Origin of the sequence: Motiliproteus sp. SC1-56, from assembly GCF_017309075.1 — a bacterium.
GTDB lineage: Bacteria > Pseudomonadota > Gammaproteobacteria > Pseudomonadales > Balneatricaceae > Motiliproteus.
In genome coordinates, this window is record NZ_JAEMGS010000003.1 from 55,372 (window position 1) to 167,630 (window position 112,259).

At 63.8% G+C, this 112,259-nt stretch carries 106 protein-coding genes (1 of these 106 running past the window's edge); 51 read left to right on the top strand and 55 right to left on the bottom strand.

Translation table 11 applies throughout. The annotated features are described in order from the left end of the window. From hisG to JGZ97_RS03935, 7 genes are all read right to left on the bottom strand, one after another. On the bottom strand, nt 1–418 hold the 5' portion of the coding sequence (hisG, locus tag JGZ97_RS03905) for an ATP phosphoribosyltransferase (RefSeq protein WP_207061304.1). It extends 239 nt beyond the left edge of the window; only the first 418 of its 657 coding nucleotides appear in the window; it begins with the start codon at nt 416–418; its stop codon lies off the left edge, out of view. A gap of 26 nt (nt 419–444) precedes the next feature. After that, on the bottom strand, nt 445–1,707 hold the full coding sequence (gene murA, locus JGZ97_RS03910; protein WP_207061305.1) for a UDP-N-acetylglucosamine 1-carboxyvinyltransferase: 1,263 nt from the start codon (nt 1,705–1,707) through the stop codon (nt 445–447). A 73-nt stretch (nt 1,708–1,780) separates the two neighbouring features. Continuing rightward, complete coding sequence (locus JGZ97_RS03915) at nt 1,781–2,023, bottom strand: BolA family protein (RefSeq protein WP_207061306.1); 243 nt, start codon at nt 2,021–2,023, stop codon at nt 1,781–1,783. Between the two features lie 71 nt (nt 2,024–2,094). Continuing rightward, complete coding sequence (locus JGZ97_RS03920; protein ID WP_207061307.1) at nt 2,095–2,421, bottom strand: lipid asymmetry maintenance protein MlaB; 327 nt, start codon at nt 2,419–2,421, stop codon at nt 2,095–2,097. 43 nt (nt 2,422–2,464) lie between these two features. Further along, nucleotides 2,465–2,926 carry an outer membrane lipid asymmetry maintenance protein MlaD gene (gene mlaD / locus JGZ97_RS03925; RefSeq protein WP_207061308.1) on the bottom strand — a complete coding sequence of 154 codons (462 nt, stop codon included), beginning with the start codon at nt 2,924–2,926 and terminating at the stop codon, nt 2,465–2,467. Nucleotides 2,927–2,928: 2 nt separating this feature from the next. After that, entirely contained in the window at nt 2,929–3,711 is a 783-nt protein-coding gene (mlaE, locus tag JGZ97_RS03930; RefSeq protein WP_207061309.1) for a lipid asymmetry maintenance ABC transporter permease subunit MlaE, read from the bottom strand. Continuing rightward, the gene (locus JGZ97_RS03935) at nt 3,708–4,523 is read right to left on the bottom strand and encodes an ATP-binding cassette domain-containing protein (protein ID WP_207061310.1); all 816 of its coding nucleotides are present in this window, start codon (nt 4,521–4,523) and stop codon (nt 3,708–3,710) included. Before JGZ97_RS03935 ends, mlaE begins: the two co-directional genes overlap by 4 nt. A gap of 317 nt (nt 4,524–4,840) precedes the next feature. On the opposite strand from JGZ97_RS03935, the gene JGZ97_RS03940 reads away from it, so the two are divergent. From JGZ97_RS03940 to yjgA, 12 genes are all read left to right on the top strand, one after another. Further along, the gene (locus JGZ97_RS03940; RefSeq protein WP_207061311.1) at nt 4,841–5,815 is read left to right on the top strand and encodes a KpsF/GutQ family sugar-phosphate isomerase; all 975 of its coding nucleotides are present in this window, start codon (nt 4,841–4,843) and stop codon (nt 5,813–5,815) included. 2 nt (nt 5,816–5,817) lie between these two features. Beyond that, entirely contained in the window at nt 5,818–6,363 is a 546-nt protein-coding gene (locus JGZ97_RS03945; protein WP_207061312.1) for an HAD family hydrolase, read from the top strand. Then, entirely contained in the window at nt 6,350–6,910 is a 561-nt protein-coding gene (lptC, locus tag JGZ97_RS03950; RefSeq protein ID WP_207061313.1) for an LPS export ABC transporter periplasmic protein LptC, read from the top strand. Before JGZ97_RS03945 ends, lptC begins: the two co-directional genes overlap by 14 nt. After that, nucleotides 6,897–7,415, top strand: a complete 519-nt coding sequence (gene lptA, locus JGZ97_RS03955; protein ID WP_207061314.1) for a lipopolysaccharide transport periplasmic protein LptA — start codon at nt 6,897–6,899, stop codon at nt 7,413–7,415. Before lptC ends, lptA begins: the two co-directional genes overlap by 14 nt. Beyond that, nucleotides 7,412–8,137 (top strand): LPS export ABC transporter ATP-binding protein, encoded by a 726-nt coding sequence (gene lptB / locus JGZ97_RS03960; RefSeq protein WP_207061315.1) that lies wholly within the window; start codon nt 7,412–7,414, stop codon nt 8,135–8,137. The genes lptA and lptB overlap by 4 nt, the downstream gene beginning before the upstream one ends. 85 nt (nt 8,138–8,222) lie before the next feature. Then, nucleotides 8,223–9,692: an RNA polymerase factor sigma-54 gene (locus tag JGZ97_RS03965; RefSeq protein ID WP_207061316.1), complete on the top strand. Its 1,470-nt coding sequence runs from the start codon at nt 8,223–8,225 to the stop codon at nt 9,690–9,692. 65 nt (nt 9,693–9,757) lie between these two features. Then, nucleotides 9,758–10,060, top strand: coding sequence for a ribosome hibernation-promoting factor, HPF/YfiA family (gene hpf, locus JGZ97_RS03970; RefSeq protein WP_207061317.1), 303 nt, complete (start codon nt 9,758–9,760; stop codon nt 10,058–10,060). 31 nt (nt 10,061–10,091) lie between these two features. Beyond that, the gene (gene ptsN / locus JGZ97_RS03975) at nt 10,092–10,556 is read left to right on the top strand and encodes a PTS IIA-like nitrogen regulatory protein PtsN (RefSeq protein ID WP_207061318.1); all 465 of its coding nucleotides are present in this window, start codon (nt 10,092–10,094) and stop codon (nt 10,554–10,556) included. 23 nt (nt 10,557–10,579) lie between these two features. Beyond that, nucleotides 10,580–11,446 carry an RNase adapter RapZ gene (gene rapZ, locus JGZ97_RS03980; protein ID WP_207061319.1) on the top strand — a complete coding sequence of 289 codons (867 nt, stop codon included), beginning with the start codon at nt 10,580–10,582 and terminating at the stop codon, nt 11,444–11,446. Nucleotides 11,447–11,449: 3 nt separating this feature from the next. After that, entirely contained in the window at nt 11,450–11,719 is a 270-nt protein-coding gene (locus JGZ97_RS03985; RefSeq protein ID WP_207061320.1) for an HPr family phosphocarrier protein, read from the top strand. Between the two features lie 141 nt (nt 11,720–11,860). Further along, nucleotides 11,861–13,210 (top strand): magnesium transporter, encoded by a 1,350-nt coding sequence (mgtE, locus tag JGZ97_RS03990; RefSeq protein WP_207061321.1) that lies wholly within the window; start codon nt 11,861–11,863, stop codon nt 13,208–13,210. Between the two features lie 42 nt (nt 13,211–13,252). After that, a complete protein-coding gene (gene yjgA / locus JGZ97_RS03995; protein ID WP_207061322.1) occupies nt 13,253–13,783 on the top strand; it encodes a ribosome biogenesis factor YjgA in 531 nt (176 codons plus the stop codon). Nucleotides 13,784–13,804: 21 nt separating this feature from the next. Here yjgA and JGZ97_RS04000 read toward each other — a convergent pair whose 3' ends face one another. From JGZ97_RS04000 to JGZ97_RS04045, 10 genes are all read right to left on the bottom strand, one after another. Next, nucleotides 13,805–14,629 carry a carbon-nitrogen hydrolase family protein gene (locus tag JGZ97_RS04000; RefSeq protein ID WP_370583994.1) on the bottom strand — a complete coding sequence of 275 codons (825 nt, stop codon included), beginning with the start codon at nt 14,627–14,629 and terminating at the stop codon, nt 13,805–13,807. A 36-nt stretch (nt 14,630–14,665) separates the two neighbouring features. Further along, entirely contained in the window at nt 14,666–15,316 is a 651-nt protein-coding gene (locus JGZ97_RS04005) for an MBL fold metallo-hydrolase (RefSeq protein WP_370583995.1), read from the bottom strand. Between the two features lie 80 nt (nt 15,317–15,396). Continuing rightward, nucleotides 15,397–15,648 carry a hypothetical protein gene (locus JGZ97_RS04010; protein ID WP_207061323.1) on the bottom strand — a complete coding sequence of 84 codons (252 nt, stop codon included), beginning with the start codon at nt 15,646–15,648 and terminating at the stop codon, nt 15,397–15,399. Nucleotides 15,649–15,711: 63 nt separating this feature from the next. Then, entirely contained in the window at nt 15,712–16,248 is a 537-nt protein-coding gene (locus JGZ97_RS04015) for a hypothetical protein (RefSeq protein WP_207061324.1), read from the bottom strand. Nucleotides 16,249–16,341: 93 nt separating this feature from the next. Further along, complete coding sequence (locus JGZ97_RS04020; protein WP_207061325.1) at nt 16,342–20,211, bottom strand: YhdP family protein; 3,870 nt, start codon at nt 20,209–20,211, stop codon at nt 16,342–16,344. Nucleotides 20,212–20,219: 8 nt separating this feature from the next. After that, on the bottom strand, nt 20,220–21,695 hold the full coding sequence (rng, locus tag JGZ97_RS04025) for a ribonuclease G (protein ID WP_207061326.1): 1,476 nt from the start codon (nt 21,693–21,695) through the stop codon (nt 20,220–20,222). 27 nt (nt 21,696–21,722) lie between these two features. After that, nucleotides 21,723–22,301 carry a nucleoside triphosphate pyrophosphatase gene (locus tag JGZ97_RS04030; protein WP_207061327.1) on the bottom strand — a complete coding sequence of 193 codons (579 nt, stop codon included), beginning with the start codon at nt 22,299–22,301 and terminating at the stop codon, nt 21,723–21,725. Further along, a complete protein-coding gene (mreD, locus tag JGZ97_RS04035; protein WP_207061328.1) occupies nt 22,301–22,789 on the bottom strand; it encodes a rod shape-determining protein MreD in 489 nt (162 codons plus the stop codon). Before mreD ends, JGZ97_RS04030 begins: the two co-directional genes overlap by 1 nt. Next, nucleotides 22,789–23,640, bottom strand: a complete 852-nt coding sequence (gene mreC / locus JGZ97_RS04040) for a rod shape-determining protein MreC (protein ID WP_207061525.1) — start codon at nt 23,638–23,640, stop codon at nt 22,789–22,791. Before mreC ends, mreD begins: the two co-directional genes overlap by 1 nt. A gap of 61 nt (nt 23,641–23,701) precedes the next feature. After that, entirely contained in the window at nt 23,702–24,739 is a 1,038-nt protein-coding gene (locus JGZ97_RS04045) for a rod shape-determining protein (protein WP_207061329.1), read from the bottom strand. Between the two features lie 174 nt (nt 24,740–24,913). Here JGZ97_RS04045 and gatC point away from each other — a divergent pair, with 174 nt between their 5' ends. The 10 genes from gatC (at nt 24,914) to JGZ97_RS04095 (ending at nt 36,382) form a co-directional block, all read left to right on the top strand. After that, entirely contained in the window at nt 24,914–25,201 is a 288-nt protein-coding gene (gatC, locus tag JGZ97_RS04050) for an Asp-tRNA(Asn)/Glu-tRNA(Gln) amidotransferase subunit GatC (RefSeq protein WP_207061330.1), read from the top strand. Nucleotides 25,202–25,281: 80 nt separating this feature from the next. Continuing rightward, nucleotides 25,282–26,742, top strand: a complete 1,461-nt coding sequence (gene gatA / locus JGZ97_RS04055; protein ID WP_207061331.1) for an Asp-tRNA(Asn)/Glu-tRNA(Gln) amidotransferase subunit GatA — start codon at nt 25,282–25,284, stop codon at nt 26,740–26,742. Between the two features lie 4 nt (nt 26,743–26,746). Beyond that, complete coding sequence (gene gatB / locus JGZ97_RS04060; protein WP_207061332.1) at nt 26,747–28,201, top strand: Asp-tRNA(Asn)/Glu-tRNA(Gln) amidotransferase subunit GatB; 1,455 nt, start codon at nt 26,747–26,749, stop codon at nt 28,199–28,201. Nucleotides 28,202–28,405: 204 nt separating this feature from the next. Then, nucleotides 28,406–29,515 (top strand): response regulator, encoded by a 1,110-nt coding sequence (locus JGZ97_RS04065; protein ID WP_207061333.1) that lies wholly within the window; start codon nt 28,406–28,408, stop codon nt 29,513–29,515. Next, entirely contained in the window at nt 29,512–30,162 is a 651-nt protein-coding gene (locus JGZ97_RS04070; protein ID WP_207061334.1) for a response regulator transcription factor, read from the top strand. The genes JGZ97_RS04065 and JGZ97_RS04070 overlap by 4 nt, the downstream gene beginning before the upstream one ends. 172 nt (nt 30,163–30,334) lie before the next feature. Then, nucleotides 30,335–30,667, top strand: a complete 333-nt coding sequence (locus JGZ97_RS04075) for a hypothetical protein (protein WP_207061335.1) — start codon at nt 30,335–30,337, stop codon at nt 30,665–30,667. A gap of 97 nt (nt 30,668–30,764) precedes the next feature. After that, nucleotides 30,765–32,624 carry a methyl-accepting chemotaxis protein gene (locus JGZ97_RS04080; protein WP_207061336.1) on the top strand — a complete coding sequence of 620 codons (1,860 nt, stop codon included), beginning with the start codon at nt 30,765–30,767 and terminating at the stop codon, nt 32,622–32,624. A 222-nt stretch (nt 32,625–32,846) separates the two neighbouring features. Beyond that, nucleotides 32,847–33,890 (top strand): GlxA family transcriptional regulator, encoded by a 1,044-nt coding sequence (locus JGZ97_RS04085; protein ID WP_242521532.1) that lies wholly within the window; start codon nt 32,847–32,849, stop codon nt 33,888–33,890. Nucleotides 33,891–34,173: 283 nt separating this feature from the next. Further along, a complete protein-coding gene (locus JGZ97_RS04090) occupies nt 34,174–35,481 on the top strand; it encodes a Na+/H+ antiporter NhaC family protein (protein ID WP_207061337.1) in 1,308 nt (435 codons plus the stop codon). Nucleotides 35,482–35,875: 394 nt separating this feature from the next. Beyond that, entirely contained in the window at nt 35,876–36,382 is a 507-nt protein-coding gene (locus JGZ97_RS04095) for a hypothetical protein (RefSeq protein WP_207061338.1), read from the top strand. Nucleotides 36,383–36,443: 61 nt separating this feature from the next. Here the strand turns inward: JGZ97_RS04095 and JGZ97_RS04100 are convergent, their stop codons facing one another. The 11 genes from JGZ97_RS04100 to JGZ97_RS04150 form a co-directional block, all read right to left on the bottom strand. Then, nucleotides 36,444–36,839 carry an MAPEG family protein gene (locus tag JGZ97_RS04100; protein ID WP_207061339.1) on the bottom strand — a complete coding sequence of 132 codons (396 nt, stop codon included), beginning with the start codon at nt 36,837–36,839 and terminating at the stop codon, nt 36,444–36,446. 20 nt (nt 36,840–36,859) lie between these two features. Continuing rightward, nucleotides 36,860–37,558: a glutathione S-transferase N-terminal domain-containing protein gene (locus JGZ97_RS04105; RefSeq protein ID WP_207061340.1), complete on the bottom strand. Its 699-nt coding sequence runs from the start codon at nt 37,556–37,558 to the stop codon at nt 36,860–36,862. A gap of 298 nt (nt 37,559–37,856) precedes the next feature. Next, complete coding sequence (astB, locus tag JGZ97_RS04110; protein WP_207061341.1) at nt 37,857–39,203, bottom strand: N-succinylarginine dihydrolase; 1,347 nt, start codon at nt 39,201–39,203, stop codon at nt 37,857–37,859. 66 nt (nt 39,204–39,269) lie between these two features. Continuing rightward, nucleotides 39,270–40,736 (bottom strand): succinylglutamate-semialdehyde dehydrogenase, encoded by a 1,467-nt coding sequence (astD, locus tag JGZ97_RS04115; protein ID WP_207061342.1) that lies wholly within the window; start codon nt 40,734–40,736, stop codon nt 39,270–39,272. 1 nt (nt 40,737) lies between these two features. After that, nucleotides 40,738–41,766 carry an arginine N-succinyltransferase gene (astA, locus tag JGZ97_RS04120; RefSeq protein ID WP_207061343.1) on the bottom strand — a complete coding sequence of 343 codons (1,029 nt, stop codon included), beginning with the start codon at nt 41,764–41,766 and terminating at the stop codon, nt 40,738–40,740. Nucleotides 41,767–41,853: 87 nt separating this feature from the next. Further along, nucleotides 41,854–42,867: an arginine N-succinyltransferase gene (locus tag JGZ97_RS04125; RefSeq protein ID WP_207061344.1), complete on the bottom strand. Its 1,014-nt coding sequence runs from the start codon at nt 42,865–42,867 to the stop codon at nt 41,854–41,856. Continuing rightward, nucleotides 42,867–44,102 carry a hydrolase gene (locus tag JGZ97_RS04130; RefSeq protein WP_207061345.1) on the bottom strand — a complete coding sequence of 412 codons (1,236 nt, stop codon included), beginning with the start codon at nt 44,100–44,102 and terminating at the stop codon, nt 42,867–42,869. Before JGZ97_RS04130 ends, JGZ97_RS04125 begins: the two co-directional genes overlap by 1 nt. Nucleotides 44,103–44,354: 252 nt before the next feature. Continuing rightward, complete coding sequence (locus JGZ97_RS04135) at nt 44,355–45,590, bottom strand: aspartate aminotransferase family protein (RefSeq protein ID WP_207061346.1); 1,236 nt, start codon at nt 45,588–45,590, stop codon at nt 44,355–44,357. Between the two features lie 33 nt (nt 45,591–45,623). Beyond that, nucleotides 45,624–50,438: an NAD-glutamate dehydrogenase gene (locus JGZ97_RS04140; RefSeq protein ID WP_207061347.1), complete on the bottom strand. Its 4,815-nt coding sequence runs from the start codon at nt 50,436–50,438 to the stop codon at nt 45,624–45,626. 287 nt (nt 50,439–50,725) lie between these two features. Continuing rightward, on the bottom strand, nt 50,726–51,133 hold the full coding sequence (locus tag JGZ97_RS04145) for a bacteriohemerythrin (protein ID WP_207061348.1): 408 nt from the start codon (nt 51,131–51,133) through the stop codon (nt 50,726–50,728). A 41-nt stretch (nt 51,134–51,174) separates the two neighbouring features. Then, entirely contained in the window at nt 51,175–52,371 is a 1,197-nt protein-coding gene (locus tag JGZ97_RS04150; RefSeq protein ID WP_207061349.1) for an HD-GYP domain-containing protein, read from the bottom strand. A 171-nt stretch (nt 52,372–52,542) separates the two neighbouring features. On the opposite strand from JGZ97_RS04150, the gene JGZ97_RS04155 reads away from it, so the two are divergent. Further along, on the top strand, nt 52,543–54,054 hold the full coding sequence (locus JGZ97_RS04155) for an ethylbenzene dehydrogenase-related protein (protein ID WP_207061350.1): 1,512 nt from the start codon (nt 52,543–52,545) through the stop codon (nt 54,052–54,054). Here the strand turns inward: JGZ97_RS04155 and JGZ97_RS04160 are convergent. Together JGZ97_RS04160 and JGZ97_RS04165 are read right to left on the bottom strand one after the other, a co-directional pair. Next, a complete protein-coding gene (locus tag JGZ97_RS04160) occupies nt 54,035–54,424 on the bottom strand; it encodes a DUF4345 domain-containing protein (RefSeq protein ID WP_207061351.1) in 390 nt (129 codons plus the stop codon). The two genes, JGZ97_RS04155 and JGZ97_RS04160, sit on opposite strands and share 20 nt — an antisense overlap. A gap of 16 nt (nt 54,425–54,440) precedes the next feature. Next, nucleotides 54,441–55,442, bottom strand: coding sequence for a nucleoid-associated protein (locus JGZ97_RS04165; RefSeq protein WP_207061352.1), 1,002 nt, complete (start codon nt 55,440–55,442; stop codon nt 54,441–54,443). Between the two features lie 274 nt (nt 55,443–55,716). On the opposite strand from JGZ97_RS04165, the gene JGZ97_RS04170 reads away from it, so the two are divergent. Both JGZ97_RS04170 and nhaA read left to right on the top strand, forming a co-directional pair. Continuing rightward, nucleotides 55,717–55,938 carry a hypothetical protein gene (locus tag JGZ97_RS04170; protein ID WP_207061353.1) on the top strand — a complete coding sequence of 74 codons (222 nt, stop codon included), beginning with the start codon at nt 55,717–55,719 and terminating at the stop codon, nt 55,936–55,938. A gap of 75 nt (nt 55,939–56,013) precedes the next feature. Beyond that, nucleotides 56,014–57,204, top strand: coding sequence for a Na+/H+ antiporter NhaA (gene nhaA, locus JGZ97_RS04175; protein ID WP_207061354.1), 1,191 nt, complete (start codon nt 56,014–56,016; stop codon nt 57,202–57,204). Nucleotides 57,205–57,219: 15 nt separating this feature from the next. On the opposite strand, the gene JGZ97_RS04180 is transcribed toward nhaA, so the two are convergent. From JGZ97_RS04180 to JGZ97_RS04190, 3 genes are all read right to left on the bottom strand, one after another. After that, on the bottom strand, nt 57,220–58,644 hold the full coding sequence (locus JGZ97_RS04180) for an NAD-dependent succinate-semialdehyde dehydrogenase (protein ID WP_207061355.1): 1,425 nt from the start codon (nt 58,642–58,644) through the stop codon (nt 57,220–57,222). 135 nt (nt 58,645–58,779) lie between these two features. Further along, nucleotides 58,780–60,561 (bottom strand): acyl-CoA dehydrogenase, encoded by a 1,782-nt coding sequence (locus tag JGZ97_RS04185; RefSeq protein ID WP_207061356.1) that lies wholly within the window; start codon nt 60,559–60,561, stop codon nt 58,780–58,782. Nucleotides 60,562–60,639: 78 nt separating this feature from the next. Then, nucleotides 60,640–62,277: an acyl-CoA synthetase gene (locus JGZ97_RS04190; RefSeq protein WP_207061357.1), complete on the bottom strand. Its 1,638-nt coding sequence runs from the start codon at nt 62,275–62,277 to the stop codon at nt 60,640–60,642. A 188-nt stretch (nt 62,278–62,465) separates the two neighbouring features. Here JGZ97_RS04190 and JGZ97_RS04195 point away from each other — a divergent pair, with 188 nt between their 5' ends. Further along, on the top strand, nt 62,466–63,953 hold the full coding sequence (locus JGZ97_RS04195) for a PAS domain S-box protein (protein WP_207061358.1): 1,488 nt from the start codon (nt 62,466–62,468) through the stop codon (nt 63,951–63,953). 5 nt (nt 63,954–63,958) lie between these two features. Next, complete coding sequence (locus tag JGZ97_RS04200; RefSeq protein ID WP_207061359.1) at nt 63,959–64,591, top strand: response regulator transcription factor; 633 nt, start codon at nt 63,959–63,961, stop codon at nt 64,589–64,591. Between the two features lie 57 nt (nt 64,592–64,648). Here the strand turns inward: JGZ97_RS04200 and JGZ97_RS04205 are convergent, their stop codons facing one another. The 7 genes from JGZ97_RS04205 to JGZ97_RS04235 all read right to left on the bottom strand — a co-directional run bounded on the left by JGZ97_RS04205 (nt 64,649) and on the right by JGZ97_RS04235 (nt 71,555). Then, nucleotides 64,649–65,074, bottom strand: a complete 426-nt coding sequence (locus JGZ97_RS04205) for a VOC family protein (RefSeq protein ID WP_207061360.1) — start codon at nt 65,072–65,074, stop codon at nt 64,649–64,651. Next, nucleotides 65,074–65,820 carry an ABC transporter ATP-binding protein gene (locus JGZ97_RS04210; protein WP_370583996.1) on the bottom strand — a complete coding sequence of 249 codons (747 nt, stop codon included), beginning with the start codon at nt 65,818–65,820 and terminating at the stop codon, nt 65,074–65,076. Before JGZ97_RS04210 ends, JGZ97_RS04205 begins: the two co-directional genes overlap by 1 nt. Further along, complete coding sequence (locus JGZ97_RS04215) at nt 65,817–66,590, bottom strand: ABC transporter ATP-binding protein (RefSeq protein ID WP_207061361.1); 774 nt, start codon at nt 66,588–66,590, stop codon at nt 65,817–65,819. Before JGZ97_RS04215 ends, JGZ97_RS04210 begins: the two co-directional genes overlap by 4 nt. Next, nucleotides 66,583–67,650, bottom strand: a complete 1,068-nt coding sequence (locus JGZ97_RS04220; protein ID WP_207061362.1) for a branched-chain amino acid ABC transporter permease — start codon at nt 67,648–67,650, stop codon at nt 66,583–66,585. The genes JGZ97_RS04215 and JGZ97_RS04220 overlap by 8 nt, the downstream gene beginning before the upstream one ends. Nucleotides 67,651–67,654: 4 nt before the next feature. After that, nucleotides 67,655–68,521 (bottom strand): branched-chain amino acid ABC transporter permease, encoded by an 867-nt coding sequence (locus JGZ97_RS04225; protein WP_207061363.1) that lies wholly within the window; start codon nt 68,519–68,521, stop codon nt 67,655–67,657. 92 nt (nt 68,522–68,613) lie between these two features. Continuing rightward, nucleotides 68,614–69,816, bottom strand: coding sequence for an ABC transporter substrate-binding protein (locus JGZ97_RS04230; RefSeq protein WP_207061364.1), 1,203 nt, complete (start codon nt 69,814–69,816; stop codon nt 68,614–68,616). Nucleotides 69,817–69,929: 113 nt separating this feature from the next. Next, nucleotides 69,930–71,555: a benzoate-CoA ligase family protein gene (locus JGZ97_RS04235; RefSeq protein WP_207061365.1), complete on the bottom strand. Its 1,626-nt coding sequence runs from the start codon at nt 71,553–71,555 to the stop codon at nt 69,930–69,932. Between the two features lie 436 nt (nt 71,556–71,991). On the opposite strand from JGZ97_RS04235, the gene JGZ97_RS04240 reads away from it, so the two are divergent. From JGZ97_RS04240 to JGZ97_RS04260, 5 genes are all read left to right on the top strand, one after another. Continuing rightward, the gene (locus JGZ97_RS04240) at nt 71,992–73,821 is read left to right on the top strand and encodes a cache domain-containing protein (RefSeq protein WP_207061366.1); all 1,830 of its coding nucleotides are present in this window, start codon (nt 71,992–71,994) and stop codon (nt 73,819–73,821) included. Beyond that, a complete protein-coding gene (locus JGZ97_RS04245) occupies nt 73,818–75,179 on the top strand; it encodes a sigma-54 dependent transcriptional regulator (RefSeq protein WP_207061367.1) in 1,362 nt (453 codons plus the stop codon). Before JGZ97_RS04240 ends, JGZ97_RS04245 begins: the two co-directional genes overlap by 4 nt. Before the next feature lie 405 nt (nt 75,180–75,584). Then, nucleotides 75,585–76,070, top strand: coding sequence for a hypothetical protein (locus tag JGZ97_RS04250; RefSeq protein ID WP_207061368.1), 486 nt, complete (start codon nt 75,585–75,587; stop codon nt 76,068–76,070). A 362-nt stretch (nt 76,071–76,432) separates the two neighbouring features. Continuing rightward, entirely contained in the window at nt 76,433–76,699 is a 267-nt protein-coding gene (locus JGZ97_RS04255) for a hypothetical protein (protein WP_207061369.1), read from the top strand. A 211-nt stretch (nt 76,700–76,910) separates the two neighbouring features. Then, nucleotides 76,911–77,408, top strand: a complete 498-nt coding sequence (locus JGZ97_RS04260; RefSeq protein ID WP_207061370.1) for a hypothetical protein — start codon at nt 76,911–76,913, stop codon at nt 77,406–77,408. Nucleotides 77,409–77,612: 204 nt separating this feature from the next. Here the strand turns inward: JGZ97_RS04260 and JGZ97_RS04265 are convergent, their stop codons facing one another. The 10 genes from JGZ97_RS04265 to moaB form a co-directional block, all read right to left on the bottom strand. Continuing rightward, on the bottom strand, nt 77,613–78,686 hold the full coding sequence (locus tag JGZ97_RS04265; RefSeq protein ID WP_207061371.1) for a zinc-binding dehydrogenase: 1,074 nt from the start codon (nt 78,684–78,686) through the stop codon (nt 77,613–77,615). A 286-nt stretch (nt 78,687–78,972) separates the two neighbouring features. Beyond that, entirely contained in the window at nt 78,973–79,863 is an 891-nt protein-coding gene (locus JGZ97_RS04270) for a U32 family peptidase (protein ID WP_242521533.1), read from the bottom strand. Between the two features lie 14 nt (nt 79,864–79,877). Next, on the bottom strand, nt 79,878–80,876 hold the full coding sequence (locus JGZ97_RS04275; RefSeq protein WP_207061373.1) for a peptidase U32 family protein: 999 nt from the start codon (nt 80,874–80,876) through the stop codon (nt 79,878–79,880). Nucleotides 80,877–81,048: 172 nt separating this feature from the next. Then, a complete protein-coding gene (locus JGZ97_RS04280) occupies nt 81,049–81,399 on the bottom strand; it encodes a hypothetical protein (RefSeq protein ID WP_207061374.1) in 351 nt (116 codons plus the stop codon). Nucleotides 81,400–81,416: 17 nt separating this feature from the next. Beyond that, on the bottom strand, nt 81,417–81,776 hold the full coding sequence (locus tag JGZ97_RS04285) for a sel1 repeat family protein (RefSeq protein ID WP_207061375.1): 360 nt from the start codon (nt 81,774–81,776) through the stop codon (nt 81,417–81,419). Nucleotides 81,777–81,820: 44 nt separating this feature from the next. After that, nucleotides 81,821–83,443 (bottom strand): methyl-accepting chemotaxis protein, encoded by a 1,623-nt coding sequence (locus JGZ97_RS04290; protein WP_207061376.1) that lies wholly within the window; start codon nt 83,441–83,443, stop codon nt 81,821–81,823. A gap of 122 nt (nt 83,444–83,565) precedes the next feature. Continuing rightward, the gene (locus JGZ97_RS04295; RefSeq protein ID WP_207061377.1) at nt 83,566–84,171 is read right to left on the bottom strand and encodes a YceI family protein; all 606 of its coding nucleotides are present in this window, start codon (nt 84,169–84,171) and stop codon (nt 83,566–83,568) included. A gap of 128 nt (nt 84,172–84,299) precedes the next feature. Then, a complete protein-coding gene (locus JGZ97_RS04300; RefSeq protein WP_207061378.1) occupies nt 84,300–85,154 on the bottom strand; it encodes a hypothetical protein in 855 nt (284 codons plus the stop codon). A gap of 162 nt (nt 85,155–85,316) precedes the next feature. Beyond that, nucleotides 85,317–86,543, bottom strand: a complete 1,227-nt coding sequence (glp, locus tag JGZ97_RS04305) for a gephyrin-like molybdotransferase Glp (protein WP_370583997.1) — start codon at nt 86,541–86,543, stop codon at nt 85,317–85,319. Then, nucleotides 86,540–87,088, bottom strand: a complete 549-nt coding sequence (gene moaB / locus JGZ97_RS04310; RefSeq protein WP_207061379.1) for a molybdenum cofactor biosynthesis protein B — start codon at nt 87,086–87,088, stop codon at nt 86,540–86,542. Before moaB ends, glp (JGZ97_RS04305) begins: the two co-directional genes overlap by 4 nt. Nucleotides 87,089–87,213: 125 nt before the next feature. Here moaB and JGZ97_RS04315 point away from each other — a divergent pair, with 125 nt between their 5' ends. Further along, complete coding sequence (locus JGZ97_RS04315) at nt 87,214–87,573, top strand: Rieske 2Fe-2S domain-containing protein (RefSeq protein ID WP_207061380.1); 360 nt, start codon at nt 87,214–87,216, stop codon at nt 87,571–87,573. Here JGZ97_RS04315 and sfsA read toward each other — a convergent pair. After that, the gene (gene sfsA / locus JGZ97_RS04320; RefSeq protein ID WP_207061381.1) at nt 87,536–88,243 is read right to left on the bottom strand and encodes a DNA/RNA nuclease SfsA; all 708 of its coding nucleotides are present in this window, start codon (nt 88,241–88,243) and stop codon (nt 87,536–87,538) included. The two genes, JGZ97_RS04315 and sfsA, sit on opposite strands and share 38 nt — an antisense overlap. A gap of 256 nt (nt 88,244–88,499) precedes the next feature. Between sfsA and dksA the strand changes: the two genes are divergently transcribed. From dksA to JGZ97_RS04370, 10 genes are all read left to right on the top strand, one after another. After that, on the top strand, nt 88,500–88,931 hold the full coding sequence (dksA, locus tag JGZ97_RS04325; RefSeq protein WP_207061382.1) for an RNA polymerase-binding protein DksA: 432 nt from the start codon (nt 88,500–88,502) through the stop codon (nt 88,929–88,931). 41 nt (nt 88,932–88,972) lie between these two features. Further along, nucleotides 88,973–89,875 (top strand): tRNA glutamyl-Q(34) synthetase GluQRS, encoded by a 903-nt coding sequence (gene gluQRS, locus JGZ97_RS04330; protein ID WP_207061383.1) that lies wholly within the window; start codon nt 88,973–88,975, stop codon nt 89,873–89,875. Between the two features lie 145 nt (nt 89,876–90,020). Next, nucleotides 90,021–90,197: a hypothetical protein gene (locus tag JGZ97_RS04335; RefSeq protein ID WP_207061384.1), complete on the top strand. Its 177-nt coding sequence runs from the start codon at nt 90,021–90,023 to the stop codon at nt 90,195–90,197. Beyond that, nucleotides 90,187–93,099, top strand: a complete 2,913-nt coding sequence (locus JGZ97_RS04340; RefSeq protein WP_207061385.1) for a sensor histidine kinase — start codon at nt 90,187–90,189, stop codon at nt 93,097–93,099. Before JGZ97_RS04335 ends, JGZ97_RS04340 begins: the two co-directional genes overlap by 11 nt. Continuing rightward, complete coding sequence (locus JGZ97_RS04345) at nt 93,096–94,511, top strand: sigma-54 dependent transcriptional regulator (protein WP_207061386.1); 1,416 nt, start codon at nt 93,096–93,098, stop codon at nt 94,509–94,511. The genes JGZ97_RS04340 and JGZ97_RS04345 overlap by 4 nt, the downstream gene beginning before the upstream one ends. A gap of 492 nt (nt 94,512–95,003) precedes the next feature. After that, nucleotides 95,004–96,440 (top strand): polynucleotide adenylyltransferase PcnB, encoded by a 1,437-nt coding sequence (gene pcnB, locus JGZ97_RS04350; protein WP_370583998.1) that lies wholly within the window; start codon nt 95,004–95,006, stop codon nt 96,438–96,440. Next, entirely contained in the window at nt 96,433–96,921 is a 489-nt protein-coding gene (gene folK, locus JGZ97_RS04355) for a 2-amino-4-hydroxy-6-hydroxymethyldihydropteridine diphosphokinase (RefSeq protein WP_207061387.1), read from the top strand. The genes pcnB and folK overlap by 8 nt, the downstream gene beginning before the upstream one ends. 57 nt (nt 96,922–96,978) lie before the next feature. Next, nucleotides 96,979–97,776, top strand: coding sequence for a 3-methyl-2-oxobutanoate hydroxymethyltransferase (panB, locus tag JGZ97_RS04360; RefSeq protein WP_207061388.1), 798 nt, complete (start codon nt 96,979–96,981; stop codon nt 97,774–97,776). After that, a complete protein-coding gene (gene panC, locus JGZ97_RS04365) occupies nt 97,773–98,624 on the top strand; it encodes a pantoate--beta-alanine ligase (RefSeq protein WP_207061389.1) in 852 nt (283 codons plus the stop codon). Before panB ends, panC begins: the two co-directional genes overlap by 4 nt. 185 nt (nt 98,625–98,809) lie before the next feature. After that, complete coding sequence (locus tag JGZ97_RS04370; protein WP_207061390.1) at nt 98,810–99,988, top strand: acetyl-CoA C-acetyltransferase; 1,179 nt, start codon at nt 98,810–98,812, stop codon at nt 99,986–99,988. A 161-nt stretch (nt 99,989–100,149) separates the two neighbouring features. Here the strand turns inward: JGZ97_RS04370 and JGZ97_RS04375 are convergent, their stop codons facing one another. Next, nucleotides 100,150–100,305 carry a DUF1127 domain-containing protein gene (locus JGZ97_RS04375; RefSeq protein WP_370583999.1) on the bottom strand — a complete coding sequence of 52 codons (156 nt, stop codon included), beginning with the start codon at nt 100,303–100,305 and terminating at the stop codon, nt 100,150–100,152. Nucleotides 100,306–100,479: 174 nt separating this feature from the next. Between JGZ97_RS04375 and JGZ97_RS04380 the strand changes: the two genes are divergently transcribed. Then, the gene (locus tag JGZ97_RS04380) at nt 100,480–101,403 is read left to right on the top strand and encodes a LysR substrate-binding domain-containing protein (RefSeq protein WP_207061392.1); all 924 of its coding nucleotides are present in this window, start codon (nt 100,480–100,482) and stop codon (nt 101,401–101,403) included. 217 nt (nt 101,404–101,620) lie between these two features. Further along, a complete protein-coding gene (locus JGZ97_RS04385; RefSeq protein ID WP_207061393.1) occupies nt 101,621–101,899 on the top strand; it encodes a hypothetical protein in 279 nt (92 codons plus the stop codon). A gap of 69 nt (nt 101,900–101,968) precedes the next feature. Here the strand turns inward: JGZ97_RS04385 and JGZ97_RS04390 are convergent, their stop codons facing one another. The 3 genes from JGZ97_RS04390 to JGZ97_RS04400 form a co-directional block, all read right to left on the bottom strand. Beyond that, nucleotides 101,969–103,294, bottom strand: a complete 1,326-nt coding sequence (locus JGZ97_RS04390; RefSeq protein ID WP_207061394.1) for a hypothetical protein — start codon at nt 103,292–103,294, stop codon at nt 101,969–101,971. 196 nt (nt 103,295–103,490) lie between these two features. Beyond that, on the bottom strand, nt 103,491–105,554 hold the full coding sequence (locus JGZ97_RS04395) for a HAMP domain-containing sensor histidine kinase (protein WP_207061395.1): 2,064 nt from the start codon (nt 105,552–105,554) through the stop codon (nt 103,491–103,493). An 8-nt stretch (nt 105,555–105,562) separates the two neighbouring features. Continuing rightward, nucleotides 105,563–107,023, bottom strand: coding sequence for a sigma-54 dependent transcriptional regulator (locus JGZ97_RS04400; protein WP_207061530.1), 1,461 nt, complete (start codon nt 107,021–107,023; stop codon nt 105,563–105,565). Nucleotides 107,024–107,460: 437 nt separating this feature from the next. On the opposite strand from JGZ97_RS04400, the gene JGZ97_RS04405 reads away from it, so the two are divergent. The 6 genes from JGZ97_RS04405 to glp (JGZ97_RS04430) are packed head-to-tail and all read left to right on the top strand — an operon-like array spanning nt 107,461 to nt 112,141. Beyond that, nucleotides 107,461–108,270 carry a substrate-binding domain-containing protein gene (locus JGZ97_RS04405; protein ID WP_207061396.1) on the top strand — a complete coding sequence of 270 codons (810 nt, stop codon included), beginning with the start codon at nt 107,461–107,463 and terminating at the stop codon, nt 108,268–108,270. A 12-nt stretch (nt 108,271–108,282) separates the two neighbouring features. Next, nucleotides 108,283–108,984 carry an ABC transporter permease gene (locus JGZ97_RS04410; RefSeq protein ID WP_242521534.1) on the top strand — a complete coding sequence of 234 codons (702 nt, stop codon included), beginning with the start codon at nt 108,283–108,285 and terminating at the stop codon, nt 108,982–108,984. Next, on the top strand, nt 108,981–109,724 hold the full coding sequence (locus JGZ97_RS04415; protein ID WP_207061397.1) for an ATP-binding cassette domain-containing protein: 744 nt from the start codon (nt 108,981–108,983) through the stop codon (nt 109,722–109,724). The genes JGZ97_RS04410 and JGZ97_RS04415 overlap by 4 nt, the downstream gene beginning before the upstream one ends. Before the next feature lie 2 nt (nt 109,725–109,726). Next, nucleotides 109,727–110,323: a molybdenum cofactor guanylyltransferase MobA gene (gene mobA, locus JGZ97_RS04420; protein WP_207061398.1), complete on the top strand. Its 597-nt coding sequence runs from the start codon at nt 109,727–109,729 to the stop codon at nt 110,321–110,323. Between the two features lies 1 nt (nt 110,324). Next, on the top strand, nt 110,325–110,873 hold the full coding sequence (gene mobB / locus JGZ97_RS04425) for a molybdopterin-guanine dinucleotide biosynthesis protein MobB (protein WP_207061399.1): 549 nt from the start codon (nt 110,325–110,327) through the stop codon (nt 110,871–110,873). Beyond that, nucleotides 110,870–112,141 (top strand): gephyrin-like molybdotransferase Glp, encoded by a 1,272-nt coding sequence (gene glp, locus JGZ97_RS04430; RefSeq protein ID WP_207061400.1) that lies wholly within the window; start codon nt 110,870–110,872, stop codon nt 112,139–112,141. The genes mobB and glp (JGZ97_RS04430) overlap by 4 nt, the downstream gene beginning before the upstream one ends. The last annotated feature ends 118 nt before the right edge of the window (nt 112,142–112,259 follow it).

Consider the following 112,259-nt stretch of genomic DNA (forward strand, 5'->3'; position numbering starts at 1 on the left):
AGAGCTTGATGATATCCACTTGCACACCCTGCCGGGCGTAATAGTCCTTGGTGATATTAACGAACTTGGTAGCCACCTTGAGCCGCCCCCGGGTGGGCGCCGGATCGACCTTGGCCGCGGTCATCAAGCGGCAGCGGGAGATGTTGAGATCCAGGGGTTCGTACATGCCCCGGGCACCGTGCTCCATCAACACATCCTTGCCCGCGACCCCCATGTCGGCAGCTCCGTACTCCACGTAAGTGGGCACGTCCGTGGCACGGATCACCAGCAGCTTGATATGGGGCTGATTGGTATCAAAGACCAGTTTGCGGCTCTTGAAGATATCTTCCCGTGGCTCGATGTTCGCCTTGGCCAGCAAGGGCAGCGTCTCTTTAAGAATGCGGCCCTTGGAGAGGGCGATGGTGATGGGTTGAGTCATGCGAGTCGGCTTGCCTCGGTACAATTTCAGGAGGGTACGCGGCGGATCTTGGCGCCCAGCAACTGCAGCTTCTCTTCAATACACTCGTAGCCACGGTCGATGTGGTAGATCCGCTCGATGATCGTGGCGCCGTCAGCCACCAAGGCGGCGATCACGAGGCTCGCGGAAGCACGCAGGTCCGTCGCCATGACCGGCGCCGCCTTGAGCTGATCCACCCCTTCGATAATCACGGTGTTACCCTCGATGGAGGCCTTGGCCCCCATGCGGAGCATCTCCTGGATATGCATAAAACGGTTTTCAAACACCGTTTCCTTTATCTTGCCCACGCCTTCAGCCACCGCGTTCATGGCGGCGAACTGCGCCTGCATGTCGGTGGGAAACGCCGGGTAGGGTGCGGTGGTCAAATTCACCGCCCGGGGACGTCGCCCTTCCATATCCAGCTCAATCCAGTCGTCGCCCGTGTCGATGCGCGCACCGGCCTCCTCAAGCTTCAACAGCACCGCCTCGAGAATATCGGGACGGGCGCTCTTGAGCTTCACCCGCCCGCCGGTGGCGGCAGCGGCCACCAGGTAGGTGCCCGCTTCGATGCGGTCGGCCAGCACGGAAAAGCGACAGCCGTGGAGCTTTTCCACCCCCCGAACGCGAATGGTGTCGCTGCCGTGGCCTTCGATCTGCGCCCCCATGGCGATCAGGCACTCAGCGAGGTCAACCACCTCCGGCTCCCGTGCGGCGTTCTCGATGACGGTGGTGCCCTCGGCGAGGGTCGCCGCCATCAGGATATTCTCGGTACCGGTCACCGTGACGGTATCAAAAAGGATATGCGCCCCTTTCAGCCGCCCGTCGGTGCGGGCGCGGATATAGCCCTCCTCCACCAACACTTCGGCTCCCATGGCCTGCAGGCCGCGGATATGCAGATCCACCGGCCGGCTGCCGATGGCGCAGCCCCCTGGCAGGGAGACCTCCGCCTCGCCAAAATGGGCCAGCATGGGACCGAGCACCAGGATCGAGGCGCGCATGGTCTTGACCAGCTCGTAGGGGGCGACCAGCGATTTGATGGTGGTGGCGTTAACCTCCACGTTGAGCTTTTCATCGATCACCACATCGACGCCCATGCGCCCGATCAGCTCAATCATGGTGGTGATGTCGTGAAGATGGGGCAGGTTGCAGACGGTGACCGGCTCCTCGGCCAGCAAGGTCGCCGCCAGGATCGGCAACGCCGAGTTCTTGGCTCCTGAAATACGGACCTCGCCGTCCAGGCGAACGCCCCCTTCGATGATCAGTTTATCCATGAGTGTTTCCGCTAAGAGAAAAGAGCGGACGGGCGTAGCCGTCCTTCACTGGAGTTTGTCGCTCAAACGCCGCTCAGTGGTTCAGGGCTTGCCACTGACTGGGGGTATAAGCCTTGATGGTGACGGCATGAATACTGCCATTGGCGATCTGCTCGGTTAGGCAGCCGTAGACCAGTTGTTGTTTCTTAACCGGTGTCAGACCCTCGAAAGCAGGTCCTACAACGGTAATCTGGAAGTCACAGCCTTCTCCGGAGGTCATCACCTCACAGCCATCCAATTGCTGTTCGATCAGCTGTTTAACATCCGCCGCTTGCATGGTTCACTCCAAAAGAGATCGATTTCCGGGTTTGGGCGGTTAATGATATAGAACTTGATAAAAAAAGGCGATTAACCGCTGCCTGCGGCCCCCTTGCTGCTTTCCAGCAGAGCCTCCAGATCACTAATGCGGGCAATGGCCCGCAGCTCGTCAGGCAGGTTGACCAGCTCAAGGCTGAGCCCGTGCCGGGCCGCCCAGCGCCGCCAGCACAGCAACAGAGAAAGGCCCGCGGTGTTGACCTGGCGTACGCCGGCAAAATCAAAGCACAGGGTTGCGCCGTGATCGACGGCCTCCATCACCCGCTCCCCTTCTGCACGCAGGGCCGTGACCGTCACGTAGTCGATATCACCTTCCACGCGCCAGGTGTCGTTCTCCCGGCTGGACAATGCTGCTTTCATAGCGCCCTCATTTACCGGGACCGCCCTTGAGTACCGGCACCACTCAGGGCTCTTTCACCTTGTCAAAGAGAAACTTGCCGATCAGCTCCTCCAGCACCAGGGCGGACTGGGTATCCTCGATCATGTCCCCTTCGCCCAGCATCTCCTCACTGGCACCGACGGTGATACCGATGTACTTCTCCCCCAAAAGGCCGGCAGTGAGAATCGCCGCCGAGCTGTCGCGACTGAGGTAGTTAACGTCCTGGTCGATCTCCATCTCCACCATAGCCATCAACCACTCATCGTCGATGCGGATATCGGTGACCTGACCGATGCCCACCCCGGAGAGAGTCACCTTGGAGCGCACCGTCAGCCCCCCCGCGTTCTCGAAGCGGGCATAGACCTTGTAAGAATCCTTCGCCTCGGAGAGGGACAACCCGCTGACGTTGATAATCAGCACCACCAGGGCCAAAAAGCCCGCCAAAATAAAGGCACCGACCCCGATCTCCAAGGTTCTCATGCGCATAATCACAAATCTCCAAACATAAAGGCGGTCAACAGAAAGTCGAGGCCCAGCACCGCCAGGGAGGAGTACACCACCGTCTGGGTGGTGGCCTTGCTGATTCCCTCGGAGGTGGGCACGCAGTCATAACCCTGAAAGACAGCGATCCAGGTTACGACAAAACCGAACACCACGGCTTTGATCACGCCGTTAAGCACGTCTTCTCGAAACTCCACCGCCGCCTGCATATTGGCCCAGAAGGAGCCCTCGTAGATACCCAGCCACTCCACGCCCACCAGCATTCCACCCCAGATTCCGACCACGCTGAAGATCATCGACAGCAGGGGCAGGCAATAGAAGCCCGCCCAGAACCGGGGAGAGACGATACGCCTCAGGGGGTCGACACCGATCATCTCCATGCTGGAGAGCTGCTCAGTGGCTTTCATCAGGCCGATTTCCGCGGTCAGCGCGGAGCCCGCGCGGCCGGCAAACAGCAACGCAGTCACCACCGGCGCCAGTTCCCGCACCAGGCTCAGGGCCACCATCTGCCCCACTGCCTGCTCGGAGCCGTAGTCGACCAGGATGGTATATCCCTGAAGGCTCAGCACCATGCCGATAAAAAGCCCCGATACCACGATGATTATCAGCGAGAGAACCCCGACGGCGTGCAGCTGCCGCATCAGCAGCGGAAAGCCGACCCGCAAGCTCGGCACCGCCACCAGCGACTGGAACAGAAAGATGCCGGAGCGCCCAAGGGCCGCCAGCTTGCTGAGGGTATTAAAGCCCAGGGACTGCAGGCGCTCGATCATGACGCCGCCCCGTCAAGCAACGTCTGCAGATAGTCATCGGCGGGGTAATGGAACGGCACCGGGCCGTCCGGGAGGCCTTGCATAAACTGTTTCACCTTGGGCGATGCCTCCGCCAGCAGCTCCTGAGGTGTGCCATGGGACACCACGACACCGTCAGCTACCAGGTAGATGTAATCGGCGATACTCAGGGTCTCCTGTATATCGTGAGAGACCACGATACTGGTATGCCGCAGCGCCTTGTTGAGCGACTTGATCAGCTTCACCAGAACCCCCATGGCGATCGGGTCCTGCCCGGTAAAAGGCTCGTCGTACATCATGATATCCGGGTCCAGGGCGATGGCCCGGGCCAACGCGACCCGCCTCGCCATGCCGCCGGAGAGCTCGCTGGGCATCAGCTCCGCGGCCCCGCGCAACCCCACCGACTGCAGTTTGATGTAGACCAGGTCACGAATCATGTCGTCAGGCAGCCGAGTGTGAACCCGCAGGGGAAAGGCGACATTTTCGAACACGCTCATATCGGTGAACAGGGCGCCGCTCTGAAACAGCATGCCCATGCGCTCACGGATATCGAACAGATCTCCCCGGCTCAGGTCAGGGATATTGTGCCCGTCCACCAGTATCCGCCCGCTATCGGGGCGAATCTGGCCGCCGATGAGCTTCAGCAGCGTTGTCTTCCCGGTCCCGCTGGGCCCCATGATGGCGGTCACCTTCCCACGGGGAATGCGCAGCGAGACATCTTTGAAGATGGGCCGCTGGCCTCGGGAAAAGCTCATTCCCTGAATATCGATAATGGTCTCTTGTGACGCCGCCATCTGATTCATCGTCTACGAAAATCCGGAACCCAGAGGGTACTGCGCTGGGGGCGCTACTATATCACTTGTCCGGTGCGAAATTGTAGTTAAGCCTGCACCAACGCCCTCAATATTGGCATACGCTTTGCCTGACCCGTTGGCGCCCCAGCCCCCCTTTAACGCCACCCTGAAGCAGAGCCCGCGACTACACCGCCTGGGCTCTCGGCTGCTGTTATGCCGGATCACCCAACGAGCCGCAGGCTATTCAGCCGATGGGACCATGCTATACAATAGCGCCACCGCCTGCCCCCGCTTCGCGATACGTAAAAAGGATTTCCATGACTGCAACCGATGCGTTCCTCGACTCCGCCCGACGCACCATCCGGGTGGAGAGCGCCGCGATCGGCGATCTCGCACAACGGCTCAATCACGATTTCACCCGGGCCTGCGAACTGGCCCTCGCGTGCCGCGGCCGGGTGATTGTTACCGGCATGGGCAAGTCAGGACATATCGGCAAGAAGATTGCCGCCACCCTGGCCAGTACCGGCACCCCCGCCTTCTTCGTCCACCCCGGCGAAGCCAGCCATGGCGATATGGGCATGATTACCGCCGACGACCTGGTCATTGCGCTTTCCAACTCCGGCAACACCGCGGAAGTGGTGACCCTACTGCCCCTGATCAAACGCCTGGGCACGCCCCTGGTCGCCATGACCGGAAACAACGGCTCTGCCCTTTCGCGCAGCGCCGACGCCCACCTCGATGTCAGCGTGGCCGAGGAGGCCTGCCCGCTCGGACTGGCCCCCACTTCCAGCACCACCGCGGCGCTGGTTATGGGGGACGCGCTGGCGATCGCCTTGCTCGAGGCGCGAGGTTTCAGTGCCGAGGACTTCGCCTTCTCCCATCCGGGCGGCGCCCTGGGACGCAAGCTGCTACTTAAGGTCAAGGACCTGATGCACGAAGGCGAACGCCTGCCCAAGGTCAGCGCCCACACCTGCGTTGCCGACGCGCTGCTGGAGATCACCCGGCAGGGCCTGGGCATGACGGCGGTGCTGGACAGCGACGGCATACTCTGCGGACTGTTCACCGATGGCGACCTGCGCCGCACCCTGGACCAGGCCCTGGACCTTAAAACCACCCCCATCGCCCAGGTGATGACCGCCAACTGCCAGACGGTCCGCCCCCAGATGCTGGCCGCAGAGGCGCTGCACATCATGGAAGAGCGCAAGATCAATGGCCTGGTGGTGGTCGACGAGACCCACCGGCCGATCGGCGCTCTAAACATGCACGACCTGTTGCGCGCGGGAGTGATCTGACCATGCAAATGCCCATCGAAGAGCGCGCGCGGCAGATACGCCTGCTGGCACTGGACGTGGACGGGGTTCTGACCGACGGCCGCCTCTATTACAGCCACGACGGCGAGCGGCTCAAGGTGTTCAACACGCTGGACGGCCACGGCATCAAGCTGCTTCAGGCCAGCGGCGTCGAGGTGGCGGTCATCACCGGCCGCAGCAGCGACGCCATGGCCCGCCGCATCAGGGACCTGGGCATCGCCCACCTCTATGCCGGGCGCGAGGACAAACTGACCGCGCTGAACGAACTCTGGAGCCTCTCCGGCCACACCCCCGAAACCACCGCCTACATGGGGGATGACTGGCCGGACCTGCCGGCGATGCTGGCCTGCCGCCTGGCCGCCACCGTGCCGAACGCCGCCGACGCCGTGCTGGAGAAAGCCCACTGGTGCGCGCGCAAGGAGGGCGGCCTCGGGGCCGTGCGCGAGCTGTGCGAGCTAATCATGAGCGCCCAAGGCACGCTGGCGCAGGCGCTGGCCCCCTACCTTTCGACCCACCATGAGTCGCTATAAGCTCAGGCTCACCCTGACTCTCTCCCTCAGTGTCCTGATTCTGGGCTACTGGGGGTTCAGCGAACACCGCCACCCGGTCACAGACGCCACCACCGGCGCCCTGGACGGAGAGATCGACGCCTATATCGAAAACACCCGGATGGTCGATTACGATCCAAGCGGGTTGCCTGCGCGCACCCTGATCGCAGAGCGCATCGAGCACCACGAGCGGCAGGACATTACCCGCCTGAGCGCCCCCGACATCACCTGGGTGCGGGCCAACGGCACGCCTCTGCAGATTAGCGCCCGGCGCGGCCAGGTACGGGGCAGCGACGAACAGATTCGCCTGCAGCAACAGGTCGTGATCACCGACCGGGCACGGGCGGACTATCGCTTGGAAACCCCTTCCCTTACACTCAACCCCAATCGCGACTACGGCGAGACCGATGCGCCCGTGCATATCTTCCACGGAACCGGGGAGACCCGCGCCATCGGCATGCGCCTGTTTATGGACGAGGACCGCGTTGAACTGCTGCAACGCGTCAGAGGAACCCATGACCCCAAATAAACTTCTGCTAAGCGCGCTGGCCCTGTCCGCGCTGGCCCTGCCCCCGATGGCACAGGCGCTTCCCGACGACCGGGAGCAGCCGATTCAGATCGCAGCCGACAGCGCCGAGCTGGACGATCAGAAAGGCGTCGCCACCTACCGGGGCGCAGTCAAGGTAACCCAGGGAAGTCTGATGATCGAAGGTGAAACCGTCATCATTTACGCCGAGAACGGCGAGGTGAGCCGCCTGGTCGCCGAAGGCCAGCCCGCCCACTTTCAGCAGCGCCCAAGCGCACAAGCCCCTCTGGACAAGGGCTACGCAAACCATATCGATTACTCCCTCACCCGGGACCACATCACCCTGGAAGGGGAAGCCCGCCTGGAGCGCGACCGGGATCGATTCAGCGGTCAACGCATCGAACTGGATATGCAGAGCGACCTGGTCAGCGCCTTCGGCGGCGGCGAGAAGGCCGGGGACCAGCGGGTTCGAATGATCTTGCAACCCAAGCAGGATGGCGCTCGATGAGCCGCCTTCAGGCCCTCAACCTGGCCAAGTCCTACCGGGGCCGCCAGGTGGTGAAAGACGTCTCCCTCGGTATCGAGAGCGGCCAGATTGCCGGGCTGCTGGGCCCCAACGGCGCCGGTAAAACCACCTGCTTCTACATGGTCGTGGGGCTGGTGCCATCGGAGGGCGGGCGCGTCCTGATCGACGATGAAGACATCACCGACCTGCCGATGCACGGCCGCGCCCGCAAAGGCCTGGGCTACCTGCCGCAGGAAGCGTCGATCTTTCGCAAGCTCAGCGTCCAGGACAACATCATGGCAATCCTGGAGACCCGCCCCGAACTGAGCCGCGCCCAACGGCATGAACACCTCGAACGGCTGCTGGAAGAGTTCCATATCACCCATATCCGCGACAGCCTCGGGATGAGCCTCTCCGGCGGGGAGAGACGCCGGGTCGAAATTGCACGCGCCCTGGCCACGGAACCCGCTTTTATCTTGCTGGACGAGCCCTTTGCCGGGGTCGATCCCATTTCGGTCAGCGACATCAAACAGATCGTAGAGCACCTGAAAGAGCGCGGCATCGGCATCCTGATCACCGATCACAACGTGCGCGAAACCCTGGACATTTGCGAGCACGCCTATATCGTCAACGACGGTTATCTGCTCGCCTCTGGCACCCCTGGCGAAGTACTCGACAACGCCCAGGTCAAAGAGGTGTATCTGGGAGAACAATTCCGTCTTTGAGCTTATAATCACCGGGACCCGTGGTAGAATCCAGCAGCTCTCCCGGCACAGCGAGGACAGTCATTGAAGGCCCTGACCTGAATTTATGAAACCATCCCTACAGCTAAAAATCAGCCAGCAACTGACCATGACGCCGCAGTTGCAGCAGGCGATTCGGCTTCTTCAACTCTCGACGCTGGACCTGCAGCAGGAAATTCAGGAAGCGCTTGACTCCAACCCCATGCTGGAGGTTTCCGAAGAAGAGACCGCACCCCGGGATAGCGAATCCGAGCCCGTCACGACCACCAGCGAAGACACGCCGATTGATGGCGAGTGGAATGAGCAGATCCCGGTCGAGCTGGCCACCGACAGCAGCTGGGAAGACACCTTCCAGAGCGCCGGTCTATCCAGTGGCCCGGGCCCCAGCGGTGGCGACAATACCGACTTCGAATCGGCGGACCGCTCGGACGAGACCCTGACCGACCACCTGCTCTGGCAGCTCAATCTCACCCCCATGACCGACCTGGACCGGGCCATCGCCATGTCGATCATTGACGGTATCGACCAGGACGGCTACCTGCGGGTGGATCTCGACGAAGTGGTCGCCAACTTCAACGACGAAACGCTGGCCGACACCGAAGAGACGGTGGAACTTGACGAGGCCGAAGCCGTGCTGCGCCGGCTGCAGCAGTTCGACCCGCCCGGCGTGGCCGCCCGGGATCTGCGCGAGTGCCTGCTGATTCAGCTCGACCAGCTTCCCGACAGCGACGAGCAGGCGATGCAGGATGCGCGGCGCGTGGTGGACCAATACCTGCCCCTGCTGGGCAGCCACGACTACAAGCAACTGATGCGCCGCTCCAAGCTCAAGGAAGTGCAGCTGCAAGCGGCAATCCAAGTGATTCAGAGCCTCAACCCCCGCCCCGGCAGCCTGGTGGATCTGCGCGAACCCGAGTACGTGATTCCCGATGTCATCGTCAAAAAGGAGCGCGGCGTCTGGAAAGTGAGCCTGAATGGCGAAGCGGCGCCCAAGGTGCGCATCAATGACAACTACGCGGGGCTCGTACGCCGGGCCGACAACAGCGCCGACAACACCTACCTGCGCAACCACCTGCAGGAAGCCCGCTGGTTCCTGAAGAGCCTGCAGAGCCGCAACGACACCCTGCTCAAGGTGGCCAGCAAAATCGTCGAGCACCAGCAGGACTTCCTGGAGTTCGGCGAGGAGGCGATGAAGCCCCTGGTGCTGCACGACATCGCCCAGGCGGTGGAAATGCACGAGTCGACCATCTCCCGCGTCACCACCCAGAAATTCATGCACACCCCGCGGGGCCTGTTCGAGCTCAAGTACTTTTTCTCCAGCCACGTCAGCACGGCATCGGGCGGCGAATGTTCCTCCACCGCCATCCGCGCCATCATCAAGAAGCTGATCGCCGCTGAAAACGTGGCCAAGCCCCTGAGCGACAGCAAAATCACTAAACTGCTGGAAGAACAAGGAATCAAGGTCGCACGCAGGACCATTGCAAAATACCGCGAGGCCCTTAACATACCCCCGTCCAATGAGCGGAAACGTTTGGTATGATGAAGGCCCGTGTGACGCCTTCATTTTTCATTACATCCACGCAGTCGCACCCTTAGGAGAGACTTATGCAAATCAATATCACTGGCCACCATGTGGATCTGACCGACGCCCTGCGCGAGTACGTCAACACCAAGTTCGACAAGCTGGAGCGCCACTTTGACCACATCACCAACGTCCAGGTGACCCTTACCGTTCAGGGCCAGCAGCAAGAAGCCGAGGCGACCGTCAACCTCTCCGGCGGCGAGATCTTCGCCAAGGCGCAAGGCGATGACATGTACGCCGCCATCGACGGCCTGATCGACAAACTCGACCGCCAGGTCATCAAGCACAAAGAAAAGATGCAGAGCCGCAAGCAGGGAATCGCTTAACGGTTTACCTCTCCTTCTCTGGAAAGGCCTTATGTTGATCCATGAGACCCTGGTCCGGGAGCGTTGCTTTCACAACCTCCCGGGCAACAGCAAAAAACGCATACTGGAAAACGCCAGCGAGCTGATCGCCGAATCTGTCGAAGGCCTTGAGGCAGAAGACATTTTCGCCGGTTTGATTAGCCGCGAGCGCCTGGGAAGCACCGGCATCGGCGAGGGGGTCGCGATCCCCCACTGCCGCCTGGACAACTGCACCGAGGCGGTTGGCGCCCTGGTCAACCTGCCCGAGCCCGTTGATTTCGATGCCATTGACGGCCAGCCGGTGGACTTGCTCTTCGTGCTGCTGGTGCCCACCGAAGCCACCGAAACCCACCTTCAGACCCTGGCGTCCCTGGCCGAGCTGTTCAGCCAGGCCGACTTCCGCCAACGCCTGCGGCAGACCCACTCCGCCGATGAACTTTACAAGGCGGCAGCGGACTACGAGATGGAAATGCTCTAGGGAACCGCCGGGAGCCGTCTCTTATGAAATTCGTCATTATCAGCGGTCGTTCCGGATCAGGAAAAACCACCGCCCTTCAAGCCCTTGAGGACCTCGGGTATTTTTGTATCGACAACCTGCCGGTGGCGCTGCTGCCCACCCTCGCCGAGCAGGTACTGAAAGAGCCGATGGAGGACAAGAGCGGGATCGCCATCAGCATCGACGCGCGCAACACCTCCCACGGACTCAAGCAGTTTCCCTCCATCATCGGCAGTCTCGATCGCAGCCCCATCCAGTACGACATCATCTACCTGGATGCCGCCGAGCCGACCCTGCTCAAGCGCTTCAGCGAAAGTCGCCGGCGCCACCCCCTTTCCGACGGCGAAAAAGGGCTGAAAGAAGCCATTGCGCTGGAAAAAACTCTGCTGGAACCCATGGCCGACCTGGCCCATCTGTCGATCGACACCACCCGCATGACGCTCTACGAGCTGCGCGACGAGATCAAGTCCCGGGTCGCCGGCCGCACCGGCCAGCACATCGCCCTGCTGTTCCAGTCCTTCGGTTTCAAGCACGGGGTGCCGCTGGATGCCGACCTGGTCTATGACGTGCGCTGCCTTCCCAACCCGTACTGGGATCCGCGCCTGCGCAAGTACAGCGGCCAGGACCCCGAGGTGATCGACTACCTGGAAGCCCAGCCCGCGGTGAACGATATGCGTAGCGATATCATCACCTTTCTGGAGCGCTGGCTGCCCGACTTCGAACGTAACAACCGCAGCTACCTGACCGTCTGTATCGGCTGCACCGGCGGCCACCACCGCTCGGTCTACCTGGCCGAGGCCCTCGCTGGTCATTTCCGGCAATCTATGGATAATGTTCTGGTCAAGCACAGGGAGCTCTCGGTGGCGGAGTAGTCGATGATCGAAAAGCAGGTAACCATCATCAACAAGCTGGGGCTTCACGCCCGCGCCACCGCCAAGCTGATCGGGGTGACCAGCAACTACGCCAGCACCATCAAACTGATCAAGGACGGACGCAGCGTCGACGCCAAGAGCATCATGTCGGTGATGATGCTCGCCGCCAGCAAGGGCACCGAGCTGACGCTGGTCGTGGAGGGCGAGGATGAAGACGAAGCCGCCGCCGCGGTGGAAGCCCTCATCAACAACTATTTCGGCGAAGGCGAATAAGCCGCGCCCCCGATACCCCCCTGTTTGCGTTTACGCTATACTCTGCGCCGTTCCTGCCGTTAGGCGTTTTCGTTGATACCCATAGCCGCCGCTGTTTCCGGCCCGCCGTCGCGGTCGGCCGCGTCCTGACACCGTATTAGCATGCTGCACACTGCCGACAAACCACCCCACCACCAACTCAGCGAAGCCCTGGAGAGCGGACGCTTCCGCCAGATTCAGCAGATGCTGAACCAGACCCTGCTGCCGGCAGACGTGGCCCACCTGCTCGAGTCCTCCCCCCCCAAGCAACGCCAGTTGCTCTGGAACCTGCTGGACAGTGATCTCGAAGGGGAGGTGTTGCAGTACCTGGGGGACGATATTCAGGCCGACTTTCTGAGCCAGATGGATACCCAGGAGCTGCTGGCGGTCACCTCCGCACTGGACGACGACGATGTCGCCGACCTGATGCAGCAGCTGCCCAGCGCCGTGGTGCAGGAAGTACTGAATTCCATGGACAACCAGGACCGGGAACGCCTGGAGACCGTGCTCTCCTACCCGGAAGACACCGCCGGTGGCCTGATGACCACCGACTTTGTCACCATCCGGCCCGACATCACCGTGGACACCGCCCTGCGCTACCTGCGACGCCACCAGGAACTGCCGGAGATGACCGACAGCCTGCTGATCGTCAGCCGCAAGGGCCGCTACATCGGCCTGCTGCCCCTCACCCGCATGCTGGTCAGCGATCCGGACAGCACCGTGCGCGAGGTGATGATCACCGGCACCGATCCGATTCCCGCCGACATGCCCGATGCCGAGGTGGCACAACTGTTCGAGCGCCACGACCTGGTGTCGGCGCCAGTGGTGGACGAGCACAATCAACTGCTCGGACGCATCACCATTGACGACGTGGTGGATGTTATCCGCGAGGATGCCGACCACTCCCTGATGAGCATGGCCGGTCTGGATGAAGACGAGGACACCTTCGCCCCGGTGCTGCGCACCACTCGCCGGCGCGCACTCTGGCTCGGGATCAACCTGCTCACCGCCTTCATCGCCTCGGCGGTGATCGGCCTGTTTGAAGAGACCATCGAGAAAGTGGTCGCCCTGGCGGTGCTCATGCCCATCGTCGCCAGCATGGGCGGCATCGCCGGTAGCCAGGCCCTGACCCTGGTGATCCGGGGTATGGCCCTGGGGCACGTGGAGCGCAGCAATGCTGCCTGGCTGATCAACCGGGAGCTGGTGGTGGGCACGCTTAACGGCCTGCTTTGGGCGCTGGTGGTGGCGGCGGCGGCGGTGCTCTGGTTCAATGACCTGACCATCGGACTCCTGATCGCCCTGGCCCTGATCATCAACCTGGTGGTGGCAGCGTTGGCCGGCACCGCCCTGCCCCTGGTCCTGAGAGCCTGGGGCATCGACCCGGCCCTGGCGGGGGGCGTGCTGCTGACGACCATCACCGACGTGGTGGGCTTCCTGGCGTTTCTGGGCCTGGCCACCCTGTTTTATGCCTGAACGCCTGCACAGGCGCCGGGCCCTAGTTAATATGGAACTACCATGAGCGATTACTTTGAACCCTCTGAAGAGAGGGATGAAGGCGAAGCCAAGAGCAAGACCCAGCTAAAGCGGGAGATGGAAGCGCTGCAGGACCTAGGCGCCAAGCTGCTGGACATGAACGACCAGCAGCTGGCGAAGCTGCCCCTGAGCCCGGCCCTTGAGCGCGCCATTGATGAGTCCAAGCGGATTCGTCAGCGCGAGGCCCGCCGGCGCCACCTGCAGTACATCGGCAAGCTGATGCGCGAGGTCGACGTGGCCGCCATCCAGGAAGCAGTGGACCGGCAGGAAGCGGGCACCCGCGCCTATATCCAGCACTTTCACCAGCTTGAGCAGTGGCGGGACCAGCTGCTGGCGGAAGATGACCAGCTCGCCGAGTTTCTCAGCGCCTACCCCGGCGCCGATCGCCAGCACCTGCGCCAGCTAGTGCGCAACGCCCGCAAGGAAGCCGAGCGCGGCAAGCCGCCGGCCAGCGCCCGCAAACTGTTCAAGTACATCCGCGAGGTGGACGAACAGGCGCAGGTGGACGGCTAGACCGGCGTCTCTAATCCGCCTTTAGAGAAGCGAGGGAAAACGCCGCCGCTGGACCTGCAGCGGCATCTTAGCGCGCAGCTCCCGGCAGCGCTGCCGATCGATGTCGGCGTAAACCACCCCCTCGCCCCGGGCCCGGCTGGCCAGCACCTGGCCCCAGGGATCCACCACCATGGAGTGGCCAAAGGTCTCCCGGCGCGCGTTATGGACGCCACCCTGGTTAGCGGCCAGGACATAGCACTGGGTTTCACAGGCCCGGGCCCGCAGCAGCAGCTCCCAGTGCGCCTCCCCGGTCACCTTGGTAAAGGCGGCAGGCACCGTGATCAACTCCGCCCCCCGTTCCACCAGAGCCTGATAGAGCAGGGGAAAACGCAGATCGTAACAGATGCTCAGCCCCAGGCGCCCGAACGGGGTATCCACCACCACGGCGTCTTCTCCGGGCTCAATCTCATCCGACTCCCGGTAACTGGCCTGGCGGTCCGCCACCTCGACGTCGAACAGGTGCACCTTGTCGTAGCGCGCCTGCTCGCGCCCCTCGGCGTCGATAACCAGACACGCCGAGCGCACCCGGTCGCCGGCATCGTTCAAGATCGGCAGCGAGCCTGCAACCAGCCAGACGCCATGACGGCGCGCCTGCTCGCGTAAAAAGCTCCGAATAGGACCGGAAGACCCTCGCTCCTGAGCCCCCCGCTCCAAGAGCTGGGCGGTGTTGAAAACGGCGAAGTTCTCCGGCAGCAGAACCAGTTCCGCCCCGCCCCGGGCCGCCTCGGCAACCAACGCCTCGGCCCGTTCCAGGTTAAGCGTCCACTGCGGGCCGCTCACCATCTGCACCGCGGCCACCCGACTCACCGCCCGGCCTCCGAGCCTGCTTGGCGAAAGCACCGGTTAACCGCGGACAAAGGGGTTCTCCTCCTTCTCTTCGCCGATGGAGGTATCCGGGCCGTGCCCGGTCACCACCACCGCGGCATCGTCGAGACTGAACAGCCGTTCCTGGATGGAGCGCTCGATCGTTGGATAGTCGCCGCCCCAGAGGTCGGTACGGCCGATGGAACGGCGGAACAGCGTATCACCGGCTATCAGAAGGTTGGCCTCTTCGAACCAGAAGCTGGTGGAGCCCGGCGAGTGACCGGGGGTATGCAGGGCCACACCGCAGCAGTCCAGGGCCTGGTCATCCTCCAGCCACTGATCCGGCTCCGGCTGCGCCTGGTAGGGCACACCGAACATGGCGCACTGCTGCTCGAGCATGTCCCAGAGGAACTTGTCTTCGCGGTGGAGATGAATGGAGGCGCCGGTACGGGCCTTGATGGCGCCCGCGGCCAACACATGATCCAGGTGGGCGTGGGTATGGTAGATGCCCACCACCTGCAGACCCAGCGCATCCAGTTCAGCCAGAATTTTTTCGGGATCGCCCCCCGGGTCGACCACAATCGCTTTGCCGGTCTGGGTGTCGCCAAGCAGGGTACAGTTGCACTGCAGGGGGCCGACGGGGAAGGTTTTGCGGATAAAACGCTGGGGACTCAGGTTGGTTTCCTGCACGGTGCTGCTTCCTCAAGTGGATCCAGGGGCCATCTTAAACCCCGTGCAGGATCGAACGCCAGCCCCCGCAAACTGCGACTTCAGGAGCTTAAGGGAAACTCGCGTACCGCCTTCACCTGATCCAGGGAGATCTGCACCTGGTTACCGGCGTCATCATTGGCGATCAGGAACTCTTTGCCACCGTGGGCTCTCAGGTCGAGGGGGTGCAGACGGGTTTCGCGGGCGCCCTGTTCGTCTTCCACGGTAATATGCAGAACGTTGCGATGCAAAATGGCCTGCTCGTAGTAGGAACTCAATTCAGCCAGGGCGGTTTTTCCAAAAGCACTTTTCATATCGAATCCTCACTCTCGTTAAGGGATAACGCGGCAGGTGATCGCCGCGGATACGGTGGGGCGTTACCAGATCGCCACCTCCCTGCTGTTAAGCAGCTCTCTGGGCTCGCTGTTGTATTCAGAACTTAGAATGCACTTGCACTGCGGGTTGTCGCCGCGGATACGGTGGGCGATGCGCAGCAGGCGCCCCAGCACCCGCTTGTGTTCGGCCACCGGTCGTCCCGCAGGAAAGCAGAGGTCATTCCAGAACACCAGCTCCACTTCGATACGCCGGGCAACGGCATCCACCCAAAAATAGAAGTAGCAGCACGCCTGTTCATCAAGGCCTGCGCGTAGACTGTGAACGGTGCTGCGATTGGACGTTTCGATGAGTTGACGACGCGCGGAGAGGTTCAACGGCAGTTCCTGGTCCAGGTTAGCGCCGTTCATCCGCAGCACGACCGGGCGCTCGGTCATCTCCTGAATGACGTCGAGCACTCGAGGGGCCGCATCAATGGGTAAATCGATAATAAAGATTTCCGAGGCCTGGTCGTTCCAGGAGAGCACGATACGCCGCGCCACCGGCCAGACCCGCTCTACCATCAGGTCGATCAGCTCCATGGCTGCCTCCACTGCGACGTCCCGGGTACTGCTCCCTAACTATAGACCCGCAGCGGCGAGCGGTGGCCCGAATCCGCGCTGAAAAAAACCGCTTCAGCGGGGCTGGACACCAACGCCATCTGCCTGGCTCCGTATCGGTTCCACCACGGGATCTTCCCAGGAGCCGTAGACCAGATAACGTACCGTGGTGAACTTGCCCAGCTGTTCACCGATGACCTTCTCAATCAGAAACACGGCGCCGGCCACCTGCGGCGAAACCAGCAGCGCCGCCGCCAGGGGAAGGTTCTCCGACAGGGGCAGGGTTACCCGCACCTGCTGATTGAGGGTCTCCTCCACCAGGTTGACCGCCCCCTCCAGCGACATCTCGACAGACGGCCCCTCGATCCTTAACGGGCGTTCGGTCACCGCGGTTCCCAGGTTGAGCAGGTAGGCGCCTCGAATTCGATCGAAGGCCAACCCCCGCTGGTAAAGATCGGAGAAGTCCAAGCGCAGACGGCGGCTGATGGTTTCAAGATTGAGGATGCCGAACAGGCGCAGCAGGCCGCTGCCGCGTCCGGCCTTGAGGATACGGCCGTCCCGCACATCCAGGGCCAGTTCACCGCTCAGCGAAGGCAGATTAAAGTTGGCCGGAGAGCCTCGCCACATCAGCTCCCCCGAAATTTTCGCCGTCTCGCTCTCCATCAGCGGGGAGGCGCTGCCCCAGGCGGTCATCACCCGTCCGATATCTTTCGCCCGAACATCCAGCAGGGCACGGCTGTAGTGACCGCCTTCATCCCACGTCCACCAAAGCTCACCGCCCACATCGGCATGGCGTATCCGCCCCTCCTTCACCGCCACCCGGGCACCGTTGTCCTGGGGCTCGACCTGCAAGCGCCAACGACCAAAGGGAGCCCCGTCGTAGGTGAGTTCGCCGATATCCAGGTAAAGGAGCGGCAGGCTGCTCGGGTCGGCCTCGGCCAGTGGATCGGTTTCGTCCAGGCCAGCCGCCGGCAACGACGCTGTTTCCGACTCATCCGGGGCTGGCACTGCCGGAACGTGCAGATAATCGAAGCGGACCGAGTAGGGGCTATCCCCCCGGGGAAGCCGCGCCACCCCTTTGGCGGCGGCGCCGTCAAGGCGCAACTCCCAGCCATCAGCCAACGGGGCCATATCCGCCTCTAACGCCCCGAAGTTCCGTTCGCCGACGGTGAACTCGTCGACCTTCAGGCGCCCCCCGCGCAGCAACGGCTCGGCGGGCGCACCGGGCTCACTGTCAGAGCCCGGCGCCTCGACGAGGAGACTGCGCACGAATGCCTGCCAGGGCATCAGCGCGGCCTGCGGCAGCGCCCCACGTATCCAGAGCCCGTCGACGCCGGCGGCGGGCGGCGCCTGGCCGACCCCCAGCACCACCTCGCCCCCTTTCAGGGAGCCGTTTTCCAACTCCAGCCGCGCCCGCAGCGCCTGACCATAGTCAACCTCCAGGCTGAGGGGCGACCTCCCCAGCCCAAGCCGCACTTCCAGAGGCTCTGCCGCCGAGGGCGGCTTCGCATAAGGCGCAGGCAGATTGGCACTGACGCCCTCAAGGTTCGATACCGCCGTCAGCAGCAGGCAAGACGCTCCGCCGGTGCAGATATCCAGGCTCGCCCGGTACGGCGTCTCACCCTCGAAGTGGCTGAGAATAGGCTGGCGCAGCCAGTGGTCGTTGAAGCCCTCCACTGGCAACGTGCCCGCCAGCTGCACCTGGGTTTTCTGGCCCTGCCCCTCGGGCCGGGTTTCGATACGCGCCTGTACCGGCCGCTCGAAAAAGAGCCCGTCGAGGTTCTCGGCACGAAAGCCGCCGCGAGTACTGTAGCCCAGGGAGCCCTTCAACTGGCTGAACTCAAGCGCCAGCGACGGCGACCAGAGTCGCCCCTCGGCCAGCGCCGTGGAGACATCGACGACGGGCTGCGCCTCCCCCTTCAGGTCCACGGCCAGGGACAACGCCGTCTCCGCCCGCCCCTGCCACTGCCAGGGTTCAAGGGCATCGCCAAGCAGCGTTTGCAGGGGTGACTCCAGCAGCACCCGGCGCCCGTCCGCCGCCGGTCCCTGGAAACCGGCACTCACCCCCAGGACGGTGGACCCGGGCTGGAGCCGGACCCGCGCCCCGGTCACCAGGGTCTCCTCGAATACCCGCCCCCGCTCCACCACCGCTTCGACGCCCCGGTCCTTGACCATGACCCGACCGCTTGCCTCGGTCAGCGCAGGCCAACGAGGCTGGTACGCCAGGTCGACCCCGTCTACGTCGAAAAACATCTGCACCGTGCGCTCCCCATGCCCAGAACGCAGGGGCCCGTGAAAAAGAAAGCCACCGCCCTCTACCCGGCCCTGGGTAATGGCGCTGCCCAGCCAACGGCGAAGAGACTCCGGGACCCCTTTAACCGGCACGAACTGGGATACCTGCTCAGCGCGTCCCCCTTCAACCCCAATCATCAGCGTCAAGCCCCCCGCGGCCTCCCGGGAAAACGGAGCCTGCAGCGCGAAGCGCCCATACCCTTTGAGCCCCTGGCCGACCACCTGCAGCAGCTCGCTCTCCACGCGGGCCTGCTCGCGGCTGACGTGCCAGCTCACCCGCCCCCGGGCCTTGTCGAACTGCCAGGTATCGGCGAACAATCCCGGAAAACCGAGGCTGAGCGCTGCGGTGTCCAGGTCCACGCTACCGCCGCGCCCCTCGAGCCGCAGCAGGCCGTTCACCCCCGCCACCGCCGGCGCCCCTTTCCAGGCACCAACGGCCACCTGCTCAAGGTCTGCCCGCATGCGGATCCCCTCGGGCAGTTGCCCGCGCTCGAGGGGCAGGCGCAACCAGGGCCGATGGAGGGCGCCCGCGGGACTCAGCTCCGCGAGCGCCGCCTTGACCCGGGCGGGTACAGCCGGCACGGTGCCTGCCAGCTTGGCAGCCGCCGCCAGCTCAAGGCGCGGCGCACTGACCGTCAACTGCTGTTCGGCCCGGGCGAGTCGCAACGCAGCCAGCGGTAAAGCCTGGCCGCCCAGCGCGCCCTCGATCCCGTGCAGCTGCAGGCGCCAGTGGTCGGCGGCCTCTGCCTCCAGAAAAACGTCCGCCTGCAAGGCCTGCAGGGGCGCCTCTCCCAGGTGCTCGGGCCAATCCAGCTCGTCCAGACGCAGCTGCCCTTGGACGCGGCGCAACGCCCCGGCCTGCCACCGCCCCCAGAGTTCCGCGCCACCGCTCAGCCGTTGCGTACGGGGCCAGGCCCTGGGCAGCAGCGGGTTGAGCGCGGCCTGTTGCAATGCATCGAGGCGAAGATAAAAATCACCGGCGAACCGGGGTTCCAGCGGCGTACCTCTGGTATGGGCCTTGAACTCCAGCGCCGGCCCCTCCGCTTGCGCCAGGCGGGCGACGATACGGTGCTCGAGCAGCCCTTTTTCAAGCCCCAGGGTCACCGCCCAGGGCGCCAGCCTGCCACTCTCGGCAACAGGCGTCAGCCGGGCGTCCCGCACCTGTATATGCTCCTGCAGCCAGAGCGTCTCCAGCAGGGCCTCCCAGTCCAGCGCCCGGTCGGGCTCCTCGGTGCGTCGCCAGGTGGAGGCCAGTTGCCAGCCGCCCCCGGCCTGCTGGTAAACGTCCAGCTCCGGCGCATCGAGCAGCAGGTAGTGCAGCACCGGCCTGAGGTGCAAGAGAGACGCCAGCAGATCTAATTCCAGGGTCAATTCCCGGAGCCGCAGCAGGGGTTCCCCCGCCCGGGTCTCGACTCGCACGCCCCGGGCCTGCAGCCGCGGCCGCAGCCCGGTCCAGGCGCCGTCCAGGGATGCCAGGGTTACCGGGTGGCCGATAGCCCCGCTCAGCACCTGCTCGACCCGGGCCTGTTGCGGCGACAGATTGGCCATCAGCCAGCGGCCGCCAGTGGCCAGCAGGGCGGTCAATACGAGCAGAAAAATACCGAGGTAGAGAAGGGGGCGGCGGAGGGCGCTAAGCGAACGAGCGAAGATCATCCCCGTGCCTAGCGCAGAACCACGTCAAACTGTTCCGGCGTGTAGTGGGGCTCCACCTGGAAGCGCACGGTCTTGCCGATAAACTCCTCAAGATCCGCCACCCGGTCAGACTCCTCGTCCAGCAGTCGGTCCACCACCGACTGCGCGGCCAGCACCAGGTAGGTATCGGTGTTGTAGGCCCGCGCCTCGCGGAGGATCTCCCGGAAAATCTCGTAGCAGACCGTCTCCGGCGTCTTGATGCTGCCCCGCCCCTGGCACTGGGGACAGGGCTCGCACAACAACTGCTCCAGGCTCTCGCGGGTACGCTTGCGGGTCATCTCCACCAGTCCCAGGTCGGAAACCCCGGTCACCTTGGACTTCACATGGTCCTTCTCCAGCCCCCGCTCCAGGGTGCGCAGCACCTGGCGCCGGTGCTCGGGATCCTCCATGTCGATGAAGTCGATGATGATGATGCCGCCCAGGTTACGCAGCCGTAGCTGGCGGCTGATGGAGGTAGCCGCTTCCAGGTTGGTCTTGAAGATGGTCTCTTCCAGGTTGCGGTGGCCCACGTAGGCGCCCGTGTTGACGTCCACGGTGGTCATCGCCTCGGTCTGGTCGAAGATCACGTAGCCGCCCGACTTGAGCTCCACCTTGCGCCCCAGCCCCTTTTGGATCTCCTCTTCCACGTTGTAGAGGTCGAAGATGGGGCGTTCGCCCGGGTAGTACTCAAGGCGGTCGGTGATCTCGGGCACCAGGCTGGAGACGAACTCGCTGGCGGCCTGAAAGGTCTCCCGGGAGTCGATGCGTACCCGCTCCACTTCCGGGTAGGCCATGTCGCGCAGGGTGCGCATGTGCAGCGGCAGATCCTCGTAGATCACCTGGGGGGCCTTGGCGGTCTTCATCCGCTCCTGGACCCGGCCCCACATACGGACCAGGAAGGTGATGTCGCTCCGGATCTCACGGGCATCGACCCCTTCGGAGACAGTGCGCAGGATAAAGCCGCCGCCGAGATTCTCGTCCTCGGCCAGAGCCTGGGCCACCACCTCGCGCAGGCGCAGCCGCTCCTCCTCGCCCTCGATCCGCTGGGAGATACCGATATGATCACTCTCGGGCATGAAGACCAGGTAACGGGACGGAATCGAGAGGTGGGTAGTCAGGCGCGCCCCCTTGGTACCGATGGGGTCCTTGGTGACCTGAACCACCAGCGACTGCCCTTCACGCAGCAGGGTGGCGATGCCGGGCTCGGGGGCGGTGCGCTCCTCGCCGGCCGCGACGCCATTGGGCAGCAGGTCCGCCACATGGATAAACGCCGCCCGCTCAAGGCCGATATCGACGAAGGCGGCCTGCATGCCCGGCAGCACCCGCACCACCTTGCCCTTGTAGATATTGCCGACGATCCCCTTTTTATCCACCCGCTCGATGTAGACCTCTTGCAGCATGCCGTTCTCGATCACGGCCACCCGGGTCTCCATGGGGGTGAAATTGATCAGGATTTCCTCGCCCATACTACTGCTTCCTTTTTCAGTCCTTTTTCAGTCCTGTTGCCAGAGCGGAATGCCGAAGGCCGTCAACAGGGATGCGGTCTCGCTGAGCGGCAACCCCACCACCGCCGAATAACTGCCCTCGATGCGATCGACGAATACCGCCCCCAGCCCCTGGATGCCGTAGGCGCCGGCCTTGTCTGCCGGCTCACCGGTGTGCCAATAACGACGGCATTCGACCTCCGTCAGCTCGCGAAAATGCACCTCGGTGACGACCGTTCGGATCTCAGTGCGGTCTGCCCGCACCAGAGCGATGCCGGTGACCACTTGGTGACTGCTGCCGGAGAGGCGCATCAACATCGCCACGGCTTCGGCCTCATCCGCCGGCTTGCCCAGAATGGCGCCGTCGCAGACGACGGTGGTGTCGCTGCCCAGCACCGTCGCCGAGGGCCTCAGGGCCAATCCCGCGCGGGCCTTGTCCTGCGCCAGGCGCTCGACGTAGTCAGCAGGCGCCTCTGCGGGCAACGCTGTTTCGTCGACCTCCACCTTCAGGGTATCAAAAGGGACGCCGATCTGTTGCAGCAACTCGCGCCGGCGCGGCGACTGCGACGCCAGCACCAGCGGGCTCATCAGCGCACCCCCAGGGCGCGACGCAGGCCCCGCAGCACAACGAACACCCAGGGCCAGAGCACGGCACTGACCAGCGCCGGGAGCAGGAAGGCCAGCGAATCGGAGCCGGTACCTGCCAGCTCCTGAGCCCACTGCAGCAGTATCTGGTGAATACCCACGAGCACCAACACCAGCAGCGCCTGCTGCGGCAGCGGAAACATGCGCATGCGCCGGTGCAGCTTGATCACGATAAAGGCCATCAGCGCCAGCGAGAAGGCATGGATGCCCAGCAGGCTGCCTTGCAGAATATCCAGCAGCAGGCCGATGACCCAGCCGTACCAGGGACCGACCCGGTGGGGCAGCGCCAGGGCCCAGTAGATCAACGTCAAGCCCACCCATTCCGGGCGCGCCCAGACAAAAAGCTCCGGCATGGGCAGAGCGCTGAGCATCAGCGCGAACAGAAAGCTGAGCAGAATCACCCAGCCGCCGCGGGCAGGTGGTGTCACCATCAGCGCCCCCCTCCTACTTCAGACGGGTACTCCTGACCCTGGCGGAAGACCAGCAGCACGTGGCGGCTGGTGCTGAGTCGGGCAGTGGGCTCGGCCTTGACCAGGGCAAACGGGCGCCCGGGATCATGCTCGATTTCGGTAATGCGCCCCACCGGGTATCCCGAGGGGAAGCGCTGTCCCAGCCCCGAGCTGACCAGCAGGTCGCCCACCTCGATATCCGCGGTGTCGGGCACATTATCCAGGGTCAGCTCCCGCGGGTCGCCGTTGCCCAGCAGCAGGGTCCGAAACCCGCTGCGGACCACCTGTACGGGCACCGCGTGCTGGGTATCGGTGATCAGCAGAACACGGGCGGTGTAGGGGCCCACCTCCATTACCTGGCCCATGACGCCGCCGGCGTCCAGTACCGGCTGTCCCAGGTAAACGGAGTCGCGCAGGCCTTTGTTAATGGTGATTTGGTGCAGGAAGGGGTCAGGGTTGACCCCGATCAGCTCGGCCATGATCACCCGGTCATCGAGGGTCTGGGAGGCGTTAAGGAGGCTGCGCAGATAGGCGTTTTCGTTGCTCAGCGCTTCCAGGCGCTGCAGCTTGCGGGCGAGCATCAGCATGTCGGCCCGCAGGCGGTCGTTTTCAGCCTGCAGCTCACCCCGGTCAGCCAGCAGCTTGTCGGCGGTGCCCCACACCCGGGTGGGGGCGTCCACCAGCCACTCGACGGGCGTCACCGCCAGGCGCAGATAGCCCCGGTAGTGGTCCATGGCCGGCCAGTAAAGGTCCGCCGCCATGAGCGCGAAGGAGAGCAGGCAGACGATCAGCAGGCCGGCACGGGGGGACTCGCCCCTGAAGATCGTTTTAATACCGCGCCCTCCTGACTCCGGCCGACACCCTCCCGGTGGTCACGCCCATGACTGCTCCCGTTTAGTCGTGAGCCAGCAGCTCGAAGGCGTGTTTGTCGATCAGTTCCAGGGCACGGCCACCGCCGCGGGCAACACAGGTCAGGGGATCTTCGGCGACGATCACCGAGAGGCCGGTTTCCTCGGCCAGGAGGCGATCGATGTCGCGCAGCAGAGCGCCGCCGCCGGTAAGTACGATGCCGCTCTCGGCGATGTCGGAAGCCAGCTCCGGCGGACACTGTTCCAGGGCGCTCTTGACCGCCTGCACGATGGAGGAGAGCGGCTCCTGCAGGGCTTCCATGATCTCGTTGGAGTTGAGGGTAAAGCTGCGGGGAATCCCCTCGGCCAGGTTGCGACCGCGCACGTCGATTTCGAGAATTTCAGCGCTGGGATAGGCGGTGCCGATCTCCTGCTTGATCCGCTCGGCGGTGGCGTCGCCGATCAGGCTGCCGTAGTTGCGACGCACGTAGGTGACGATGGACTCGTCAAAGCGGTCGCCACCGACACGTACCGACTCGGCGTAGACGATGCCGTTGAGGGAGATGACCGCGATCTCGGTGGTGCCGCCGCCCACGTCCACCACCATGGAGCCGCTGGCCTCCTCTACCGGCAGGCCGGCGCCGATGGCTGCCGCCATGGGCTCGTCGATCAGGTAAACCTCGCGGGCGCCGGCACCCATGGCCGATTCCCGAATCGCCCGCCGCTCCACCTGGGTGGATTTGCAGGGTACACAGACCAGCACCCGGGGGCTGGGGGTGAGGAAGGAGTTCTCATGCACTTTGTTGATAAAGTGCTGCAGCATCTTCTCGGTGACGTGGAAGTCGGCGATCACGCCGTCTTTCATCGGGCGAATCGCGGAGATGTTGCCGGGGGTACGGCCCAGCATGCGCTTGGCGTCGGTGCCCACCGCTACCACGGATTTCTGGTTGCCGATATGGCGGATCGCCACCACGGAGGGCTCGTTCAACACCACGTCCTTGTCACGGACGTAGATCAGGGTGTTCGCCGTACCCAGGTCGATGGATAGATCACTGGAAAATACGCCGCGCAATTTCTTTAACATGGGCCGGATTCGCTACTTGGTGACTAGAACAGTGGCATGATGCAATTAAACGGCTAACTCTAGCAATGGCGTAGTTTTTCAGCAAGAGGCAAATGGCCTTCGGGTTTGCCCTGTCTGGGCGCTGCCTTTATTATTGCGGGCGACTCAAACCGCTTTATTGACCAGGATCAACCTATGTCTCTCGACTCCAACGATGTGCGGAAGATCGCCCATCTGGCTCGGCTGCAAATCAACGACGCCGATATTCCTGAATACGCAGAGAATCTCTCCAATATCCTCGACCTGGTGGACCAGATGCAGGCCGTGGACACCGCCGCCGTCGAGCCCATGGCCAACCCCCTGGACGCCTTCCAGCGGCTGCGCGCCGACGAGGTAACCGAAGCCGACCAGCGCGACCACCTGCAGACGGTGGCCCCGGCGGTCGAGCAGGGGCTGTTCCAGGTACCCAAAGTCATCGAGTAAGGGCGGCCGCGCGCCGACCGTTCGCGTCATCGATTCCAAGGCATCTCTTTCAAGGGATCTTTTCCAAGGAAAGCCACGTCATGTTCAACAAGACCCTCGCCGAGCTGGCCCGGGGCCTGGCCAAGGGCGATTTCAGCAGCGTCGAGCTGACTGAAGCCCTGCTGACCCGCATCAAGACCCAGGACAGCCGTTACAACAGTTTTATCAGCGTCACCGAGGCCGAAGCCCTGGCCCAGGCCCGCACCGCCGACACCCGCCGCGCCGCCGGCGACGCCGGCCCCTTCACCGGCCTGCCCATCGCCCACAAGGACATCTTCTGCACCCGGGGCGTGCGCACCAGCTGCGGCTCGAAGATGCTGGACAACTTCGTCTCCCCCTACGACGCCACCGTGGTCGAGCGCTTCAACGCCGCCGGCGCGGTGATGCTGGGCAAGACCAACATGGACGAGTTCGCCATGGGCTCCTCCAACGAGTCCAGTTTCTACGGCCCGGCCCGAAACCCCTGGAATACCGACTGCGTCCCCGGCGGCTCCTCCGGCGGCTCCGCGGCGGCGGTGGCGGCGCGCCTGGCCCCGGCGGCCACCGGCACCGACACCGGCGGCTCCATTCGCCAGCCCGCGGCCCTGTGCGGCATCACCGGCCTCAAGCCCACCTACGGCCGGGTCTCGCGCTACGGCATGATCGCCTTCGCCAGCTCCCTGGACCAGGGCGGCCCCATGACCCGCACCGCCGAGGACGCCGCCCTGATGCTCAACGTCATGGCCGGCTTCGACCCCAAGGACTCCACCAGCATCGAACGCGAGGTGCCCGATTACACCGCGACCCTGGAGCAACCCCTTGACGGCCTGCGCATCGGCCTGCCCAAGGAGTACTTCAGCAGCGATCTGGATTCGGCCATCGCCGAGCAGGTGCAGGCCGCGATCAAGGAGTTCGAGACCCTGGGCGCCACGGTCAAGGAGATCAGCCTGCCCAACACGGCCACGGCGATCCCCGCCTACTACATCATCGCCCCGGCCGAGGCCTCCTCCAACCTGTCCCGCTTCGACGGCGTGCGCTACGGCTACCGCTGCGACAGCCCGGTAGATCTGGAGGATCTTTACAAGCGTTCCCGCGGCGAAGGCTTCGGCCCCGAGGTAAAGCGGCGCATCATGGTGGGCACCTACGCCCTCTCCGAAGGCTTCTACGACGCCTACTACAAGAAGGCGCAGCAGATCCGCCGCCTGATCCAGCAGGATTTCATCAAGGCCTTCGAGGAGGTGGACGTGATCATGGGGCCGACCACCCCCCACCCCGCCTTCAAGCTGGGGGAGAAGACCAGCGACCCGGTGGCCATGTACCTGGAAGACATCTACACCATCGCCGTCAACCTGGCGGGCCTGCCCGGCATGTCGATTCCCTGCGGCCAGACCCACGGCCTGCCGGTGGGACTGCAGCTGATCGGCGGCTACTTCAGCGAGGCGCGCCTGCTCAACATCGCCCACCGTTTCCAACAGGCGACCGACTGGCATCAACAGGCCCCCCAGGGCCTAGCGGAGGAATAACAGCATGGAATGGGAAGCTGTCATCGGGCTGGAGATTCACGCCCAGCTCGCGACCAAGTCCAAGATTTTTTCCGGCGCCAGCACCGCCTTTGGCGCCGAGCCCAACACCCAGGCCTGCGCCGTCGACCTGGCCCTGCCCGGCACCCTGCCGGTGTTCAACGCCGAGGCGCTGCGCATGGCGGTGATGTTCGGCCTGGCGGTGGACGCCGAGATCGGCCACCGCTCGGTGTTCGACCGCAAGAACTACTTCTACCCCGACCTGCCCAAGGGCTACCAGACCAGCCAGCTGTTCTACCCCATCGTCGGGCCGGGCCACATCGATATCGAGCTGGCCGACGGCACCCACAAGCGGGTCGGCGTGACCCGGGCCCACCTTGAAGAAGACGCCGGCAAGTCCCTGCACGACGCCTTCCCCGAGATGACCGGCATCGACCTCAACCGCGCCGGCACCCCGCTGCTGGAGATCGTCTCCGAGCCCGACATGCGCTCGGCCGAGGAAGCGGTGGCCTACGTGCGCAAGGTCCACGCCATCGTCACCACCCTCGGCATCTGCGACGGCGACATGTCCCAGGGCTCGTTCCGCTGCGACTGCAACGTCTCGGTGCGCCCCAAGGGCCAGAGCGAATTCGGCACCCGCACCGAGATCAAGAACATCAACTCCTTCCGCTTTATCGAGAAGGCGATCAAGGGCGAGATCGAGCGCCAGATCGACCTGATCGAGGACGGCGGCCGCGTGATCCAGGCCACCCGCCTCTACGATGCCGACAAGGACGAGACCCGCTCCATGCGCACCAAGGAGGAGGCCAACGACTACCGTTACTTCCCCTGCCCCGACCTGCTGCCCATCGTCATCGACCAGGCGTACGTGGAATCCGTGCGCCACAGCCTGCCGGAGCTGCCCGACGCCCGCCACGCGCGCTTTATGGAGGAGTACGGCCTGGGCGACTACGACGCCTCGGTGCTCTCGGCCTACCGCGATACCGCCGACTACTTCGAGACCGTGGCCAAGGCGGTCAATGACGGCAAGCTGGCCGCCAACTGGGTGATGGGCGAGCTGTCCAAGTTCCTCAACAGCAACAACCTGGAGATCAAGGAGAGCCCCGTCTCCGCCCAGGCCCTGGGCGAACTGCTGGCCCGCCTCAAGGACGACACCATCAACGGCAAGGCCGCCAAGCAGGTGTTCGAGGCGATGTGGAACGGCGAGGGCAGCGCCGACGCCATCATCGAGGCCAAGGGGCTCAAGCAGGTCACCGACACCGGCGCTCTTGAAGCCATGGTGGACGAGGTGATCAGCAAGGCCACGCCCCAGGTGGAGCAGTACAAGGCCGCCGAACCGGAGAAGCGCGGCAAGATGCTGGGCTTTTTCATGGGCCAGGTGATGAAGGCCTCCAAGGGCACCGCTAACCCCGGCCAGGTGAACAAGATGCTGAAGCACAAGCTCGACGCCCTCTGCGACTGAGCGCCTCACCTCAGCAAAAAACGGCGGCCCTAGGGCTGCCGTTTTTTTGGCGCTCACCGACTATCTTTATAACGAGCGGGTTAGCCGATTGCGCTGAAAATTAGCCGCGTTGATCATAGGCTCCCGCAACACGCGGCCCCTTATCACCCAAATGCCGGCACCCAAATACTGGCACCCAAATACCTGCACCCGAGGCCCCTGCCCTTGGACCAGCCCAAAGCCCCCCCTCCCCTGATCCTGCTGGTCGAAGATGACCCCGGTATTCGGCGGCTGTGTGATCGAGCGCTGCGGGCATGGGGCTTGCGAACCGAAGCGGCTACAGGCCCTGAACAGGCCCTGCCGCTGCTAAACAGACTGACCCCGGACCTGGTTTTGTGGGGCCTGCCCCTGGCGACTGCCGACGGCCTTGAACTGCTGCGCCGGCTCGAAGACTGCCTGGATGCGCCGCCGATGGTGGTGGCCGCGTCCCACGACGAACGGGACGAGGCCCTCAGATTACTCGCCGGCGGCGCCTACGCGTTACTGGACAAACCCCTCGACAACCTGGAGCTCCTCAGGCACACCGTCAACCGCGGCCTGGAGTGGCGCACCCTCAGGCAGCAAAGGTATCGCTACCACGCCCGGCTGCAACAGGATGTCGATGCAAGGACCGCCGAGTTGCGCGATCTCTCCCAACACCTTGAGCACGCCCGGGAAGAGGAGAAGCGGCGTATCGCCAAGGAGCTTCACGACGAACTGGGGATGACCCTCACCGCCCTGTTCATGGACCTCAACTGGCTGCGGGAAAAGCTCCGCGACGCAGACGAGCCGGTAACCTGCAGGCTGACGTCGATGCATACCCTGCTGGAAGGGGCGGTAAAAACCTCCCGGCGCATCATCCGCGACTTACGCCCCAGCGTGCTGGACAATTTGGGCCTGATCGCCGCCCTGGAATGGCAGGCGGTAGAGTTTAACGCCCGCTACCGGATTCCCTGCCGGGTCGAGCACCGGGGGGACGACAACGGGCTTTCGGATACCACCCGCATTACCCTGTTCCGCATCTTCCAGGAAGCGCTCACCAACGTCGCCCGCCACGCCGGGGCGAAGGAGATTCGCGCCGCGCTGACCCTGACGCATGGCCGCGCCGCGCTCAGCGTCCATGACGACGGGAGCGGATTTGACCCCGCCCGGGTATCACCGGCGTCCCACGGTTTACTGGGCATGCGCGAGCGGCTCCACCAGTGCGGCGGCAAACTGACGATCGAGAGCGCCCCCGGACGCGGCACCCGCCTCTGCGCCGCCCTGCCGCTGCAACCGCAGGAGGTTCCGGCATGACTCGCCTGCTGCTCGCCGACGATCACGCCGTGGTCCGTAAAGGCCTGATCCAGATTTTGCGCGAGGCCGGCATCGACGCCGAAGTGCACGAAGTCAGCGACGGACACGAGGCCCTCGCTGCCCTGCGCGAGACCACCTTTGATGCGGTGTTGCTCGACATCTCCATGCCCGGCAAAGGCGGCATCGAGGTACTTAAACAAATGCGCGCCCGGGGCGACCAGCCCCCGGTGCTGGTGCTGAGCATGCACAGCGAAGAGGCCTATGCCCTGCACCTTATTCGGGCCGGGGCCGCCGGTTACCTGAGCAAGGAGAGCGCCCCGGCGCAGCTCGCCGAGGCGATAAAAAAGGTGCTGCAGGGCAAGCGTTACATCAGCCCGGAAGTGGCCGAGCTGCTGGCCGATTCGCTGAGCCAACGCCAGGCCGGGAGCGATGAGGCCGACGAGGACGATCGCCACCGCCAGCTTTCCAGTCGGGAGTTCGAGGTATTCCTGCAACTGGCCCAGGGGCTCGGCCCCACGGAAATCGGCCGGGCAATGAACCTCAGCGCTAAAACCATCGCCTCCCATCGCAGCCGCATCCTGCGGAAAATGCGCCTGCGCACCAATGCCGAACTGACCCTCTACGCCAGCCGTCACGGTCTGATCTAAAGGCGCACCCCTCCTGCCTCCCGTTGACGCCAACACCCCGACAACGTCCATGTAGGATTATTCCTACAAAAAACAGCGACACTTTCCTACGCGCCCCCGCGCACTCCTCCGCTAGCCATTGAACACGCCAGCCCGGACCATAGCGGGATTGCAGTAGAAGTACCGGAACCCGATGAACCCACCCGCTATCCATTATCACCACGCCTCTCCAGCGCACTCGAATCTTCACCGCAACAGCGACCTTGAACTGCTGCGGATGTTCGAGCGTGACCTGCTGAGCATCGAGCCGTTCGGCTCGCTGGAAACCATGCACCATTTTCTCGAAGAGCTCTTTACCCGCTTCACCGAGCGCGAACAGGAGGGCCCCCAGCGTCTCGTGCACCTGATGTTGCAGGAGGTCGAGCGCGCCATTGCCGCCCCCCACCGCATAGACGGCCACTTTGTTCTGACGCTGCTCAAGCGCCTGGAGACACTCGCGGATCAGGTGGGCGTGGCTTCGCACTGAACCCGTTATCAATCCGAGCATCAGGGTCAACGGACTGGCAGATGCATGAAAGGCGAATCATGCCCCACATGAACGCCCGCACCGTAGGAGTAAAACAATGACAATCAAGAAAAAACTGATCCTTTTGGGGTTGCTGACGCTGGTAACGCTGCTGGTGCTGACCGGTTTGACCCGCTACAAGAGCACGGTCAGCGCCGAAATTCACCAGAGCGCGCTGCTCGAGGACCAACTGGAAATCGACATGCTCACCCTGCGCCGGCATGAGAAGGACTTTCTCGCACGCCTGGACCTGAAGTACCAGGCCCGCTTCAACGAGCAGCTCGAGATCACCCTGACCAACATCGCCGAGCTGCAGCAACGGCTCGACGACCTGGGAGTGGAACTTGATCTGGGCAACCTGGACGCCGTGTTCCGGGACTACCGGCAGCGTTTCAACGAGCTGGTGGAGCTGAAGGTCCAGGTGGGCCTCAACGCCAAGGAGGGGCTCTACGGCAAGCTGCGCGACGCGGTTCACGGGGCCGAGGAAGCCGTTCGCGAGCAGCGCGACAGCACCCTGCTGGCCGGCATTCTGATGCTGCGCCGGGCGGAAAAGGACTTCATGCTGCGTAACGATACCAAGTACCTGGACAAGTTCGAGGCCAGCCTCGCCTCAGCCCTGGCGGGAATGGAGATGTCACACCTGCCGGCCAACCAGCAGCGCCGGGTCACCGAGGCGCTGAACAACTACGCCAAGGACTTCCGCGCCCTGGTGGCGGCACAGCAGCAGATCGGGCTGAGCCCCTCCGAAGGGATGCGCGGCGAGATGCGCGCCACTATCCAACAGTCCGAAACCATGCTGGCCGAGACCAAGGCGCAGCTGACCGAGTTTCTGCACGCCTCCGAGCGACGCCTTGAGCTGATCATCTGGTCGATCTTCGCCCTCGCCGTGATCGGGCTGCTGGGCCTGATCACCTGGCTCACCGCCAGCATCCTCAAGCCCCTGGGCGAGCTGGCCCGCTGCATGCAGCAGATCACCGAAACCCGGGACCTGAAAATCCGCGCCAACGCCAACAGCCACGACGAGCTCGGCGACATGGCCGGGCACTTCAACGCCATGCTGGACGCCTTCCAGCACACCGTTCACGAGGTGGTCTCCGCCTCTGAGCAGATGAGCGCCGCTGCCGAAGAGCTGTCCGCCATCACCACCCAGACCAGCGCCGGCATCGGCCAGCAACGCCAGGACGTCGACCTGGTCGCCACAGCCATGATGCAGATGGGCGCCACCCTGGAAGAGGTGGCCGGCAATACCGAGATGGCCGCCTCCTCTGCCCAGGAGGCGGATCGTCGCGCCCAGCACGGGATCGAGGTGGTCGACAAGAGCATCCAGCGGGTCTACAGCATGGCCGAGTACGCCAAGAAAGCCGAGTCCGTGGCCAAGGCGCTGGAAGAGAACAGCGCCAACATCGTCGGTGTCCTGGACGTGATCAAAACCATCAGCGAGCAGACCAACCTGCTGGCGCTGAACGCCGCCATCGAGGCGGCCCGGGCCGGCGACCAGGGCCGGGGCTTCGCCGTGGTGGCTGACGAGGTGCGGGTCCTGGCCCAGCGCACCCAGGACTCGGCCGGGGAGATCGAAGAGATGATGGACGCCCTGCACCAGGGCACCCAGAGCGTGGTCAGCGTGATCCAGGAGAGCAGCGCCATCGCCGACGAAGGCGTGCACCACGCCCGCGACGCCTCGGGCTCCTTGACCGAGATCACCGCCGCCATCGCCCAGATCAAGGCGATGAGCACCCAGATCGCCGCCGCCACCGAGGAGCAGGTCAACGTCGCCAACGATATCAACCAGAATATCGTCAATATCAAGACGGTCACCGATGAAGCGGCTTCAGCGGCGGAGCAAAGCGCCGCCGCCGGCTGCCAGGTCGCCGAGCAGGCGCACCGCCTGCACGACAACGTCAAGCACTTCAACGCCTGATCCCAGGCCGCCGGGGCGATGCCTCGGCGGCCACCGCCGTTAAAGCTGACGATTGCCGTTCAAAATTATCACTAAGAAACGCTTAACTCAGGCTGCCCAACAAATTGACCGCCTCCCATTCTCGCCCCCCGGCACGCAAAGACGAACGCCTCGGTGATGGTTTATATTTTCATCGCATGTAAAATATCATGCACTGATAATAACGCCCCACGGACCGTGGCGATGCAACCAATGAGGCTCCCTTCGGTGCACCCGCAACCTCCAGCGACCCAAGCTCCGCTGCGATTCGGCTTTCTGCTCCTGCCCAACTTCTCCCTGGTCGCCTTCTCCTCGGCGCTGGAGCCGCTGCAGATGGCCAACTGGATCACCGGCAACGATCTTTATCACTGCACCCTGGTCAGCCGGGACGGTGAACCGGTCACCAGCTCCAGCGGCGTGCGAACGGCGGTGGACCAGAGCTTCGAGGCGACCGCCGGACTCGACGCCCTGTTCGTTGTCGGCGCCAGCCCCATCGCCCGCACCGGCAACGAGGCGGTGCTGGCCTGGTTGCGCCGCCAGGCCAGCAGCCCCTGCGCCTTCGGCGGCATCGGCACCGGCTCCTACCTGCTGGCCTGCGCCGGGCTGCTGGAGGGCTACCGGGCCACCATCCACTGGTGGGACAGCGCCAGCCTGCGGGAGGAGTTTCCCCGCACCCGGGTCACCAGCAACCTGTTCGAGGTGGACGGAGAGCGCTACACCTGCAGCGGCGGCACCGCCGCCATGGACATGATGCTGTTCCTGATCGGCCAGCGCCACGGCATGGAGCTGGCGGCTGCCATCTCCGAGCAGTTCGTCTGCGAGCGCATCCGCAGCGCCGACGATCCCCAGCGGGTCCCCCTCAAGGCCCGTATCGGCGCCAACCAGCCCAAGCTGATCGAGGCGGTAACGTTGATGGAAGCCAACATCGAGGAACCCCTCTCCACCGACGACCTGGCCCGCCACGCCGGCGTCTCCCGTCGCCACCTGGAGCGGCTGTTCAAGAAGCACCTGCAGACGGTGCCCTCGCGCTTCTACCTGCAGCTACGGATGGAGCGGGCGCGCCAGCTGCTGCAGCAGAGCGACAGGCCGATCCTGCAGGTGGGACTGGCCTGCGGTTTCTCCAGCGCGTCCCACTTCAGCACCGCCTACCGCACCCACTTCGGCATCACCCCGAGGGCCGAGCGCAAGCGACTGGGCGAGGATGCGCCCCCGTTGCCGCAGCGATCGCAGCTGCATCAGCCGGACTGAATATCCCTCCCTGCGGGCGGGCCAACAAACTAGAAGCAGACCGGTAACGCGGCAACGCCGGGTCGCCTAGCCCCTGCTGACCACGAGGCGAAACCTTTCACACGTACGCCCGATGGGCCCGCAATACCCGGCCTGTCATGCCCGCCGTTCAGACTATAACTCTCGCTTTTCAGGTTATTGCCGATCGATCTTAGTGACCGCCTACCGGGATGATAGAATCCCCGCCTTTTGCGTTGCGCTGAGGCGATCAGCCGCACCGCCCCCGCGGTAAGTAGTAGGAGTGATGATGCAATCCAATCCGTTGGCCCTGTTGCCACTGGTCCTGTTTCTGGCGCTGTTCGTCGGCAGCGGGCTCTATTTCCACGCCCAGTCGGTAGAGTTCGCCTTCTACCAGGTGCAGGCCCCGGTGGCGATTCTGCCGGCGGTGGTGCTGGCGATATTGCTCGCCCGCGGGCCGCTGAACCAGCGCATCGATACCTTCGTAAAAGGGGTGGGCGATTCCACCATCATCACCATGTGCCTGATCTATCTGCTGGCGGGTGCGTTCGCTTCCGTGGCCAAGGCGACCGGCGGCGTCGACGCCACGGTGAGCCTCGGCTTGAGCCTGATCCCGGCGCCGCTGGTGCTGCCGGGACTGTTTGTGATCACCGCGTTTATCGCCACCGCCATGGGTACGTCCATGGGCACCATCGCCGCCGTGGCGCCAATCGCCGTGGGGGTCGCTGACACCACGGGGCTTGCACTCCCGCTCTGCGTTGGCACCGTAATCGGCGGTGCGATGTTCGGCGATAACCTGTCGATCATCTCCGACACCACCATCGCCGCGACCCGCACCCAGGGGTGCAGCATGCGGGATAAATTCCGCATGAATCTGGCGATCGCCGCCCCGGCCGCGCTGCTCACCCTGGTGTGGCTGTTCCTGCAGGGGGAAAGCGGCACCGTGCCGGTCAACGAGGATGTGGCGCTGCTGCCGGTACTGCCCTACATCGCGGTACTGGGGCTGGCGCTCGCGGGCATCAACGTGATGCTGGTGCTGTTCAGCGGCTTGCTGCTGGCCGGACTGATCGGCTTGTTGAACGGAGCCGATTACACCCTGGTGAACTTGAGCAAGGATATCTACGCCGGCTACAGCGGGATGCAGGAGATCCTGCTGCTGTCGCTGCTGATCGGAGGGCTCGGTGCGTTGGTGGCCTCCGAAGGCGGGCTGGCGTTTCTATCGCGCTGCGTCGACCGCTTGACCCGCGGGCTGCAGCAGCGCGGTCATGAGCGCCGCGCCGGCGAGCTCGGCATCAGCGGCGCGGTGGCGCTGACCAACGTCTGCACCGCCAACAACACCGTGGCCATCCTGATCAGCGGCCAGTTGGCCCGCGACGTGGCAGAACGGCACAAGGTGGATGCCCGCCGCAGCGCCAGCCTGCTGGATATTTTCTCCTGCGTGGTGCAGGGGTTGCTGCCCTACGGTGCCCAGATCCTGTTGGCCTCGTCCCTGGCCGGCTTGTCACCGCTGGCGCTGGCAGGGTCGATCCATTACTGCCTGCTGCTGGGGCTGGCCGCGCTGGTGGCAATTATCCTCGGTCGTCCGCGCCACTGATCGCCTGAGCGCCCACCCGACGCGCGCGCTCATCAAATCGGAGCTGGCGGCTGGGCGCCAGCTTCGGCTCGTCCTCGTTCAAGCGGGCACGGCAAAGCCGCCTTTGGTTGCGCACGCAGGCCTGTGAGCCGCTGCCGGAAAATAGATCGGCCTCCCCGCTCCCTGTTCCCTGTTCCCTGTTCCCTGTTCCCTGTTCCCTGTTCCCCGCTCCCTGTTCCCCGCTCCCTGTTCCCCGCTCCCTGTTTTTCCCGCGCCCCTTTTCCGGCTTGCATCCCCCACAGCGCCCTTCTATAGGTCATGGAGTTTGGGGGGCATGGAGTTCGGACGCCGTTGAGGCGGACGCGTCACTTCGCCTCCAGCGACAGCCCACGACAACAGGAAAGGAGTCGATCACATGCCATTCAAGTACACAGGGTCCATACCTTTCGGCATCGGTAAAGTGGAATGGACACCCAGCACCAAGGAAAGAGAGGCGGCCTGGGCGCTGTATGTCGAGTATTCAACACGCATCACCCGGGTGCGGCGCAGCGAGGGGCCTGAAAAAGACTTCGGATCCGCGCGGCTGGCGATGGACTCGCTCTACGTTTTGCTCAATGCCACCCGCCAGGTGCTGCGAGAGGCGGGCCCCGCCATCGCCGGGAAGCCCGCATCCCTGGGGGCAATTACGATCGCGGTGCTGAACCGCAGTGTCCGCAAGCTCCTGGATGAGTTTCACCTGTCGCTTGAAGCGCACGAAGGCAACAGGTCATCCGATGTCAGTCGAATCGCCCATGAGCGGAAGTGGGCGCACTACGCGCGTTTCTGGGAAAAAATGATGTGGCTGCAGAAAGGGCTGCAATCCTACCTCAAGGTCCTTGAGGTGATCGCCGGGGTAAAGCTCGACGCGAAGAAGATGCAGTGAAGATAGCCCCCCTGCCTGCCGACCCATCACGGCAGAAGCAGACGCCGAAGATCTGCCCGGGCTAGGCCGCCTGCACGGCCACCACGAAGATGTAGACGCAGCACCCCATGCCACCGGAGAACGCCAGGCTGCGCAGGGTCGAGCGGTCCAGCACATAGAAGAGCGCGTGCAGCAGGCGAAAGCCGACGAACAGCAGGGCCGGCACCGTCAGCTCGTGCAGGTCCACCCCGGCGGCATGGGCGATAAAGATAGCGACGGTATAGACCACCAGCGACTCCCAGGCGTTTTGTTGGGCCGCCACCACCCGCGCCCCGGCGCCGGTCAGTTGCGCCTGCTGCGCCCGGGGCTGGGCGTTATCGACACGACCGAACATCTGGGCCCGAAAGTAGTGGCTGAGCCCCGCCAGCAGAATCGGCAGCAGCGAGACGATAAACAGCGTCACCAGCACCAAGGGCATCGCACGCTCCTCCAAGTAGGCTAGAAGCCCGGCCTGAGCACACCTTCCAGGGCGCCGGCGTAGCTCTTCAGCAGCTCCTCACGCCAGTGGGCGATGGGGTCGTCCGATTCCAGCAGGGCGGTATCGGAAACGCTGCCGGTCCAGAGAAAGGCGCCCAGCAGCATGAAGTCGGCAAAGCCCACCCCCTGGCCGGAGAGGAAAGGCTGCAGCTTGAGGGTCTGGCGAACCGGCGCCAGAGCCTGGCGCAGCCGCTGCAACTGCTCCGGGCTCTTGTCCTCAAATGCCTCCAGGGATACACCGAAGCGCGCCTCCCGGCTCTGGCGGAAGTAGGCCTGATCCTTTTCATCCAGGCAGTTGAGGATATCCATGATCACGATTTTGATCATCGCCGGGTGGATCACGCCCTCGAGCCAGTGCTTGATAAACAGGGCCTGGCCCTTGCTCATGGGGCTGTCGAACAGCGCCGGTCGGTCCGCGTATACCCGATCCAGGTAACAGGCGATATTCCAGGAGTCATGGATCACCTGCCCGTTGTCCTCCAGCACCGGCACCGCTCCCTGACCGGAGTGGGCGATGCTGTCCTTCTCGGTGAAGCGCCAAGAAGCGTGCTGCACCGCCAGCCCCTTGTGTGCCAGCGCCAGCCGAATGCGCCAACAGTAGGGGCTGAACACCTGGTTATCCCGTTTACCGGCCAGTTCGTAGAGTTTTCTCGCAGACAAGGCGCATGTACTCCCAATTGAAATCAACGTGAAGGCGCGGGCCAATCGCCCACCCCCAAGGTCCGAACTCTAGCAAAGGGTGACGCGGCTGCAAACTGCAAAGCGACCGCGTCCAGCCGCCGGATAATCCCGGGTCCCCCCTCTGCCGTTATTGCCCTTCCCGGGACTGCCCCCCCCCGGGCGCAGCTTCAGGGGCGCTTCAAGTAAGCACACGCTCACCCGTCTTTGCCCTAGCGCTCGTCGCTGTCACCGGCCACCGCCGGGCCCGTTCGGATTGCCCCGGGGGCGGGTATCCCTTTCAGCCACCCTGGCGCTGAAAGGGATAAATCGGCCCCAGTGCCAGGATCTCGGTCAGCTCGCTCAGGGCGGTGCGCGACTCGTAAAGCAGCTGCGGGTCGGCCAGATCCTTGGGCGCCAGGCGGTCGCGGTAGTGGGTGTCGATCCAGCGGTTGAGGCGGGCGAACAGGGCATCGCTCATCAGGGTGGCGGGGTTGGTGGCGGCAAGCTCGGCCTCGTTCAGCACCACCCGCAGGCGCAAGCAGGCGGGACCGCCGCCGTTGCTCATGCTCTGCTTGAGGTCGAACACCTCGATCTCACTGATCGGGTTGTCCTCCGCCAGGATCGCCTGCAACAGGGACCAGACCCGCGGATTCTCCCGGCACTCCTCGGGCACTACCATCAGCATATGGTCATCGTCCAGGCTCAGCAGCTGGGAGTTGAACAGGTAGCTGCCCACGGCCTCGGAGACACTGAGCTGGGCACTGCTGACCTCGACGATGTGCAGGGGCTCGCCATCGAAGGCCCGCTGCAGATCCCGCTTGACCCGCGCCTGCTCCAGGTAGGCCTGCTCGTGGCAGAGCAGGAGGTTGCGGTTGCCCACGGCAATCACATCGTTGTGAAACACCCCCGCGTCGATTACCGCCGGGTTCTGCTGGGCGAACACCACCCGGGCGCTGTCCAGGCGGTGGGCGCGGGCGATGGCCTGGGAAGCCTCCAGGGTCTGCCGGGCCGGGAAACGGCCGGGGCGGGGCTGGCTAAGATCAAACGCATGACGCCCGTAGACGAAGAAGCCCACCCCCGGCTCGCCGTAGTGGCCGCAGAAGCGGGTGTGGTTGGCGGCGCCCTCGTCACCGAAGTGCTCGATGCCCGGCAACGCCGGATGGTGCTTGAAATGGCGATCGCCGGGAAAGGTGGCGGCGAGGATGCGGCCGGTAGTGGCGTGCTCGATGGAGCGGTGAAACTTGTTGGTCAGGTTGGCCGGGGTGAAATGGACCCGGCCATCAAGGGCATCGGCGCTGGGGGAGACCGTGGCGGCGTTGGCGGTCCACATGCTGGAGGCCGAGCAGCAGGCCTCCAGAATCCGCGGTGCCTGGCGGGCGGCGTGGTGCAGCACCTGGGCGTCGCTGCCGCTGAAGCCGAGACGGCGCAGGGTGTGCACGTCGGGACGCTCCTGGGGCGCCAGCACCCCCTGGACGAAGCCCCGGTCGTGCAGGGCCTTCATCTTCGCCAGCCCCTGCTTTGCTGCCAGCCGCGGGTTGGAGACGCTGGCCTGGCTTTTCTCCGAGGCGACGTTGCCAAAGGAGAGCCCGGCGTAGTTGTGGGTGGGGCCGACCAGACCGTCAAAGTTGGCTTCAAAGGCTTTCATCGCTTGTCCTCGGGGACGACTCCCCTGCTCCTGTTCTCATTTATTTTCAATCGGTTAAGCCGCTACCTAGAGCACCAAACCCGGCGCCAGTTCGGCCGGCAGGTTCGCCCGCTCGGCTTCCAGGCTGGCCACGGGGTAGGCGCAGTAGTCGGCAGCGTAGTAGGCGCTGGGCCGGTGGTTGCCGCTGTCGCCGATCCCCCCGAAGGGGGCGGCGCTGCTGGCCCCGGTGAGCTGCTTGTTCCAGTTGACGATGCCGGCGCGGCTTTCGAGCCAGAAGCGCTCGTACTTTTCGCGGCTGTCGCTGAGGATGCCGGCGGAGAGGCCGAAACGGGTGCGGTTGGCCAGGGCGATGGCGCTGTCAAAATCCGCGTAACGGATCAGCTGCAGCAGCGGCCCGAAGTACTCTTCGTCCGGCAGTTCTTGCACCCCGCTCACCTCGATCAGCCCCGGCGAGAGCAGCCCGGTGCCGGGCTCCAGCTTGGCGGCGGCCACCAGGCTCACGCCCCCCAGTGTCTGCAGCCGTTCCTGGGCCGCCAGAATCCCATCCGCCGCGGCCTCTGAGATCAATGCCCCCATGAAGGGCTGGGGGTCGTCGTTCCAGCGCCCGACCCGAATCCGCGCCACCGCCTCGGTCAGGGCCGCGACGAAACGGTCCCCGGCCTCGCCCCGGGGCACCAGCAGGCGCCGGGCGCAGGTGCAGCGCTGGCCGGCGGTGAGGTAAGCCGACTGCAGGGTTTCGTGCACCGCAGCCTTGAGGTCACTCACCTCGTCAACGATCAACGGGTTGTTGCCACCCATCTCCAGGGCCAGGATCTTCTCCGGGTGATCGCCGAACTGGCGGTGCAGCAATCGACCGGTGGCTGAACTGCCGGTGAAGAACAATCCGGCCAGCCCCGGGTGCCCGGCCAGGGCGACGCCGGTCTCCCGCCCCCCCTGCACCAGGTTGAGCACGCCGGGCGGCAGCCCCGCCTCCTCCCAGAGCTGCACCGTGCGCTCGGCCACCGCCGGGGTCAGCTCGCTGGGCTTGAACACCAGGGTATTGCCCGCCAGCAAGGCGGGCACGATATGGCCGTTGGGCAGGTGACCGGGAAAGTTGTAGGGGCCGAACACCACCACCACCCCGTGGGGCTTGTGGCGCAGCCAGGCCCGTGCCCCGGGCACCTCGCTGCTTCTCTCACCGGTCCGCTCCTGCTGGGCCTGGATGGAGATCTCCACCTTGCCCACCATCGCCGCCACCTCGGTCCGGGTCTCCCAGAGGGGCTTGCCGGTCTCGCGGGCGATCAGTTCGGCGAGGTTTTGCGCCTCGGCCCGCAGCCGCTCGGCAAAGGCGCGCAGGATCTGCACCCGCTCATCCAGACTGCGCCGAGCCCAGCCGCTGAAGGCGCCGCGCGCCGCGGCCACGGCGTTCGCGACCTGGGATTCGCTGGCGCTGCGACCCTGCCAGACCGGCGCGCCGATCCCTGGATCCAGCGAAATCAGGGCCGCTCCCTCGCCGTCGAGCCAGCGTCCATCGATATACAGGGATTCAGACATCTTAAAACCTCCTCTGTCCGGACAGGGACGCCACCCGCAGGGTGTCGCCGGTGTCGATATTCAACGCCTCGGCCACCGCCGGGGTCAGGTTGAGAATATGGCTGCCGTCCATCGCCAGCGGGCTCAGGCAGCAGCGGAAATCCTCCATGCGGGTATTGGCCAGCATGAAGAGTTCGCCCCCGGGCGCATGGTCCACCACCTGCGCCTTGCAGTAACGGCTGTCGCGCACCAGGCGAATATCCTGCACCCGGGTTTCCAGCAGGGGCCCGCCGTCAAAAATGTCGATGTAGCCGGTATAGCGGAAGCCCTCGCTCTCCAGCAGGCGGCGGGCCGGGGTGGTATCGGGGTGGGTCTGCGCAATCGCGTTGCGCGCGGCCTCGGGCAGCATGTTGGTGTAGATCGGGTGGCGTGGCATCAGCTCGGCGATAAACACCTTGTTGCGCCCCGAGAGCTGGTCCGCCTCGGTAAAGTCGATGGAGAAGAAGTGGCGTCCCAGCCCCTCCCAGAACGGGGAGATGCCGCCACCGTCGGAAAAGCCCCGCATCTCGGCGATCACGTTGTCGGTGAAACGGCTGGCAAACTCGGCCATGAACATGAAGCGGGCCTTGGACAGCAACGAGCCGTTCTTGCTGTGACGGTACTCGGGGTCCAGGAACAGGGTGCAGATTTCCGACTGCCCGGTGTGGTCGTTGCTCAGGGTCAGGGTATCGATGGGGTTGTAAACCCCGAGCTCTCTGGACGCGTGCACCAGGGTGCCGACCCGGTAGTTGTACCAGGGGTCGCGCAGCCCCACCGCCGACTCGATGCCGCTGATACCGGCGATGGTGCCATTCTCGGTATCCTCCAGCACGAACAGGTAGAGGGCCTCGGCCAGGGGGGTCTCTGCAGCAAAGGAGGCCAGCGCCCACTCCATCTTGTCCCGCACCGCGCCCTCGTCGGGCTGCAGGGAGGTAAAGCCCGGACCGGTCTTGTGGGCCAGGGACCAGAGGCTGTCCCAGTCCCGGGCCTCGATCGGTCGAATCAACATCATGGTGGTGTCCTCAAGATTGCGCGCCGCGGCGCTCGGCCCCGGCGGCGACGTAGTCGGCGGACCGTTATCCTCCGCCGGCGGTACAAATTAAAAGTTCAGCGGGCAGAAGCGCACCGGGTCGGTCTCGCTCAGACCGAGGGCCTTGGCCAGGGTGGCGCTCGCGTGGGCATCCCCCGTTGCCAGCGGTGTCAGCAGGCAGCGAAACGCGCCTAGGGCACCGCCGGCCACCAGCCCGGGGCGGCCATCGGCGGCCTCTTCCAGGGTCTCCAGGGTGGCCGTCACGCTCGTGTTCAACGAGCGGATGCGATCGGTGGACGCCTCCAGGGTGGGGCCGGCATCGAAGATGTCCACGTAGCCGCGGTACTCAAACCCCTCCCGCTCCAGCAGCGCCCGCACCGGCGCCACATCCGGGCGCAGCTCGCCGATCGCGGCCTGGGCCGCCGGCGGCAGGAGCGGAACGTAAACCGGGTAGCGGGGCATCAGGTCGGCGATAAAGCTCTTTTTCTGAATCCCGGTGAGGTAGTTGGCGCGGGCGTACTCCATGCTGAAGAAGTGGCGCCCCAGCGACTCCCAGAACGGGGATTGCCCATTGGCGTCCACCATACCCTGCAGTTCCACCAGGGTGCGGTCGGCAAAGCGCTCGCGGTGGGCCGCCATGAACAGCATCCGGGCCCGGGAGAGCAGTTGCAGGTTGGCGTCCGTACGGTGCGCCGGCGCCAGAAACAGGGTACACAGGCGGCTGGCGCCAGTGTAATCGTGGCACAGGTGCAGCGCGGGAATGCGGTTGTGAATCTGCAGCTCGCTGGAGGCGTGCACCAGCTGCTCCACCCGGTAGCTGTAGAAAGGCGCATCCAGCCCCACGGCGGCGTTGATCCCGCACACGCCGAGCACCTCCCCGGTCTCGCGCTCTTCAAGTACGAAGTGGTAGCTCTGCTCACCGGGTTGGCTCACCTCGGCACGGAGCGCCTGCTGAGTGGCGCCGATCAGCTCGCTCAGGTGATCGCGGTTGGCAGGGAGGGTCGAAAGGCTGCCGCCGGCCACCACCGCCAGCTGCTCCAGGGCCTGGATATCGCCAAAATTGACAGGACGTACGACGCGCATCAGTTTGCCTCCAGCCAGCTCAAATCATCGCTGGCGGCCAGTCGCATCAGCAACAGGGCGCTGAGCTTCGCCCGGGGCACCAGGCTGTCGGCGAGCAGGTACTCGTCGCCGCTGTGGATCTTGCCCCCCTGCACCCCCAGGGTATCGACGTTGGGCAGCCCGGCGGCGGCCAGGTTGTTGCCGTCACAGCAGCCACCGGTAGGGTGCCACTGCAGATCAAGCCCCACCGTCAGGCCGCAGTCGCGGGTCAGCTCGAAGAGGCGCTGGTTAGCCCCGCTCAGCACCTTAGGCTTGCGGGTAAAGCCGCCGTGCAGGCTCAGGTGAATGCCCTCGCGGCGGTTGAGCTGCTCGATCAGCGCGTCAATCCGGTCGCGGCACCAGGCCTCGTCATCGGGCTGGGCTAGGCGCACGTTGAAGCGCACCAGGGCCGTATCGGGGACCATGTTGACCGCCCCGCCCCCCTGGATAAAACCGGGGTTGAGGGTCACCCCCTCGCGCTGACCGTTGAGATCGTCCAGGGCGCTGACAAAGTCACAAAGGGCGCGGATGGCGTTGCGTCCCAGGTGGTGCTCGCGGCCGGCGTGGGCTGCCCGGCCCCGGGCCACCACAGTGAAGTTACCGCTGCCCTTGCGGGCGCCGGCCAGGCTACCGTCGGCAAAACAGGGCTCGTATACCAGTCCCAGGTGGTTACGCTGGGCGGCTTCGGCCAGCAGCGGCGCGGACGCCGCCGAACCGATCTCCTCGTCGGGGTTCAACAGCACCTCCCAGCCGATGCGCTCGGCCCAGGGGCTCCGCTCCAGGGCCTCCAACGCCTTGAACATCATCACCAGACCGCCTTTGAGGTCGGCCACGCCGGGCCCGTTGAGGGTGTTGTCATCCAGCCAGCGGACCTGCTGAAAGTCATGGTCGGGGCCGAACACGGTGTCCAGGTGCCCGCAGAGAAACACCCGCAGGGGGGCATCGGGGCGCTTACGGATGCGCAGGGCGCGTCCCAGGGGACGGGTTTGAATCTCCCCGTGGGCATCCACCTCCTGGTAGGGGGCGACCTCAATCCACTCCCGCGCCCCCCCGAGGCCGGCACTGAGCTGATCAAAAGCCCTTCCCACGGCATTGACCCCGTCGGCGTTGAACGAGCCGGAGTTGATGCGGGACAGCGCGATAGTCGCCTCCAGCATCGGCCGGCGCTTGTCGTCCAGCCAGGCGAGCCAGGGTGTAAAAGGGCAATCGTTGGACATGAGGGCTCCTCAAGGAGGTCTTGTTCTTTTAGAGCCTAGTATTTCGTAAAAGCGACGGCAGTACTGTCGTCGATGCGACCCAAAATTTTGCGCTTTGAAAGATATGAAAGAAGAAAAGGGGCGCTAACCGGCGGGCGGTTTCGGCTCTTCAGCGGGAGGGAGCTTTCAGCGACCACCGAGCGGGCGCCGCAAGAATCGAGGCTGTACCGCGCCTGCCCGGGCGCGGTACGGCGAAGGGATGAGGCTTGGCAATCAGCCGGCCGCCGCTTCCGGCCCCTCGGCGATAACCGCCGCGATGGCCCGCTCCAGCCGCTCCATCCCCAGCTCGATCTCCTCCAGCTCGATGATCAGCGAGGGGGTAAAGCGCAGCACCTTGGGACCGGCCATCAGCAGCATCACCCCCGCCTCCCGGGCGGCGGCGAGAAAGCGTCCGGCCTGCCCGTGCCAGGGGGGCGTCAGCTCGGCACCGATCAGCAACCCGCCACCGCGGATTTCGCTGAAGATACCCTGGCGGGCGTTGATCGCCTCAAGCGCCGCGCGGAAGCGGTCGTGACGTTCAGCGACGCCGTTCAGTACCTCGGGGGTGTTGATCAGCGCCAGGGCTTCTGCCGCCACGGCGCAGGCCAGCGGGTTACCGCCGTAGGTACTGCCGTGGGTACCGAATCCGAAGCTCTGCGCCACCGCCTCGGTGCAGAGCATGGCGCCGACGGGGAAGCCGCCTCCCAGCGCCTTGGCACTGGTCAGAATGTCCGGGGTGACGCCCAGCGCCTCGTAACCGTAGAGATGCCCGGTACGGCCAACCCCGGTCTGGATCTCATCAAACACCAACAAAGCGTTGTGACGGTCGCAAAGCGCGCGCACCCCGCGGGCAAACGCGGGATCGGCGGGAATCACGCCCCCTTCCCCCTGGATCGGCTCCATCACCACCGCGCAGGTGCGGTCTGAAATCGCCGCCTCCAGGGCCGCCAGGTCGTTGAAGTCGACGTGGCTGACGCCGGCCGGCACCGGCTCAAAGCCCTCCCGGTACTTGGCCTGCCCACCCACGGTGAGAGTAAACAGGGTCCGGCCGTGGAAGCTCTGGTTGAAGGCGATGATCTCGTGCTTTTCCGGTCCGAAGTGATCGAAGGCGTACTTGCGGGCCAGCTTGAAGGCGGCCTCGTTGGCCTCCGCGCCGGAGTTGCAGAAAAATACCCGGTCGGCGAAGGTGGCTGCCGTGATCTCACCGGCCAGACGCAGGGCCGGCTCGTTGGTGAAAACGTTGGACAGGTGCCAGAGCCGTTCGGCCTGCCCCTTGAGCACGTCCACCAGGCGCGGGTGGCAGTGCCCCAGGGCGTTGACGGCGATGCCGCCTGCAAAATCAATGTACTCGGTTCCCGCCTGATCCCAGACGCGGCTGCCACGCCCCCGCACCGGCACCACGGCCTGGGGGTTGTAGTTGGGCACCATCACCTGGTCAAAGGTGGCGCGATTCACCGGCTTGTCGCTCATAATTTACCTCGATAACGGGGGCCTTCGGCCCCATTACTGCAATTGTCCCAGCTCGCGCACCGCGACCGACAGCATGGCCAGGTTGGCCTGCTCCTGACCCTGGATTTCAGCGCAGGTGGCGCGAAACTGCCCCAGAGCCTGCTGCTGGGCCTGTTGCCACTGGTTGATTCTCTCCTCGACGCTCTGCTCACCCAGCTCCGCCAGCACGCCCTTGCCGGCCCGGGCCAGGGCCCGGTCCAGCTCATCGCCGAGGGCGGCGCGCGCCTTGCGCTGCCAGAGATCCGGCGCCGGCAGGGCCTGGATCCGCTCGCGGAGCCGATCCAGCCCCAGGTCCCGCTCGAGCTGCAGGTAGGCCTGGGCCGCCTGAACCACGGGCTGCTCGCACTGGTGCGCCAGGCGCACCATCTCCAGCAGGTGGTAGGCCCGCTCCAGGAAGCTGAGTCGCTGTACCAGCGCCTCGGGCAGCCCCGCGGCAACCAGCTCCTGCTGCTGCTGTTGCCAGGCGTCGTTGTCCTCGCTCGGCAGCAGGCTGGGGAGCTGCTCAATGATGTCGCTGACGCCGGTGACATAGACGCCCTGCAGCTCACTCACGCTCAGCGGCTGGCCGTGGGTGCGCAGCAGCCAGAGCACCGAGCGCTCCAGCAGGTTCTGGATCTTCAGCATCAGGCCGGCAAAGAGGCTGTCGTCCAGTTCCGCCTCCTGCGCCTCCAGGGCCTGCCACAACGGTTCGATGGCAAAGATGTCCCGCGCCGCGAAAAAGGCCCGCACCGCGTCGATGGCGCTGCAGCGGGTCTCCTGCTGCAGGTAGTTGATGTAGGTGGAGCCCATGCGGTTGAGCACGGCGTTGGTGACGTGGGTCGCCAGCAGCTCCTGGCGCAGGGGGTGCTGCTGCAGACGGGCCCCGTAGTGCTCCTGGATCGGGGTCGGGAAATAGCCCGGCAGCTCCCGGCTCAGGTCCGGATCGGCGCTGATGCCGGCGTCCACCAACTGGTCAAACAGGGCCAGCTTGGCGTAGGCCAGCAGCACGGCCACCTCCGGCCGGGTCAGCCCCTCGCCGGCCCGGGCCAGCTCCTCGAGCTGCTCGTCGGCGGGCAGGAACTCCAGCTTGCGCTTGAGCCGTCCCTCCTGCTCCAGGCGCTGAATCAGCTGGCGGTGATCTCCCATGTGGGCGCTCACCTGGTGCATAGCCAGGCTCAACACCTGGCTCTGCAGCCGGTTGTGACGCAGCACCAGCCCCGCCACCTCGTCGGTCATGGAGGCCAGCAGCTTGTTGCGCTGCTTCTCGGTCATATCCTGGGCGGCCACCTCCTGGTCGAGCAGGATCTTGAGGTTGACCTCGTGGTCGGAGGAGTCCACGCCACCGGCGTTGTCGATGGCGTCGGTATTGATCAGCCCCCCCTGGCGGGCGAACTCGATACGACCGAGCTGGGTGCAGCCGAGATTACCGCCCTCGCCCACCACCTTGACCCGCAGCTCGCGGCCATCCACGCGCAGGCCGTCGTTGGCGCGATCCCCCACCTGCTGGTGGGTCTCGGTGCTGGCCTTGACATAGGTACCGATGCCGCCGTTCCAGAGCAGGTCCACCGGCGCCTTCAGAATGTGCTGAATCAGCTCGGTGGGGGTCATGCGACGCTGGCGGATATCCAGGGCGGCACGGGCCTCGTCACTCAGCTCCACCGACTTGGCGGCGCGGGAGTAAACACCACCGCCCTTTGAGATCAGCGTCTTGTCATAGTCATCCCAGGTGGAGCGGGGCAGCTCAAAGAGGCGCTTGCGCTCTTCCCAGCTGCGGGCGGCGTCCGGCTCCGGGTCGATGAAAATATGCTGGTGGTTAAACGCGGCGACCAGACGGATGTGCTTGGAGAGCAGCATGCCGTTGCCGAACACGTCCCCGCCCATGTCGCCGATGCCGACCACCGTGAAATCCTGGCGCTGGGTATCCAGCCCCCGCTCCAGGAACAGTCGCTTGACCGACTCCCAGGCACCGCGGGCGGTAATCCCCATCTTCTTGTGGTCGTAGCCGTTGGCGCCGCCGGAGGCGAAGGCGTCCCCCAGCCAGAAGCCATACTCCTTGGAGATGCGGTTGGCGATATCGGAAAACGATGCGGTGCCCTTGTCCGCCGCCACCACCAGGTAGGGGTCGTCCTCGTCATGGCGCACCACCTCGGGGGGCGGGATCACGTCCTCGCCGCTGCGATTGTCGGTGATGTCCAGCAGGCCGCGAATAAAGGTTTCGTAGCAATGGATGACCTCGGCCTGCACCGCCTCCCGGCTGCTGGTGGGCAGCTGCTTGGCGACGAAACCGCCCTTGGCCCCCACCGGCACGATGACCGCGTTTTTCACCATCTGCGCCTTCACCAGGCCCAATACCTCAGTACGGAAATCCTCCCGCCGGTCGGACCAGCGCAGCCCGCCCCGGGCGACCTTGCCGCCGCGCAGGTGGACACCCTCGACCCAGGGGGCGTAGACAAAGATCTCGAAACGGGGGCGCGGCTGGGGCGCGGCGGGAATGCTGTCAGTATCCAGCTTGATCGACAGGTAGCCCTTGGCCTCACCCTCGTCTGTCTGCTGGTAGAAGTTGGTCCGCAACATGGCCAGCAGCAGGCTCAGGTAGTGGCGCAAAATCCGGTCTTCATCCAGGTTGTCGACCCCGTCCAGCGCCGATTCCAGGGCCGAGACCAGTTTCTCCTGACGCTCCTGCCGGGGCTGGCGGAAGTGGGGATCAAAGCGGGCCTCGAACAACTGAACCAGCTGCCGGGAAATATGGCTGTGCAGTGCCAGGGTGCGCTCCATGGAGGCCTGGCTGAACGGCAGCCCGAGCTGCAGCAGGTACTTGCAGCAGGCGCGCAATACCAGCACCTGGCGCCAGCTGAGACCGGCGGCGATCACCAGGGCATTGAAGCCGTCGTTCTCCAGTTCCCCCAGGTGCGTGCGCACGAAGGTCTGCTGGAACTGCTCCTTGAGGTGACGATCCTCGGGGTCAAAGCTTCCCGCCACCGAGAGGCGGAAGTCGAGAATCCAGTAGGCCTGCCCTTCCCGGTCCTTGAGCCGGTAAGGACGCGCGTTCAGCACCCGTACCCCCATCTGTTCGAGAATCGGCAGCAGATCGGACAGGGCCAGGCCGTCGCCGCGGCCCAGCACCTTGAAGTGCAGGCTGTTGTACTCCTCCAGCGGCCGGTAGAGGTAGGTCGACAGCCGGCCCTCACCGTCCAGGTCCGCCAGGCGCTGCAGGTCGATCACCGCGCGCCGGGGGCTGTAGTCGGCCTGATAGGCGGCCGGCAGATTGTGGGCGAAGTCGCGGTAGATCCGGTTGCCGCTGGCCTCGCCCACCTTCTCCACCAGGGCCTGGAGCAGGCGGTCCTCCCAGGAGGTCATCGCCTCGACCATCCGCGCTTCCAGGGCTTCCACCTCCAGGTCCCGCTCGTGGGCGTTGCGACAGTGAATGGTGAACTGGACCTGGGCCAGGGCCTGGTCGGAGAGGCGCACGTTGAACTCGCTGCTGTGGCCCTCGAAGGTCTCCATCAGCAGGTCCTGCATTTTCAGGCGCAGGACGGTGTCGTAGTGATCCCGGGGCACCAGCACGAGCGCGTTGATAAAGCGCCCGTAGCTGTCGGGACGCAGGAACAGCCGCAGCTGACGACGCTCCTCGCATTCGAGCATACCGAACAGGGTCTGTTCCAGGTTCTCGTAATCGGCCTGCAGCATCTCGTCACGGGGGTACTGACTGATCAGGTGACGCAGGGATTTACCGCTGTGGCTGTCGGCGGGCAGGTTGGCGGACTCCAGCAGGCGAGCCAGTTTATGGCGCAGCATGGGCACCTGCTCAAGCGGCGTGCTGTAGGCGCTGGAGGCGTAAAGGCCGAAGAAACGCCACTCGCCCAACACCTGCCCCTGCTCGTCAATCTTGCGCACCCCCACGTAATCCAGGTGGGCATTGCGCTGCACGGTGGAGCGCATGGTGGACTTGGTCAGCACCAGCAGTTCCGGGCGTTGCGCCAGCTCGCTCAGGTGCGGGGTAAGCTCGATGCGCCGTTGCCTCTCGCTGGCGGGCTCGCCGAAGGTACCCAGGCCCGAATCCGCCTCGTAATTGACCACGCAGCGATCCGGGGTCTGCACCTCCAGGTGGTAATAACGAAACCCGAGGAACAGGAAATTGTCCTCCATCAACCAACGCAAAAAAGCGATGTTCTCCGCTTTGGCTTCGTCGCTGGCCGCGATATTGGCATGCGCCTCGCTCCAGGCCACCGCCTCCTCCAGCCGGGCCTTCATGGCGTCCCAGTCCTTGACGGCCCGGGACACGTCGTTCAACGCCCCCTGCACCTGCTTCTTCAGCGCGTTCAGGGCCTTGGCGTCAGGCTGGTGATCCACCTCCAGTCGCATCAGGGCCTCGGGAATGGCCCTCTCGTCGCGCTGGGTGTCGTCCAGCACCTGCTGCAAACGGCCGTTGCCGTCGCGCACCACCCGGATCACCGGGTGGGTGATCTGGTGCAGCCGGATGCCGGCATCGGCGAGGGCCAGGTTGATGCTGGAGACCAGGAAGGGCATGTCGTCGCTCAGCACTTCCACTACCGTGTGGGTGCTGTGCCAACGATGGTCCTCCGGGTTGGGGTTGTAACACCGCACCAGGGGTTTACCCGGGCGGCGCTGCTGGACCAGGTCCCACAGGCAGAGCAGCGCGCCGTAGAGATCCTCGATGGCCATCTGGGCCATCTCCCGCGCATGGCTGCGGCCATAGTAGACCTCCGCCAGCTGCTGGGCGGCGGCACGGCTTTCCGCCGGCAGGCGCTCGGCCAGCAGCTCTTTGACTTGATTGATCCCGGATTTTTTAATCTCGACCAGCGTATTCATGGAGGCAGGGTGGTTCTCTTTTTTATTGGCAGACAAGAAGTTCGTAGTACGCCCCGGACGGACCGGCGTGTTCCGCACTATTATCCGTGCAAAGCATCCGTGCCGTCAGGGGATTTAATTTCAATAAAGCGACCCGGAGTTTTTGCCAGCTGACATCCACAACTCCGTGCGCGGGGCTTTAAGCCATTCTACAGGGCTACCTGTAGCAGAATTAATTGCTGTTTACATAAAAAAGCCCGGTGTTTTGCAAACAAAACCGGGCCGTGCGGTGTCTTCGGGTCGCGCGCTCAGCTAATACCCTTGTCACGAAGGAAAGTCGCCAGCTCCTTGTCCACGACCAGGATATGGTTGCGCAGCCAGGCGGTGAGAAAATTGAGAAAGGCGGCGGACTCTTCCCGGTCGTTGACCAGCAGCCGCAGATCGAAGTCAAACAGCTCGGCCGCGGTCTGGTTATGGCGCTCCTTGTGGTCCCGGTAGCCGGGGTAGCCGTGCTCGCGCATCAGCGCCTCCTCGCAGGAGAAGTGCTCCACCACGTAATCGAGCAACTGGTTGAGTATGGGCAGGAACTCGGCACTGCTATCGCCCCGCTCCAGGGCGTCCCAGGTGTCGTTGATGTAGCCGATAAAGCGGCTGTGCTGCTCATCAATCAGGGTGATGCCCAGCCGCAGGCTGTCGTCAAAAACAAACTTGCTCATCGATGCAAAATCCTTTGCCGGGTAAGTTGCTGTTAAATCCCTCAAAGCCGACCTTTCTTGGGGACCTTGTCCCACATTTTCGCCAGCAGCGCCTGCCGGGCGGGATGCTCCGGCAGCGGCACAATTTCGCGCACGGCAAAGCCCTTGCTGGTGGTATCGCGCAGCACCGCGCGCTTCATCGGCTGACCGTCATGATCGAAGATCACTTCTACGTCGGGGGCGGCGGCGCTAGTGCCCGGGCCGACGGCGATCCCAATCTCGCCGCTGACCAGCCGGCAGGCGCTTCCCGGGGGAAACATGCCCAGCTCCTTGATAAACAACTGGGCCAGGGTGCCGTCGATCTCCTCACCCCGGGACAGGAAAATATCCCGCAGCGCCTCCTTGGGCAGCCGCTTGTCCCGATCCCCTCTTTGCCGGACCATGGCGGCAAAGGTGTCCGCCACCGCCAGCACCCGCGCCACCTGGGCGATCTGGTTCTCCTTCAGCCCCTGGGGGTAACCGCTGCCGTTGAGCCGTTCATGGTGCTGCTGAACCGCCTGTAACCAGGTGGGATCCACCACCCCGGCCTTTTTCAGGAGCGCCACGGTGGTGGTGGGGTGCTTACGTATCTGCTGCCACTGCTCATCGGTCAACGGCTCCTCACGGAGCTGCAGTTCATCCTGCAGCTGCCACATGCCCACGTCGTGGGTGAGGCCAGCGGCCACCAGCGAGACCCGCTGCGCCGGCCCGATGCCGATGCGGGTACCGAGCACCTCGCAAAGCACTGCAACATGGAAGGCTTTGATGTGGGAGTAGGCTTTGCCTTCGGCGAGGTGAATCGCCGCCAGCAGACCGTCGTGGTGCTTCTCCGCGGCACGGTGAATACGCTCGGCCAGCAGGTTGACCTTGGCACGGGTGGTTTCATCGGGTCCCCGGGCGAACTCCTGGTAGATTATCGCCAGCAGCCCGTAGTGACTCTCGACCCACTCGAACACGTCCACCAGCCGGTCGCTCTCTTTTTCTTGCTGGGCCCGGGCCAGACCGCTTCGGTAGGCTGCGGACCCGGGCTTGTCCGGCGAGGCGTAGATATACACCTTCTGGTTGACGAGCTTGTTGCGCTGGACCTCATCCTTGATCACATATCCTTTCTTCAACAGCAAAGCGCCCGTTTCAGAATGCACCGAGTGACGCAGCGGCTGACCGATCTCGATATCCTGCTCCCGGAGCCGCCGGTAGCCGATTATTTTCTTTCCTTCCATACAACTCTGAAGGCGCTCTGAAAGGCCTTTTTCTGCAATCAAGTGAACAATGGCCACAGTAGACCTCAAGCGCTCGCAAGATGCCAGCCCCGCGTCACCCAAGGAGCGGCATTGGGCCTATAGTATTGAATAGCCCGAATGCCTACCCCTGCTGCCAAACCGAGGCCCCCGATGACCAGCCGCCTGCTCAGCCCCCTCGCCGCGCTTCTTATCAGCCTTCCCGTGTTGGGGGCAACGCCGAAGGATACGTACTTCGCCCTGGCCGTTACCGAAAACTCCCATAACCACGGCGGCAGCAACCTGTTGTTTCTGGACTTTCAGGAGCAGTTCGAACGGGCTTCTGATGACAAGACCCAACGGGTCGCCTCGCCGCGGCTGAACAACACCAAAATCCAACTGGACGCGAAGCTCGACGAATGGCCCGAGGCGCAATTCACCACAGTGCAGAGCCGGGTGATGAACAACTATCCCCTCAGCGAGTATTACGACGTGGTGCCGGTGCCCATCCAGATCGCCTCGGCCCATGACGACGAGTACCTCTACTTCGCCCTGCGCTTCACCGACGCCAACCACGACGCCTCCATCAACCGTAACCGCTGGATCAAGGATGCCACGGGCTGGCGCCCCCAGCCCCACACGCTGCCCAATCCCGGAGCGCCCACCGCGAGCGCGGTAAACCGCGGTGACCGCCTGCTCGGCAATGAGAGCGAAGACCGGGTTTTCTTGATGTTTCCAATAGTCGACCAGCAGGGAAACTTCCGCGATGGGGGCCACGGCTGTGCCGGCTACTGCCACAGCAATCTGGTTGAGTCCCCTCCCCCGGGCGAGGGGACCATCGGCGCCGAGGTAGCCGCCATGCACACCGCCCTGCCCGGCGATCGCGCCGATATCTGGCACTGGACATCGACCCGCAGCGCCCCGGCGCAGACCCTCAAGGACGCCCACCTGATTTATGGGCCGGGGTCCGAAAATGGACGCAAGGCGGATCCTGGGCAGTCCCCGGATGTGGATAACGACCGCGCCAGCCTTCAGTTCGATGCGGCGACGGAGCCCGGGCCTGCCTACATCAGCCGACGTGAATTCGAAGCCGGCCTGTACCAGCGGCTGAGCCACAGCACGACGCAGTTAAGGGAAGGTGGAACGCTACGCATCGAGCCGGAAATGGACTTCGCGCTGGGCGTCAGTCTGCCTTACTCGATCCATCGACCCAGCAGCGGTAGCCGCGCCGATGTCACCGTCGTCAGTCGCTTTGACCCGACCACCAACCTCTGGACACTGGAGATGCGCCGCCGCCTGGACACCGGCGACCCGGAGCACGACCATATCTTCACTGCCGGTACCGCAAGCCTGCCCCCCAGGGCTGAGCTGATACGGCCAGGTAGCCCGGAGCAGGGAGCCAAACTGTTCGAGGAGAAGGGGTGCGTCCATTGCCACGGGGAGGAAGGGGAAGGGGTATTTGAAGCGGGTGCCTGGAAATTCCCCCGCATCCAGCGGGCATCCGGCCCCCTGATCTTCAAGACCGCAGACCCGCACCGTCCCAAGCGGCTACGCTCGCTTGCCTACCGGCGTGGCGAGAACGTTGAGATGCCCGCAGCGCTGATGCCCACCATTCCGCTGACCGCGCAGCAGGCGGAAGACATCGCCAGCTGGCTGCAGGACCAGTTTACGCCCTTGGGCCGCTGACCGGCGGAGGCCAAAGCAGGAACAGCACGCTCAGCACCACCTCCACCCCCAGGTAAAGCCGGCTGGCGGTATCCGGCGTGCCGTCGACCGCCCAGCCGACAAGGCGCGCCAGCACCACCAGCGCCAACAGCCCGCCGAGCGCCAGGATGCCTGCGCGCGGCAGCCGCCAGGCACACCAGAGCGCTGCCAGCCCGAGTCCCGCCATCATGCCGTTGAGGCCCCGCAGGTGGCCCAGGGCCGTCGCGTCCGGCGCCAGCAGCCCGCCGCCGTAGTCGACGGGAAACAGCACCCCGAGCAGCCCCGGCTGCACCAGGCTCAGACCCAGAAGCAACAATCCCAGCCGCAGCAGGCGACGGTGCCAACGCCTCATCCCGGCTCAACCGGTCCTAGTCGCTGCCCCGGTTGAGCTGCTTGCGCAGGGTCGGCGGCGTACCGCGGATGGTCAGGGTGTCGGTGGCGGGGTCATAGAGCACCTGTTCGCCCAGCAGCATATCGGAGAAGCTGACGCTCAGCCCCTTCATGGAGCCGGCGTAGCGGACAAACTTCTGCAGGCCCCGCTTGTCGGCGGGAATCTCTGCCTGCAGACCCGCCTCCTGCTCCCCGGCGTAGTTGAAAAACTTGTCCGGGTCCGTGGTGTCGATCAGCCGCGACAGATCCTTGAGCCGCACCCGGTCACCGGACTCCACCTGCTCCTGACAGTAATCGTAAGCGGCCTGCTTGATCTGGGAAGCTTCCCCGGGACCCAGGTCCTCCTCGCTGCAGTAATTGTCAAACACCTTCAACAGGGTCTGGGTCTGCACCCGGGAGTCGCTCTCCTCGGTACACCCGAGGCTCGCGCAGAAGGCCTCACCGCCCCCCTTGCCGCCCCGTCCACGCAGAAAGGAGACGTACTGCCCGTCGGCGCCCTTGCGCCACTCGTCAAGATTGATCTTGGCGCCGAGCTGCACTTTACCCACGTCCAGGTGACGGGAATCACTGAGTTCAAGCTGCTCATCGATCACCACCGTCGGCGTGGTGCTGAGCATCAGCACCAGCAACTGCTCGGTTTCCAGCACCCGCATCCGCGCCAGCATCAGGTAACCGCTGAGCTCCTCCTCCCGCTCCTCCAGCTGCGCCTTGAATCGCTCAAGCAACTTCTGGCTGAGCGCGACGAAGTCAAGCTGCTCCTCCAGGTGCGAGCGCAACCAGCCGGCGAAGGGAAAGGCCTGCTCGTCACTCTCGAAGCCGCCGTAGATCTTACCGGAGCGGTTGTTGTAGGTGGCGTTGAGCTTACTGATCAGGGCTTCGAGGTGCGGGCTCAGGGGAAGCTCGCTCTGCCGGGGCGAGAGCCGGGCCTCCTGCCCCGCGGGCTTTTCGATGTAATGCACGATTGCATGGGTGATCGCCATAGACGGGGTCCTTCGGAATGATCGGATAACACGGGCGGCCCATTATGGCAGAAAATCGCCGCGACGCTGAGCCTGAAAGTATGCTTGAAGACTTCGGGCGGACCGCTCACCCGCCCCGCTGATACAAGCCCCGCGTTCTCAAATAACTGGGCACCTGCGAGCGCATTACTGACCCCAATCAATGAAAGCAATTAGCCAAAGGTATGTAATGAAGTCATCAATTTATCGGGTCGGCGGCTGAGTCGCTGAGATCACAGCGCCGGGGAGTTTAGTCATGAGCAACGTGCTGATTATTTCCTTATGTTACGGCGCCTACCTGCTGGTGGTGGGACTGATCGCCTTGGGCGCTTGGTACAGCGAAAAACTGGACCCGGATAACGACCTGCCCCCCTCGATCTGGGACGAGATCCTCCCCCCGGACTGGGACCGGGAGGCAATAACGCGCAAACCTGTTGAAGTTCGGCCTGCATTTTTGAAAGAATCGACTCTAAGCTAAAGTTAACTCCAACATTCTCAACCAGACCCGGTGTTTGGGGGTTGGAACTTCACGCTTGGAGTTTAAGGACCGAACATGCCCGTAAAAGCGCTTGACCGCTTCCTGAACCTGGACGCGGCCGGTGGCATCCTGCTGGTCGCTGCCGCCGCCCTGGCCCTGATCTTTGCCAACAGCCCCCTTGCCGGGTATTACGACCGGCTGGTGGACCTCCCGGTGGAGGTCCGCATCGGCGGCCTGCAGATCGCCAAACCACTGCTGCTCTGGATCAACGACGGTTTGATGGCGGTGTTCTTCTTCCTCATCGGCCTGGAGCTCAAGCGGGAGGTGCTGGAAGGCGAGCTGCGCGACCTGAGCAAGGTGGCCCTGCCGGCCCTGGGAGCCCTCGGCGGCATGCTGGTTCCGGCCCTGGTGTACCTGGCCATCAACTGGGGCGATCCCGTCGCCCAGCGCGGCTGGGCGATCCCCGCCGCTACCGATATCGCCTTCGTGCTGGGCATCCTGGCGCTCCTGGGCTCCCGCGTGCCCCTGGCGCTGAAGGTATTCCTGGTCTCCCTGGCCATCTTTGATGACATCGGCGCCATTGTCATCATCGCCGCCTTCTACACCGACGACCTCTCCATGACCTCGCTGATCATCTCCCTGGCCTGCCTGCCGCTGCTGCTGATGATCAACCGCCAGGGCATCGTCAGCCTGACCCCCTACGTGTTCGTCGGGCTGGTGATGTGGGTGGCGCTGCTGAAATCGGGGGTTCACGCCACCCTGGCTGGCGCCACCCTGGCGGCCTTTATTCCCATCAAAGACCCCGATAATCCCCGGCGCTCGCCGCTCAAAGAGCTGGAGCATGACCTTCACGGCAGCGTCAATTTTGCCATCCTGCCGATCTTCGCCTTTGCCAATGCCGGCATCTCCCTGGGCGGCGCAAACCTGGATTACCTGCTGCACCCGGTGCCCCTGGGCATTGCGGCAGGCCTCTTTATCGGCAAACAGGTGGGGGTATTCAGTTTTTGCTGGATGGCCGTCAAGCTGGGGCTGGCGCGCCTGCCCCAGGGCGTGAACTGGCTCAATCTCTACGGCGCTTCGCTGCTGTGCGGGGTCGGCTTCACCATGAGCCTGTTTATCGGCTCACTGGCCTTTGAGCAGACCGGGGTCAACCGCCTGTTCGACGAACGCCTGGGCATCATCGCCGGCTCGCTGGTCTGCGGCATCTGCGGCTACCTGGTGTTGCGCTTTACCCTGAAAAAAAGGCCCGAAAACGACGGGCCTTAAGTCCCGCGGGCCGGCTCAGCCGATAGCAAAGCCGCCCACCCGGGTTTCCAAATACTCCTGAATCCCCTCGCGGCCCCCTTCGCGGCCCAGCCCGCTCTCCTTGACGCCGCCAAAGGGGGCGGCCGCGGCGGTGGGATCGATGTCGTTGATCCCCACCATGCCGAATTCGAGCCCCTCGAACATCCGCATCGCCCGACCCAGGTCCCGGGTGTAACAGTAAGCCGCCAGGCCGTAATCGGTGTCGTTGGCCATGGCCAGCACCTGCTCCTCATCGTCAAAGGCCAGGATCGGCGCCACCGGTCCGAACGTCTCCTCCCGGTAAATGCGCATGTCGGGATCGATACCGGCGAGCAGGGTCGGCGCGTAAAAGTGACCGCGCCCCAGATTCCCCTCATCCAGCACCTCGCCGCCCTGCTTCAGCTCCGCCCCCTTACCCAGGGCATCCTCGACCTGGGCCTGTACTTTCTCCACCGCGGCCCGGTTGATCAGAGGACCTAGATTAATCCCGTCCTCCAGCCCGTTACCCACCCGCAATTTGGCCATGCGCTGGCTCAGAGCCTCCATAAAGGGCTGCATCACCGCACGGTGGACGAAAATCCGGTTGGGGCTGATGCAGGTCTGGCCGCTATTGGCGAACTTGAGCAGCCCCAGCCCCTTGGCCGCCTGCACCGGGTCGGCGTCTTCAAATACAATAAAAGGCGCGTGCCCGCCCAGCTCCAGCGACAGCCGTTTCAGCTGGGGCGCACAGGCGCTGGCCAGGTGTTTGCCGACGGCAGTAGAGCCGGTGAAGCTCAGCTTGCGCACCCGCCTGTCGGTGCAGAACACCTCCCCCACCGGGCCCGGGTCCCGGGCCGTGACCAGGTTGACCACCCCCGGGGGAAAGCCGGCCTCATCGAAGATCTCGAACAACGCCCGGGCGCAGAGGGGCGTCGCCTCGGCGGGCTTGAGCACCGCGGTGCAGCCGGCCGCCAGCGCCGGCGCCAGCTTGCGGGTCACCATGGAGATGGGAAAATTCCAGGGCGTAATCGCGGCAGCCACCCCCACCGGGTGGCGGTTGACGATAAAGCGGTGGTTGGAACGGGCCGAGGGGATGGTCTCGCCGTAGACACGCTTGGCCTCTTCGGCGCACCAGCGCACCGCGTCAGCGGCGGCGGCCACCTCGCCCCGGGCGGCCTTGAGCGGTTTGCCCTGCTCGCGGGTCAAGAGCTCGGCCAGGGGCTGGCGCCGCTCCAGCATCAACTGGTAGACCCGCTCCAGCAGAGCCGAGCGCTGGTAAGCGGTGCTGCCCGCCCAGCCGGCAAAGGCTTCCTGGGCCGCCGTCACTGCCTGGCGCGCCTGCTCGGCGCCACCGTCCTGAACGGTGCCGACCACGCTGCCGTCGGCCGGGTTCAGGCTCTCAAAGGTGGCCCCGGTTTCGATCCACTGACCATTGATATACATGCTGGCTCCTTGTTGTTATCTCCAGGTTGTTATCTCTAGGTTGTTATCTCCAGGCTCCTGAAACAAACGCGGGGAGGCGGGTATCCCGACTCCCCGCTGGCGTGGGCCGCGGTGGCCTTGCTCGACGCTGTACAGTTAGAACAGCTCCTCCGGCAGGGCCATCACGCTCTCGCTGCCGGCCACCGCCGCGGCGGCATACCCCAGGTAGCGCGGCAGAATCTGATCGGTGTAGAAGCGGGCGGTGACAAGCTTGGCCTTCAGCAGTGGGTCAGCCTCCCCCGCCTGCAGACGGGCGGTGGCGGCCAGCGCCGCCTTCAGCATCAGCCAGCCGCCGACCACGGTGCCGGCCAGCATCATGTAGTTGAAGGCAAGGCTTCCCGGCAGGTTCACATCCTCGGCATGCTCCTCCAGCAAATAGCCCTGGACCTGCTCCAGTGACTCCAGAGCCCCCTTAAGGTCTTCGGCCATCTCCTGCAGCACCTCGTCGCCGGCCTCGGCGGCTGCCACCGTCTCCTGCATCTCGCCGAGCAGGCGTGTCATCTCCGCGCCCTGGTCAAAGAGGGTCTTGCGCCCTACCAGGTCCTGGGCCTGAATGCCGCTGGTGCCCTCGTAGATGGTCAGGATGCGGGCATCGCGCTGGTGCTGGGCGGCGCCGGTCTCCTCGATAAAGCCCATGCCGCCGTGGACCTGCACCCCGAGGGCCGTGGCCTCCTGAGAGATCTCGGTGCACCAGCCCTTGACGATGGGCGTCAAGAGCGCGGCGCGGGCGGCATGCTGGCTCCGCTCCGCGTCCGGCCCCTTGTGCTGGTAATCCAGGCTGGCGTGGGCCACGTAGGCCATGGCCCGGCCCGCCTCGGTCAGGGCACGCATGGTCATCAGCATACGCCGCACGTCAGGGTGGTTGATGATTGGCCCGGATTCGCGGGACCCAGGCGCCGGGCCCTGGACCCGCTCCCGGGCGTAATCCACCGCCAGCTGGTAGGCGCGATCGGAGATGGAGACCCCCTGCACCCCCACCGCCAGGCGGGCGGCATTCATCATGGTGAACATGCAGGCCAGGCCCTTGTTCTCCTCGCCGACCAGGTAGCCGATGGCGCCCTCGTTGTCACCGAAGCTCATCACGCAGGTGGGGCTGGCGTGGATACCCATCTTGTGCTCCAGGGAGACCGCGCGGCAGTCATTGCGCTCGCCCAGGCTGCCGTCCTCGTTGACCAGGAACTTGGGCACCAGGAACAGGGAGATCCCCTTGACCCCGGGAGGGGCGTCGGGAAGACGCGCCAGCACCAGGTGGATGATGTTCTCCGCCATGTCGTGCTCGCCCCAGGTGATAAAGATCTTGCTGCCGGTGATGCGGTAATGGTCCCCTTCACGCTCGGCGCGACAGCGCAGCGCCGCCAGGTCGGAGCCGGCCTGGGGTTCGGTCAGGTTCATGGTGCCGGTCCACTGGCCGCTGATCAACTGCGGCATAAAACGGGCCTTGAGCGCATCACTGGCGTTGGCTTCCAGCGCTTCGATCGCGCCCTGGGTCAGCAGCGGGCACAGGCCCCAGGACAGGTTAGCGGACTGCCACATCTCCTGCACCGCGGTGGCCAGCACCTTGGGCATCCCCTGGCCGCCGTGCTCGGGATCGAATTGCAAGGAGCCCCAGCCACCCTCGACGAACTGCTGGTAGGCCTCCTTGAACCCTTCAGGCGTCGGCACCTCGCCGGCTTCGTTAAGCTGCACCCCTTTCTGGTCCCCCAGGACATTCAGAGGGGAAAGCACGTTGCCGGCCAGCTTGGCGGCCTCTTCCAGGATGGCGGCGACCATATCCGGCGAAGCCTCCTCGTATCCGGGCAGGGCCGCCACCCGGTCCATGCCGGCCAGCTCGCTCAGCACGAAGTTCATATCATCGACGGGGGCTCTGTATTCGGCCATGAAAAATCCTCGCGGGTACGCTGTTACAAACAGAGATTAAATCGGGAAAATAGAACGGGGCCCCGAAGGGCCCGCGTATTAATCCAGTTCTTTGGCCTGGTTGCGCAGGACGAACTTCTGGATCTTGCCGGTGGAGGTCTTGGGCAAGTCGCTGATCACCACCGTCTTGGGGGCCTTGAAGTGGGCCATGTTGTCGCGGCAGAAAGCGATTACCTCCTCCTCGGTGATCTCGGCGCCCGGCACCGGGGTCACGAAGGCGCAGGGGGTTTCACCCCACTTCTCGTCGGGACGGGCCACCACCGCCGCCTCCTGGATCTTGGGATGGCGGTAGAGCACGTCCTCCACCTCGATGCTGGAGATATTCTCCCCGCCGGAGATGATTACGTCCTTGGAGCGGTCCTTGATCTCGATGTAGCCGTCGGCGTGCCAGACAGCCAGGTCGCCGGAGTGGAACCAGCCGCCGGCGAAGCTCTCCTCGGTGGTGGTGGGGTTCTTCAGGTAGCCCTTCATCACCAGGTTGCCCTGCATGAAGATCTCGCCGATGGTCTCGCCGTCTTTCGGAACCGGCTTCAGGGTGGAGGGGTCCGCCACCATCAGGCCGTCCAGCATCGGGGCGCGGACCCCCTGGCGGGCCTTGAGGCGGGCCTTGGCCTCAAGGGTGTTGTCGTCCCACTCCTCGTGCCAGGCGCAAACCACGGAGGGGCCGTAGGTCTCGGTGAGGCCGTAAACGTGGGTGACCTTGAAGCCCATCTCTTCCATGCCCTGGATCACGGAGGCGGGCGGCGCGGCGCCGGCGGTCATCACCTTCACCTCGTGGTTGATGCCGGCCTTCAATTCGGCGGGGGCGCCGTTCAGCATGTTAAGCACGATGGGTGCGCCGCAGAAGTGGTTGACCCCCTCGTTCTTGATCAGGTCGTAGATGGGCTCGGCGCGCACGTGGCGCAGGCAGACGCTGGTGCCGACGGCGGCGGCGATGGACCAGGGGAAACACCAGCCGTTGCAGTGGAACATGGGCAGGGTCCAGAGGTAGACCGGGTGCTCGCCCATGTTCCAGGACATGACGTTGCTGACCGCGTTCAGGTAAGCGCCGCGGTGGTGGTAAACGACCCCCTTGGGGTTGCCGGTGGTGCCGGAGGTGTAGTTGAGGGTGATCGCCTGCCACTCGTCACCCGGGCGCTGCCAGTCGAACTCGGCATCGCCCTCGGCAATGAAGGTTTCGAAGTCGAGGCTGCCGATCAGCTCGCCCTCAGTGAAGCTCGGATCGTCGATGTCGATTACCAGCGGCTTGTTGGGCACCATTTTCAGGGCCTTGCTCACCACGGAGGAGAACTCCTTCTCGGTGATCAGCACCTTGGTTTCGGCGTGCTGGAGAATAAAGGCAACCGCCTCGGCGTCCAAGCGGGTGTTGATGGAGTTGAGCACACAGCCGCTCATGGGCACGCCGAAGTGGGCCTCGAAGTGCTCGGGCAGGTTGGGAGCGATGATGGAGACGGTATCCCCCTGCCCCAGGCCGCGCTTGACGAGGGCGCTGGCCAGCTGGCGGCAGCGGCGATAGGTTTCGCTCCAGCTGCGGCGCACATCACCGTGCACCACCGCCGTCTTGTTGGGATAGACGAAGGCTGCACGTTCAAGAAAGGAGAGCGGACTGAGGGCCACGTAGTTGGCCGGGTTCTGGTCGAGAAACTGCTCGTAGGGATTGGTCTTGCTGTTTGACATGCGGGTATTCCCCTTCCTTGTTCGGTTTATTGTTACACTCGGTACGCGAAGCCCCGCATTTTGCGGGGCCTCCCCTGACCGTATTCGGCTCATAATAAGGGTTTTCCCTGATATAGCCAATAGACTAAAGTCGAGCACTCTCTTCCAGCACACCACGTCTTCCCGACTGTCTCAGGTAAAATGCGCCCATGTATCAGCACGACGACTACCAGCCCCTTGACCGCTACCGCCAGCTGGCGGAGAAATCGCCCGACCTGATTTCCCGCCACTCGCCCGAGGATTTCGTCTTTATCGACGTCAACCCGGCGGTGGAAAAAATACTGGGCTACACGGTGGAGGAGATCCTGGGGCGCCCCGCCTACGAGCTGTTTCATCCCGACGATGCCGATACCTGGATGAACCGCGCCAGCAGCGTCACCTACCGCGAAGGCGTGTACACCAACGTCTATCGTTTCAAATGCAAGAGCGGCAGCTATATCTGGCTGGAAACCACCAGCCGTACCATTCGTGACCCGGAAACCGGCCTGCTCGAAGAGATCATCTGCGTCTCCCGGGACGTCACCGAGCGGGTCCAGGCCGAACAAACCATGACCCGACTGGCACGGGTGGTGGAAGCCTCCTCGGACCTGGTGATGTTCTGCAACGGCAGCCACCAGATCGACTACCTCAACGAGGCGGCGATCCGCACCATGAACATCGACAAGAGCCGCTTCCCCACCCTGCACCTCGAGGAGCTGCTGCCCCGCGAGGCCTACCAGCAGATGGTGGAGACGGTGTTTCCCCAGGTGCTGGCCGACAGGAACTGGCGCGGCGAAATCCGCCTGCATCCGCGCTCCATGGAGGACCGCATCGCGGTGATCCAGCAGATTATCGCCCACCGGGGCGACAGCGGCGAGCTGCAGTACTTCTCGATCATCGGCCGCGATATCACCGATCAACACAAGGCCGAGGAGGAGGCCCGCCAGCACCAGCTGGAGATGGCCCACATCTCGCGCCTGATGTCCGTCGGCGAAATGGCCTCGGGGCTGGCCCACGAGATCAACCAGCCGCTGGCGGCGATCCTCAACTACAGCCGCGGTTGCCTGCGCCGGATCGAGGAGGGCAGCATGACCCGCCTGGACCAAGTGACCCAGGCGCTGGAACTGATCGCGCGCCAGGCGGTTCGGGCGGCCGACATCATCAAGCGGCTGCGCAGTTTCGTGAAGAAAACCGAATACCAGCGCATGGTGTTTCAGATCAACGCGGTGTGCGAGGAGATCGCCCAGTTCCTCGATCAGGAGGCCCGCGACCACGGCATCAGCTATCGCTTCATGCTGGACGAACAGAACCCGGTGCTGCACGCTGACAAGGTACAGATCGAGCAGGTCATTCTGAACCTGCTGCGTAACGCCATCGAGGCCCACGGCCAGTGCGAAAAAGAAGAGAAATTGATTACAATACAGACCGTCAGCCAGGGCGGTCAGCTGCAGGTTCGGGTCAGCGACAACGCCTCCGGCATCCCGGCCGAGCAGCTTGAAAACCTGTTTGAACCTTTCTTCACATCCAAGGAGAGCGGGCTGGGGATGGGGCTGTCCATCTCCCGAACCATTATCGAGGCTCACGGTGGACGCCTCTGGGCCGAGTCCGATGGCAGCAACGGAACCACCTTCACCATCAGGCTACCGCTGGATAAGTAGTTGTTATGAAAACAGATGTAGTGGCGGAAAAGACCGTTTTTATCGTTGACGACGACGATGCCTTTCGCGATTCCCTGGGGTGGCTGCTGGAGTCGGCCGAATACCGGATTCAACCGTTTGCCTCCGGCGAGGCGTTCCTCGAAACCTACCGGGGCGAGCCCGGTTGCCTGTTGCTGGATATCCGTATGCCGGGCATCAGCGGCCTGGCCCTGCAGCAGGAGCTGAACAAAACCGGCTTTCGCCTGCCCATCATCGTGATCACCGGCCACGGCGACATTCCCATGGCGGTGAGCGCGATCAAGAACGGCGCGGTGGATTTCATCGAGAAGCCCTTTGACGACCAGGTGCTGCTCGAGCATGTCTCCCGCGCCCTGACGATGGCCGAGGAGTGGCAGCAGCAGGCCGCCCGGCAACGGGAAGCCGAAGCGCTGTGGAACGGTCTCAGCCGCCGGGAGAAACAGGTCATGGAGCTGGTGGTGTCGGGGATGGCCAACAAGGTGATCGCCGAGACCCTGGATATCAGCCCGAAGACGGTGGAAGTCCACCGGGCGCGGGTGATGTCCAAGATGCGCGCCGACAGCCTGCCGGACCTGGTCAACCTCTGGCACCGGATCGATACCCAGAGCGCGGCCAGCTAAACCCGCGGCCTGCGCCGCTGGCGGTCTTCCTTCACTGAGGGTTCATCCAAAAGGCGCTCATCCACAGGGCGGGCTTGCCGCGCCCTGGTCGATCAGCTCCAGCAGCACGCCGTTCATTCGCCGCGGGTGAATGAAGGTAAAGACGCCGTCGCGAAACGGCCGCGGCCCGCCAATAAACGGATAGCCCTGGGCCCCCAGCCGCTCGCTGGCTTCCGCCACGGATTCAACCCCCAGACTGAGAACCATGATGCCCTCCCCCTGGCGGGCCAGAAAGCGCGCCACCTCGCTGTCGGGACCGGTGGGCACCATCAGTTCAAACGCGACCGCCCCCAGGTAGTAGCGGGCCACTTTTATCTGCTCTGCGCGCTCCTCGTAGACCTCGTCCGGCCCTTCCCGCCCCAGCACCGGTTCCCAGGTCGCCCGGGCCTGCGCCAGATCGTGCACCGCGATACTGATATGGTCCAGCCCGACGTTGGCCCTCATCAGACCCCCAGGTGTTGCCGATAGAGGTCCGGGTCCCGGCGCAGCGCTTCGGATTCCCCCTCCCAGACCACCCGCCCCTTGTTGAGGATGTAGTGGCGGTCACAGAGCCCCAGCAGGGCGCCCACGTCCTTATCGACGATGATGCTGGCGATGCCGGTGTCCCGAATCTCTCCGATCACCCGCCAGATCTCGCGCCGGAACAGGGGTGCCAGCCCCTCGGTGGCCTCGTCCAGGATCAGCAACTCCGGGTTGGTCATCAGGGCCCTGGCGATGGTGAGCATCTGCTGCTCGCCGCCCGACAGCTGGTTGCCCATATGGCCGATGCGCTCGGCCAGACGGGGAAAGTGCTCCAGGGTGCGTTCCAGCGGCCAGGCGTTGCGCCCGTCCACCCCGGGGCGGGCGGCCATGACCAGGTTTTCCCGCACGCTGAGGTTGGGAAAGATGCCCCGGTCCTCCGGCACGTAGGCGATTCCTTTCTGCACCACGCGGTAGGGTCGCCAGCCGGTAGTCTCCACCCCGGCCACCCAGGTCCGGCCCGAGCGGGGCGGGGTCAACCCCAGGATCGAGCGCAGGGTAGTGGTCTTGCCCATGCCGTTGCGCCCCATCAGGCTGACAGTCTCCCCCCGCCCCACCTCCAGGCTGACCCCCTGCAAGATGTGGCTGTCGCCGTAATAGGTATGCAGCTGCGAGGCCGCGAGCAGCGCCGGCTGCGCTTCAGGACGGGGCTGGGTTGCGGTTGCCATCATGCCGCCTCCTCACTATCGCCCAGGTAGGCTTCCTGCACCGCCTGGCTGTTACGTATCTGCTCCACCGGGCCGGTCTCAAGCTCAGCCCCCTCCACCATCACGGTCAGGCGGTCTGCCAGGGCGAACACCGCATCCATATCGTGCTCCACCAGGATCAGGGTGTGCTCGCGGGCCAGCTCGCGCAGCAGGGCGGTCATCTGAGCCGACTCCTCGCTGCCCATTCCCGCCAGGGGCTCATCCAGCAGCAGCAGCTCGGGCTCGGTGGCCAACATCATCCCCAGCTCGAGCTGTCGCTGCTCGCCATAGCTCATGGCTGCGGCCGGGGTGTTGCGCCGGGCGCTGAGCCCGCACAGCTCCAGGGCGCGGTCCGTGCGCCGGTGCACTTCGCGCAGGTGCCGGGCCGGGCGGAAAAAGCGCATGGAACTGGGGAGGCGCGACTGGGCCCCGACCCAGCAGTTCTGGAAGCAGGTGAACTGGGGAAAAATGTTGGTCTTCTGGAAACTGCGCCCGATGCCGATCCGCGACACCTTGTCGGGAGTCGCCGCCGTGATGTCGTACTCCTTGAAAAAGATCTTGCCGCTTGAGGGGATCAACTCGCCGGACAGCAGGTTGATCAGGGTAGTCTTGCCGGCGCCGTTGGGGCCGAGAATGCCATGCACCTTGCCCCGCTCGAAGCTCAGGCTGACCTCGTGGGTGGCCTGCAGGCCACCGAAGTGTTTGCACAGGTACTCGGTGCGCAGGATCGGATCTTTGATCTCAGGTTCACTCATTATCGGCTCTCCCGGGAGTGGCGGGCGCGAACAGCACGGTAGACGAAACAGGGGGCGAAGATGGAGCCGAGGCGTTATTCTCCCCGCTCGCCTCGCTAGCCCGACCGGCGAAAAGGCGGTCACAAAGACGCTGCAGCAGGCTGGCGATACCACCAGGCAGCAGCAACACCACGGCGATGATGATCGCCCCCATCAGCAGCTGCCAGTGCTCGGTCAGGTTGGGCAGGTAATCCTGCAGCAGCACGATGGCAAAGGTGCCCAGGATAGGGCCATAGAGGGTGCCCATACCGCCGAGGATGACGATCACCATCACCAGCCCCGACTCGTGCCAGCTCAGGTAGGCGGGCGTGATATAGCCGGTATGGATCGCCTCCAGAAAGCCCGCCAGGCCTGCCAGGGCGCCGGCGATCACAAAACTCACCAGCTTGTAGCGTCCGGTGGCATAGCCCAGGGCCCGGACCCGCTGCTCGTTGGCCTTGATGGCCACCAGCACGTGGCCGAACGGTGCCTTGAGCACCATCCGCAGCAGCAGGTAGACCACCAGCATCCAGCCCAGCACGAAATAGTAGAGGTTGTGGCCGCTCTGAAGATTCAGGGTGAAGCTTCCCAGGCTGACCTCGGGGGTGGCGAACAGGAAGATGCCGTCGTCGCCGCCGAACCGGGGGGACTCGAAGAAGAAGTAATAGAGCATCTGGGCGAAGGCCAGGGTCAGCATGATGAAGTAGATGCCGGAGGTGCGAATGCTGATCCAGCCGATCGCCAGCGCGGCCAGGGCGCTGGCCCCCAGCACCCACAGCAGCGCGCTCCAGAAGGGGATGGTCTCGGCATTCTGGAAAACGATCGCCAGGGTATAGCCGCCGACGCCGAAAAAGGCCGCGTGGCCGAAGCTGATCAGCCCCGTGTAACCGATCAGCAGGTCCAGGCTGAGGGCGAAAATGGCCAGGATCATGATCTTGGTCAGCAGCCCCACGTAAAACTCGCTGCCCCCCAGGGGAAACAGGGCCAGCGCCACCGCCCCCAGGAGCAGCAGCAATTGCAGTGGACGTGTCATTCTGTGCATGGGCTCACCCCCTGCCAAACAGCCCCTGAGGGCGCCAGAAAAGAACCAGGGCCATCAGCGCGTAAACCACCATACTGGCCACCTCCGGCAACAGCACCTTGCCGAAGGTGTCGGCGAGGCCGATCAGCATGGCGCCGATAAACGCCCCCTTGATGGAGCCGATGCCGCCGATCACCACCACCACGAAGGAGATGATCAGAATGCTGTCGCCGATGCCGGGGTAGACGGTATTGACCGGCGCGGCCAGCATGCCGGCCAGTGCCGCCAGCGCCGCTCCCAGGCTGAACACCAGGGCGAACAGCCGGTTAACGTTGATCCCCAGGGCTTCGACCATCTCCCGGTTGCTGGCCCCGGCGCGGATGGTCATGCCCAGGCGGGTCTTCTGAATCACCCAGTACATGCCCAGGGCGATGCCGATACAGCACAGGGAGATCAGCAGCCGGTAGACCGGATAGGCCTGGGTGTCGGTGAGAGGCACGGAGCCGCTGAACAGCGGCGGGATCGGCACGCTGTGCACGTCGCTGCCCCAGAACATGCGCTGCAGCTCGTTGAAGATCAGGATCAACGCGTAGGTGAGCAGCACCTGGTAAAGGTGGTCGCGCCGGTAGAGAAAGGAGATCGCCAGCCGCTCCACCGCGTACCCCATCACCAGGGCCACCGGCAGCGCCAGCAGAATGCCGCTCAGCAGGTGACCGGTGAGGCCGGTGAACCAGAACGCCAGATAGGCCCCGAACATGTAAAAAGAGCCATGGGCCAGGTTGATGATGCCCATGATGCCAAAGATCAGCGTCAGGCCGCTGGCGACCAGGAACAGCAGCAGACCGTACTGGATGCCGTTCAGCAGCTGAATCAGGTAAAAGGAGAGATCCATACAAGCTCCTGGCGGGCGGCCTCCGGCGGCCCGCACCACGGGATGAAAGGACCTGCGGCCACGGTGACCGCAGGTGACGAGCGAGCCCCGCGTCAGGCCAGGCTGCAGCCTTCCGCCGGATCCTCCAGACGCTCCTCCACCGTGCGCAGTACCCGGTTCTCGCCGTTGACCACCTCGCGCAGGTAGATGTTCTGCACCGGGTTGTGGGCGCGGGAGAAGGTAAAGGCGCCCCGCGGGCTGTCGATGGTGCTCGACTCCATGGCGGTAATCATCTCCGCCCGGGCGCCGGTATCCCCCTGCACCGCCGCCATCCCCTGCAGCAGCAGATCAGCGGCATCGTAGCCCTGCACCGCGTAGACATCGGCGGGACGACCATAGGCCTGTTGGAAGGCCTCCCGGAAACGGTGGTTGGCGGGCAAGTCGAGACTGTCTGCATAGTGCAGCGTGGTGCGCACCCCTTCCGCCGCCGCTCCCTGGGCCGCGGTCACCCCCTCGGTCAGAAAGCCCGCCCCGTAGAGGGGAATGTGCTTGTTGAGGCCGGCCGCCGCGTAATCCTTGACGAACTTCACCGCCCCGCCGCCGGCGTAAAAGGTGAACACGGCATCGGGCTGAAGCGCTGCCACCTCGGTCAGGTAGGCCTGGAAATCCACCTTCGGGAAAGGCGTCGGAATCTCCTTGACGATGGTGCCGCCGCCGGCCAGGAAGGACTGCTTGAAGGCCGCCGCCACCTGCTTGCCGAAGCCGTAGTTCCAGTACATCAGCACCACCCGCTTGTGGCCGTCCTCCAGCATCGCCTTGCCACCGGGGAAGCCCGGCTGGTAACTGGAGAAAGAGGTGCGGAAGATATTGGGCGCACAGAGTTCACCGGTCAGCTGGTTGGCGCCGGCGTTGGGAATCACCGTGATCAGACCATCCTGGCGGGCCATCTTGGCCATCGCCATCCCCACCACCGAGTGCACCGGCCCGACGAGAAAGTCCACCTGCTCCTTCTTGATCAGCTTCTTGGTCAGTTCTGGTGCCTTGGGCGGCTTGGCCTCGCTGTCGATGCTGACAAACTCCACCTCGCGGCCGCCCATTTTTCCACCCGACTGCTCAATGCGCAGGGCCAGGGCGTCCTTGATGTTATTGCCCAGCTTGGCGTAGGTGCCGGTGTAAGGCAGCAACAGCCCGACCTTTACCTTGGCCTGACCGCCGATGGCGAACACCGGGTGAAACAGGGTGCTGGCGGCGGCGACGCCGGCGGCGCCTTTGAGAAGGGTACGACGTTTGATTCCGGTCGGGGTTGCTTGGCTCATGGGGCTCTGCTCCTGACATGGTCTGTTTAATTGTTTTTGTTGTTACAGCACTGCAGCCGCCCCTTGCGCCCGGTCCAGGGGGCCGGGCGGTGGGGACGGGTCGAAAGCGTCGTTCAGGGAGAGGCGGGGCTCGCCTGCACCGCTCGCCGGGACTCCGCGGGCGGCAGCGGTATCTCTTCAGCGGCCGCCTCAAGGCTTCGCCGTTTGAGCTCGAAACGCTTGATCTTGCCGGTGGGGGTTTTCGGCAAGGTGTCGACGAAACTCACCCAGCGCGGGTATTTGTAGGGGGCAAGGCTCGATTTGACGTGATCCTTGATCGCCTGTTCGAGCTCGGGCGATGCCGGCCAGTTGCCGCTGAGCACCACGTAAGCCTTCGGCTTGACCAGGCCATCGCTGTCGGTGCAGGGCACCACGGCGCACTCGAGCACCGCCGGGTGGGCGATAATGCACCCCTCCACCTCGATGGGCGAGACCCAGATGCCGCTGATCTTCAGCATGTCGTCGCTGCGCCCGGCATAGTAGAAGTAGCCGTCTTCGTCGCGGTAGAACTTGTCACCGGTGTTGTGCCACTCCCCGAGCATGGTGGTCTTGGTCTTCTCGTGCTTGTTCCAGTAGCAGGCGGCGGCGCTGTCGCCCTTGACCAGCAGGGTCCCCACCTCGCCGCAGGGCAGGTCATTCATCTGCTCGTCGACGATGCGTGCGTCGTAGCCCGGTACCGTGCGGCCGGTGCTGCCCGGGCGGCACTCCCCGGGACGGTTGGTGATGAAGATGTGAGTCATCTCCGTGGAGCCGATGCCATCGACAATCTCCACCCCGAAGCGCTCACGCCAGCGACGGAAAATGTCGGCAGGCAGGGACTCTCCGGCGGAAACCCCGAGCCGCACCCCGTTGAGCTTCCCGGTCTTGTGCTCAAGCATCTGCGCATACAGGGTAGGCACGCCGAAAAAGAGGGTCGGGTTGTGGCGCTCGATCACCTCGTACACCGCATCCGGGGCGGGACGCCCCGGGTGGTAGACGGCGGTGGCGCCGACGCTGAAGGGAAAATAGAGCCCGTTGCCCAGGCCGTAGGCGAAGAACAGCTTGGCGGCGGAGAAGCAGATATCGTCTTCCTGGATGTTGAGAATCTGCTGACCGAAGGTTTCGGCAGCCACCACCATGTCATGCTGCAGGTGAACGGTGCCCTTGGGCTGGCCGGTGGTACCGGAGCTGTAGAGCCAGAAACAGGCGTCGTCCCGGGTGGTGGGGGCGGTTTCCAGGATATCGGGCTGGCAGGCCATGGCCTCGTCGAGGGCGATTTCCCCCGCTTCAGCAGCCCCATTGGCCACCACCACGTGCTCCAGGAAGGGTAAAGGGCCCTCGATGGCGTCGAACTCGGCTTTCAGCGCGGCATCGATCACCAGCACCCGGGCGCGGCTGTCGTTGAGAAAGTAGCGGTAGTCCTTGGCCCGCATCAGGGTATTCAGGCACACCGGGACGGCCCCTGTCTTGATGGCCCCGAAAAAGGCCTGGGGAAACACCTCGGTGTCCAGCAGCAACAATGCCACCCGCTCCTCCAGGCGCACATCCAGGCTTTTCAACAGGTTGCCGAACCGGTTGACTCCCGCCTGGATTTCGCCGTACGTGAGCTGCCGCCCTTCACAGATCACCGCCGTTTTCCCACCCCGCCCCTCTCGGACATTGCGGTCAACAAAATAGTCGGCGGCGTTGTAAAACCCCTGTTCGTCATTCCCCGGCTGCATTGCATCTCCTCCGGTCTGCGGCGAGAGAGGCAGGCTCTCTGCTCAATTATTGTTATTGGTAGCGCGCGAAGACTGGAGTACTACAACACAATTTTCGGGCCAAAAGTGAAATATTCTGCAGTCGAATCACTATGTGATTAATTATCAATAGAAAACATTCGGTCGAGGCGATTGCAATGTGCACCAAATAAGCGCATAAACGGGGAGAAAAACCGGGGTTGGTGTAAAGTTTGACGGGGCGCGTGTAAAAAAATGAGCCAGGCGCAGCCGTTTTGCCTCAGTCATAAGTTCCCTGTCAGCGCCAAGGGGAGCGCGACGCCCAGGACATGCAATATAGTGCTTGCGCCAGCCCGGTTTATTTTCAACCATGGACGGCGTGGGCAAGGTGTTACCGCCGCCCCTCCCTTTAAAAAAACGATCTGAGCAACGGAGCGCCATGAAACTGCTTCGCCCCCTTAAGCTGTGGACGCTGCTGTTCGTCCTGGTGGCACTGAGCATGAGCGCCCTCTATGGCATCCTGCTGGCCACGGACGCCGTGCGCCAGGAGGCCCGGGAGCAGTTCTTCACCCAGTACAATCAGCAGCAACTGCTGATGGCCAGGCAGGCCGCCCAGACCCTGGAGACCTTTTTTCTCACCCTCAACCGAAGCCTCGGCCTGGTCACCAGCCTGTTCGAGGACCACCCGGTGAACAGCGACCGCGCCCGATTGGTACGCGGCAGCCTGCAGAAGCTCAATGCAAGCCTTGCCGACTCCGCCATCATCGACCTTGTGGTGTTTGACCGCCAGGGCACCGTGGTGGCCATCGAGCCCGACGACCCCTACACCCTGGGGCGCAACTACGCCTGGCGTGGCTATTACCGCTGGGCCCGGGACAGCGGCCGGCCGGGGCAGATGTACACCTCCCCGTTCATGCGCCTGGCAGGCGGCCAGAACCGGGGTGACAAAGCCTTGATCGTGGCCCAGGGGATTTACAGCGCCGAGGGCACGTTCAAGGGGGTCGCCATGTTCACCGTCAACTTTGACGAGCTGGCCCGCAAGCACATCCTGCCGGTAAGGCTGGGCGAAGACGGCTACGCCTGGGTGGCGGACATTCACAGCAAGACCCTGCTGGTGGACCCCCACGGGGCCGTTGCCGGGCGCACCTTCGAGGCGGCCTTCCTGCCCGAATGGCCCAAGCTCTACTCGCTGCTGACCGCCACCGGACGCGGTGACAGCGGCACCGACTGGTACCGCTACGAAGATCCGGCCAACCCCGAGCGGACGGTGCGCAAGCTGCTGGGCTACCACACCGTGGAGATCGGCGATCACCTCTGGTTTGTCGGCGTCGCCACCCCGGAGCGGCAGGTCGAGGCCCAGCTCTCCGCGTTTTTGCGCCGCCAGGAGACCTTCTCCCTGACCCTGGTGATCAGCATCCTCGCCGGCACCACCGTCATCTGCGGCCTCCTGCTGGCCTGGAACCGGATGCTCTCGCAACGGGTACAGACCCGTACCGCCGACCTGGAGCAGGCCCGTGCCCAGCTTGAACGCACCTTTGACGAGCTGCTGGCGTCGAAGAAGATGGCCGCCGTCGGCCAGATGGCCCTGGGGCTGACCCACGAGATCCGCAACCCCCTGTCGGCCATCCGCATGAACATCAAGATGCTGCGCAAGCGCTTCGCCCCCCAGGGGCGACTGCAGGAACACTTCGCCATCATCGACCACGAAATTCTGCGCCTCAACCGCCTGCTCAGCGACGTGATGGGCTTTGCCCGCCCCGGTCCCCTGCACCTTGAAGCGCAGGACCTCAACGCCATCGTCAAAAGGGTGCGGCTGCTGCTGGCCGAGCGCTTCGAACAAGAAGGGATCATCCTGGAGGTGAACCTGCCCGATCCGCTCTCGGCGGTCTGCGACGGTGCCCAGATCGAGCAGGTGTTGCTGAACCTGATTCTCAACGCCCTGGACGCCATGAGCGAGACCCCGGGTGAAAAAGCCCTTCGCATTCACGGCTCGCAGGAGGCCGGTCTGGTGTCGATACAGGTCTGCGATTGCGGTTGCGGCGTTTCCCCCGAAGCGCGGGAGAAGATCTTTGACCCCTTCTACACCACAAAATCCGCCGGCGGCGGACTGGGGCTGAGCAACTCCCAGCGCATCATGCTGCACCACGGCGGCACCCTGGAGCTGGTCGAGAGCACCGCAAGCCAGGGCGCCTGTTTCAAATTCAGCCTTCCCGAGAACGGCCCCGGCGAGAACCGGGCCGCCGAGCCCCCCAAGAGGATAGCCCTATGAACGAGGCGCCCAAGGCCCGCGCACTGATCATCGACGACGACGCCTCCATCCGCCGCTCCCTGGAGCTGCACCTGATCGACGAGGGCTTTGAACCGCTCTGCGCCGCGGACGGCGAGGCAGGAGTCGCCTGCGCCCTAAACGACACGGTCAGTTTCGTCCTTCTGGATCTGCGCCTGCCCAAGCTGGACGGGTTCGAGGTGCTGAAAGCGATCAAGGCGGCCAAGCCGGCCCTGCCCGTGGTGGTGATCACCGCCTTTGATGACATGCAGACCGCCATCAAGGCGATTCGCCTGGGGGCCATCGACCACCTCGGCAAGCCCCTGGATCTGGACCAGCTGGACGAGGTGATCGCCAAGGTACGCAAGATCGCCACCCTCTCCACCCAGGCCTTTCAGTTTTGCGACACCCCCGAGTGCAGCTTCGAACCCAACACCCTGGTGGGCCGCAGCCGCGCCATGAAGCAGGTCTTCAAGACCGTGGGCGCGGTGGCCGACTCCCGGGACACGGTGCTGATCCAGGGAGCCAGCGGCACCGGCAAGGAGATGGTGGCCCGCGCCCTGCACTTTAACAGTCGCTACCAGGACCAACCCTTTATTCCCCTGGTCTGCTCGGCCCTGGCGCCCACGGTGCTGGAGAGTGAAATCTTCGGCCACGAAAAGGGGGCCTTTACCGGGGCCCACCAGAGCAAGCCGGGCAAATTCGAGCTGGCCGCCGGCGGCACCCTGTTCCTGGACGAGATCTCCGAAATCTCTCCGGAAATTCAGCTCAAGCTGCTGCGCTTTCTGCAGGAGAAGACCTTTGAACGGGTCGGCGGGCTGAAGACAATCCACACCGATGTGCGCGTGATCGCGGCCAGCAACAAGGACCTGGCGCAACTCGTGGCCGAGGGCCGTTTCCGGCAGGACCTGTTCTACCGGCTCAGCGTGGTCACCATCGAGCTCTCCCCCCTGTGCGAGCGCGCAGAGGACATTCCCCTGCTGGTCTCCTACTTCCTTGAGAAACTGCGCCGCGAGACTGGTCATGCCATCGCGGTGATTCCGGAGGAAGCGATGGAACGGATCGAAGCCTACCCATGGCCTGGCAACGTGCGTGAACTGGAAAACGCCCTGCGCCGCGCCGTGCTGCTCTCCCCGGGCGAGGTGCTGCTGCCCGAAACCCTTCAACTCGAGGGCGACCAGGATCTGCAACGCCTGCCCCTGCAGGTCAAGTCCCTGCCCGAGGTGGAGCGCGAGCACATTGAAAATATCCTGGCCTTTACCGGCTACGAAAAGAAGCGGGCGGCGGAGATCCTGAAGATGTCGCGCCCGACCCTGGACAAACGGATTCGCGAGTACGGCATCCGGCTGAAGGAAAAATGACCAACCCGGAGGCTGGGCCTCATTCCCCCCCTCCGCTAATTCAGCCTCGGCCAGCGAGTGATCAACAGGCGCTTCTGCTTGTGAGCCACAAAGCGCGCATGCTGACGACTATCGATTCAATAGCGACGAGGTGCTAATCCATCTGTCTATCGCTTTATAAACAAAGAGATAGGTTGCTTAAGAGTTGGTCTGATATATAAGAGGACTTGGCGTTAACTGAAAATTTTTTGCCACCAGTGTGATTCAGAAAATGTCCAATATCTGGATGTTTTCATTCATGCTACCGTGTCCGCAAACGACGCGTTTGAACGGGTTCAACCGACGGCGTCATCGGTCACGGTTAAGGAAGACAGCCTGATATGGGCTTTATTTTTTGTTGAAGTCCGCGATGGCTAGGGAGACTGTGTGAACCGTCGGTGCATCAGCACTCATTCGAAAGTTTTTTTTGATGACAATCCACTAGTTGACCAAGTAAACCGTAATCACAGAATCAAAATTGAGTTCGAAATTACAGAAACGCAAGTTACCCCTCCAGGTTTACCTACCCCGGCATTTTTTACGGTCCAAGATGGTATAGACCCAGATACTGCCGTTCCAGGAAGTAAACGCATTAAAGTAAACCGCGACAAATTATTTAAGGCTGTTCTAACCGCCGTCAACAGTCACGAATACACCTTGCGCGAAATAGTCTTATTTGAAGCAAATGTCATGGGTGGTGTCCACGCTGGTTCTCCGAAGAGTGACAAAGAAAAAGCTCTTAAGCAGATCAACGACACTATTTCGGTAGGTGGGTATGCCTCATCGTTACGCCAACTTAAAGCTGTAGGTAGAGTGATACTTAAAGGGCTTGAACCCTTGAAGCAGAGAATTATAGGTGCAATTGACGCATAACAAGGCAATCAACGACAGCCCTGCGGGCTCGGACCTCCAAAGCGCTACGCGTTTTTCCGGCCCGTTATTGAGGCGTTAAATGGCAGGTCCGACTATGCACCGCATCAGGGTTCTTGCTCTTTCTACCGTAGGCTTGGGTCTCATCTTCTGGTCGTTGCAGGAAGTCTTGTTTGGCAATTTTGAGCTCTATGCAGACGAGCCGCCGCGGGCACGGAACGCTCACGCATTGGTTACTTTGGGTCTGGGTATTGTCATGTGGTTATGCGGTAAATTCGATTGGAAGATGCACTCGACAACTACGGAAGAGAAGTAATACTTCAGGAGCCAATCAAAACATCATGCTTCTGGCGGGAGTTTGTGTGATGAATCCAAATGCCCCTTCAGACGCTGGAGCCGCGATAATTGAAGCAGTGGAAAGTCAGCTCAAGGAGAACAATCCACCGAAAGTAAGACAAACCCTAGACCGATTAATGGGCTTAGGCATGCCTCGCGACGACGCTGTTAAATACATCGCATCAGCCCTGTCCGTTGAAATATTCGGTGCCATTAGAAACTCGGAAGCCTTTGATTCTCAAAGGTACGACGGCAATTTGGAAAAACTGCCTGAGCAGCCTTGGGAGAACAGTTGAGTTACAAAGCATAACAAACAGGTACAGCCCGTCCTGCGGGCGAGTCACTCAGGCACGCACCGCAGCCGCTTTCCAGGCCCTTTCCGCGCCAAGCCCTGAGCAAGGCCGATTTCGCCGCCTGTATGATTTCCCGCCGGGCGGAAAATGCCCTTAAAGTGTGCAGGGAAACGGTCGATACCTGTAGGTGAAACCCACAGGCGTCGGAGTCACCGTGAACACAACCCATTTCGAAACCAGCACCGCCTACCTGGACGGCGTCCTGCTCACCCTGGCGGGAGACAAGGTGGTCACCCTTACCTACGGCGACGAACAGAACCGTTTCTACATCAACGAAGCCGGGGAAGTGAATCGTTGCGGGGAAGACGGTCCCCTGGCCGGTGGTGAGCGCGATTTCGAACTCTACCGTATGGCGTTTTTGGAAGCGCTGATCAGTGGCGGTTCGCTGATCGTGCGCCAGCTCGAGGCCGGGGAGCTGGCCCTGCCCGAAGCCCTGGGCGGCGGTAAGGTGCCGCTGGACTACCTCAGCGGCGCCGAGATCGGCCCCAAGGGGCTGCGCGGCCTGCGCGCCGATGAGCTCAAGAGCGCCTACCCGAACGGCGCCGAGGGGGCCACCGATTTCCGCGACTTTCTCAGCAAGGAGCAGGTGCGCGTGGCACTGATAAAACAAGTGGAGCAGCAAGCCTCCCAGGCCCAAACCGTCGGCGCCTGAGCAAGACCGGCAACCGGAACCTCTCCATCCTAATCTCAGGGATCGCAATCATCATTGCCCTTGAGACCTACTTCAAGCGGCCGCTCGAATACCCGAGCGGCCTGACCTTCCAGCCTGCCTCCGGATTCCGCAAAAGGCGATCGCGCGCTCACCAGCCAGTAAACCGGGTTTACCCGCTCACCCCGGCACATCCCTTGGCTTTTATCAGCCGCCCTCGTCGCTGTAGGCGGTCAGGGCGCCCTTGCGCCAGGGCTCAATAATCACCTTGATGTGGTCATTGGGTTTGAGCAGCGTGTCAAAGGCCCCGGAAACCCCGTCGATACCCACTTTGCCAGTACACATCGCCCTCCAGTTCACCTTGCCGTCGGCGATGTACTGCAGACACTCGGCGAACTCTTCGGGGGTGTAATAGTAGGAAAAACGGATATCCATCTCCTTGACCATTGGAATGGCGAAATTGACCTCAAAGGGTGTGGTGTGTACGCCGGTAATAATCAACTTGGCCCGCTTCGGCGCCCGCTCGATAAAGCCGTTGATCAGCTTGTAGACCCCCACGCACTCGTAGATCACCACGTTATTGTCGCCTGCCAGTTCGGCGGCCAGGGCGACCTCGTCCTCCTGAGTCGGATCCACCACCCGGGTGGCCCCGAACGCCTTGGCAATCGCATGCTTGCTGGCCTGGGGATCGGAGGCCAGGATGGTTTTCACACCGCGGATACTCAGCGCGGCCATTACGGCCAGCCCGATGGTTCCGCAGCCGGCGACCAGAGCGATGTCATCGACGCCGACAGCCGAGCGGTTGACCGAGTGCAGCCCCACCGCCAGCGGCTCGCAGGTCGCCGCGGCATGGGAGGAGACGTGCTCGGGTATGGGAATCAGCAGCGCTTCGTCGGCGATGAAATATTCGGAGTAGGCTCCGTACAGGCCGGGGGTAACGCCCACCCCGGCGCCCCCGGCGCTCTGCAGTACGGGCACCCCCGTTACCCGGGTTCCCGGCGGGAATTTTCCCTCGGTCTGCGGGCCGTAGCTGACCACTTCGGCCGCGAACTCGTGCCCCAGCATGATTCCCGGGGTGCCTTCAACGCCGGGGTCCATCAGACCGAGCTGTTTGTAAACCGAAAAGACGTCACTGGTATGACGGGTGAGGTGCAGATCGGAGCCACAGATACCACAGGCCAGACTCTTGACCAATACCTGGCCGGGGCCGGGCTGTGGAATGTCGATATCGTCAAGGTTGATCTTGCCGTCCTGCATCGTGATCGCATGCATTTTGCCCATAGTGATTGCCCCCCGTGGTGACGCTGGTGGTTAGGACGTACCCGACCCGACAGCCGGTCTCATCTGCGCCGTTTTCACGACTTAACAGGTTTGGAGTTAACGCATTCGAGAATGGTTCAGGCGGGCTGTGTTTCCGTATGCTTCACCTCTAGAGCATAGCTCGATTAAGACCCCGGCAGTCGGGCCGCCGGCCCCTTCCCGCCCTTGAAAGCCCTAACCTCCTGGCCACAAACAAAAAAGCCGACGCGAAGGCGCCGGCTTTTCGATTGCGGGATTGGAGGGCGGTTCAGTCGCGGTAGGTGTTCACCAGTCCGGCGTTTTTGTACCAGTAACCGTTCACCGCATCGGCGGGGATGGTTGGAATCTGGTTGCCGCTGCCGTCGATCGCCCCGCGGAACTGGGCGATCACCTCCGCCATCTGACCGTGCTGCGGGCTGAGGCGGACGATATCCACCCCCATCCGCTTCATCTCCTCAACCTCAGGCAGCAGGTTGTAGGCCTGCCCCGAGAGGGTCTGAATACCGTTGATGGTGAACATCGCCTGCGCCTCCTGGCTGGCCAGGGGCAGCCCCTCGGGGTACTCCAGGCAGACGAACTGGCAGTTGTCCTTGGGCAGGTTGCGGGCCCGGGCCGTGAAGCAGCGCGCCGAGTAAGCCAGGGGCAGGTAGCCATAGCTGAACACTTCGGTTTCCACCCCATCGCCAAAGCCCATGGCCTGGGCATCACTGAGGATGTCGGCCAGGGTCTCCCCGGACAGTTCCACCGGCATCACCCAGCGCTTGAGTCCGGCCCGGTGCAGGGTCTTGAGCGTGTGGGCGTTATAGATGTTGATCGCCGAGCCGGCGACGAAGGGCAGCCCTCGCTCCGAGAGCGCCTGCACAGCGCCCATGTCGTTGGCCTCCACCATCAGCTCGCCGTTGTCGCAGAGCCGGCGCAGGGTTTTAAGCTCCGATTCGGCCTCGATCAAGGCCAGGCTGGAGAGCACCACCTGCTTGCCCTTGGCGGCCAGCTCACGCCCCAGGTCGATCCACTCCTGGGTCTTGAGTTCACGGCGCTTGGAGCAGACGGATTCACCCAGGTAGATGATGTCCAGGGGCTGCTCGACCATGCTCTGGTAAAAATCCTGAACCTGTTGCCGCTCCCAGAAGAACAGGATGGAGCCGAGAGATAATTGCATCATTGATCCTCCAGTTACTGCCAGGGACGGGAATAGGCGCCCAGCGTGGTCTGAGTTCCCTCGGAAACGCTGTCTAGCGCCGCCATCCAGTCGTGCCGCGGGGCATAGCCCTGGGGGTTGGCCTTCATTGCATCGATGGCCTCGCGCCAGACGGACACCACCTGCTCCACGTAAGCCGGGCTGCGCTGGCGCCCCTCGATCTTCACCGCGCTCACCCCCACCTCCTGCAGTTGCGGCAGCAGCTCCAGGGTGTTGAGGCTGGTGGGCTCCTCCAGGGCGTGGAAGGTATTGCCCGCCACCTGGAAGCGGCCCTTGCACAGGGTCGGGTAACCGGCCTTTTCACCGGGTCCGTAGCGGTCGATCAGCACGTCGTTGAGGCGGGTCTCCATCCCGCCGTCGGCCTTCTCCTCCCAGCGCACGGCGTGTGCGGGGGAACAGGCGCCGCAGGTGTTGGGCGACTGGTCGGTGACGTAGGAGGAGAGGTAGCAGCGGCCCTCGGCCATGATGCAAAGGCTGCCGAAGGCAAACACCTCCAGCTCGATGGGGCTCTGGGCGGCGACCTGCCGCACCTGGGCCATGGAGAGCACCCGCGGCAGCACCGCCCGACGGATACCGAAGGTCTGGTGATAAAAGCGCAGACTCTCGTAATTGGTGGCCGAGCCCTGTACCGAGAGGTGCAGGTTGAGATCCGGGTGCTTCTCAGCGGCGTAACCGAGCACCCCCATGTCGGCGGCGATCAGGGCATTCACCCCCAAATCCGCGGCCAGGTCCACCGCCTTCTCCCAGCGCGCCCAGCCCTTGGGCTGCGGGTAGGTGTTAACGGCGACGAATACCTTGACCCCGCGCTCGCGCGCGTAGTCCAGTGCCCGGTGGGCCTTGCGATCGTTAAAATTGAGGCCTGCGAAATGACGGGCGTTGGTGTCATCCTTAAACCCGATGTACACCGCGTCGGCGCCGCTATCGACCGCCGCTTTGAGAGACGGGTAATTCCCCGCCGGACATACCAACTCCATGCTAAGTACCTGTGGCTTGGGTTGTTTTTCAATTCTTGCGCTGAATAGGAAGGGCGAAACTAGCAGCCAGCGCCGGCAGCGCCCATGATCCGTATCAAGAGAGGGGGCCCATTATACGCGAGCAGCGCGATAATTGGCGCAATACTGACCAAAAATCACCCTGTTCAGCTTCCTAGCGGTGGCGCAGGGGTGACTGGCTGCAGCAGGAAGAAGAGCTGTCCCGGCTATTGGCGAGGATGTTGGCGTCGAGGTAACGGTACCAGCCGAGGCGTAGCCGCTGGCGGCGATTATCGAGCAGCGGTGCCCGGGCGGCGTTGAGCTGCGCCAACAGGGCGTCCAATTGGAGCTTGCCGGCGTCGTACTCCAGGTAGAGGCGCTGCTCCCGCTGCTTGAGGTCGTTAAAACCGACCAGTTCCTGCAGCTGGGGCAGTACCGTAGCCGGACTCCAGCTTGTATTAGAGACGAGCCGCAAACGCCGGCGCACCAGGTAGGCCGCCCGAACCCCGGCCCGCAGCTCAACCATCTTGGTCCCGGGCTCTGTCAGGGCGCGCTGTAATGTTCGATGTACTGCTCAGCCAGGGCGCGGGCCTGCTCTCGTTCCGCTTCGTCCAGCTTGGTGTACACGTGCTCCATGATGGCGGTGGCTTCGTCCACCCCCTGGGCGCTGGCAACCGCAAACCAGGCGTACGCTTCAACCAGATCCTGCTTGACCCCGGCGCCCTCCATGTAGATCTCGCCGATGGTAAGCTGGGCGTAGGCCCCGCCCTGCTCAGCCAGGGGCTTGTAGTAGCCCAGGGCCATGTCGGTTTCCGAGAGCGAATCGGGTGTTTGACCGAAGCCAAGGGGTGAGCCCAGGGCCAGTACCAAGCCAAGCCAGAGACTGGTGATCGCGTTGCGCATCGTTACTCCTTTACAGTCCTTTCGCGGATAGCGACGATTAAACCCTACAGTTTAAAGTGTGATGCGAGGCGATCAAGCTCTCTGCCCTGCTGGGCCAACAATTCGCTGATCCGGGTCACCTGGCTGGTATCTTCGGCAACACGGTTGGCGACATCGCTGATGCCGTGAATGTGGCTGTCCACCTGGCCAGTAACCACGGACTGCTCTTCGACCGCCGAGGCCACCTGGGCGCTGAGCTCATCGAGCCGCTCAAGGTTGCTGAACACCGACTCCAACGCCCCCTGCACCGTCGCCGCGGTGCCGAGGCTCTCTTCCACGGTACGCTGGTTGCGGCTCATCATGGCACCGGTCTCTTCAGCCCGGTTAAGAATATCGCTGGCCAGCTTCTGGATGTCGTCCACGGAGCGCTTAGTGTTCTCCGCCAGGGAACGCACCTCATCGGCCACCACCGCGAAGCCCCGCCCCTGGTCGCCGGCCCGGGCTGCCTCGATGGCGGCATTCAGCGCCAGCAGGCTGGTCTGGTCGGCGATCTTGGTGATCACGTCCACCACCTGGGTAATGTTCTGGCAGGCCAGCCGCAGCTCCTCCATCACCGAGCCCGCCTCGGTAAGATCCCGGGCCAGAACTTCCACCGACTGGCGGTTGCCCTGCACGGCGTCACGGCCACTGGTCGCCTCTTTACGGCACTCGGAGGCGGCATCGGCCGCCTCGGCGGTGTTTTTCGCCATATCGGTACTGGTAACCGCCATCTGGCTCACCGACGTCGCCACCTGTTCCACCTGCTCCCGCTGCTGGCCGACGATCTGGTTGGTGGACTGGGCCAGCGCCAGCTGGTGTTCGGCCTCGGTGGCTACCTGCTGCGACACCGCCACCACCCCGGTGATGGTAGCGTGCAGCTTGGCCACGAACTGGTTGAAGGCCCGCCCCAGCTCACCGAATTCGTCTTTACGATCAACGTCCATGCGCGCGGTCAGGTCGCCGTCCCCCTGGGCAATATCCTCAAGCCGCTCCACCACCTGGGCAATGGGCTGGGTAATGCTGCGAATAAAGAGAAAGGTGAGCACCAGGGCGATAACCACCGCGGCGGCACAGAACAGGAGCAGGCCACTGCTGATCTGGGCTTTCAGCGCGTTGAATTCATTCGCTGCCTGCTCGGCCTGTTGATAAAAAGAGGCCGCCAGGGACTGCATGCTTTGCTCGTTAACGGCGATAGCGTTCTCGATCTTGGCCTTGAGGGCATCCTCAACAATGCCATAATTTTCGGCAATCTGGGTTTCGAGCTCCGGCTGATATTCGTTGACGATGGCCGCCGCCACCTCCCGCGCCTGCTGCAGGCTTTGCCGTTGCGCCTCCGTTGAGACCCACTTGTCCAGGGTGTCAAAGGTTTGTTGGTAACGGTCCTGGAGCGCCTGCCAGTCCTCTTCGGTGTCCTTGGCCATGAGCATGCCGGTAAACACCTGGTAGAAATCGCTGCCCAGGGACGTCGCCTTTTCAGCGAAAACCGCCTCCTGCACCCGGGCCTGGTAGGCCTGGGTATGCCCGGACAGGGCCTGGACCATGGCGAACCCGGCCACCGACAGCAGGATCAGGAACACAATCCCCATGCCGGCGTTGAGCCAGAGTTTCTTCTTGATGGAAAGGTCTTTGGAGCGGATAAAGAACTGCATAGTGGGCTACCGATAAAAGCCGTGGAACGCTGAGTTCGGAAAGGCGGCCCTTTCCACCCAGTTTAAAGCCGTCCGGAGGCGGCTTTAAACTGGGTGCGCCCGGGAGGGCGCACCCCAAAGCCTTACTGGCGGATGCCTTCGGCTTCGATCCGCAGTTCAACCTCGTCGCCGATCCCGCCTGGCTTGCCGGGCATTCCGAAGCCCATGCCGAAATCGGTACGCTTGAAGCTGCCGGTCGCGGAGAAGCCCGCCACGTGGTCCTTTTTGTTGAACGTGTGCAGACCTTCACGGTTGAAGGTGACGTCCAGGGTAAGCGGCTTGGTCACCCCCAGCAGGGTCAGGTCGCCGGTCATCTTGGCAGTCTTGTCACCCGTCATCTCGATGCTGGTTGAGGTGAAGGTCATCTCGGGGAACTCGGCGGCGTTAAAAAAGTCCGGTGAGGCCAGGTGCTTATCACGCTTCTCGTGAAAGGTATCCACGGAGCCGGTCTTAACGGTCACGGTCACCTTGGACGCGGGAATATTGTCCTTGTCGTAATGAAACTCCCCCTCCAGCTCGGCAAACCGACCCGGCATATTGGAGAAGCCCAAGTGACTGATAAAGAACAGGGTTTCTGTATGCGCGGGGTCCAGCACGTAGTGCTCGACTTCGGCCTGCGCCGGAGAGACCATGGCGCTGGCACAGACCGCAGCCACCGACGCAGCACTCACCAGTTTTTTAAGCTTCATACACATTCCTCTTGTGATACAGGCAAAATAAGCGAGTCTTCTAGACTATCGGAATTTACTCGCAGTGAGTTCTGCTAAAGTTAGCTTTTCACTTTAGTTAACAATTCTTTAGATTACAATGCGCGGGATCAATAGCCTGCATCAGCGGTAATGGGGTTGATACTGAAAGAGACCCCCGCCGCGATCAGCACCCACAGCAGGCAGACGAGGGCAATCACCAGCGGACGGGTTACATCGTTCAACGGCCAGCGTTTTTCGAGGGGGCTGAACAGACTGTCAGCAAAAAACACGGGCAGCAACAACGCCAAAGCGAGGACGCTGGTATCGGTCAGCAACAGCGCCTGATTGATCAGCAGCACCAGCCCGACCGCTGCCATCAACACACCGCCCCCCAGGGCAAACCGGTGCCGGGGCCAGTTCCAGAGGGCATATCCTCCCAGGCAGGCGGCCAACGCAAAGCCCTGGGTCGTGAGCAGCGCCGAAGCCCCCATCAGCGAGATAGCGGCGAACCCGACGCTGGCGAACAGCAGCTCCACCACGCCGTCAAGCCCCCGACCGCGCTGACGAAAAAGAGACCACAGCACCAGCAACGTCGCCCCGTACAACAACGCTTCCTTGACCAGCAGCTCGCTGTCAGCCCCCGCCCAACGGGTTGCATTTAGCCACCCCAGCGCCAGCGCCGGAACCACAACCAGCAGCACCATCAACGCCTTGCCCCGAACCGGCAGCAGGTCCACCAGCAGCGCTACCAAAGCCAGCCCACCCAGCAGATAGGGAATCTTGTGGGTCGACCCCACCGGTGGAAAGATCAGGCCCTGAATCAGGCAGGCAAGGATGAAAAAACTGAGAATCACCGACAGGTTCGCGATACGCCGCCCCCGGACCGGGCCAAGCAGCAAGCGCAGAAGACCGGTCAGGACCAATGCCAGGGTCAGCGGCAGCAGCGAACTCTGCACCATGGGATCGCTAAAAAAAGAGGGCATGGCGGGCATTCCAATAAAAAGGCGTTACGGCCTCAGGCCAACCTTAACCTTACGCCGCTTGATGAAAGCCAGCCCGGCACCAGGGCCGGGGCGGGCACTGGCTTGGAGTATAGCCGGTCAAGGTTTCAGCCCGGCCAGATACGCTCCCGGGCCTGGGCTGCCTCAAAACTCGGTAAAAGGAATGAAGTCCACCAGCTCGCCGCTTTGCACCTGAATATTCGGCGGTAGCACCGCATACCCGCTCGCCCAGCAGGCCGAGGAGAGCATGCCGGAACTCTGGTTGGAAAAAGGCTCGGCCCAGAGCTGGCCATCGCGGTTCACCAGTCGTGCGCGGGCAAATTCGCAGCGCGCCTGTGGCTTTTTCAGCCCCCGGGTTAGCGGCACCCGGTAGGCCGTGGGCGCGAGTTCGGTGGCGCCCTGCATACGCAACAGAAAGGGTCGCGCCAGCACATGAAAGGTCACCAGTACCGAGGCGGGGTTGCCGGGCAGGCCGAGAAAGGGGGTTCCCCGGACTTCGCCCAACGCAAAGGGTTTGCCGGGCTTGATGGCCAGGCGCCACAGGTCCAGCGCGCCGAGCTTTTCCACCGCCGCCTTGACGTGGTCTTCCTCCCCCACCGAAACGCCGCCGCTGGTAATGACGCAGTCGGCCTCGGCCGATGCCCTCAGCAGCGCCGCTTCACTGGCCGCGGGGGTGTCTTCGACGATGCCGATATCCACCAGCTCCATTCCCAGCCCCCGCACCAGACCGGCGAGAGTATAGCGGTTGGAGTTGTAGATCTGCCCCGGAGCCAGGGCCACCCCCGGCTCCACCAGCTCGTCGCCGGTGGAGATCACCGCCACCCGCAGCCGCCGGTAGACGGGCACCCGGTCCACGCCCAGACTGGCCAGCAGCCCAAGGTGCTGCGCCTGCAGGCGCGTGCCCGCAGACATGACCGCGTCTCCCCGGGTCACATCCTGACCACGTCGGCGAACATTGGCCCCGGGCACCAGGCCCGTCGGTACCCGCACGTCCGCGCCAGCCACCTCGCACTGCTCCTGCATGACCACCACATCGGCGCCGACAGGGATGACCGCACCGGTAAAGATACGTGCGGCCGTCCCCCGCAGCAGGGGTTCGGGATCCGCACCGGCGGGAATACGCTGGCTAACCGGCAGCGTGCACGCCCCCTCGCCTTGCAGATCGGCGCTGTTGAGGGCGTAACCGTCCATGGCGCTGTTATCGCGGGGCGGCACGTCCAACGCCGAGACCTGGTCGGCGGCCAGGGTTCGCCCCAGCGCCTCGGCCAGCAGGCAGTTCTCGATGGCCGGGGGCGCGGGCGCCCGTTCCAGCACCCGCGCCAGCCCCTCATCAAAGGGCATCAGTCCCGGCCGGTCGCAGCACCCGCTCACGCGCGGCTTCCGCAGGCCCCGGCGACACCGGAGAGGGAGACCATTTCGACAAAGTTGCAGGGACGGTGACGGGCGTCCAGTTGCTCCTTGATGATCTTGTCCCAGGCGGTCCTGCAAGCGCCGGTAGAGCCGGGCATGCAGAAGATCAGGGTACGGTTGGCCACCCCTCCCAGCGCCCGTGACTGCACCGTGGAGCTGCCGATCTGCTCGTAGGAGATCTGCCGGAACAGCTCGCCGTAACCGTCGATCTCAACATCCAACAAAGGCGTCACGGCCTGCGGGGTGGTGTCGCGCTTGGTGAATCCGGTGCCGCCGGTCACCAGCACCACCTGCACGTGTTCATCGGCGATCCACTGGGAGAGGCGCGCCCGCAGCTGATAGATATCGTCGGGGACGATGGCGCGCTCGGCCAGCCGGTGGCCCTCTGCTTCCAGGCGATCAATCAGGGTCTGACCAGAGGTGTCTGTCTCCAGGGTGCGGGTATCGGAGACGGTGAGTACAGCAATACTGAGTGGCACAAATTCGACGTTATTATGGTGGGCCATGGCATTCCTCTCGCTACACCGGACGCTGTGCTGCGCCTCTACAAATAAGTCGGACGATTGTCTCAGCCCACCTGATATCTGACAATAGGATCAATTGACTTAGGCCAATTTTGGAGTTTTTCGCGATGCATACCCTCTGCCCGGTTGACGCCGTGGGCGAAAACCAGAGCCGCGGGCTGACCCTCGAGGGTTGCGCGCTGATCCTGGTTCGCCAGGCCGGCGCGCTTCATCTCTACCGCAACCGCTGCCCCCACCGGGGCATCAACCTCGAATGGGTTCCGGACCGCTTTCTGGATGCCGATAACAACTATATCCAGTGCGCCAGCCACGGGGCCCTGTTCACCATCGCCACCGGGGAGTGCGTTTACGGCCCCTGCCAGGGCCAGGCGCTGACCGCCGTGCCTTTTGTCATTGAAGACGGCGAGGTGCGGGTCGACCCCGAGCACCTCAGCTCAGATCCACCGGCAGCGGCCGCACCAGGCTGATCGCTTCCGGGGTGATGTCAGCGCCGTAGGCGATCACCTCCACCCCCGCGGCGGCAGCTTGGCGCAGCACCTCTCCGTAGCCCGGGTCCAGATCATCGGCCGGCACCACCCGCTCAATACCGGTATGCGCCACGCAATAAAAGAGCACCGCCCGGTAGCCCGCCGCGACCATGGCCATCAGTTCACGCAGGTGTTTGCTGCCCCGGGCACTGACCGCGTCCGGAAACGCCCCTTCACCGCCCGCACGCAGCAGGGTGACATTCTTTACCTCCACGTAACAGGTGGGGCCTTCGCCCTCCAGCAACAGATCAATTCGGCTGTTCTCCTCGCCGTAGCGCACCTCTCGCCGAATCTGCGGATAGCCCTGCAATTCGGCTACCCTGCCCTCTGTGATCGCCTCCTCCACCAGCGCGTTGGCCCGCCCGGTATTGACGCAGCCCAGGTAGCGGCCCTCCACCTCCACCAGCTCCCAGGTACAGGGATATTTGCGCTTGGGGTTGCCCGAATCCCAGAACCAGACCCGACTACCCGGATCGCAGCAGTTACGCATGGAGCCGGTGTTGGGGCAGTGCAACGTCAGCCGGCGACCGTCCGGGCAGACCACGTCGGCCAGAAACCGCTTGTAGCGGCGCTCAAGACGCGCCTCCTGCAATGGAAATTCAAACTTCATACAGAGCCTTTATTTACCCTTCACTGACAAGGGGAGCTTAATGGTCTAGATATGTTGTGTCGGCCACTTTTAGCACCCAGGTCAACTTTATTGTTGCGCAGGCTGGTACTTACGGAAGGGATCTGGTAATTTTTTGCGCCTGATTTCCTCAGGATAGAAGTGGAAAATCGCAACCACGCTGCTTGGCCAAAGCAGTACAAATGGATCATTAAGCGGCGGCAACCGCATTGGCTTGAGAACGAAGTGAGGCAGCATTATGCCAGAAACAAAAGAGTCACTCCTGAAGCATTACGTCCCCTACCAGTTGAAGGAGGGCGAGGAGTATATGAACGAGGCTCAGCTCGAGCACTTCAAGAGTATCCTCAACGCCTGGAAGCGCGAGCTGATGGAAGAGGTGGACAGCACCATTCATCACATGCAGGAAGACGCCGCCAACTTCGCCGACCCCAGTGACCGGGCCAGCCAGGAGGAGGAGTTCAGCCTGGAACTGCGGACCCGGGATCGCGAGCGCAAGCTGACCAAGAAGATCAACGAGACCCTGGAGCGCATCGAGGACGACGACTACGGTTACTGCGACTCCTGCGGGGTCGAGATCGGCATTCGTCGCCTGGAGGCCCGGCCCACCGCGACCCTCTGCATTGACTGCAAAACCCTGGCTGAAATCAAAGAGAAGCAGCTGGGAAGCTGACGTTAACACGGCCCCGGCCTGCTCCGGGGCCCGTCGCTTGCATGCTTCCACCTGAGCAATCGCCCTACCGCGGCCGGTTTGCCCCCTCCCCCACCGGGGCCCTCCACTTCGGCTCCCTGCTGGCTGCGCTGGCCAGTTTTCTCGACGCCCGCCACCATCGCGGACGCTGGCTGGTTCGCATCGAGGATCTCGACCCGCCTCGGGAGGTTCCCGGGGCCGCCGACGCCATTCTGCGCACCCTCGAGCAGTTCCACCTGCACTGGGATGAAGAGGTGATTTACCAGAGCCAGCGGCAGGCCGACTACGAGGCGCTGGTGCAGACACTGCTGCGCCGCAACCAGGCCTACTACTGCGACTGCTCACGCCAGCAGAGCGCCCGCCGCGGGCCGGTCTACGACGGCTACTGCCGACGCCGCCAGGCAGTTGTGCGGCGACCGGCCGCGGTGCGCCTGCGAACCGACCCGCGGCTGATCCGCTTTCAGGACGCAGTGCAGGGAGCTCAGCAGGAACGGCTGGACCACGCCAGCGGCGATTTCATCATTCACCGCAAGGATCAGCTCTACGCCTACCAACTGGCCGTGGTGGCCGATGATGCCGCCCAGGGCATCACCCAAGTGGTGCGCGGCTGCGACCTGCTCAGCTCCACCGGCCGCCAGATCCACCTGCAGCAGGTGCTGGGCTACCCGGTTCCCGCCTACACCCACATTCCGGTGCTGGTCAACGCTGCCGGCCAGAAGCTGAGCAAACAGACCTTCGCCACGGCGCTCAGCCCCCGCCAGCCGGGCCGGGATCTTTACCGGGCGTTACACCTGCTGGGCCAGCGCCCCCCCGACACGCTCCGCGGCGCCGGTCCCGCCGAAGTGCTGGACTGGGCGGTGCCGAACTGGCGGCGCGAGCGCCTGCCGCGACGGCGCACGCTGCCCGAGTCGCAACTGCAAGACTAAGCCGCCAGGGGCCAAGGGCCACATGGCAACCTGTATTTGGCAGGCCTGAAGGAGGCACGCACAGAGATGGCAAAAAACAAAGGCACTCAGGGGCGGAACTGGCCGAGCCCCGGCGCCGTCCAGACTCCGGGCGGGCACTGACCCCATGTACCTCTACCGCCTAATCTGCTTTCTCATCATCGGCATCTACCTCCTCTCGCCCGGGCTGATTGAGGACTGGGGCGACACCCAGGCGGCCTGGTACCGACCGTTTCTCCCCTGGCTGCTGCTCATCGGGCTGGCCGCCTGGCTCGAGCACAGAAGGAGGAACGATGAGCTTTAACCTGCTGCAGCTGTTCCTGATCGGCTTCGCCTACCTATTGTTCCTGTTCGGCGCCGCCTACATCACCGACCGCGGCTGGCTTCCCGAGCGGCTGGTACGCCACCCCGCGGTCTACGTACTTTCGCTCGGGGTCTACGCCAGCGTCTGGACCTTCTATGGCGCCATCGGCCTGGCCCACAACTATGGCTACAGTTTCCTCGCCTCCTACCTGGGCGCCTCCGCCACCTTTCTCCTGGCCCCGGTGCTGCTGTTTCCGTTGCTGCGGATCACCCGCTCCTACCAGCTGAGTTCGGTAGCCGATCTTTTCGCCTTTCGCTTTCGCAGCCAGCGGGCGGGCACCCTGGTCACCCTGGTGATGCTGCTGGGCTCTTTGCCGCTGATCGCCATCCAGATCCAGGCGGTGACCGACAGTATTCACCTGCTCAACGACCAACTGCCGGCCCGGACCACAGCCCTGGGCTTCTGCCTGCTGGTGGCGGTATTCGCGATTCTCTTCGGCGCCCGCCACGCCTCCATCCGCCAAAAGCACGAGGGACTGGTGGTGGCGATGGCGGTGGAATCTTTGATCAAGGTGCTGGCCCTGACGATTATCGGCCTGTACTGCCTGTTCGTGGTGTTTGACGGCAACGCCGACCTTGAGCAGTGGCTGCGGACCAACAGCGACCGCCTCACCCGGCTGTATACGCCGGTGGACAGCGACGCCTGGCGCACCCTGCTGCTGGCGTTCTTCTCCGCAGCCATGGTGATGCCGCATATGTTCCATATGCTCTTCACCGAAAACCTCAACCCCAAGGCGCTGGCCAAGGCCAGCTGGGGCGTCCCCCTGCTGCTGCTGATCATGGCCTTCTGGATCCCACCCATCCTCTGGGCCGGGCTCAAGCTGGAGCTGGCCGGCAACCCGGAATACTTCAGCCTCAACCTGGGCCTTGAGCAGGAGTCCGCCCTGCTGACGGTACTGGCGTTTATCGGCGGGCTCTCCGCCGCCAGCGGCATTGTCATCGTCAGCACCATCGCCCTGTCTGGCATGGCGATCAATCACCTGCTGCTGCCGTTCTACTCCAACCGCGGCAGCAACCAGCTCTACCGCCGCTTGGTATGGGCCCGCCGCGCACTCATCGTACTGGTCACCCTCCTCGCCTACCTTTTCTACAGCGCCCTGAGCCACCCCAACGCCCTGCACCAGCTCGGACTGGTGGCCTTTATCGCCTTCATGCAGTTTCTTCCCGGCCTGCTGGCGACCCTGTTCTGGCCCGGCGGTAGCCGCCTGGGCTTTCTTCTCGGGCTACTGGCCGGCATGAGCATCTGGCTGACCTCCATGCTGGCCCCCCTCTTCGTTGGCGGCGAAACCAGCTCCCTGGGGGCATCGGTCTGGCACCAGACGGCGCTCTACTCCCTGGCGGCGAATATCGGCACCTTTCTGCTGGTCTCCTACCTGCGCAAACCCGATCCGGAGGAGCTCCACGCCGCCAGCTCCTGTGCCCTCAATGCACTTCACCGCCCCCAGGGACGCCAGCTTCCCCTGACCAGCGTACAGGCCCTCGTCGACCAACTCAGCCCCCGCCTTGGCTCGCAGGCAGCCTGGCGGGAAGTGCACCAGGCCCTGAACGAGCTAGGGCTGGAGGTTAATGAAACCCGCAGCCAGGCCCTCAACCAGCTGCGCGACCGCCTGGAAGTCAACCTCTCCGCTCTGCTGGGACCGGTTGAAGCGATCGACTTGCTGAGCCCGGGAGACCAGCAGACCCTCGCCCCCTACCGACACCGGGATATCCACCTGCTTGAGGAGCACCTGGAGAGCTACCAGTCCCGGCTCACCGGACTGGCCGCCGAACTCGACGAGCTGCGCCGCTATCACCGCCAGACCCTCGCCCGCCTGCCGGTAGGGGTCTGCTCGCTTGGCGCCGCTGGCGATGTGATGATGTGGAACAGCGAGATGGAGCGCATCACTGGGATCGCGACCGAGCAGGCCGTGGGCCTGCCGCTGGTTCGCCTGCCGTCCCCCTGGGGTGAGCTGCTCGATGACTTCTCGCACCAGGAGCACACCCACCTGCACAACCAGAAGCTGCAGCGCGACGCCCACCCGCTCTGGTTCAGCCTGCATAAGGCCTCCCTGGACGAGAGTCGGCGCGACAGCGGCCAGGTGCTGCTGGTGGAAGACGAGACCGAAACCCGGCTGCTGGCCGACGAGCTGGTACACAGCGAGCGCCTGGCCTCCATCGGCCGCCTGGCGGCGGGGGTCGCCCACGAGGTAGGGAACCCGGTCACCGGGATCGCCTGCCTGGCACAGAATCTCCGCTATGAAAGCGATGCCGAAGCGATTCAGGAGTCCGCCGACCAGATCCTCCAACAGACCGGGCGGATCGACCGCATCATCAAGTCGCTGATGAACTTCGCCCACGCTGGCACCCACAACCGCAGCCTGAGCCACGACACCTTCGCGATCCGCGACTGCGTCAAGGACGCCATCGCCCTGGTCAGCCTCGATGCCCGCGGCAAGCAGCTGCTCTATGCCAACCGGTGCGCGCCCGAGCACCTTGTTAACGGCGACGCGCAACGCCTGCTGCAGGTATTCGTCAATCTCCTCAACAACGCCGCCGACGCGTCCGCACCGGGCCAGACCCTGACTATCGACAGCCGCATGGACGGGCGCCAGCAGAGCCTGAAGGTGAGCGTCGAAGACCAGGGAAGCGGCATTCCCGCGGAAGTACAGGACCGGCTGTTCGAGCCCTTCTTCACCACCAAGGAGCCCGGCAAGGGAACGGGCCTCGGACTGTCGCTGGTCTACAGCATCGTCGAGGAGCACTACGGCAGCGTGTCGATTGAAAGCCCCGTGGATAAAGCAGAGAATAAGGGCACCCGGGTCACCCTAACGCTGCCCGCGCACCAACCGGATAGGAGTCCATGAGCCAGATTCTGATCGTCGAAGACGAAGCCGTCATCCGCCAGGCCCTCAGGCGCCTGCTGGAAAGAAACCAGTATCAAGTCAGCGAAGCAGAATCCGTGGACCAGGCGTTGAGTGAGCACGACCTCAATGCGTTTTCCCTGATCATCACCGACCTGCGTCTTCCCGGGCGACTGGGGACCGAGCTGATTGAACTGGCGGCCCCGACTCCGGTCCTGGTCATGACCAGCTACGCGAGCCTGCGCTCGGCGGTGGACGCCATGAAGCAAGGTGCCGTGGACTACATCGCCAAGCCCTTTAATCACGAGGAGATGCTCCGCACCATCGCCGAGGTTCTCGCGCGCAAGGCGTCGCCAGCGGATGCGGAGCAGGAGGAGCCCCCTGGCCGAGACCCGGAGCGCGAGCCGAAAGCGGGCGCTCCGGCCAGCTGCGCCAGCCTGGGCAAAATGACGGGGTGCAGCGAGCCCATGCAGCAGCTCTTCTCCCGGATTCAAAAGGTGGCCCGCACCGATGCGACCGTTCTGATCCAGGGCGAGTCCGGCACCGGCAAGGAGCTGGCGGCCCGCTCCATTCACGAACTCAGCCTGCGCCACGAAGCGACCATGATTTCGGTCAACTGCGCCGCCATTCCCGACACCCTGATCGAATCCGAGCTGTTCGGGCATGAGAAAGGGGCCTTCACGGGCGCCGTCAGCACCCACAGCGGCCTGATCGAAGCCGCCAACGGGGGCACCCTGTTCCTCGACGAAATCGGCGAACTGCCGCTGGACGCCCAGGCCCGCCTGCTGCGCGTGCTGCAGGAGGGGGAGATACGCCGCGTGGGCTCAGTCACCCCCATGCAGGTGGATATCCGCCTGATCGCCGCCACCCATCGAGACCTGAAGGCCCTCACCCGCAGCGGCCAGTTTCGCGAGGATCTGTTCTACCGCCTCTATATCATGGAGATTCGTATGCCGCCGCTACGCGAGCGCGGCGCCGACATCATCGAGCTGGCCAAGCAGTTTCTCAGCGACAGCTGCCGCCGCCTGGGAGTGGAGCCGGCACACTTCAGCGATGCCACCTGCGCCGCCATGCAGCGCTACCGCTGGCCCGGCAACGTGCGGGAGCTGGAAAACGCCATCGAGCGGGCGGTGATCCTCAGCGAGGGCAAAACCATCACCCCCGATCTGCTGGGCCTCGATCTCGAGCCGCACGGCCTGGCCGACCTGGAGGCGGGGCTGGCGCGTCAGCCGGCTCACCCGGCCAGCCCCTCGGCCTCCCCCGCACTCTCCCTGGAAGACTACTTCCAGCGTTTCGTGCTGGAGAACCAGGACCGCATGACCGAGACAGAGCTGGCCAAACGCCTGGGTATCAGCCGCAAGACCCTGTGGGAGCGTCGCCAGCGCCTGGGCATCCCCCGCAAGGCCCGCGACTAGGTGTTACCTTTTTACACAGCACTGTTACCCCTCTTCGGGGAGAGCCGTAACACCGCAGCTTCTAAGCTCGTCCAATACACAGATATGTATCTGTTTTTAAACGCATTGTCATGTTGGCACAAGCCGTGCAGTATGTTTATCAAGAATAATAAAAATCTTTACGGCCCACGGCGACAATAAAAATAAAATGCCGAACGGGCCAACAGGCTAGCCCCGCAATAAAAATAACAATCGGGGCCCACGCCGGTCACTTGAGCGTGATGGACCTCTTTCCGCGACACGAGCAACGGTCAATAAAAATAACAAACCGTCTGCCTCGGGCGGCCCCGTCCCACGATTGAGTGGCCGGCACTTCCCTTGTTGATTTTCCCTGTTTTTCGACCGATTTAAGCCCCTTTGCCCTTGTTTGTTCTGCCCCGCAACATTTCCTGAACGCCGCTCAAGTGGTATGATTCGGCGTCTATTTCTCCCTGAAAACGTGTTTAATACTCAATGTCCTCAAGCCTGATTACCGGCATCGTCGTGGCCAGCCTGCCACTTGTTGCCCTGATTGCAGTCCACCTCTGGCACCGCTACCGCATCAATCATTCGACCGCCGGAGCTCAACCCATGACTACCGCGCCCCAGGGCCGCACGGTCATTCACCGTGACGATCACATCCTGTCACGCCGTGACATGAGCGATAACGCCCTGAAAGTCCTCTACCGGCTCAAAGACGCCGGCTACGAAGCCTACCTGGTGGGCGGCTGCGTTCGCGACCTGCTGCTGGGCGAACACCCCAAGGACTTCGACGTCGCCACCGAAGCCACCCCCGAGGAAGTGCACGAGCTGTTTCGTAACTCTCGCCTGATCGGTCGCCGCTTCAAGCTGGTTCACGTGCGCTTTGGCCGCGAAATTATCGAGGTAGCCACTTTTCGCGCCGGCCACGATTCGCAGAACAACGCCCAGCACGGCCACCAGGATGACTCTGGGCGCATCCTGCGGGACAACGTCTACGGCACCGTGGAAGAGGACGCCCTGCGCCGCGACTTCACCGTGAACGCCCTTTACTACTCGGTCCGCGATTTCAGCATTCACGATCACGCCAACGGCGTCGAGGATCTGGACAACCGCACCCTGCGCCTGATCGGCGATCCCGAAGCCCGTTACCGCGAAGACCCGGTTCGGATGCTGCGCGCGGTGCGCTTTGCCGCCAAGCTCGGCTTCACCATGGCCGAGGAGACCGAGGAACCGATCTGCCGCCTGGCGCCGCTGCTGGGAGATATTCCCGCCGCCCGCCTGTTCGAGGAAGTATTGAAGCTGCTGCTGGGGGGCCGTGGCGAAGAGACCTTCAAACTGCTGCGCGAATTCAACCTCTTTACCCCGCTCTTCCCGGCCACCCAGCGCCTGCTGGAGCGGGGAGGAGATCAGGCCGAACTTTGCGAAGAGCTGATCATCGCCGCCCTGCGCAACACCGACAAGCGCATCAAGAAAGGCAAGAGCGTGACCCCGGCGTTTATCTATGCCGCCATGCTCTGGCACCCGCTGCAAGTTCGCATCGCCCAGCTCCGGGACGAGGGGTTGCCGCCGATTCCCGCGCTCCACCAGGCGGCCCAGGACGTGGTGCAGCAGCAGGTACAGGCCACCTCGATCCCCCGCCGTTTCAGCGGCCCCATGCGGGAGATCTGGGAACTGCAGTTCCGCCTGCCCCGCCGCTTTGGACGTCGCGCCGAGCAGCTGGTGGAACACCCCCGCTTTCGCGCCGCTTATGATTTCCTGCTGATGCGCGAAGCCAGCGGTGAGCAGCTCGACCAACTGGGTGACTGGTGGACCCGCTACCAGGAGGAGGACGACGAAGGACGCGCCGCCCTGGTCAAAGATCTCGGCGGACAGCGCCCCAAGCGTAAGCGCAAACGCAGCCGCAAGCCGCGCTCGGCCGACAATGGCTGAAGTCCGCGCCTACATCGGCCTGGGCAGCAACCTGCTCAACCCCCTGATGCAGGTCAGCCAGGCCCAGCAGGCGCTGGCATCGCTGGCCGGCTGCCGCGAGGTCACCCACTCGCAGCTGTATCGCAGCGACCCGGTGGGCCCCCCCGGGCAGCCCGATTACATCAACGCGGTCACCCGCCTGGAGACCCACCTCGCCCCCGAGGCCCTGCTGGATCGGCTGCAAGCCATTGAGCAGGCCCACAACCGGGTGCGGGGCGAACGCTGGGGACCGCGCACCCTTGACCTGGACCTGCTGCTCTACGGCGATTGCGTGATCGATACGCCACGCCTCAAGGTGCCCCACCCGCACATGGGCGAGCGCAGCTTCGTCCTCTACCCCCTCGCTGAACTGGCGCCGAACCTGGTGCTGCCGAACGGCAGCCCCCTGCAAGCGCTTTTGGCCCGGTGCCCTATGGGCACCCTTCAGCGGCTAGGGGTATAATCGGCGCCTATCGTCGCCTGAGCGACCCATCCATTCCGACAGCGGACGCAGTAAGCTATGAAAAATACGACCCTGCACACCCTGGCGCAGATGAAGCGCGAGGGCGAGAAATTCTGCACCCTGACCGCCTATGACGCCTGTTTCGCCCAGCTCGTCGGTGAAGCCGGCGTCGAGGTGATCCTGGTCGGCGACTCCCTGGGCATGGTACTTCAGGGCAATGACAGCACCCTGCCGGTCACCCTCGAAGAGATGGCCTACCACACCGCCTGCGTCAAGCGGGGCAACCGCGGCGCGCTGATCATGGCGGACCTGCCGTTCATGAGTTACGCCACCCCCGAGCAGGCGATGGAGAGCGCCGCCGCCCTGATGCAGGCCGGCGCCCACATGGTCAAGCTCGAAGGCACCGCCTGGCTTGCCGACACCATCGAGCGGCTGAGCGAACGCGGCATTCCCGTCTGTGCACACCTGGGCCTGACTCCCCAGTCGGTCAACAAGCTCGGCGGCTACAAGGTCCAGGGCCGCGGTGATGCCGAAGCCCAACAGCTGCTGGCAGACGCCAAGGCCTTGGAAGCCGCCGGCGCCAGCGTGCTGCTGCTTGAGTGCGTCCCCAGCCCCCTGGCCAAACAGGTCACCGAGGCAGCCGAGGTGCCGGTCATCGGCATCGGTGCCGGCCCCGACACCGACGGCCAGGTACTGGTGCTCCACGACATCCTGGGCCTGACACCGGGACGTCCGCCCCGCTTCGTCAAGAACTTCATGGCCGAGGCCGCCACCCCCCAGGAGGCGCTTCGGGCCTATGTCGATGCAGTCAAGAGCGGCGCCTTTCCCGCCCCCGAGCACGGCTTCCAGTCATGATCCGGGTCGGACGCATTGACGAGGTCCGGGCCAAGGTCGCCGAGGCCCGGGGCAAAGGGCTGCGCATCGCCTTCGTACCGACCATGGGCAACCTGCACCCGGGCCATATGAGCCTGATCGACGAGGCGCGCCGCCAGGGGGATTACGTGGTGGCCAGCATCTTCGTCAACCCGCTGCAGTTCGGCGCCAACGAAGACCTGGACAGCTACCCCCGCACCCTGGAGGCGGACCAGGCGCAGCTGGCCGCCAAGGGCTGCGACCTGCTCTTCGCCCCCACCGTGGAGGAGATGTACCCGGGCGGGGCCGGACTGCAGACGCAGGTCGATGTCCCCGAGCTTGGCCGTCAGCACTGCGGCGCCAGCCGCCCCGGCCACTTCCGTGGCGTCGCCACCGTGGTGACCAAGCTTTTCGGCATCGTGCAGCCGGACGTGGCAATCTTCGGCTGCAAGGATTTCCAGCAACTGGCGGTGATCCGCGCCCTGACCCGGGACCTGAGCCTGCCGGTGACCATTGTCGGCGCCCCCACCGCTCGCAACGAGGCGGGACTGGCGCTGAGCTCGCGCAACGGCTACCTCAGCGCCGAGGAGTTTGAGATCGCGCCGGCTCTCTACCGCACCCTGGAGGAGACCCGCCGGGCGATCGAGGCGGGCGAGAGCGACTACCCGGCCCTGCAAGCCCGGGCCAACGCAGCCCTGCAAAACGCCGGCTTTACCCCGGACTATTTCCACATCTGCCGCCAGGACGATCTACAACCGGCCGAGGTCGCGGACCGGAAACTGGTGATTCTCGCCGCGGCAAAGCTGGGCGGCGCCCGGCTGATCGACAACCTCGCCTTCGAACGCCCCTGACCCTCCCGGCACCTCGCCTTAGCGGCTGCACAAAGCGGCCGCTGGCGAACGCCACCGATACCTGTTAATTTCCCAACCCCGGCAATAAGAAAGCGGCTTCCGGTGAGCCCGGACCCGCTCTGTTGCTGCGCAATATGGATTCTTTTATCCTGTTGCCCTTTGACCAGTTAAGGATGAGGCGTTTTATGCGTGATGTCGTAATCGTTGCAGCGGGCCGCACGGCTATCGGTGCTTTCAATGGATCCCTCTCTTCACTTCCCGCCAGCAAGCTGGGCGAGATCGTAATCAAAGGCCTGCTGGAGAAGTCCGGCATCGCCCCCGAGCAGATCAACGAGGTGATTCTCGGCCAGGTACTCACCGCCGGCTGTGGCCAGAACCCCGCCCGCCAGGCCTCCATCAACGCAGGTCTCCCCCAGTCCACCCCCGCCATGACCATCAACAAGGTCTGCGGCTCCGGGCTCAAGGCGGTGCAGATGGCCGCCCAGGCCATCATGCTGGGCGACGCCGAGATGATCATCGCCGGCGGCCAGGAGAGCATGAGCCAGTCCGGGCACTACCTGCCCAACTCCCGCAACGGCCAGAAGATGGGCAACTGGAACATGGTCGACACCATGGTTCACGACGGCCTCTGGGATGCCTTCAACAACTACCACATGGGCATCACCACCGAGAACATCGTCGACAAATACGGCTTCACCCGGGAAGCCCAGGACGCCTTCGCCGCCGCCTCCCAGAACAAGGCCGAGGCCGCCCTCAAGGCCGACCGCTTCGCCGACGAAATCATTCCGGTGGTGATTCCCCAGCGCAAGGGCGACCCCGTCGTCTTTGACAAGGACGAGCAGCCCCGCCCCGGCGTCACCGCCGAGGCCCTGGGCAAACTGCGCCCGGCGTTCAAGAAGGATGGCACCGTTACCGCCGGTAACGCCTCCACCATCAACGACGGCGCCGCCGCCGTCATCGTCTGCAGCGCCGACAAGGCCAAGGAGCTGGGGCTGACCCCGCTGGCCACCATCAAGGCCTACGCCAACGCCGGCGTCGACCCCGCCATCATGGGCACCGGCCCCATCAGTGCCACCAAGGCCGCCCTCGCGCGCGCCGGCTGGACCGTTGACGACCTGGACCTGATCGAAGCCAACGAAGCCTTCGCCGCCCAGGCCATGTCCGTCAACCAGGACCTGGAGTGGGATACCGACAAGGTCAACGTCAACGGCGGCGCCATCGCCCTGGGTCACCCCATCGGCGCCTCCGGCTGCCGCGTGCTGGTCACCCTGCTGCACGAAATGGCCAAGCGCGACGCCAAGAAGGGCCTGGCCACCCTCTGCATCGGCGGCGGCATGGGCACCGCCCTGGCAGTGGAGCGCTAAGGGCCAACCGCCCGGCATTCACTCAAAAGGCCGCTTCGGCTAAGCCATTTGCCTTTTACGGGTAAATGAACAAAAAAGAACCCCGCTTCGCGGGGTTCTTTTGTTTTCGGGGCTGTCTTTGCAACCGAGGCAGAGCTCAACTCCTACTGCTCAGGGGCATGTCACTGTCGCCAGAAAGGTTTGGACGCCTCTTCCAGCGCCTCCCCTCGGCTGATGCCGATATCCTTGAGTTCGTGGGGCGTCAGCCCCAGAAGCTGCTTTCGCGTGCGCCAGTTCTGGTACCAGCGCCGTAGCCGTTGACGCAGCGAAACGGACACCGGTACTGAAGCGCGATGACATGAATAAGCTTTGCTATTGCACTGTGTATAAACCGACATGATCCTTATCTCCCTGTTTGCCTAGAAAAGCCATAATTGCAAGCACGAGAGAGCGCGACAAACGATTAAACCCGACACATAATTAAGGCCAGCTTATTCATAGAGAACCATGCCATGCGCCGTATGCCCAACCTCAAGGCCTTGCAGGCGTTCCGCCATGCCGGGGAGCAACTGAGCTTCAAAGCCGCCGCGGAACGGCTGAACGTCACCCAGGCGGCCATCAGCCAGCAGATCAAGGCGCTAGAAAACCAGCTCGGCACCAAGCTGTTTCATAGAATGACTCGTGAAGTGGCGCTGACCGCTGAGGGGAAGCAACTGCTCAGCGCCGTATCCCAGGGCTTTGCCACGTTGGAGCAGGGGGTTGCGCAGCTGATGGTGGACCCCAACCCTGGGCAACTGAACATCAGCACCCTGCCCTCCTTCGCCAGTCGCTGGCTGGTGCCACGGCTGGGACGCTTTCAGCAAGCGGCGCCGGAACTGACCGTCAGTCTGTCGCCTTCGCTGAGCCTGGCCTCGTTTGACGGGCAGAACCTCGATGTGGCTGTTCGGTTCGGAGAGGGAGACTATCCCGGACTGAAAACCGTCAAGCTGTTCGAGGAGTACCTGGTACCGGTCTGCCACCCGAGTTTGCTCGACACCCGCCGGCCGCTGGAGGCCCAGCTTCCCGAACTGGCGCTGCTCACCGACGATGCCCCCGACATGGTGTCGGTATGGGAGGAGTTTGAGGGCCAGTCAGGAATACCCCTTCGCCACGAGTCCGCCCGGCTGCACGTGACCGACTCCAACATGCTGGTCGAAGCCGTGCTCGCCGGACAGGGGCTGAGCCTGCTCCGGTTCAGCCTGATCCACGAACTGCTGGCCCTTGGGCAGCTGGTCTGCCCGCTGCCGCTGTGGCTGAAATCCCGCTATGACTACTACCTGGCGGCCCCGCCCGCCCATTTCAAACGCCCAAAGATTCGACGCTTTGAGCAGTGGCTGCGGAGCGAGTTCGCGACAAGTCAGGAGGCGTGGCAGGCGTTTCAAGAGGCGTTTAAATAACAAAGCTTTTGCAGCAGCAACGTGAAAGGGCCGCCGTGTTGGCGAGGGTCCCGCGAGAGAGAGTGCCAGAATCCCTCATGTCGAATCCTGGATACAGCCGCAGCTTAGCGGGATGTCCCCGGTTTCGTGGCTCGCTTCGCCCTGCGTGAGTCGCTTTACCCTAAATAGCCCCGCGGTATACCTTTATAGGCCAACAAATTCCAACTGGCAGTACGCAATGAAACCGCAACTCAGAAAGCTGTTCTGGCCCATTCTCAGTCTCTTTGAGACGGACGCGCCTCCCACCCATTACAGACCCTCCCACCGCACCATTCTTAATGTCGTCGGCACCTTGTTCATGCTTCTTTCGTTGGGCTCGGCATCCGCTGTGATCTACACGGGGCAACTGGAAGCCATCCTGCCGGTTATCGTGTTTTTCTGTATTGGTTCGGTCGCGCTGATCGTTGGCGCACTGGGCTCAGATGGTGCCGTGTCGCGTATCTGGGGAAAAAGGTAGGCTCGCCAACGACCGACCCGCGGGGTCAGCGCCCCGCGCGGTAATCCCCGCATTGGCGGCATACTCCGGTCAGTGAAACACTTCCACCTGTGCCACCCGGTTGTAACTCACCGGCAACAGGGCCTCGCCGTTGCCCACGTTCTGCAGCAACCGAAGCCCCCAGCGCGAGGTGGAAACCAATACCCCCTCCATACGCCGGCCGTTGTGGGTGGTGACCTTGACCCGCCCCCCGTGGTGTTGATCCAGGGCCCGGGTCGGCACCGGCTTGAAGCGGGGCCGCACCACAGCCTCCGGCTTTTTCGTCGCGCCGGCCTGAGCCCCCAGCAAGGCGCTGCTCACCGCGGCAGATTCGCCTGAAGCTTGTTTTTCAAGAGTGGCCGGTGGGTCGGTGCTGGCGTTGTCATTGTCGTCGAGCGCTTCGGCGACCGGCGCGACCCAGCCCAGCCCCAGCGGGCTAACCGGCTCACCGTTGACCGTCAGCCCGATATCCAGCACCTGCAGCAACTGACCGGGGCTGTATAGGAGCAGCGTCTGCAGCGCAACGGGACTGGCCGCGTGAAACACCACTTCGAAACTTCCCTCCCCGGCTGCGAACTTCTGGTAGGCGGGAACCACGGTGTCGCTGAACGAGAAGCCCTGGGCGCGGTAACCGGTCACCACGGCAGCGGCGTGGCGAGCCACGAAGTCATCGACCGACTCGTCATTGAGCCGAGCGCAGTAGCGGTTTCGTCGTTCGTTGAACGACTGATCCTGATAGGCGAGTGACAAGCCACCGAAGCGCAGCTCCGAGACGGTGGCCAGCGCCTTGCGGTCCAACGCGCCGACACCCAGATCAATTTCGGTTTGCACACTGATGCGCGCAACTTCCGGTAGGGTCGTTATCAGTTCGAGCGTGACGAACTCGCTCACAGGATCGAACGCATAACCGAACTCAACATCCGCCTCCAGCTTCGGGTAGCCCAGCGCCTTCATCAGCGCTGCGCCGGTGGCCGCCTGGGTGCAGCCCAGCGTGGCGCCGGCGGGCGGATACTGAAGATAGCCCTGAAAAAGCTCCTGAGTAGCGGTGTCGAGCGCAACCCCTTTCAGCTCAAACGACAACCGTTCCGGCAGGCTTTCCTGCCCGCCCGCCTCAAGGAACGAGGTCCAGCTGTCGGCCTTGGCCCGTATCGCGCCCACAGCCACCGGCGTTGCCTGCCCCTTGGGGAAGATCCGCACCCCTTCAATGCCGGCGATGCCGTCAAAATCGGCGATGATGTGCTCGTAATCCACCGCGGCGAAAGGTGCGGCCTGTTCGATCCAGCCGTCCACGGTGGTTTTGACCTGGTACCAGTAGGCCGCTTTCACGGTGGCAAAGCCGAGGGCCGGCACCAGGAAGGGGAGTAGGAGTTTTCTCATAGCCGGCCCGTTTACGGCAACTGCGCGCACCCGCGTAAATTATTCGGGGCAGGTGCGCCTGAAATCATCTGAATCAAGGCATTACACCCCCTGGCTCCGAGTGAGTCAAATAGGGTTTGGAGTGGCGACAGGGTGTTGAAAACAGCAATACTCGGCGGCGCTCGAAATAGCGTGCACAAGGTCGCGAGCGGCCCCCTCAGGCGATTCCTTCGATCAGGGCGTCGCCCTCCCGGTCCACTACCGGCTCTTTTCGCAGCCAGATAAAAAAGCAACTGCCGACCCCTTCCCGGGAGCGCACCTCGATGGTGGCGCCAAATCGTTCCAGAATGCCGTAGCTGACCGATAACCCAAGCCCCGTGCCGCCCCGGGTCTGGGTAAAGAAAGGGTCGAAAATGCGCGGCAACACCGCCTCCGGGATTCCCCGGCCATTATCCCGCACCACCAGCAGCACGCCCTGATTCTGCCAGGTCCGGGTGCGCAAGGTCAGGGTCGAACGTCCGGGTTTGTCCGCCATGGCGTGAAGAGCATTGACCATCAGGTTCACCAGCACCTGCTGAAACTGCTGTGGGTTGCCCCCTACCCGCGTGCCGGCCCGGAGATCCAGACGCAGGCGGACCGATCTCTTGGCCAGGTCGTGGCGCACCAGCACCAGGGTGTCTTTGACCACCTGATTAACGTCCACCTGGATCACCGGGCTCTGGTAGTCCGAGGGACGGGAGTACTGCAGCAGGTTGTTGATAATCGCCCGAATGCGATAGACCTGGTCGATGATCAGCTGGGCTTCGTGGCGCACCGGCTCACCGGCACTGCCCAGCTCCGACATCAGCAGGTCCATGTTGCCCAGGATCACCGCGGTGGGGTTGTTGATTTCGTGGGCGATCCCGGCCGTCAGCTCGCCGATGGCGGCGAGCTTCTCCTTACCCACCAGTTGCTGGCGGGTGCGTTTGAGCAGGTCCAGGTTCTCCTGCAAGTCGGCGGTACGCCGCCGCACCTTTGCCTCCAAATGCTCGGCGGATGCCTGCAACTGTTCGTGCTGGGACTGCAGCTGATCAAGCATGGCATCAAACTGATGGGCCAGCTCGCTGAGCTCGTCTCCCGAGTCCAGGTCTCCGATCCGCAGGTCCGGTTCGCGGTGTACCCGGCGAATCACCTGCGCCATCGCCTCCACGGGACGGAAAATCGAGCGTGCGCCAGACACCGCCAACCCGACACAGAGCACGGTTACGCCGAGGAAGAGGGCGAGCAACCACTTCAGGGCCTCGTAGTACGTCGCCCTGAAAGGCGCCTCCAGAAAGCCGGCGTAGAGCATCCCCACCCGCTCGCCGTGGACATCCACAATGGGCTCGTAGGCCGAGATGTACCAGTCGCTGACCACGAACGCCCGGTCGATCCAGCTTTCACCGCGATCCAGCACCTGCTCCCGCACCTCGCGGGAGACCCGGGTACCCAGGGCCCGATTCTGGGGCGCCCCGAGATTGCGGGGGACGTTGGTATTGATGCGCACATCGTCCAGGAACACCGTCACCGTGCCGAGACTCCCCTCCGACAGGCTGCCGCCGCCGTAAACTAGGTCCCGCAGACTGTCGACGAATTCGAAGTTGCGGTTGACCAGCACCCCGCCGGCCAGAAAGGCGCGGACCTCCCCGAAGGAGTTGCGCACCGGGTAGACCATGTGCAACACCATGGCCCGATCCTCGGCAACCCGCTCGGTGGGTACCGCCCGGGGCGTATCGACCAACTCCAGGTACACCCGCTCGGCGAGCTCCGGGTCCAGGGCACGCAACTGGGTGGCGGAGAAAATCTCGACCCCCGCCGCTGGCTCGTTGCCGCGGGCCTGGTCAAGCAACGGCGAATTCTGCAGAACACAGCGTCCGTCGCCCAGGTAGTGGCAACCCTCGAGGTTCAGCAGATGAACAAAGTCAAAGCCGGCTTCCTTTCCCAGTCGGACGAGCTGCTCTTCGATCAGGTAATCCTCGCGAAAGCCGCTCAGCAGGGTACGCATGGCGTTGCGAAAATCGTAGGACTCGGCCGTAAGGGTGAGGCTGGCGAGAAAGCGATCCTGGGAGCGGACAAAGGCGTCGTGGGCCACGGCCAGGTCGGTGTGGACCTTCATCAGCAGCTGCCGGTAGCTGACTTCATTACTCCACAGATAGGCCATGCCGATCACCGCCGGCATCACCAGCAGGACCGGGAACAGCACCAGCACCAGCAAGCGGTAGCGCAGGCTCCCCGATACCCGCCGTAAAATCCGTCCCGCCACGCCGGGCGTTACCCTCCGGCCGCCTTGCGGTCACAGTCCGGGGCGTCGGGCTCGTCTTCAGCCCCTCGCCATGCCTGCAGCTTGCGATCCAGAGTTTTACGTGCGACCCCCAGTTGGCGGGCGGCCTGCGTCTTGTTCCCCTCCATGTCCGCCAGCACCTGCAGAATATGTTCCTTCTCCACCTCGTCAAGCGACCACTCGGTGGGGTAACCCCGGGTTTGACCGGCCTCCCCCGCCGCCGCCTCGCTGGCAAGGTATTCAGCGGGCAGGCGCCCCAGCAACAGGCAGCGCTCCATCATGTTCCTCAGCTCGCGCACGTTACCCGGCCACTCGTAGGCCTCGAGCTGACGCAGGTCTTCATGACTGAAGGGAATTTCGGGCAGCCCCAGGCTCTCGGCCAGGTGTCGGGAGAAGTGGTGCACCAACAGGGCGATGTCTTCCCGGCGCTCACGCAGCGGCGGTACCCGAAGGCACAGGACGTTGAGCCGGTAAAACAGGTCCTCACGGAACCGTCCCTCGGCCACTTCCTCCTCCAGGTTGCGGTTGGTGGCGGCGATGACGCGGACGTTGACCGGCAGCTCGCGTTCGCTGCCCACCGGCCGAATCCGCCGCTCCTCAAGGGCGCGCAGCAGCTTGGCCTGCATCAGCAACGGCATCTCACCGATCTCATCGAGAAAGAGGGTGCCGCCGTCGGCGTAGGAGAACAGCCCTTCCCGGGTCTGCTGGGCCCCGGTGAACGAACCCTTGATGTGACCGAAGAGCTCGGACTCGATCAGATCCGGGGCGATGGCTCCACAGTTGACCGGCACAAAGGAGCCGCTGCGCTTACTCAGCTTGTGAATCGCATTGGCCACCAGCTCCTTGCCGGTGCCGGACTCACCCTCGATCAGCACCACCGAGGGGGTGGGTGCCACCCGCGCGATGAGCTGGCCGATTTCCCGCACCGCCTCGCTGTTGCCCACCATGCCCTCGGTGGTGTAAATGGCGTCCACTTGCCGGCGCAGCACAAAATTCTCCCGGGCCAGCTTGCGCCGCTCCATGCAGCGCCGGACCGAGGTGAGCATCTGTTCAAGGCGAAAAGGCTTGAGAATGAAATCCGAGGCGCCGACGCGCAGGGCATCGATCACCTTGTCAAGGTCCGCAAAGGCGGTCATAAAGATGACGTCCGAGGCGCACCCGTGAGAGGCGACCTCCTGCATCCACTCCACCCCGGAGGTCCCTGGCAGGCAGATATCGACAATCAGCAGGTCAAAATGACAGCGGCGGCGAAGCTGCTCGGCTTCCTCCGCCGAGGCCGCGGTTTCAACCAGGCCGTACTCCTTAGCCAGCGCCCGCTGCAGAAAATCCCGAATACCGGGTTCATCATCCACCACCAGAACGGACAACGCTTGGCGACCGCCTCCGTAAACACTGTCTCGGGGCAGACCTTGCTTGGTGGATGCCACGGCCCGACCCCCGGTTACGATCATGGTCACGCTACTACCTCGTTATTTTTATAATTACGACTGACGGAAGTCGTCGGGAATTCCCGCGCTCCTCTATTTTATTTTTTACCGCGCATTTATCTTTTGCCAGCTGCGGACCACGCTCCGTTAGCCGCGCGACTCAATAGAGTCGCCGAAAGCGACTCATAAGCCGGACAACGGGGGTGACCACGCTCTGCCCGGGTCATTCTGACCCATCCTCACATTTTTTGCGTCATTTTGCCCTGGATATTACCCCCTTTTTCTCTACCACGTCACCTTAAAAGCCCCAAAGCCGCGTGTTATGGCGCTTTGAAGGGCGAATTACCGTATTGGCAATCTAATTGCTTAAATATATTGCTTAACGATGACGTCACTCAGTTGACTGGACGCCTGCACCGACGATCTCATTAACCGCCAAGGAACCAGCAAGAGACTAACCCATGCGATCGATACTCTTGATGCTGCTGCTGGCCCTGACTGCCCAGGCCCAGGCCCAACCCCTGCGACTGGCTACGACCACCAGCACCTACAATTCCGGTCTGCTGGAGGCCATTCTGCCGGATTTCACCCGCCGGACGGGCATCGAAACGCAGATCATTGCCGTGGGCACCGGCGCCGCGCTGCGCATGGGGCGCTCCGGGGACGCCGATGTACTGCTCGTGCACGCCCCCGAGGCGGAAAAAGCGTTTATGGCGGAGGGCCACGGCGCCCATCGCACCGGGGTGATGTATAACGACTTCGTGCTCGTGGGTCCGGCCTCCGACCCCGCCGGCACCCGCGGGCTAAGCGACGCCGTGCAGGCGTTGCGGCAAATCGCGGAAGCCTCGGCAATGTTCATCTCCCGAGGGGACGATTCGGGCACCCACAAGAAAGAGCGAGCCCTGTGGCAGTCCCTGGGGGGCACACCCACCGAGGGCTACCGTGAGGCCGGCCAGGGCATGGGCAAAGTACTGCAGATCGCCGACCAGCTCGGTGCCTATACCCTCACCGACCGCGGCACCTGGCTGGCGTTTGCCGACAAGCTGGATCTGCAGGTGCTGGTCGAAGGCGACCCGCTGCTGTTCAACCCCTACAGCGTCATCACCATCAACCCCAAGCGCTTTCCCGATCTCAACCACGAGGGCGCCAAACAGTTGCAACAATGGCTGACGACGCCACACACACAGCAGCTGATTGCCGATTTCCGCATCAACGGCCAGCCCCTGTTCGTGCCTTCGGCCAACGCCGTCACGGCGGAGCAGGACCGCTAGGGAGCACTACTGTTGGAGCCGCTGATAAGTACCACACTGCAGGCGATGGCATTACTGTTCAGCGGTGATGCCGAACTGTGGTCCATCATCCGTGTCTCCTTCAGCACCACCCTGCAAGCCATTGTCATCGCCCTCCCGGTGGCATTTTTGGTGGGCTTTGCACTGGCCGAACTACGCTTTCCCGGCCGCTGGGCCCTGATTACCCTGTTCAATGCCCTGCTCAGTTTTCCCACCGTGGTCGTCGGCTTGCTGCTTTATCTGCTGTTGTCCCGAAGCGGGCCGCTGGGCGACTGGCAGCTGCTGTTCACCGAGCGCGCCATGGTGATTGGCCAGGTTTTACTGGCCTTTCCGGTTCTGGTCGCCATGAGCCTGGCCTGCTTCAAGGCGGCCGACAAGCGGATCTGGGAGACGGCCCGCACCCTGGGCGCCAGCCCGTTACGCGCCTTTTTCACCCTCATGTACGAGCTACGTTTCGGACTGGCCGCGGCCGGCACCGCAGCCTACGGACGCATCATTGCCGAAGTCGGCTGTTCAATGATGGTCGGGGGCAATATCCTCCATTACACGCGCAACATTCCCACCGCCATTGCGCTTGAGACCAACAAGGGCGAGTTTGCCCAGGGCATCGCCCTTGGTATGGTTCTGCTGGTCATGGCCCTGGGACTGAATATCACACTTACCCTGCTTCACCGCCGCAGCGAGGTCGGATTATGACGTTTGCCGATAGAACGCCCCTGCTGGAAGTTCGCGGTCTGAAAAAAAACTTTGGCCGCCGCACACTGTTTGAAATTGACCAACTGGCCCTTCAGGCCGGTGAGGCCTGCCTGCTGAGCGGTCGCAACGGTGCCGGCAAAACCACCCTGATGCGGATACTGGCAGGCCTGGAGCCCTGCGATGAGGGCACGCTTTACTACCGGGGCCAGCCCCTTCGAACGGGCCGGCGCGGGTGCCTGGGCGGCAGGGTGATCTACCTGCATCAGCAGCCCTGCCTGTTTGACGCCAGCGTCGAGAAGAACCTGGCTTTTGGCCTCAGACACCTCAGCCGCCAGGTGGCGGGACTGCGCGTCGAGCAGGCCCTGGCCTGGTCGGGCCTTGGACACCTGGCAGCCCGCAATGCCCGCACCCTCTCCGGGGGAGAGAAACAACGCATTGCCCTGGCCCGGGCCTGGGTGCTCGACCCCGAGCTGCTGCTGCTGGACGAGCCCACCGCCAATATGGACAGCGAGGCTCTTGAGCAGACGCTGTTTCTGGTCCGGCGCCTGATCAACGAGGGCACTGCGATCCTCCTATGCTGCCACGACCTGCGCAGCGAACAGCGCCTGGTCCACCGACGCCTGACCCTTCGCGACGGCACCCTGCGTGAAGACGCACTGGCGCTGACGCCGATGACGCCGGCCCGGGGGCTGCCGGTCGACACCACCCAACCATCATTCAGACAGATTACGGAGGCCTGACCATGCAGCCACGCAGTCCCTCGCTCAGTGCGCTGATCCTGGCCGGCGGCCAGGCCCGGCGCATGCAGGGAGTAGACAAAGGATTGGTTACGCTTAAAGGCACCGCGTTGATCGATCACGTGATCGCACGGTTACGCCCGCAGGTGCAGGCGATACGGATCAATGCCAACCGCTCCCTGGAGGAATACGCGTCCCGCGACCTCGCGGTGGTCAGTGATCACCTGAGCGGCTACCAGGGACCGCTCGCCGGCATGGCGACAGGGCTTGATAGCAGCCCCAGCGAATGGCTGCTGGTTGTCCCCTGCGACACCCCCTTCCTGCCCACCGACCTCGCAGGGCGTCTGCTGCAGGCGGCCACAGAAGACGGGAGCGAGATTGCCGTGGCCCACGACGGAGAACGGCTACAGCCGGTGATCTGCCTGCTGCACCGCGCCCTGCAGGAGAGCCTGGAGCGCTTTTTAGCCGACGGCGGGCGCAAGATCGACCGCTGGTTTGCCGAGCACCGGGTCAGCCGGGTGGACTTCAGCGATCAGCCGGATGCCTTTATCAACATCAACACCCTGCAGGAAAAACAACTGCTGGAAAGCGGAGCTGCCTGAAATGACGATCACCTCTCCCCTGCCCCTGATCGGCTTCGCCGCCTTCAGCGGCACCGGCAAAACCACCCTGCTAAAAAAGCTGATCCCGCTGCTCAGGGCCCGCGGCATTCGGGTCGGCGTGATCAAACACGCGCACCACCGCTTCGATGTCGATTCGCCGGGCAAGGACAGCTATGCCCTGCGCGAGGCAGGCGCCACCCAGATGCTGCTCGGCTCCTGTAACCGCTGGGCGCTGATGACCGAAACCCCGGAGTTGCAGGCCGACCCGGACCTGAATTACCTGATCTCCCGCCTCGACACCGATACGCTCGACATGATCCTGGTAGAGGGCTTCAAGCACCTGCCGTTTCCCAAGATCGAACTGCAACGCCCGGCGCTGAACAAGCCGCTGCTGTTTCCCGACGACCCCCACGTGGTGGCGGTCGCCACCGATGCGGCCCTGCCAAAATCCACCCCACTGCCGTTGCTGGATATCAACGACGCACACGCCATCGCCGCCTATATCATCGACTACTGCAAGCTTGATCAGCCGTTACAGGAAGCCCTATGAGCGAGAAGCACGCGCAAGACCTTCATCAATGCTGTGGCGGCCCGGGGGAAGCGCTGCTTCCCTTCAACGTAGGACGCGAGCAAATTCTTGCGGCGATTACCCCCCTTGAGCAGAACCAGGTGACGGACGTCCGCGCAGCCCTGGGGCGGGTGTTGGCGGCGGATGTCCTTTCACCGATCAATGTGCCGGCCTACTCCAACTCCGCCATGGATGGCTACGCTGTTCGCTATGCCGACCTGCCCCGGGACGGCGAGGCCCGCTTGCCCATAGCCGGCAGCGTACTCGCCGGACACCCGCTCAAGCAGCCTTGCCCGGCAGGGGCCTGCGTGGAGATCATGACCGGTGCCCAGGTTCCCGCGGAGCTGGACACGGTGATCATCAAGGAGGTGTGCCAGCGCCAGGGGGATTACGTCAGTTTTCCCGCGCAAGGGATCAAGGCCGGACAGAACCGGCGCCATGCCGGTGAGGATATCGCTCAAGGCGCGGTCGCCGTACCTGCCGGGACCCGCCTGGGCGCGGCGGAACTGGGGCTGATCGCCTCCCTCGGCCAGGCGGAAGTCAGCGTGGTGCGCCGGCCCCGGGTGGCTTACTTTTCAACCGGCGATGAGATTCGAAGTCTCGGTCAGCCCCTCGCCGAGGGGCAGATCTACGACAGCAACCGCTACACCGTGACCGCCCTGCTGGCACGGCTGGGCATCGACGTGGTGGACCTTGGCGTCATTCCCGACCGCCCTGACGCCATCGAGAACGCCTTCCGACAGGCACAGCAGCAGGCGGACGTGATCCTCAGCTCCGGCGGCGTGTCACTGGGTGAAGCCGATTTCGTCACCGAGACCTTGGAGCGGCTCGGGGAAGTCGCCTTCTGGCGCCTGGCGATCAAGCCCGGCCGTCCTCTCGCCTTCGGGAAAGTGGGCGATGCCTGGTTTTTCGGCCTGCCGGGCAACCCGGTCGCGGTGATGATCACCTTCCTGCAGTTCGTGCGCCCGGCCCTGACCAAACTCGCCGGGGAAACCCTCAAACCCGAGGTGATGGTGACCCTGCCGAGTGCCGAGGCGATCCGCAAAAAGCCCGGACGAACCGAATTCCTGCGCGCGCGCATCGAGGTCGACGCGCAGGGACGCGCCCAGGTGCGCAGCACCGGCCATCAGGGATCGGGAATCCTGACCTCCATGAGCCAGGCAGACTGTCTGTTGGTGCTGGAGGCTGAACAGGGGGATGTGGCCGCCGGAGACCCGGTTCGGGTGCAGCCTTTCGAGGGGTTGTTGTAGGCATGCCTAACGCATTCGGCCCCGGGCTCTTCCTCAAAAGAGCCCGGGGCCGACAATAGTCAACAAAGCTAAAATCAAGAGCGCTGACGGGGCCAATTCTGGGCCGTCCTGACCCTGC

What these genes read in the sequence shown, in the direction of transcription:
- murA (WP_207061305.1), bottom strand. Translation starts at nt 1,707, where the DNA reads ATGGATAAACTGATCATCGAAGGGGGCGTTCGCCTGGACGGCGAGGTC.
- JGZ97_RS03915 (WP_207061306.1), bottom strand. Translation starts at nt 2,023, where the DNA reads ATGCAAGCGGCGGATGTTAAACAGCTGATCGAACAGCAATTGGATGGC.
- JGZ97_RS03920 (WP_207061307.1), bottom strand. Translation starts at nt 2,421, where the DNA reads ATGAAAGCAGCATTGTCCAGCCGGGAGAACGACACCTGGCGCGTGGAA.
- mlaD (WP_207061308.1), bottom strand. Translation starts at nt 2,926, where the DNA reads ATGCGCATGAGAACCTTGGAGATCGGGGTCGGTGCCTTTATTTTGGCG.
- mlaE (WP_207061309.1), bottom strand. Translation starts at nt 3,711, where the DNA reads ATGATCGAGCGCCTGCAGTCCCTGGGCTTTAATACCCTCAGCAAGCTG.
- JGZ97_RS03935 (WP_207061310.1), bottom strand. Translation starts at nt 4,523, where the DNA reads ATGGCGGCGTCACAAGAGACCATTATCGATATTCAGGGAATGAGCTTT.
- JGZ97_RS03940 (WP_207061311.1), top strand. Translation starts at nt 4,841, where the DNA reads ATGACTGCAACCGATGCGTTCCTCGACTCCGCCCGACGCACCATCCGG.
- JGZ97_RS03945 (WP_207061312.1), top strand. Translation starts at nt 5,818, where the DNA reads ATGCAAATGCCCATCGAAGAGCGCGCGCGGCAGATACGCCTGCTGGCA.
- lptC (WP_207061313.1), top strand. Translation starts at nt 6,350, where the DNA reads ATGAGTCGCTATAAGCTCAGGCTCACCCTGACTCTCTCCCTCAGTGTC.
- lptA (WP_207061314.1), top strand. Translation starts at nt 6,897, where the DNA reads ATGACCCCAAATAAACTTCTGCTAAGCGCGCTGGCCCTGTCCGCGCTG.
- lptB (WP_207061315.1), top strand. Translation starts at nt 7,412, where the DNA reads ATGAGCCGCCTTCAGGCCCTCAACCTGGCCAAGTCCTACCGGGGCCGC.
- JGZ97_RS03965 (WP_207061316.1), top strand. Translation starts at nt 8,223, where the DNA reads ATGAAACCATCCCTACAGCTAAAAATCAGCCAGCAACTGACCATGACG.
- hpf (WP_207061317.1), top strand. Translation starts at nt 9,758, where the DNA reads ATGCAAATCAATATCACTGGCCACCATGTGGATCTGACCGACGCCCTG.
- ptsN (WP_207061318.1), top strand. Translation starts at nt 10,092, where the DNA reads ATGTTGATCCATGAGACCCTGGTCCGGGAGCGTTGCTTTCACAACCTC.
- rapZ (WP_207061319.1), top strand. Translation starts at nt 10,580, where the DNA reads ATGAAATTCGTCATTATCAGCGGTCGTTCCGGATCAGGAAAAACCACC.
- JGZ97_RS03985 (WP_207061320.1), top strand. Translation starts at nt 11,450, where the DNA reads ATGATCGAAAAGCAGGTAACCATCATCAACAAGCTGGGGCTTCACGCC.
- mgtE (WP_207061321.1), top strand. Translation starts at nt 11,861, where the DNA reads ATGCTGCACACTGCCGACAAACCACCCCACCACCAACTCAGCGAAGCC.
- yjgA (WP_207061322.1), top strand. Translation starts at nt 13,253, where the DNA reads ATGAGCGATTACTTTGAACCCTCTGAAGAGAGGGATGAAGGCGAAGCC.
- JGZ97_RS04010 (WP_207061323.1), bottom strand. Translation starts at nt 15,648, where the DNA reads ATGAAAAGTGCTTTTGGAAAAACCGCCCTGGCTGAATTGAGTTCCTAC.
- JGZ97_RS04015 (WP_207061324.1), bottom strand. Translation starts at nt 16,248, where the DNA reads ATGGAGCTGATCGACCTGATGGTAGAGCGGGTCTGGCCGGTGGCGCGG.
- JGZ97_RS04020 (WP_207061325.1), bottom strand. Translation starts at nt 20,211, where the DNA reads ATGATCTTCGCTCGTTCGCTTAGCGCCCTCCGCCGCCCCCTTCTCTAC.
- rng (WP_207061326.1), bottom strand. Translation starts at nt 21,695, where the DNA reads ATGGGCGAGGAAATCCTGATCAATTTCACCCCCATGGAGACCCGGGTG.
- JGZ97_RS04030 (WP_207061327.1), bottom strand. Translation starts at nt 22,301, where the DNA reads ATGAGCCCGCTGGTGCTGGCGTCGCAGTCGCCGCGCCGGCGCGAGTTG.
- mreD (WP_207061328.1), bottom strand. Translation starts at nt 22,789, where the DNA reads ATGGTGACACCACCTGCCCGCGGCGGCTGGGTGATTCTGCTCAGCTTT.
- JGZ97_RS04045 (WP_207061329.1), bottom strand. Translation starts at nt 24,739, where the DNA reads ATGTTAAAGAAATTGCGCGGCGTATTTTCCAGTGATCTATCCATCGAC.
- gatC (WP_207061330.1), top strand. Translation starts at nt 24,914, where the DNA reads ATGTCTCTCGACTCCAACGATGTGCGGAAGATCGCCCATCTGGCTCGG.
- gatA (WP_207061331.1), top strand. Translation starts at nt 25,282, where the DNA reads ATGTTCAACAAGACCCTCGCCGAGCTGGCCCGGGGCCTGGCCAAGGGC.
- gatB (WP_207061332.1), top strand. Translation starts at nt 26,747, where the DNA reads ATGGAATGGGAAGCTGTCATCGGGCTGGAGATTCACGCCCAGCTCGCG.
- JGZ97_RS04070 (WP_207061334.1), top strand. Translation starts at nt 29,512, where the DNA reads ATGACTCGCCTGCTGCTCGCCGACGATCACGCCGTGGTCCGTAAAGGC.
- JGZ97_RS04075 (WP_207061335.1), top strand. Translation starts at nt 30,335, where the DNA reads ATGAACCCACCCGCTATCCATTATCACCACGCCTCTCCAGCGCACTCG.
- JGZ97_RS04080 (WP_207061336.1), top strand. Translation starts at nt 30,765, where the DNA reads ATGACAATCAAGAAAAAACTGATCCTTTTGGGGTTGCTGACGCTGGTA.
- JGZ97_RS04085 (WP_242521532.1), top strand. Translation starts at nt 32,847, where the DNA reads ATGCAACCAATGAGGCTCCCTTCGGTGCACCCGCAACCTCCAGCGACC.
- JGZ97_RS04090 (WP_207061337.1), top strand. Translation starts at nt 34,174, where the DNA reads ATGATGCAATCCAATCCGTTGGCCCTGTTGCCACTGGTCCTGTTTCTG.
- JGZ97_RS04095 (WP_207061338.1), top strand. Translation starts at nt 35,876, where the DNA reads ATGCCATTCAAGTACACAGGGTCCATACCTTTCGGCATCGGTAAAGTG.
- JGZ97_RS04100 (WP_207061339.1), bottom strand. Translation starts at nt 36,839, where the DNA reads ATGCCCTTGGTGCTGGTGACGCTGTTTATCGTCTCGCTGCTGCCGATT.
- astB (WP_207061341.1), bottom strand. Translation starts at nt 39,203, where the DNA reads ATGAAAGCCTTTGAAGCCAACTTTGACGGTCTGGTCGGCCCCACCCAC.
- astD (WP_207061342.1), bottom strand. Translation starts at nt 40,736, where the DNA reads ATGTCTGAATCCCTGTATATCGATGGACGCTGGCTCGACGGCGAGGGA.
- astA (WP_207061343.1), bottom strand. Translation starts at nt 41,766, where the DNA reads ATGATGTTGATTCGACCGATCGAGGCCCGGGACTGGGACAGCCTCTGG.
- JGZ97_RS04125 (WP_207061344.1), bottom strand. Translation starts at nt 42,867, where the DNA reads ATGCGCGTCGTACGTCCTGTCAATTTTGGCGATATCCAGGCCCTGGAG.
- JGZ97_RS04130 (WP_207061345.1), bottom strand. Translation starts at nt 44,102, where the DNA reads ATGTCCAACGATTGCCCTTTTACACCCTGGCTCGCCTGGCTGGACGAC.
- JGZ97_RS04135 (WP_207061346.1), bottom strand. Translation starts at nt 45,590, where the DNA reads ATGAGCGACAAGCCGGTGAATCGCGCCACCTTTGACCAGGTGATGGTG.
- JGZ97_RS04140 (WP_207061347.1), bottom strand. Translation starts at nt 50,438, where the DNA reads ATGAATACGCTGGTCGAGATTAAAAAATCCGGGATCAATCAAGTCAAA.
- JGZ97_RS04145 (WP_207061348.1), bottom strand. Translation starts at nt 51,133, where the DNA reads ATGAGCAAGTTTGTTTTTGACGACAGCCTGCGGCTGGGCATCACCCTG.
- JGZ97_RS04150 (WP_207061349.1), bottom strand. Translation starts at nt 52,371, where the DNA reads ATGGAAGGAAAGAAAATAATCGGCTACCGGCGGCTCCGGGAGCAGGAT.
- JGZ97_RS04155 (WP_207061350.1), top strand. Translation starts at nt 52,543, where the DNA reads ATGACCAGCCGCCTGCTCAGCCCCCTCGCCGCGCTTCTTATCAGCCTT.
- JGZ97_RS04160 (WP_207061351.1), bottom strand. Translation starts at nt 54,424, where the DNA reads ATGAGGCGTTGGCACCGTCGCCTGCTGCGGCTGGGATTGTTGCTTCTG.
- JGZ97_RS04165 (WP_207061352.1), bottom strand. Translation starts at nt 55,442, where the DNA reads ATGGCGATCACCCATGCAATCGTGCATTACATCGAAAAGCCCGCGGGG.
- JGZ97_RS04170 (WP_207061353.1), top strand. Translation starts at nt 55,717, where the DNA reads ATGAGCAACGTGCTGATTATTTCCTTATGTTACGGCGCCTACCTGCTG.
- nhaA (WP_207061354.1), top strand. Translation starts at nt 56,014, where the DNA reads ATGCCCGTAAAAGCGCTTGACCGCTTCCTGAACCTGGACGCGGCCGGT.
- JGZ97_RS04180 (WP_207061355.1), bottom strand. Translation starts at nt 58,644, where the DNA reads ATGTATATCAATGGTCAGTGGATCGAAACCGGGGCCACCTTTGAGAGC.
- JGZ97_RS04185 (WP_207061356.1), bottom strand. Translation starts at nt 60,561, where the DNA reads ATGGCCGAATACAGAGCCCCCGTCGATGATATGAACTTCGTGCTGAGC.
- JGZ97_RS04190 (WP_207061357.1), bottom strand. Translation starts at nt 62,277, where the DNA reads ATGTCAAACAGCAAGACCAATCCCTACGAGCAGTTTCTCGACCAGAAC.
- JGZ97_RS04195 (WP_207061358.1), top strand. Translation starts at nt 62,466, where the DNA reads ATGTATCAGCACGACGACTACCAGCCCCTTGACCGCTACCGCCAGCTG.
- JGZ97_RS04200 (WP_207061359.1), top strand. Translation starts at nt 63,959, where the DNA reads ATGAAAACAGATGTAGTGGCGGAAAAGACCGTTTTTATCGTTGACGAC.
- JGZ97_RS04205 (WP_207061360.1), bottom strand. Translation starts at nt 65,074, where the DNA reads ATGAGGGCCAACGTCGGGCTGGACCATATCAGTATCGCGGTGCACGAT.
- JGZ97_RS04210 (WP_370583996.1), bottom strand. Translation starts at nt 65,820, where the DNA reads ATGATGGCAACCGCAACCCAGCCCCGTCCTGAAGCGCAGCCGGCGCTG.
- JGZ97_RS04215 (WP_207061361.1), bottom strand. Translation starts at nt 66,590, where the DNA reads ATGAGTGAACCTGAGATCAAAGATCCGATCCTGCGCACCGAGTACCTG.
- JGZ97_RS04220 (WP_207061362.1), bottom strand. Translation starts at nt 67,650, where the DNA reads ATGCACAGAATGACACGTCCACTGCAATTGCTGCTGCTCCTGGGGGCG.
- JGZ97_RS04225 (WP_207061363.1), bottom strand. Translation starts at nt 68,521, where the DNA reads ATGGATCTCTCCTTTTACCTGATTCAGCTGCTGAACGGCATCCAGTAC.
- JGZ97_RS04230 (WP_207061364.1), bottom strand. Translation starts at nt 69,816, where the DNA reads ATGAGCCAAGCAACCCCGACCGGAATCAAACGTCGTACCCTTCTCAAA.
- JGZ97_RS04235 (WP_207061365.1), bottom strand. Translation starts at nt 71,555, where the DNA reads ATGCAGCCGGGGAATGACGAACAGGGGTTTTACAACGCCGCCGACTAT.
- JGZ97_RS04240 (WP_207061366.1), top strand. Translation starts at nt 71,992, where the DNA reads ATGAAACTGCTTCGCCCCCTTAAGCTGTGGACGCTGCTGTTCGTCCTG.
- JGZ97_RS04245 (WP_207061367.1), top strand. Translation starts at nt 73,818, where the DNA reads ATGAACGAGGCGCCCAAGGCCCGCGCACTGATCATCGACGACGACGCC.
- JGZ97_RS04255 (WP_207061369.1), top strand. Translation starts at nt 76,433, where the DNA reads ATGAATCCAAATGCCCCTTCAGACGCTGGAGCCGCGATAATTGAAGCA.
- JGZ97_RS04265 (WP_207061371.1), bottom strand. Translation starts at nt 78,686, where the DNA reads ATGGGCAAAATGCATGCGATCACGATGCAGGACGGCAAGATCAACCTT.
- JGZ97_RS04270 (WP_242521533.1), bottom strand. Translation starts at nt 79,863, where the DNA reads ATGCAATTATCTCTCGGCTCCATCCTGTTCTTCTGGGAGCGGCAACAG.
- JGZ97_RS04275 (WP_207061373.1), bottom strand. Translation starts at nt 80,876, where the DNA reads ATGGAGTTGGTATGTCCGGCGGGGAATTACCCGTCTCTCAAAGCGGCG.
- JGZ97_RS04280 (WP_207061374.1), bottom strand. Translation starts at nt 81,399, where the DNA reads ATGGTTGAGCTGCGGGCCGGGGTTCGGGCGGCCTACCTGGTGCGCCGG.
- JGZ97_RS04285 (WP_207061375.1), bottom strand. Translation starts at nt 81,776, where the DNA reads ATGCGCAACGCGATCACCAGTCTCTGGCTTGGCTTGGTACTGGCCCTG.
- JGZ97_RS04290 (WP_207061376.1), bottom strand. Translation starts at nt 83,443, where the DNA reads ATGCAGTTCTTTATCCGCTCCAAAGACCTTTCCATCAAGAAGAAACTC.
- JGZ97_RS04295 (WP_207061377.1), bottom strand. Translation starts at nt 84,171, where the DNA reads ATGAAGCTTAAAAAACTGGTGAGTGCTGCGTCGGTGGCTGCGGTCTGT.
- JGZ97_RS04300 (WP_207061378.1), bottom strand. Translation starts at nt 85,154, where the DNA reads ATGCCCTCTTTTTTTAGCGATCCCATGGTGCAGAGTTCGCTGCTGCCG.
- moaB (WP_207061379.1), bottom strand. Translation starts at nt 87,088, where the DNA reads ATGGCCCACCATAATAACGTCGAATTTGTGCCACTCAGTATTGCTGTA.
- JGZ97_RS04315 (WP_207061380.1), top strand. Translation starts at nt 87,214, where the DNA reads ATGCATACCCTCTGCCCGGTTGACGCCGTGGGCGAAAACCAGAGCCGC.
- sfsA (WP_207061381.1), bottom strand. Translation starts at nt 88,243, where the DNA reads ATGAAGTTTGAATTTCCATTGCAGGAGGCGCGTCTTGAGCGCCGCTAC.
- dksA (WP_207061382.1), top strand. Translation starts at nt 88,500, where the DNA reads ATGCCAGAAACAAAAGAGTCACTCCTGAAGCATTACGTCCCCTACCAG.
- gluQRS (WP_207061383.1), top strand. Translation starts at nt 88,973, where the DNA reads ATGCTTCCACCTGAGCAATCGCCCTACCGCGGCCGGTTTGCCCCCTCC.
- JGZ97_RS04335 (WP_207061384.1), top strand. Translation starts at nt 90,021, where the DNA reads ATGTACCTCTACCGCCTAATCTGCTTTCTCATCATCGGCATCTACCTC.
- JGZ97_RS04340 (WP_207061385.1), top strand. Translation starts at nt 90,187, where the DNA reads ATGAGCTTTAACCTGCTGCAGCTGTTCCTGATCGGCTTCGCCTACCTA.
- JGZ97_RS04345 (WP_207061386.1), top strand. Translation starts at nt 93,096, where the DNA reads ATGAGCCAGATTCTGATCGTCGAAGACGAAGCCGTCATCCGCCAGGCC.
- pcnB (WP_370583998.1), top strand. Translation starts at nt 95,004, where the DNA reads ATGTCCTCAAGCCTGATTACCGGCATCGTCGTGGCCAGCCTGCCACTT.
- folK (WP_207061387.1), top strand. Translation starts at nt 96,433, where the DNA reads ATGGCTGAAGTCCGCGCCTACATCGGCCTGGGCAGCAACCTGCTCAAC.
- panB (WP_207061388.1), top strand. Translation starts at nt 96,979, where the DNA reads ATGAAAAATACGACCCTGCACACCCTGGCGCAGATGAAGCGCGAGGGC.
- panC (WP_207061389.1), top strand. Translation starts at nt 97,773, where the DNA reads ATGATCCGGGTCGGACGCATTGACGAGGTCCGGGCCAAGGTCGCCGAG.
- JGZ97_RS04370 (WP_207061390.1), top strand. Translation starts at nt 98,810, where the DNA reads ATGCGTGATGTCGTAATCGTTGCAGCGGGCCGCACGGCTATCGGTGCT.
- JGZ97_RS04380 (WP_207061392.1), top strand. Translation starts at nt 100,480, where the DNA reads ATGCGCCGTATGCCCAACCTCAAGGCCTTGCAGGCGTTCCGCCATGCC.
- JGZ97_RS04385 (WP_207061393.1), top strand. Translation starts at nt 101,621, where the DNA reads ATGAAACCGCAACTCAGAAAGCTGTTCTGGCCCATTCTCAGTCTCTTT.
- JGZ97_RS04390 (WP_207061394.1), bottom strand. Translation starts at nt 103,294, where the DNA reads ATGAGAAAACTCCTACTCCCCTTCCTGGTGCCGGCCCTCGGCTTTGCC.
- JGZ97_RS04400 (WP_207061530.1), bottom strand. Translation starts at nt 107,023, where the DNA reads ATGATCGTAACCGGGGGTCGGGCCGTGGCATCCACCAAGCAAGGTCTG.
- JGZ97_RS04405 (WP_207061396.1), top strand. Translation starts at nt 107,461, where the DNA reads ATGCGATCGATACTCTTGATGCTGCTGCTGGCCCTGACTGCCCAGGCC.
- JGZ97_RS04415 (WP_207061397.1), top strand. Translation starts at nt 108,981, where the DNA reads ATGACGTTTGCCGATAGAACGCCCCTGCTGGAAGTTCGCGGTCTGAAA.
- mobA (WP_207061398.1), top strand. Translation starts at nt 109,727, where the DNA reads ATGCAGCCACGCAGTCCCTCGCTCAGTGCGCTGATCCTGGCCGGCGGC.
- mobB (WP_207061399.1), top strand. Translation starts at nt 110,325, where the DNA reads ATGACGATCACCTCTCCCCTGCCCCTGATCGGCTTCGCCGCCTTCAGC.
- glp (WP_207061400.1), top strand. Translation starts at nt 110,870, where the DNA reads ATGAGCGAGAAGCACGCGCAAGACCTTCATCAATGCTGTGGCGGCCCG.